The following is a 115,343-nucleotide window of genomic DNA, read 5'->3' on the forward strand; positions in this document are numbered from 1 at the left end:
AAGCACGATAAGGATTTTGAATTTCTCATGGTTCCTGGTATGGGACATAGTTCGGGTGGAGCGTATGGGGAACATAAGAGGAGGGATTTCTTTGTAGAAAACCTCTTGGGAGTGGATCCACCAGCTTGGACAGCTTTTGATTAAATCCAGCAGGGATTAATTATATAGTCAAAGGGAGGGCCTGTCGGGAATCCATTGTTTGTAACCTTAAAAAATAGCCAGTGCGGAAGTTAATACTCCGCACTGGCTATTTTATTTTTGTCATATTTTAGTCTAAAAACCTCCAGCTTGTGCGATGGTCTTTAGATAGGGTTTCTCCTTTGATCCGTGCACGAATCAGTTCGATGGGAAGGGTATTTTGCGTCATGATGAAGTCATGGAATTCCTTTTCTGTCAAATTGCCATTATCCACCATCTCGGCCTTGAGGGCATAAAACTGCAACCCACCGACCATGTAGGCTATTTGGTAAAGGGGACCATAATTCCCTTCGAAGGATCTACGCACCTCAGCTTCGGCATTGGCGTATTCGTGGCCTACTTTATCCACAAGGAAATCAATGCATTCCTGCGGGGTCATGTTCCCTAAGTGGTAATTGAGCGAAAAGATGATCCGTGCACATCGGTGCATACGCCAAAAAAGCATGCCCACTTTATCTGCTGCATTTCTAGGAAAGTTTTTATCCCAAAGGTTTAGTTCCCAGTACAATGCCCATCCCTCAATCCAAAAAGGTGTATAGAACATCCTTCGGTAAGGCTTGTGACGCTGGTTCATAAAACCTTGCAGGTGGTGGCCCGGAATGATCTCATGCTGAACAGTGGCTCGGCTAAAGTGCGGGTTGTTACCACGCATGCTCATGAGTTTTTCAGCTTCGGTCATGGAACTGGTAGGGTAGGAGATGATGATCGCCTCTCCCCCCAGAAAAAAAGGATTGACTCTTTGGGCTTCAGGACTCATCATTTTGGTTCGCCAGGTTTCCTTGGCTAGATCAGGAATGGTGATCAGGTCATGCTTTTCTACGTATTCTGTGGCTTCCACGGCAAGGTCATAGACGTCACCGGGCCATTCACCGGCAGGGACATAGGTGTTTTTCACGTGCTCCAATGCGGCTTTCCAGTCCTCTCCATACCCAAGTTCCTGACTTGCTTTCAACATTTCCTTTTCACAATAGGCAAATTGCCGCTCGGCTTCATCGATAAGCTCTTGGGCGGTATAGGGAATCAATTCAAACTCAAGTTCTTTTTTAATCGCTTCCGCACCAATGGGCTTTCCGATGATACCACTGCCGTCATCCTTGACAATGGTATTTTCATAGTGGGCCTTTAGTGCTTTCTCATAGTCTTCCAGAGCAGCCGCCAATTGCTCCCAAGGCTTCTTTACCCACCATGTAAAATCAGGATCATAATCATAGTAAAACAGGTAGGCTTCTTCCATGGTGGCTTTAAGCTCTTTGATGATCTCAGCGGCCAAATCTGCCTTTTGCCAACTGGTATAGGGAGCTTGCTCCTGAAGTTGCCCCAGTTTCGATTGGACTGCTTTCTCGGCGGTGGTAAACTGCTTGGCGATGGCCTTGGCATCTGGTTTTTGGGCACTTCTCCTGAAAATATAAAATGCCTCCAAATCCTTTGCAAAATCCTTTACATCTGCCACTTCTTGATAGGCTGCAAATGCTTTTTCGTGAAAAAACTGCTGCTTTTGCAGGTAATTCTTGAAAGCGAGATAATCGATTTTTCCATCTTCACTAAGTGCTGCGTAATCCAACTGCTGTACTTTCTTAAGCCAATCTCCATAAAGCCTTCCAAACCGTTCAAAATACTCTTCGGTAAGCGGATTGGAGTATTTTCTGCTTAATGCAGACCGGTCTGCCTGAAAGGTCTTGATGGGTTCATAAAGTTCACTGGATTGTGCCATTATAGGCACTATCAAAAAGAATAGGCTAGCTAAAATTGATTTTATCATGGGTAATGGTGATTTGAAAGGTTTTGATAATGCGTTGGTTTTCCGCTGTTATATTATGAAAAATTAACCTATTAAGCTTCCATTAGGTTGATATAGTATTGACAATCATTAATTTGGTACAATAAAAAAACATACAACAGTCGCTGCATCAAATTATTAGCCTTATATCCATAAGCCCCGTTAGGCCTTCTGTCCAATGGTTTCTATTTTTTTCCTGATTCCTGGAAGCTGCTTGTGCTTCAGGATGACTGTGGTAAAAAAGAAAAAACCCGCTACAGTGGCCATGGCCCCAGCGATGGAACTGTTCAGGAAGTAAGCTAAGTAATAGCCCAAGAAGGAAATAACAATCCCCATGATTATGGTCAATTGTATCAGTCTATAGAGGTTTTTAGTCCATAGATATGCCGTGGCAGGCGGCACTACCATCAGTGCGACCACCAAAATAGCACCCACTGCCTCAAAAGAACTGACCGTCGTATAAGACACCATGCCCATCAAGCCATAATTCACCCCAACTGTACTTAAGCCAATCGTAGCGGCGAATTCTTTATCAAAGGTGCTGATCTTTAACTCTTTGAAAAACAATGCAATAAACCCAATTACCAAAGCCATGTTGACCAGGGAAAGATAGGTGACCCTTGGCCCCATAATTTTACCGGCACCAGTAATCCACAAATCAATGGGCACATAAGCAATCTCACCATACAGCACACAGTCCTGGTCAAGGTCAATCTCATTTGCCAAAAAAGTGATCATGATGATGCCGATCGCAAAAAGTGAAGTAAAGGTAATACCAATCGATGCGTCTGATTGTAATTTCACCTTATTGCTCAGGTATTCGATAAAGACAGTCGCTATGATCCCCACCAATCCGGCACCAATGACCATCGTCAACCCATGCCTGCTGCCCGATACTAAAAAAGCAATGACGATTCCAGGCAGTACGGCATGGGAAATAGCGTCTCCTGTCATGGCCATTTTGCGGAGCATCAGAAACACACCTAGCACCCCACATGAAATGGCTATCATGGATCCAGTCAGAATAATAAGAAATGCATTAGGGTCAAAACTCATGATTGATCTTTGTCTCGTGGAATAATGGATTGATGTGGATCTTCTTGTGGATAGTTCAGGTTTTTGTCCAATTGCCTTTCCAGTTCTGGGGTAATGATATGTTCCAGTTTTTCGGCACTGTCGTGCACATGGTCAGGGGCTATATTCATATACTCGGTCATGTATAACTCCCAAAGCCTGTGAAGCCTGACAATCCTTCCTGCTTCTTTGATCCCTTTTTCTGTAAGCGATATATTAGATTGATTATCAGATAAATAACCTTCATTACCCAACTTTTTTATGGCGTATTGTGTCCGGAAGCTTTTTCCGGGAAAATTAGCATAAATTTCACCACAAGATAGGCCATCCTTGCCTTGTTCATTAGCGGCAAAAAGGGCTTTAAGAATATGATCACGGTGGATCTTGCGCTGGTAATTTCTCTTGGCAATCCACTTGGTCAGAATGCCTTTTTTGGTAGAAAAGAAGAAGGACAAAAAGGCGATTAGGGAAAGTACCATGACCACCCATGGACCTGTGGGCATGTGGGGTAGCACAAATGAAATATAGGCTCCTACAATTCCTGAGATCACTGAAAAAATTACTGCGATCAACAACATCAGGCTTAAACGGTTGGTCCAAAATTTTGCGGCAGCAGCAGGAGTGATCAGCAAGGCAGCCATAAGCACGACACCAATGGCCTGAATACCGGTAACCACTGCCATCACCATTAGTGAATTAAACAAAAATTCAAGTCGCTTGACCGGGAGTCCAATACTATCTGCAAAAGAACGGTTGAAAACCATTAGTTGGAATTCCTTATAAAAAAACAAGATGACCATGATGATGGCCAATGCCAAAAAGCCATAGACCCACAAGTCTTGGCCGACAATGGAAATCGCATTGCCAAAGATAAAATGATCCAAGCCTGAAAGGGAAGCATTTCCGCTTTGCTGGAGCTGGGTCATCATCACGATCCCCACACCAAAGAATATCGACAACACCGAAGCGATGACGGTATCTTCCTTGAGTTTGGTGGCGTTGGATACCCAAGTAATGGTATAAGTGGACAAAGCACCCGTAACGAATGCCCCGGAAACGATCCAATAGGGATTCTTGCTGCCCGAAAGCATAAAGGCCAAACAAACCCCCGGCAACACGGCATGTGAAATGGCATCTCCCACCAGTGCCTTTTTGTCCAAAAAGGTAAATGTTCCCACCATCGCAGCACTCACGGAAAGCAAAACAATTCCTGTGACGACCATGAGGACGTTGGGATCCTGAAAAGAAAAGAAATAGATGAATTCCTCCATATCAGCTCTTTAAAGGGTTGAAATCACTTTTTTTGATCACTTCTCCAATATCGGTAAGTGTGGATAACTTACCACCATAGGTTTTGGTCAGTAGCTCCTCGGTAAGCACTTCCTTGGTGGGGCCAGAGGCTACCAAGTGCATATTGAGCATGATAAGCCAGTCGAAATAGGTGCCGGCTGAGTAGATGTCATGGTGGACGACGATTACTGTTTTACCACTGCCAGCCATTTCCCTGAACAGCTCCACCAGGGCTTTTTCCGTGCTCATGTCCACACCGGCAAATGGCTCATCCATAAAATAAATATCCGCTTGCTGTGCCAAAGCCCGAGCGATAAATACCCGCTGTTGTTGGCCACCGGATAGCTCACTGATCTGCCGCTTGGCGAATGCCTTCATGTTTACTTTGTCCAAACACTCCAAGGCAAGTTCCTTCTCCTTCTTTCCAGGCCTTTTGAACAATCCCAAATGGTGATAGGTCCCCATCATGACAATGTCCAAAGCAGAGGCAGGAAAGTCCCAATCTACGGACTCACGCTGAGGGACATAACTTACCCTGTTTCTGACTTTGTTTAACTCCTGGTCAAACAATCTCGAGTAACCGCTATTGGCTTCGACAAGCCCCATGATGGCTTTGATAAGTGTTGATTTTCCGGCACCATTGGGACCTAGGATCCCAATCAGGGCGCCTGATGGCAAGGTAAGGTCGATGTTCCATAGTACAGGATTTTGACCATAACTGACCATCAGGTCATGTACCTCAACTACCGGATGCTCTATTTGTTGTATCATGCTGGTTCAGGTTATTTACAATCTCATCCACATTGGTCTTTACCATGCCCACATAGGTCCCCGCAGGGCCGTTGGGGTCTCCTAGGCTATCGGTGTATAATGGACCTGCAAGTGTTACTTGATGTCCTTTCCGCTTACATCCTTCCACCACCGCTTTAATGGCCCGAGGAGAAATGGATTGCTCTACAAATATGGCTTTGATATCTTTTTCTATAATAAAACTGACTAAACTGGATACGTCGTTCAGTCCCGGTTCACTCAGAGTGGAAAGTCCTTGGAGCCCTTTCACCTCAATTTGGTAGGCCTTCCCAAAGTAAGAAAAGGCATCGTGTGCAGTGATCAGCACCTGTCCTTGATTGGTGATGGATTTGATCTTTTGAGTGCTATATTGGTCAAGCTCATCAAGTTGGGCCTTGAACTTTGCCCAGTTCGCATTGACATAAGATTTCCACGCTGGTTTTCTCTTTATGATTTCATCCTTTAGATTGCGCATGGCAATGCTCCAAAGGTGCACATCAAACCAAATGTGGGGATCCACAGTATTAGCATAATCCGGACTTGCAATCAATAGAGTAGGGGGGAGCGTTGCCCCTACATTGACGACAGGATGTGTCCGGGAAAATTTATGCAGCACTTCTACCATTTTGCCTTCTAGGTGCAAGCCATGATAAACCACCAAATCGGCTTCAAACAACAAGTCCAGATCTCGCTGGGAGGCTTTGTATAGGTGCGGATCTACGCCAACTGCCATGATCGGGGTCACGACAGCACTGTCACCGACCAGTGCCCTCACGCCATCGGCCATGATATTGGTGGTGGCAGTAATGCGAAACTTGCCCCTGTCCTCGCCATTTTCAAATTTACAACTACTTAGCAAAGCGAGACCGACGAAAAGCCAAAACCGTGTCCTCATGAAGTCTGAATGATTAAGATGTTTGCAGCTACGTCTTTTGACATAAATAAGGTCTTTTTATTGTCCACTAATATTTCCAATGAGCCATCAAATTCCACTTTGTCGAGAATCTTGATCCGGGCACCGATATAAGCACCTACTTTATCCAAATACCGGAGAAAAGCCGCACTGCTATCCTTGACCGCTACGATCTGTCCACCATCATTCATTTGAAGTTCGTTCAATGGCATTCGAGGACGTGCTTTTACATCGCCGTATTCATCTGGAATAGGATCACCATGAGGGTCATATTTTGGATTGCCCAAGAAATCATCCAAGCGCTGGATCAGCAGGTTGGACTTAATGTGCTCCAACTCCTCGGCTACCTCGTGGACTTCATCCCAGCTAAACATCAGTTTCTCCACCAAGAACACCTCCCAGAGGCGGTGCTTGCGAATAATCTGTAATGCTGACTTTTTGCCTTCCTCAGTGATGGTCACCCCATAATATTTCCGATAGTTGATCACCGCCTTATCGGACAACCTCCTGAGCATATCACTTACCGAAGCGGGCTTCGTCTTCATCTCTTTGGAGAGGTCGTTGGTGGACACATTGTGCTTACCATCATCCGATAAGTGATAGATGGCTTTTAGGTAATTCTCTTCTGCGTAGGTCAATGATGGCATTTCTTATCTCTAAAGTTATGAAAGCAAATATACAAACTTTAGGTAATTCTAAAAAAATATTTCATCACAAACTAAAACAGCTGTGGATAAGTCACTTTGATATGTGATCAGTGATTTAGTATATACTAAATAAAAATTACGTTTATGTCTAAATATAGTTATAAAACATTGAAAAACAATACATAACGGACTTATTCACACACCCTAATTTTATCCATTAGGCCAACTGGACGGAGTTTCCAAATTAGGCATAGTAGTTTACACATTCCAAAAATGTGGATAAGTAATAAGTAGAAAATAGATGTGGAGAAGGGATTTTGGTATCCGGGATTTAATATTAATACTGGAAAGAAACGGGATTAGCAATCCCCTTACCCGTCATTTAAGCATTGACTTGACACTAGGAGATGGTTATACCCGAAAGAGGTATAAACCGGAGGGTGGGAAATAACTCAGAATAGCAGGGAAATCACTTTTGAGAATATGGTGGCGCTGGATCAGGGATTCCTGTTGCTTGTGAAGGAATAAAAATGCCAAATTCAACCGGTCAATTTCAGAAAAAACTTCTCTTAAGCGTATTTTGGGAACATTGTCCCGGGTTGAACAATTAGCTCGTCAGGTTTTCCACAAGCCGCAGCAACTTTCCCTTTTCGCTTTCCCAGGTGACCTCTTCACCAACTGGCCGGGTAAATTGCTGTCGATCGATCAAGGACTGAAGCTGCTCCAGACTGGGGAATGAAAAGTCCAATGCAGTGCCCGCAGGATAAGGTGATATCAGAGCTGTCCATAAGGGATTTTCTGGAATGATCATAGGAATTTTCATGGCCAAAGCTTCATACATCTTGGAAGGGATCTTGGACCAAATACTGGGAAGAGGTTGATAAGGCAAAAGTAGCACATCAGCCTCTTTCATAGCAGAAAATATCATTTGTTGATGGACGGGGCGATCACTAATCCGGAGGTCAATACCAGGTGAGTCCGCAGAAAGCTCCCTGATCTTTGACCTGAAGTCAGCCACCGGAGCATAGCCCACGATGAGCAATTGTGCATCAGGAAAGTGTGCCTTTATACGGTTGAACCATTGGATGCCGATATCGGTGCCATATGCCTTGGCAAGTGTTCCTGTTAAGATAAATTTAATTCCGGACTTAGGAAGATAAAAAGGGGGGCTGTCCTCCGCACTTTTATAGTACTTGTTTTCCAAAACCGAATAATTATGAATACGGGGAAATTCCAAGGGATAACACCTCTCGGCCATAAAATAATGGTCCACGAATGGCCTGGCGATTTTTTCCACAAGCTGTACATACCCCGCCGCTGGGTATCGGATCCATCGGCTTACGGTATGGTTATGAAGGATGTTTTTGGCGTAATTTTCCTGCAAATCATAGATTAATCGAAATCCTATAAAAGGCTTCAGCAGCAGTGCAGGCAAGAGCAACTCATACGTGGTGACGATTACCAACTTTGGTCGTATGCGGCATAGCCGGGAAAAAAAACGAAAAGGCACTAAAAGCCGAGCAGGGTGCAACCTGTCCTTTCCGAAGATTGAGATAAATTCAATATTTTCCAGTTTTGGCGGATTTTTTTCTAAAAATCCTATGATGTTAATGTGGTATTTATTTGTTTCACGAAGTGAAATTGCCAGCTTGTAAAAAGCCCTGCTATCGGTAAGCGGCTTTAATACGGAAGCGATGACAATGTTGGTTTTTTTCATGTATTCACGTGGTGTGCTTAACTAGAGCGAATCTAATATAAATTTATGGAATTAAAGACGATCATTGAAAACGCCTGGGAAAACCGGGAATTGTTAAAGGAAAAGGATGTTGAAATCGCCATCAAAACGGTCATCGAAGACCTTGACAAAGGTAAAATCCGGGTTGCCGAACCATTGGAAAATGGCGAGTGGCAGGTAAATGACTGGGTAAAGAAAGCGGTCATCCTTTATTTTCCCATTCAAAAAATGCGGACCATAGAAGTGGGACCGTTTGAATTTCATGATAAAATGGCCCTTAAAGCCGATTACGCAAAACAAGGAGTCCGTGTGGTTCCTCATGCCGTGGCCCGTTATGGCGCGTTTCTTGCAAAAGGTGTAGTGATGATGCCTTCATACGTGAACATCGGTGCATATGTGGACGGTGGCACGATGGTGGATACTTGGGCTACAGTAGGTTCATGTGCCCAGATTGGCAAAGATGTGCACCTAAGTGGTGGTGTTGGTATTGGAGGGGTATTGGAGCCGGTACAAGCTGCTCCAGTGATCATAGAGGATGGCGCATTTGTAGGATCAAGGGCGATTATCGTAGAAGGTGTACGAGTGGGCAAAGAGGCCGTTATCGGAGCCGGAGTGACACTGACAGCCAGTTCCAAAATCATTGACGTAACGGGTGACGAACCCAAAGAATACAGAGGATATGTGCCTCCAAGGTCGGTAGTGATCCCGGGATCCATTACCAAAAAGTTTGCCGCTGGAGAATATCAGGTGCCATGTGCTTTGATCATAGGTCAGCGCAAGGAATCTACAGATCGCAAAACCTCACTAAACGAGGCACTGCGTGAAAATAACGTAGCGGTCTAGCTTCCCGGTTTCCACTTATGTACGACAGGTATCATCAAAAATGCCCACGACCAAAATGGGTGGATAATTAGGACAAAACAAACAAGGGAATATGATTAAGAAATCAATTTTGGGGCTGTGCATCTGTACAGCCCTTTTTTCGGGATGTGGAAATGGTGGAACTTCCAAAGGCGACACGCTCTTTAACGAGGGAAACTATCAAGAGGCTATTGCTGCTTATTCGGATCAACTGGCCACCAAGCCAAAAAATGTAAATGCACTGTACAGTAGGGGCCGGGCATATGAAGAGCTAGGTGACCTTGAAAGTGCCAAGGCCGATTTTGAAGCCGGATACAAGCAGGATGACAAAAATATTAAGCTTCTTATGGCACTTTCCAACGTTTATCAAAAGGAAGGTAACCACGAACGCTCACTGCTATATGCCGAATACGCTACGGCACTTCCGGGGGCGCCTGCCATGGCCAATTTCATGAAAGCCAGGGCACTTCACCAGATCGGTAGTACCGAAGAAGCGATGAAAGAATATTCTGCAGCGATCGAAAAGGACAAAGATTTTGGTCAAGCATACTACTATCGCGGAGTACTTAAATATGCGACCGAAAAACAACGCAGTGCCTGTACGGACTTCAAAAAAGCCGTATCGCTTAATTATGCACCAGCCGAATCGGCCATGGAAAAATACTGTAAGTAAGTCATCTGCTCAAACAAAGGCCTAAGGTGAAAATCCTAGGCCTTTGTTTTTGTGGCTTCGGCTCCACTCAGCCACCGTTTAAGTGAATAATAAGGGATCAAGCAATATTTATTGGAAGACGAATGTTGACATGGTCTAGTGTAATCTTTCAATGCAGGCCCAACATGCACTTGGTGCCTTTGGGCCTTTATGGCATTTTTATGTGTCGGGGGCTTTTTCATTTAAGTTAACTGGCAGTTCCCAACTTTTCCGCTTGATCCATATTAAGCAACGGTTTATCTGAGTTCAATTCCAATTTCATGTTTTTCGGCCCACGTAAGACCATTGGGGAGGTTTAGGGAGTGGAGTATTAGTTGGATAACTTTGGTCTTATCTTTAGGGGACTGTTTTGGAGAGCGGTGTACCAATAAGGGATGCATTAAGTGAACGCCACCTGCATCGACTTCCACGATGGTTGGCAGTCGTTTGGAAGCCATCAACTGGATTTGGTCATTAGTCTTCTTTTCTTGGTGTGTCCCTGGAAATACTTCCATGGCACCCTTTTCCTCAAACGCTTCCTCTAAATGGATCCTCACGATCAGTCCGTTTTTCAATATCTGGGACGGAGGACAGACCTTGAAATAACCGGCTGATTCACGCCAATCAGCAAATCCGGGCAATTGCGCTTTGTGTTTTACATCGATGGTGGTGTCCTGGTGCCAACGTACGTTTAAATTGCTTTGGGAGTCAATAAGAGCTACTTTGGTCACAAAAAGATCAATATCCACTGCATTTAGGATTGTGGTTAAATGTTCATTGAATATCAACCGTGAGAGTTCAGGTATTTCTTGAAATAGAGATTTGGTCAATGAAGACGGACGATTGGAGGAGGTTTTCTTTTGATGCTCCACGATCAGGCCAGTGATCATCTTGATTTCTTTCTGAGCATAAATTTGGGGAAAAACATAGGAACCTCTCTCATGTAATTTCCAATCCAGTGCAGTCAATCGCTGCCTATTGAGTGGAGACGAAGGCTGCTCATCCGTAACGGCTGCCTGCATTTTATCCCTGTCAAGTACTGTAGAAGAAGGCTCGGGATTATTTATCGCTGCAATTCCATTTTCCAGTTCCTCGACCAATCCACTTAACCGTTTGAAAAAAGTGAAATCCTGATATTGTTTAAGCGTTTCCACTAACTCTGTCAGTTTAGCTTGATCATGGGCAGTTAGAGGGATGTGAGTTATCGAAAAAGCAGGGTCTTCATAGCTATAAAACTTCTTTTCTGAGACCACGATAGGAGCGTTATACCCTGATTCCTCACTGCGCATGTGCTGCAGGTCCATTTGAATGGTCCTTTTGCTTACTCCTTTGTCCACACCATCGAAATGACATATTGCCTCAGAACAAGCGGCGATCAGGTCCTTTAACGTCCACTTTCGTTGCCTGTCCTTTAGGCATTTGTCAATGGTTATATAACGTATTAAGGCATATTTATTTGCTGCCATGTTAGTTTACTTTAGGTAAAAAAAAGAATATTTAAGTGTTCACGCAAGGTTTTTACGTTAAATAAAATGTATTTAATGATAATTAAAATGATATTAATATAAATATTGCTAATTACTATTTGCAATTTTTCATCTTAAATACAGTGCAAGGAGTTGATCATCCGGAGTGAAGTCGAAGGATGTCAAATTCAACTTAGGTTATTCCACAATGAAATTACTTTTATGATGAAAGATTTGATGTGGATAATGTTTGTGCTGTGAATGGGCTTGAGTAAATTTCGGGTATAATTCACACTCATTAATAAATGATATGTTTGACAGCACGGATTATCCACAAGCACTGGACGAATCACTTTTTCAATCTTGGCTACAAGAAGGGCGACACATGAAAATCAGCTATAATTATCTTTTGATTATTTGGAATGTGGTAGAAGAAGTATATCAGCCAGCCTATATCCAGGAGCGCTCAGAACTAAACGAGTATGAGCAATACCCCCATAACAAAGGCCAGGAAGCATTGGTAGCTGCATTTGATTTGTATTCAGAGTCCAGGGTGGTGTTGTCTTAAATTAGCCTCAATACATGTAATAATTCTTATGTTAAATAACACGTTGATATTTGTTATATAATTTATATTATGTTAAATAAACAAAATCTGTTCCCCTAAATCCCAGTGGTTATGGCTCTCCTGGCCTGCTCCTCTTTCTATTTTTGTAGTGCCAAAAAACGCCCAATGGTATTGAGGATGTCCTTGTCATGGTTTCATGTTTAACCTAGCGATGTATCTTTTGTACAAATTTTTTCGATTGCCGTCAAAACTCCTTAAGATTTGTTATAATTGGATAAATGTATTTTATCCAAAGCCCTGTTGATTTTGCTAGCTGGCTATAAACGTCCTAACTGATTTTATGAACAATTTGCTATGGAAGCGTTCTGGCTTAGTGCTGGGGCCATTGGCTTTTATATTAGTTATCCTTTTTTACCGTCCTGATGGATTGTCGCAGGAAGCTTTGGCCGTTATGGCCCTCGCCATATGGATGGCGATTTGGTGGATTTTGGAAGCTATTCCCATTGCAGCAACCGCGCTCCTGCCGTTGTTGGTGTTGCCATTGACCGGAGCGCTACCTATGGATGATACTGCCGCTCCTTATGCCGACCCGAAGGTATTGCTTTATATGGGTGGCTTTATGATCGCGGTGACCATAGAAAAATGGAACCTTCACAAGCGCATTGCGCTTTCTATCATCAGCCTCATTGGGACGGATATGCGATTTATAGTGTTGGGGTTTATGCTGGCCACTGCCCTCTTGTCCATGTGGATTTCCAACACAGCGACGAGCCTTATGATGCTGCCCATTGCTGTTGCGGTGGTCCACCAACTGGCTGAAGGCATTACAAACGATAAAGTTTCGGATACAATGATCGGTCAGGCCTTGATGTTGGGTATTGCCTATAGTGCTTCCATTGGTGGATTGGCTACCATCATTGGCACGCCCACAAATATTGTATTTGTCGGGATCGTCAAAGAACTTTATGGGATTGAAATTGGCTTTGCCGAATGGATGATGGTCGGCCTTCCTATTTCCATAGGCCTTTTGGGGATTTGCTGGTGGTATTTGGTGAGCATAGCTTATCCTTTTCCTAAAAATATGGCCCTGGCCGGAGGAAAAGCTGAAATTCAACGTCAACTGACCGCCTTGGGAACAATAAGTAAGCCCGAAATACGGGTCTTAATCGTCTTTATGTTGGTTAGTTTTTGCTGGATCAGCCGGGTCTTTTTGTTGCAGGACCTTCTCCCCTTTTTAAATGATACCATTATTGCACTTGCTGGCGTTATTGCTTTGTTTATGATTCCCGCTGCAAGAGGGAAAAAGCGTTTGTTGGATTGGAAGACGGCTGAAAATATCCCATGGGGCATTTTATTGCTTTTTGGAGGCGGACTCTCGCTTGCTGCAGGCTTTAAGGAAACTGGTTTGGCTGCTTGGCTGGGCGGCCATTTTGAAGCACTGCAAGGTATCCATTTCTTGTTCTTTATCCTGATCATCGTCGCTTCCGTCAATTTTCTCACCGAAATCACTTCCAATGTGGCCACTGCCTCCATGCTACTTCCGATTTTAGGAGCCGTGGCGTTGGCCTTAGGTGTTCATCCTTATGGGCTGATGGTAGCCGCCACGATGGCCGCAAGCTGTGCCTTTATGCTTCCCGTGGCCACGCCTCCCAATGCAGTGGTGTTTGGCTCTGGCTATTTGACCATTCCTGCCATGGCCAAAGCGGGGCTTTGGATGAATATTCTTTCCATCTTTTTCATTACTTTATTTGTTTATTACATCATGCCATTTTTGTGGGGAATTGACTTAAAGGCGTACCCTTTTTAAGCTTAAATTCAACTATAATGTAAAGTATATAAAGTATTGAAAATCATTTATTTAAATAGTCTAATTTATATTGAGTTAGTGGCTCAATTTTACTGGCAACGGGGCACAGCCCACAGACCAACCGTTCTCGTTTATATCATGCGACTGTCTTCTTGTACTTCCCGAATTAGTGTTGACCCAATTACTATTAGTTTTCATTGTCGTCCGATTAAATTTCAATTACGCCGAAAAAGTAGCTTTAAATGAAAACAGATAAGAGTTACTTGATTTCGTATAACTACCCGTTCTTTGAATGGGTAATAAGAAAGTCCCCTTTAGGGGATTTAGGGGCATATTTGGAAAGATTTTTTTCAATTCTAAAATCTTTACTCGAACGACAATAATTAGTTTTCATTAATAAATATGGTAATAACTGGCAGGGTTACTAATCTGGAGCAGCTTAATAGCGTCAGAGACTCAGTGCTGGGACAGAGCCCCAGCACAACCGTTCCATCTATCTCATGTCTTACTCTTCGATCAAGTTTTGATGCCTCTTTCCTAAAACTTCACTTGTGCCTGGATCCTAATCAAGTTTCCCATTTGATGGTTATGCGGTCGTTCAAAATCTTCATACCGCCGATTTGCCATCGTGTACACCGTAACCAGTTCAAAATGCTCAAAAGGGTGGTATTCGATTCCAATTTCCGTTTCGTCAACGGAATAACTTCGGGCATCTAATTCGTGCTTTTTGCCCCCCTCGTAATGCTGGTACCGGACAAACGGGATAAGCTCCTGCTCTCCAACAGACATTAAATAAGATGCAGTGATGTATCCTCCATCGAGTGATTTTATCTTTATAGATTGAGAGGATCGATCATATTCAGGCCCCCGCCCCATGTTGTACTCTGCTTGGATACCAAATGGTTTTGGATAAAGGACAAAAGAACTTCCTATTCGCTGATCGATGTATTCATGATTGGTTTTGGCGATTACACCATCACTTACTTCAGGAAGAACATACTTTCCCGAATACGCTTGGATGCCCGGTTCTATGATTTGCCCTGAGCCCAGTTGGATAGGATAGGAAAACCGGGATACCACATGGAAAGAATTGTTCTCATCCGGATGGTTGGCCGTTTGCCCATTATAGATGCCAAAAGCAAAGACCCCAAAATCACCCGAATGCTTGTAGGGCTTTAGTGTTTTCATCAACTGTCTGATTTCCTTTGGTGCCCAATAAAAATATATCCCCAAGTCCCGCTCATCCTTAACGCCACTGTTCAAGGCATCATTTCTGTCCAATGGGAGTCGATCACTGCTCGATTGCATGTTTTCATAACCAAAAGGCACTTTGCTTTGCCCAATGCGTAGGCGGTATTCATTTTCCGTATCCAATCCGATATCCATGTACGCATCTTTAATGCGGGCTACGTGGATGTTTTCCCCGATGGATTTAGAGAAATCCGGTTGGAAATATAAAAACACCCGGGGACTGATTTGGCCATAAATTTTGAACCGCATCCTTCGAATGGAAAGTCCCCCACCCTCAGCACCCCAATTTTCATCACATTGTTCGCAATTTAAATCGGAATTGCTTTCATATAGCTTGTTGTACCGCACTTGGAGATAGCCACCAATGTGGATATTTTCATACCACTTTTGATGACTATCTTCCGCTTTCTGTGCCATTAAGCATGTGCTAAGTGATAAGCACATGCCCAGTAGAAAAAGTAGTCGTTTCATATGCGTTGCTTAATCGGCTCTTTGACTGACTACTTTGCCACTTGGGTCGATCACCACCTCCCAGTCTTGTCGCTGGCTATCCAAATCCAGCAGGTAAATGCTTTTTTTATTCTCTGTAATCTTTTTGGCATCATCGATAGTATAGCCTTCAAATTGCTTGGAAACAGTGCTTTTTACGGCATTGGGAAGATCTTTGGTAGTGATTTCTTCCTCATGCTTCACTTGTTCTCCTTCAGCAGAATACCAAACCTCATGCTCTGTCCACCAGCCTGTTTCAAATTCCACTTGGTACTGTGTGCCTTTCATTTCCCATTCCATGTCCTTGGCAGCAGGGAAATCGCTGTGGAATTTGTTCAGGATTACAGAAGGAACTTGTTTTTGGACAATGTCCTGAGCATTGGTCAAGGTAGCGGTAAATGCCCCAACTACGATAAATAATAAGATGTGCTTTTTCATGGGTATAGCCTTTTTTTGTTTATACCACAAATCAACTGTTCGAATATGGAAAGAATTGGGAATCGCTGCACAGGATAGGAAAAAATCTGCGAACGTTCGCTTGATGCTGACAAAATAAATCACTGGTAAGCTAACACCTTATTTTTTTGGTTCTATATGATTTAGTGTGGGTAAGTATTATGATAGATGGTTAAATTTCAGTGAAATGGCTCCTTTAACCCGTTTTATCAATGTCGTTTAGTTAGTGTGAATTGGGAAATATTGGTTCTATTATTTTTCTTCTAAATTCCAAGATGGTCTTTACCTCTTTACCTTTGTTACTTTTTTGCCTCAGGTTGAAAAAGTAACCAAAAAAAACCGCCGCTACGCCACGGCGCACAGGTGTGTATCTATTGGGCTAAAATTAAAGCCTACCCCCCATGCAGGCAAACTCCTCCTGTCTAAAGCCAGGTTATCCTTTTCTAGCCGCCAACATTCTTTTTGGTCAGCCTTTCGTCAAACAAGCCTGCCTTCTTGCCCGCCCGCTATTTAATTTCTTAACGCTCAATACCTGCAAGGCGAATTCAGTTAATAAGTCCCAAAAATGTATCGCTTCCTTTTGACGGCCCTTGGTATGCCTGTTTTCCAGCCAATGGTGCAGGCCGTTAAGAAAGGGAGTTGGCTCGCGTCGTGGAACAGCGAGACCCACTCGCTTTTAGGCCGTAGCCATCGGGTGGAAATTAAAATGGGTGACGGATCCACGTCGCAGGGGAAATCCATGTCCCATTTTAAAGGGCATACCACCGGCCTGGATTTTTTTCTTTCTTTTTTCATCAATGGAAAAAAGGAAAAGGATAAAATCCACCAAAATGGCCAAAGCCATACAGTTAAGGTCAAATAGAAAAAAAAATCTCCCACATGCAGGCAAACTCCTCGTGTTTAGCTTCCAACAACCATTTTTCCCACCATTTCGTCAAAAAGCCTGGCCTTTTTCCGCCCGCTTGTTTAATTTCTTCACCCCCAATACCTGTTAGGCGGATGATGTCCTAGGGGCTATTTTACTAGGTAATGATTAATCACCGGGATTTTTGATAAAATTTTCTACCCACTGTAATCCATATAGAGCCATTTTTTCAGAAAAAAGGGTCAGTATTGAATAAAGCGATTCTTTATAAAGTGTAAAATATTTTAAAACACTGATAATTATATACTTATATTGTATTATTTAAATCTTTAATTAATAGGTGTTTTTTGTCAATAGAAAAATTAAATCCCCCAATACCTCTTTCTACACCTATGGCAAATGCATTAAAAAATGTTCCTATTTGCATTTATATCTGCCGTTTTTACGGAACTTACCCTTTTGTGTGTAATCATTTATCAGGGATCAAGCCATATTTCTGGGGGCTTTACTGCTAGGAGGCATTTCAAATGCGGAACTAGAGATAGCTGCGACGGCTTGTGCGATCCAAATCAACTCATCATGCTTTCAGCCCAGCTATTCGGCAAGATAGGCTACTGCGGTCACCAATGTTCAAATCGGGGCAAAGTGCCAGCAGCAAGATAAATTTTGTAACCTGCGGATTCATCCGCAGGAGCTTATGCGGTACTGAATCTCCCGAAGGACTGCCAGCGACACGGATGATAGCTATACCTACACGAAAATTGCTCCCCTTCCAACCTCTAAACGCGTTTGCCCTGTTCCTACACCTCAAGTTCAACACAAAAGCTATGCTTCCCTTCGATATACTGGTAGCTCACACCAAAGCCATAAAGTTTGCAAATCGCTTCTACGATGGATAGCCCTAATCCAGTATTTTGCTGACTCTGGCCATTTTTGTAGAAGCGTTTAAAAATGCGTTTGGCATCCAGTGATCCATTGTTGGCCGTGTTCTGGATGATTAATTTCCCCTGCTGTAGCTGAATAATGACCTCTCCTCCTGCTTGGTTGTGGATGATGGCATTTTTGATCAGGTTATTGATCAAAGTACTGGCCAGCATCCTGTTCATGGTAACGGTTACTTCTTGACTTGCTTCCATTTTGACCAGCACCTCTTTGAAGGAAGCAAAATCCTCAAAGTCGATCATGGTTTGCTCGACCAACTCGTTAAAGGATATTGCTTGGTTGTCAAAAAATTGCTTGTTTTCGATCTTGCTCAGCAGTAAAAGTGATTTGTTTAGCTGTGTCATTCGTGAGGTAATCTGTAACAATTCAGCCATCATTTCTGCATCGGAGTTCTCCATACTGTTTTTTTCCACCAGTAACTCAAGCTTATTGATGATGATAGCAAGCGGTGTTTGCAGCTCGTGTGCGGCATTTTCGGTGAATTGCTTTTGGTCGGCATAAGCATCCAACGTATGGTTGATCAGCTGATCACAAGAATGCTTCAGTTCTAGAAATTCCTTGGTCCGGGTTTTCATCGTCGGAAGTGGCGAGTCTTTATTGACTCGAAAGTTCTTGATCTGTTCCAAAAAATCGTAAAACGGCCTCCATACTTTCTTAAGGACGATATTATTGATGAGTAAAATACTGATGATCAGCAATAGATAAAGCCAAAAAATCGCCCAAAACATATCCTCGATAAGGTCATCTTCTTCGACCATGGAAGAAATCACCTCCAATTTGTAATATTGCCCTTCATGCTCAAAGGCCGTGGTCAACATCCTTACCGGCTCCTTGTCGTCTTCATCAAGCATGTACATCAGCGTATCTTTATAGCTGTCTTTTACCTGTATTGCCTCGCTTTTATCGATGGGCCATAGGGCATAATTACTTTCGCCAAATTCATTTTTTGAAAATATAGTACTGTCTTCCGCGGCTTTATTGATGATCAGTAGCTTATAGTTGGCCAACCCATCGTCAATGCTGTCATAAATCTCATCCAGCATATTGGCATAAAAAACCACCGACCAGATGCTGACAATCAGCAAAATGGAAATGGAAAGATAGGCGAGCGACTGGTTCAGTAATTTCATTAAATGGTCGTTTACTGGGATTCTATGACCTTGATTCCGGGTTTAAGCCGAGGCCAGTGTCGTTAAGTTGGTGGGTATCGGTAATATTGTTTATAGAATTTTTCAAAAGCAAAGCATCCTTTATGATTCACCAAGCTTATAGCCTACTCCGTACACCGCTTGTATTTCCAAATTGGCCTGAGCCTCCTGCAGTTTTTTCCGGAGGTTTTTGATCTGGTAATAGATGAAATCAAAATTATCCGCCTGGTCGGTATGATCTCCCCAGACATGTTCAGCAAGGGCTGTTTTGCTTACCAGCCGATTTTTATTGAGCATAAAGTAATTTAGGATATCAAATTCCTTACGGTTTAGTACCACCAGCTCTCCGCCAATCCGCAGCTCTCGGTTGCCCAAATCCAGCACCGCATTGCCAAATTCGACGGTGTTTTTTCCGTCCAATTGCTTCCGGCGCAATACGGCCTTGACGCGAGCATTCAGCTCTGCCAGATGGAATGGCTTGGTAAGATAGTCATCCGCCCCTAGGCCTAAGCCTCTCAGTTTATCGTCCAGGGAATCCTTTGCAGAAACAATGATAACATTTCCACTTTTGCCTGCTTTTTTAAGCTCTTCCAATATTTCCAATCCACTACCGTTTGGCAGCATGATGTCCAATAAAATGCAGTCATAGTCGTAAACAAAAAGCTTATCCAGCGCCTCATGATATTCCTCCGCTGTTTCCACGACATACTGTTCCTTTTCAAGCGAGTTTTTAATCGCTTTTAGGAGTTCCTTTTCGTCTTCTATTGCTAAGATTTTCACATTGTAAACCTCTTGTTTAATTCTGGAAAGATATGGGAATAATGTTACTAACAGGCCATAATTTAAGGATTAAAGTAACACTACGGTGTTTAGTCCAATACTAGGTTTGGAAAAGTATCTACTGTTGGTAGAAAATGATTAACCCTCAAAATTAGCTAGCGGTCCCGCGCTTCATAAATCCTCAAAAACAGGATACTGGCCATGTTTCTAGCATGTTCTTTTGCATGGTCAGCTACTTTTCCCTCAAATAACATATCCAAGGTAGTAAACCACAATTCCAGCCAATTACCAAAATGTACTTGGCTAAGCCCCTGCCCTGTTTTCTGATCCACTTCTTTGTGTGCCTTCAGTGGATTGAATTTATTCCTGCCCGGGCCTGAATTTAACAGGATCATTTCCCAAAAATCCGATAATTTTTCCAAGTGTTCGGGCCAGTTGGTTACAATACCATTAAAAATAGGCCCTAAATTGGGATGCTGCCTTACCTGTCCATAAAATGTATGCACCAGTTTTTCTACATCTTCCCGATTGCTAATATCCTGCTTTGTCATACCACAAAGTTACAGCATAGCAGGTAAGCTGTAAAATACCAGGCCATAAATTGATTGCTTTGATTTAATTTGGCTGCGGGTGATTATTCGTGCTTAGTTTTAAGTATCTTGGTAAGAAGATTGCTTCGATAATAAATATAGTTTTTAACCAAAAAATCACTAATAACATGAAATTTTCAAGAAATGCATCAGCCAACTGGAAAGGCAGTGGAAAAGAAGGTAAAGGTACGGTCAGCACCGAAACGAATGTTTTGGACAAGACCCCATACTCCTTCACGTCACGCTTTGAAGATGAGAAAGGTACTAACCCTGAAGAACTGTTGGGTGCTGCCCATGCAGGATGTTTTTCGATGAAGCTAAGTTTTGTGCTCAACGAAATGGGCTTTACTGCAGAAAACATTGACACTTCGGCCAAAGTCACTATGGAAGACGGAAAGATCACCAATGTCCATTTGGATCTTAGCGCAAAAGTTCCAGACATCAGCTCGGATGATTTCCAGAAAGCTGCTAAAGACGCCAAGGAAAATTGCCCTGTTTCCGCTCTTTTCAATACGGAAATTACCATGGATGCCAAATTGGGATAAATCCGGAATTCAATTCAAATATGGATACCGCAAAATGAACGCTCAATAACCTTTCCACAATCTGGGAAATAAAAAAATCTCACGGATTACATTTTATGTGATTTCCGTGAGATTTTTGGTTTTATTCCCTACTGAGGGATATGCTCGTTATATGGAAAATCAGGAATATTCCTCCCAAAAATCCGAATATTCATAAGGACTGTTGTGTGCTGTCCATAACTTGCCATCTGTAAATCGATAGGGACCTTCAAGTTGATTGAGCTTATCCATCTCCTCTTGACTTAAGGTCAACACGCTTGACTTAAAGTTTTCCTCAATCCTTGAAGGGGTTACCGACTTGGGGATCACTGAGATACCCCTTTGCATATTCCAAGTCAAAACTACTTGAGCAGGCGTTGCATTAAGTTTACTGGCAATGGATTTGACAGCTTCATGCTCCAATAAAATCGGGAGATCTACGCCTCCTTGTCCCTTTGTTCTGTAGGCAGCACCAAGGGGTGCATAAGCTGTTAGTAGGATTTCCTCACGCTGGCAGTAATCCACCAATCCTTGCTGCGGCAAAAAGGGATGCATTTCGATCTGGTTAACTTCAGGTTTCACCTTGGCGTTGACAAGGATTTCCTTGAGCTTTTTGATTTTAAAATTGGAAACACCAATATGTTTTACTTTTCCTGTATCCAAGAGCCCTTCCATCGCGTTCCATGTTTCCGATAGGGGAATATTATCGAGGCTTTCGAAATCTCCCTTAGCGTCAGGGAAATCCACCCCATGCTTCAGAGCCAGTGGCCAATGTACCAAATACAAATCCAGGTAATCTAACTGGAGGTCTTTAAGCGTATTTTCCAGAGCAAGTTGGACATGTTCCTTCTTATGTGAATCATTCCAAAGCTTCGAAGTCACCCAAATATCCTCTCTTTCTATTGTGCCGTCCGCGAAAGCTTTGGCAAAGGCATCTCCTATTTCCTTCTCGTTTTTGTAAATGTATGCACAGTCAAAATGACGATATCCTACATCAATGGCTTTTAACACTGCCTCATATACTTCTCCTGGTTTGGATTGCCAAGTGCCCAAGCCTAATATGGGCATTTTATCGCCGTTACTAAAAGTTAGTGAATTCATATCGCTAGTTGATTTTGATAATAATTGATGAAAGTAAAACTTTTGATAAGGTAATTAACTATACCTTTTTTTAAGGGTAATTTGAAAACAAAAGTTCGGAAGATCATTTTATATCAAATCCCCTTTTGACATATTACTAATGCAAAACATCTGCCAAGATTGCCTAAATTTCACCTAAAAGTATTTTGTAAAGCAGGATCCCAGTCCTTCCAAACCGGTTGGTAACCTTGGCTTTTCAATAGACCTGCAATTTTCTCAGGACTACGCTCATCCGAGATCTCAAATTGCTCCAAGGATTCCTTGCCAGCAGCATAACCTCCAGGGTTTGTTTTGGATCCTGCACTCATGGAAGTGATGCCCAGTTTGATCACATGGTTTCTGAAATGTTCTGTTTCGCGGGTGGATAAGGAAAGCTCTACATCTGGGTCCAGCAATCTATATGCGCAGATCAGTTGCACGAGTTCTTTGTCGTTCATGGCCACCTTGGGCTCCTGTCCACCTGAAAAGGGCCGCAGCCGTGGAAAAGAAATCGCATATTTCGTTTGCCAATATTTCTTTTCCAAATAGCGTAAATGCATTGCGGTGTAAAAACTATCTACCCGCCAGTCCTCCAGCCCGATCAAAGCACCAATTCCCACCTTATGGATACCGGCTTTGCCAAGCCTGTCCGGTGTTTCAAGTCGATAGTCAAAGTTCGACTTTTTACCTTTGGGATGATGGATCTTGTAAGTCTCACGGTAATAGGTTTCCTGATAGACCAAAACACTGTGAAGGCCACTTCTTATCAATCGCTCGTATTCATCTTGATCAAGAGGCTGCACTTCCATGCTGACATTGGCAAAATGAGGTTTGATCAGCTGGATGGCATGTTCGAGGTAATCCACACCTACCGTTCTGTTAGCTTCACCCGTCACGATGAGAATATGCTCAAAGCCCATTCCTTTAAGGACTTCGACTTCCTTCATGATTTCCTTGTCAGAAAGCGTCTTTCTTGGGATCTTATTGTCCAAGCTAAACCCACAATACGTACAGATGTTCTGACATTCATTGGAAAGGTAAAGGGGGGCAAAAAGCTGCATATTATTACCAAACCGCTGCAGTGTCAATTGGCGGCTTTTCTGCGCCATGCCTTCCAGATAGGGCGCTGCAGCAGGGGAAACCAGCGCCAAAAAGTCTTCGAGGTCTCTCTCCTTTTTAGCCAGGGCCTGCTCTACCCTGGCCGGTGTAACATGCGCCAACGCTTGATGGACTTTTTCTGGTGGATATTGGGATAATAGGTCTCTAAAATCATTCATATGACAAGAATTCAGTTAATGGACTACTTGCATTTGCTTGCTCACTGACGGTACCTTGGCCACATTCAAATGCCATTCTACCTGCCTCGACGGCCATTTTAAAAGCCTTTCCCATCTCCACGGGATTTTGGGCTACCGCAATGGCCGTATTTACCAATACCGCATCGGCCCCTATCTCCATGGCCTGGGCAGCATGCGATGGTACGCCCAACCCTGCATCTACCACCACCGGCACATTGCTCTGCTCGATGATGATCTTCAGAAAGTCTAGGGTCCTGAGCCCATTATTGCTGCCGATGGGCGATCCAAGTGGCATTACTGCGGATGCTCCAGCGTCTTCCAGTCGTTTGCACAGGACAGGATCAGCGTGGATATAGGGCAATACCACAAAACCTTCCTTCACCAATGCCTCGGTAGCACTAAGGGTTTCTATTGGATCAGGCATCAAGTACCGGGGATCGGGGTGAATCTCCAACTTCACCCAATTGGTCCCTAATGCCTCTCGGGCCAGTTGCGCAGCAAATACGGCTTCTTTAGCGGTCCGCACACCTGAAGTATTCGGAAGTAAATTGATGCGCGAATGGGACAAGTGCGCCAACATATCATCGTCTTTATCTTTGACATCTACCCTTCTTAGTGCCACCGTTACCAGTTCGGACCCAGATGCCTCCAAGGCGTCCTGCATGGATTGGTAGGTTGGGAATTTACCGGTTCCTGTGAAGAGCCGAGAAGTAAATGTTTTATTGGCGATAGTCAACATAATCGAATGTATTTTGGATTTCTTTAATGAGTTCTTGTGGATGGTTACTTTGATGAAGCAGTCCGCTGACGGCTACACCACTTAAACCGCTTGCTTTTAGTGACGGGAAATCTTCCGTAACGATTCCCCCAATGCCAATGATTGGAAGGGCTGGATATACGTTTTTTACCTTTGGTATAATGCTTTGATAACCAGTTATTCCCAGTGTTGGACTTAAATCTTTTTTGGTGCTGGTAAAACGAAACGGCCCCAGCCCGATATAGTCGGCATCATTGGCAACGGCAAGGATATCTTCCAGGGTATTAGCAGTCGCACCAATTACCAACCGGCTACCATACCGCTCCCTGATGTCTTGAACAGCTTTATCTTTTTTGCCTACATGGACACCAAATGCACCGGATTTATGGGCAATCTCTGGATGGTCATTGATGATCAGGGAACATCCAAATTCATCGCAAATTTCCTTGGCACCAAATGCCGTTCGGAGAATGACCGCCTTCGGAAATGCCTTCATTCTCAGTTGTACCCATTTTCCTCCTGCTTCGCAATAGGAATGAATAGCATCCAAATAGTCTTTGGGATGGTCAAGATTTGGCGTGATATAATGTAGCGAACTTATTTTGCTCATTTCAGGGGTTATTTTTATAGTTCAAGAACCTTTTTAATCGCTCCGCAGTATTTTTTCCGCTCCATATTCCTCCGATAATCGCTGCCCCGTCAAAACCTGCGGCGTGAAGAAAGGGCAATCTTCCAGGTGTCACTCCACCTAAGGCAAATAATTGAAAAGGCAGATTATGCTTGTGGGCAGTTGTCCATGCACGCAGCTTATGAGGGGGAAAGCCTTGGTGATAGCCGGGTTTGGAAATACTATCAAAAACAGGGCTGATAAAAGCATAGCTTAAGGTTCTATTGGCCATGTCCTCCAAAGCCTCCAGTCGATGAAATGACTTACTGGTCATGCCCTCCCGCTGGAGCACAGGATAGTCGCCCTTGAAGTGAATTCCACCCAATGCATACCTATCTGCCAGCGAGTGATGCTCATGAAGGGAAATTTTCGGATAATAGCCAGCAGGTATTCGTGCCAATAAATCCTCCATCTGCCCTTCTGACCATCCCGGCTTTCGTATGTGCAAGCGGTAAAGACCATGATCCAAAAGCTGGACCATGGTTTTGATTTCCTCTTTTTCTTTTTCCGGAGAACTGATTGCGATCAGCTTCATTATTGGTTAAGGTAGAGTTCTCCTCCTTTTTCAGAAAATTCCTCTGCTTTTTTTTGCATTCCCTCTTCGATGGCCTCCTGGTCATTAAGACCATTTTTATCGGCATAATCCCGAACATCCTGTGTGATCTTCATGCTACAGAAATTTGGGCCACACATACTGCAAAAGTGAGCGATTTTGGCACCATCTGCCGGTAATGTTTCGTCGTGGAAAGACCTGGCAGTATCTGGATCCAAGGAGAGGTTAAACTGGTCTTCCCACCGGAATTCAAAACGGGCTTTGCTCAAAGCATCGTCCCTGTATTGCGCACCTGGGTGACCTTTCGCCAGATCTGCTGCATGGGCAGCGATTTTATAGGTAATTACCCCATCTTTGACATCTTTCTTTTCGGGCAGGCCCAAATGTTCCTTGGGTGTTACATAGCAAAGCATCGCACAGCCATACCATCCGATCATAGCAGCCCCGATACCTGACGTAATATGGTCATATCCAGGAGCAATATCGGTCGTCAATGGCCCCAAGGTGTAAAACGGTGCTTCCCCGCATTCTACCAGCTGTTTGTCCATATTTTCTTTGATCATGTGCATCGGAATGTGGCCAGGGCCTTCGATGATGGTCTGCACATCATGCTTCCAAGCGATCTTGGTCAGCTCACCCAAGGTTTCCAGCTCCGCAAACTGTGCTGGATCATTGGCATCGGCGATGGATCCAGGACGGAGCCCATCTCCAAGTGAAAAGGTGACATTATAAGCCTTCATGATTTCGCAGATTTCCTCAAAATGCGTATAGAGAAAATTCTCCTTATGATGGGCAAGACACCATTTGGCCATAATGGATCCTCCTCGGGAAACGATCCCCGTGACCCTTTTGGCGGTCATCGGAACATAACGGAGCAATACTCCTGCGTGAATGGTGAAATAATCCACTCCTTGCTCTGCCTGTTCGATGAGCGTATCCCTGAACAATTCCCAAGTAAGGTCCTCGGCCTTTCCATTTACTTTTTCCAAAGCTTGATAAATAGGCACCGTACCGATGGGCACCGGGCTATTGCGCAAGATCCACTCTCGGGTTTCATGGATGTTTTTGCCGGTGGAAAGGTCCATAATGGTGTCCGCTCCCCAGCGACATGCCCAGACGGCTTTTTCGACCTCCTCCTCAATACTCGAACCTATGGCTGAATTGCCAATGTTTGCATTGATCTTCACCAAAAAGTTACGCCCGATGATCATGGGTTCCGCTTCAGGGTGGTTGATATTGGCGGGGATCACAGCTCTTCCTTTAGCCACTTCATCCCGGACAAATTCCGGCGTGATCATGCCCTTAGGCGTGTTGGCACCGAAATTTTCACCAGGATGCTGTTTGGTAAGTTCTTGTTGCTCGGCGATACGCTGGTTTTCCCGAATGGCAATGTATTCCATTTCCGGGGTAATGATGCCTTGTTTGGCATAATACATTTGGCTGACATTTTTTCCAGGTTTGGCCCGATAGGGCATTTTTACCAAGTCAAAACGCAACTTGTCTAGTGCAGGATTGTCCAATCGACGCTGTCCATATGCTGAAGTAAGTCTATCGAGCTGCGCTACATCCCCACTGTTCAGTATCCATTCTTCTCGAAGTCGCTGGAGTCCCTTTTTGACGTCTATTTGTACATTGGTATCGGTATACGGGCCACTGGTGTCATAAACAGTCACGGGAGGATTTTTTTCTACTGTCTCATGGCGGTCCAGATGGGAAACTGTGTCGTGTAATGCTATTTCCCTCATGGCGACTTTGATGGGATGTAGTTTACCTGCTACGTACACCTTTTTGGAATTGGGAAATGGATCTGTGGTAATGTAGGACTTGATGTTCTCTTGACTGAGCGTTTTCATGTTTTATGTTAGTAAGGTTGTGTAAAGTTTTATTGTTATGGAGATTCCCAAGAGTCTTTTGAAAGTTTAACCCGATTTATGCATTAGGGATCGTAATGACCTTTCCCGATGGAAGTCAGGAAGAGCTGAAAGTGCAAGAAAATCAGGTGGTTTGGAGGAATGGGCGCAGCACCGATTCTGCTCCACTTTCATGCTGCCAGATAGCACCGAAAACTACAGTAAAGCGGCTGATTTGGAAGCAATTTCAGGTTGCAATACTTGTGCGTCGCGGCGCAGATAGACTAATACATATTCTGGGGATAACTAATGTAGAATGTCTCTCGGATTGTTCAGATCTACCTAGCGGCCAGTCAGGTGAGCTAGGATTTATGACAGTTCCGCTGTGATCATCCGCCTTGTGTGGCTTTGATGATGAGAATTTGATCGTTTTCGGAGAGTTGGTAATGGTCCCAGTCGGATTTGGGAATTACTTGGTCGTTGACGGCCAAGGCCATACCACGGTTTGCATCGATTTGTTGTTGTTGGAGCATTCCTGACAAAGACAAATCCTTGGTCGTAAGCTCAATACGCTCACCATTAAGGAGAAAATTCATAAGAATTTCAATTTTTGTAAATGAATAAAAAAACTTCAGGAATGAAGATAATCGCTCGGAAGGAAGCTTCACTTTTCCCTTCGCCCGCATTACCGGGATCAGGTTCAGAGGGTATGTCTCAGCCCCGATGGATCATCGGAACACCCCTAAAGTTTTGTACGTGGATACAAAGTTAGAATGATAAGTGAATATCAAAAACTATTGGTGAAATTTATTGACCTTATGCTGCCCGAACGACTGAAAAGCTAGCCAAGAGCGGAAAATAAAGAATAGCGCCTAAATTTTCACTACTTATATTATCAACCTTAATCTAACCCAATAAGGTATCACTCGAAGTTTAAGGAAACCGATATATGATTGCATTAACATTCATTCCTGCTCCTACAGAGGCAAACAGCACATGGTCACCAGCATGGATTTGGTGTTTTTCGATCTCCCCACGCAATAGCATATCCAATAGAATGGGTACGGTTGCCACGGAATTATTGCCCAGCTCACCAATGGTAATTGGCATGATTTTCCTTGGATCTTCTTGCATATCATACAGTTTGAAGACTCGGTGGATTATGGCGTCATCCATTTTAGCATTTGCCTGATGGATAAGGACTTTTTTGATGTCCCTGATGTCCAAACCTGCCCTATCAATGGTTGCCTTGACCAAAGCCGGGACCGTATTCAATGCATATTCGTACAATTTACGTCCGTTCATTTTCATAAATAACGTATCATCCTTGAAGTCGGGGTTATAAGACCGGTCCATCCGTAGCAGCATAGCTTCGTTCAGCGTATCGGTACGGGATTTATGGGTGATTATGCCGACGGGAACGTTACTTTCTTGGGATTGAAGGATAATCGCCCCTGCCCCATCAGAATAGATCATGCTGTCAATATCGTGTGGATCAGAAATCCGACTGAGCGTTTCTGCACCAACCACAAGGATGCTTTTGGCATCACCGGATTTTATATAATAATCTCCTTGGATAAGCCCCTGCACCAGGCCGGGGCAGCCAAAGGGAAGGTCATAAGCGATGCAATCGGGATTTTCGATTTGCAGCTTATGTTTTACACGGGAAGCCAGACTGGGAACCATATCGGATTTTGGGTTGTCCTTTAGCACATCACCAAAATTGTGGGCCACAATGATGTAGTCCAAATTCTCCTTATCCAATTTGGCCGATTTCAATGCTTCTTCCGAGGCAAAAAATGCCATATCAGAAGTGACATATTCATCCTCAATGTATCTCCTCTCTGCTATTTCTGTAATTTCTTGAAATTTATGAATGATCTTCTCGTTGGATTTGGTGAGCCTTTCTCCAGCTTTACTATAAAATTGGGCATTGAGAAAGTCCTCATTTTTAACCGCTTTTGAGGGAACATACTTGCCAGTTCCCGTGATGATGGAGTAATAGGTATTGGGCATATGATAACTGTTTTTAGGTACTGTGATTGGCCAAACTATTCTGGATAAAGGAAGGATTTCTCTATTGTATAGATTTGTGGCTCATATAATTTCTTGAATCCTATTTCTCGCTTTTAATGATGTTCTCCAACACACGTTCCTCTCCATCAATATTGTCCGGAATAGGCAGATGAAGGAGGTTGCAAAGCAAGGGATAAACATGAATGTTTTCAAATGACTTGATTCGATGGCCTGATTTAATGGCTGGTCCATTGGCATAAAAAATCGCATGCATGTCTTCCCATTGGGGATCAAAGCCGTGTTCGCCGAAAATTTTGGTGTCGTACATGGCACTTCGGTTTTGGTATTTGATAAATCCGGATGTCGCGACAAAATAGTAGCCAGGATCCGGAATAAGGAGTAAATCCCCTACTCTATCTGGATAATTGATTTTCTTACCATAGTACCGCTTGGAAATGGGATCCACCACCTTAAAATTACTTTGCAATTTTCGAAGTGCCTTTCTTATGTTTTTCTTATCACTGGGATTTTTGAGATGGAGATGTGCCAACGCCCCATCATTATAATACTCCAGTTCAAAGGGCGCCAGAAGTTTTTCCAAATCTATCAATCGTTCTTGGGTCACATTGGCCATGCCATGGTCGGATACGATAACTATGTTGACATTAAGGTTTGAGGTTTTGATTTCCTCAAATAGTACGCCCAGTTCGGCATCCAGCTTAAGCAATGCGTCTCGAAGCTTTTGGTCATTGTCGGGGCCATATTTGTGCCCCGCATCATCCATATCTGAAAAGTAAAGCGTAATCAGCTTAGGCCGACTAGCTGACGGTAGGGTGAGCCATTCCAGTACTTTGTCTATCCGCTCGGAATTGGGGACCGTACCGTCATAATCATAATAATAACTTGGTCTGATTCCTTGGATAGCTGCCTCAGACCCTACGAAAAAGTAACTGGCCGCCTTTATATTATGTTGCTCTGCCAGCACCCAGATCGGCGTGCCTCCATACCAAGTCCCGTCTTGAACCACTGATCGGTCACTGATCCGATATACTTTTTTCTTTTCAGGATTATAAAAGGTATTATCTACTAGCCCATGATTACCAGGCCTCATCCCTGTAGCAATAGTATAATGATTAGGAAAAGTCTTGGATGGAAAGGAAGGGATCATCGATTCAGCAGCTGTTCCACCCGCAATGAATTTTTCAATATTGGGAGGATGAAATCGCGCTGTATAATCATACCGGTATCCATCCAATGAAATTAACAAGACGTATTGTTCTTTCCCCTGGGCCATTGCCTGTAGCATTGAGGTGATAGAAAACAGGGCTATCCATAACAATTTCATTTAGCTTCCTTATTTAAATGTTTACCAAAAATAGCGAATCCGTAAGATAAAAGATCAACTCAGTGTTAAATTATCCTCTACGATAATTTGGCTATGAGTAGGGATTATCTACAAGGCTTGGATAGGTACAGTCCATTGTTATAATACCCTCCTATTAGGGACGCAGCCCCAAGAAATATGGCTTGATCCCAACTTTTTCCCTCGATCCAGTATTACGGCTTGCCTTTCTCAAACAGGATCAAAATAAAAAAGGTTGCCAATTTGTATTGGCAACCTTTATATAAGCGAAATTCTGTTTATTAATTTCCTCCTTCTAACCAGTCAGGACCAAGAAGCTCTTGCAGTTTTTTGTCATATTCTGCAGCTTTCTCTTCATTTTTCAGACGGGTATGGATAGAGTGTAGTATTCTCAAAATTTCAGTATTATCAGGCTTAAGCTCTACAGCTTTTTCGAAAAGAGGAATAGCTTTTTCATATAGACTGTCGGCTTCAGCCAGCATATCTTCGGATTTTGCTTCCCACTCATCATCAGGAAGGTTGTTTACTTCATTGATGATCTCCCTTGCCTGATCGATATACACAGCACCGGCATAATAGTTACCTTCAAAGAAATCAGGATCAATTTCCACTGTTTTCAAGTATTCTTCCAATGCCCCGTCGAGGTCACCGGATTGCTCTTTTAGGTAACCGTATCTCAAACGGATCGGTGCGTTGTTTGGATCTTGGTCAAGTGACTGCTTGATAGAAGCCATGGCCTCATCCATTTTCTCCAGTTGAAGCAAAAGCTGGATTTCAAATTCGGAAAGTCCCTTGTCATTTGGATACTCTTCACGTGCTTGTTTTACCAATCGGTAAGCTTCTTCCTGATCATCCTCTTGCTGATTGGCAATTTGGATAAGGAAGTAATATGCATTTAACTTATTGTATTCAGGAACATCAAGCAGCATCGTCAAATACTTCTTGGCCGCATCATAGTCTTCTGCCATGTTGGCAGTATATCCAGCATTGAACACGATAGAAGTATCCTTCGGATCAATGTCTGCAGCAATAGCAAAGAACTTGGATGCCAATGCATGATCATCTACTTCGTATCTGCTAATGGCTTTGTTTACTGAAGAAGTCTTCAGTTTAAAGATTCCTTCTCCCTGAAGGTTTTCTGGAAGCCCTGGGACCACTTCCTTATAAATCTCTTTGCCTATTTTGCTGGTAGAATCATTACCGTCCATATCAAGAGATTTTCTGAAAGCATCAAGTGCATTTCTACCTTTGCCTACTGTAGCCTCAGTATTAGAGGAATCGGCTACAAATTGGATAGTAAGGATTTTACCCTTAATTAAGAACGTTTCAGGATCGGCTCCCGTTTCGGGATCTTGCGTTGCCGTTTCGATGTCCGTGAGTGCTTCAGAAATATTCCCTTTTCTCAGGTTTTTTTCAGCTGATCTGACAACTTTTTTCTGGCCAAAGGCTACTGTAGAAGCCACACCGACCAAAGCCAATGATAAAATTAATTTCTTCATTTTTGTCTAATTATTCCTCTTTTGGTTTTTCGCTATCGTTTGATTCGTTTTGATTTTCGTCAGTCGTATCCTCAATTTCCTCGATGACCTCCTCTACTTGCTCTACTTTTGCAACAGAAGAAATCTCATCGTTTTCATTGAGCTTGATAAGGCGGACACCTTGCGTCGCTCGGCCCATGATCCGCAAACCAGCTACCGGGGTTCGGATGATTATTCCTGATTTGTTGATGATCATTAAGTCGTCAGAATCAATTACTGACTTAATGGACACTAGGCTACCGGTCTTTTCGGTGACGTTCATTGCCTTCACTCCTTTTCCTCCCCTGTTGGTAATGCGGTATTCTTCCACTGCACTACGCTTTCCATAACCTTTCTCCGAAACGACCAATAAAGTGGCTTCCTCTCTGTTCACACAAACCATGCCAACCACTTCGTCGTTCTCATCACTTAAGGTGATGGCTTTCACCCCAGTAGCCGTCCTTCCCATTGGCCTTACCACAGATTCATGGAAGTGGATGGCCCTACCGGATTTCGCTGCGATGATAATGTGTGAATCACCATGGGTGAGTTCCACATTTAGCAACTGGTCGTCTTCACGGATATTAAGGGCTATGATCCCGTTGCTACGCGGTCGGGAATATTGCTCCAAGGTAGTTTTCTTGATCACACCATTTTTGGTAGCCATTACCAAGAAATTGTTCTGGATGTAATCTTCATCGCTAAGATCTGCCACTTGTATGATCGAACGGATCTTATCGTCGCTTTCGATATTGATCAAATTCTGGATTGGGCGACCTTTGGATGTCTTGCTTCCCTCTGGAATTGCATAGGTTTTTAGCCAGAACAATTTCCCCTTATCGGTAAAGATCAGAAGGTAATTGTGCGTCGATGCCGAAAATAGGTATTCGGTATAATCATCATCCTTGGTCCTTACTCCCCTCGAACCAACTCCTCCTCTACCTTGCGTACGATATTCCTTTAGGGCTGTTCTCTTGACATAGCCTTGATGGGATACTGTAATGATGACCTCTTCATTAGGAATCATGTCCTCATAACTGAAATCCTCTGCGTTATGCTCGATTGTTGTTCTTCGCTCATCGTTATAACGCTCCTTGATTTCTGCCAGCTCAGTTTTGATGATTTCCATCCTTCTTTCCTTTTTCTCAAGGATGTCTTTCAGGTCTTCTATGAGAATCATCAATTCCTCGTATTCCTTCTGGATCTTTTCGCGCTCCATGCCCGTCAATCGCTGGAGACGCATATCTAGGATGGCCCGGGCTTGAATCTCGGTCAGTTCGAATTTCTCCATTAAGCCTGTACGTGCTGTTTCCGGATCTCTGGAATTTCTGATGAGGCTAATGACTTCATCCAAATTGTCCAGGGCGATCAGGTACCCTTGAAGGATATGGGCACGTTTTTCGGCTTCCTTCAATTCATATTCAGTCCTTCTGGTCACCACCTCATGACGGTGATTTACATAGTGGACTATTAGCTCTTTTAGATTTAGCGTATAAGGCCGACCTTTTACCAGCGCCACATTATTGATGCTGAAGGACGTCTGCAATTGTGTTTGCTTGTACAGATTATTAAGGACTACATTAGCAATAGCATCACGCTTAAGTTCGTAAACGATGCGCATTCCGCGGCGATCAGATTCATCCCTAATAGCTGAAATCCCCTCTAATTTTTTCTCTTGGATCAATTGAGCGGTTTTCTCAATCATGTTGGCTTTATTGACCAAGTAAGGAATTTCATTGATGATGATCATTTCCTTTCCTGTATCTTTGGTCTCCACCGTGGCTTTGCCACGCATGACCACTCTTCCCCTGCCCGTCTCATAGGCAGACTTTACACCATTATAGCCATAAATGATACCTCCTGTTGGGAAATCAGGGGCGATGACATGTTTCATCAATTCCTCAACCGTGATATCATTGTTTTCGATATAGGCTATCGTTCCGTCAATGACTTCTCCAAGCTGATGAGGAGCCATATTGGTAGCCATCCCTACAGCGATACCCGAGGCACCATTCAGCAATAGGGCGGGTATTTTGGCCGGTAATACGACAGGTTCCTTTAAGGAGTCATCAAAGTTTAACTGGAAGTCAACAGTTTCCTTATTGATATCCGTCAATAATTCCTCGGCGATTCTTTTTAACCTCGCCTCAGTATAACGCATGGCGGCGGCGTTGTCACCATCAATGGAACCAAAGTTCCCTTGTGGATCTACCAACGGATACCTTAAGGACCAATCCTGTGCCATCCTTACCATGGTCTCGTACACGGCACTATCACCATGGGGGTGATATTTACCGAGTACTTCCCCTACGATCCTTGCTGATTTTTTATAGGGTTTATTATGAAGTACTCCCAGTTCCTGCATTCCAAAAAGAATTCTGCGGTGTACTGGCTTCATGCCATCTCTTACATCTGGAAGTGCTCTGGAAACAATCACCGACATCGAATAATCGATGTAGGCACCTCGCATTTCTTCTTCGATGTTAATCGGTATTATGTTCTCGTTTTCTCCTTCGGCCATATGTTGAATTTCTCAATATAAGGTTGCAAGATAATAAAAAGAATAACGTTTTAAAATACTATTTTTCCTTTCAAATGGGTTTTATTACCGCTTTTTAATACCATTGGCCTACCTTCCGATTTTGCATGTGCCAGATAGAACTTCCGCGATATTCCACTCCGTTGTGTAAGTGTTTCATTTTCACCCCACATCCGGGTATTTTGCACCGCTTGGTACCAGGTAATCGCAGGGCTACACCTAGATTGATGGTAAAAAGTTTTTGCTCCAACATCTGGGCTTCTTCCATTCCCTCTAGTTGGTAATTAAACTTTCTGAATGATGCGTTGGGCTTTAGGAATATTTTGGTGTATTCTGAAAATTCCCGCTCTATCCTCAACCCAATGGCATAATACGGCTCTGTTGCAGTTAACGTATTGTCATAGCTTTCCTGGATATTGATGGAGCCATATTCCGCCTCTAATGTAAACCTCCAAGGGTAGTTTTGCTCCATCCGCAATTTACGCTCCGCCTGCATATAGTGATTGTTACCGCTATATTTTCTGTATTTCCAGTTCAGCAAGGCCCTTCTCCTTTTGGCATCGTACAGCACAAGCCCCAAAGTACCGTACATTTTATCAAAGACGTATTTGTCATTTGTAAAGGTGAATTGATAGGAATCGCTTTCCATCGCGGCCATACTCCCCATCTCTCTTCCATATCCACCACCTATTGTAAACAGCCCAAAAAGATCAATACGAACCCCGGCATCGAAAGGTATAGCACTACTATTGGACTCAAAAACCGTGGTTTCCCCTGCCGCAATGGCTTGTGAATTGCTGTTATCATTTAGGATGCTAATCGGATAATTTTCAGGCATGGCGCTGCTAAAATCCATATTGTTTAAGTGCATGCCATATCCTCCACTGAGCTCCAAGGAAATCTTACTGATGATTCCCCGTGTAATGTTTCCTACTCCGCTGTCACTTCTACGGGTTTTCTCTGGCCTGGCTTTGGTATCGATTCCAAATATATCTTCTTCTTGAGCCTGTACTATTCCACTTGAAATAAACATGATTAATACCACTATAAATGAAGGCTTTATACTATTTAAGAGTACAGGGTACTTAATAGAAAAAGATAACGCTCTATTTGTCGTCATGGGTAGTTGTTGATTTACGTAGTTTCTTCAATCGTTGGTTGCTAAATTTAAGTAATTCAACTTATATTTTCACGGGATTCAGCTTTATTCTTATTTCCAGTGAAAAACTAAACCAAAAAAGCCCTCCAATAAATTAGAGGGCTTTATAAAGGATTTTCGTCGGCTATTCATTAAGCGCCATCGCCTTCCTCTTCTTCAGAGGCTCTTGCACTTGCTTTTTCGGCGATTAATTCATCTACTTTTGACTTTACAGCTGGATCAGTTTTCATGGCTGCATTTACTTTATTATAAGTAGCCGCACCCAGAACCTCATCATCTTTGATCAGGGTGATCATTCTTTCTTTGATCACGTCAGAAAGGGAGTTTTTGGTATCTAGTATTTTCTGGTATTCGGCTTTCTCCTCATCCGTAATGCTGATCTCAGCAAGTTTGGCATCATCTCCCCACGCTTCCTTGATCTCATTGTACCTTGCCACATCAAATACATCATTATCTTTGATCATGCTCTCCAGATCCGCTTGCTTTACTTCCATGAAATGGTTCACGGAATCCTTCATGCTAGCAAATTTTTCAATCTCTTCATCAGTAACTGGTTCAGCTTCACTGTCTTCTTGCTGAGCTTGAACAGCTACACTCATTAAACACATCATTAACAATGCCCATCCAAATAAACGCTTCATCTTTCTTAATCTTTTTAGTGAATATTCTTAAAGTAAACTAAATTCCAATAAAAGGCATTACAGTTAATTAAGCAAGGAAATTTCCTTAAAAATCCTTAATTTTTTGTCCAAAAAACATTTTTATTGGAAAGAATTAGGTATTAATCACCGGATTACGTTACAGTTCTTTTAACGCTGAAATGGTTGCTTTAGGATCCTCTGCATCAAACACAAAACTGCCTGCCACCAAAATATCCGCGCCGGCATCGATCAACTTATAGGCGTTTTCCATGTTTACACCACCATCAATTTCAATTTTTGCTTGGGAGCCTGATGCAGTAATGATGGCCTTCAGGTTACGTACTTTCTCATAAGTGTGTTCGATGAACTGTTGTCCCCCAAATCCAGGGTTTACGGACATGATAATCACTGTATCGAGTTCACGGATAATGTCCCTTAACAGTTCCACATTGGTATGAGGATTGATGGCCACACCAGCTTTACAGTCCTGTTCACGAATCGCTTGGACTGTCCTGTGCAAGTGTTGGCATGCTTCAAAATGTACCGTTATGGTCTCTGCACCAGCCTCTTTAAATGCGCTCAAATACTGATCAGGGTTTACGATCATCAGGTGCACATCTAGCGGCTTTTCCGCGTGCTCCTGAATGGCCCGCACAACTGGAAAACCAAAAGAAATATTGGGGACAAAAACGCCATCCATGATATCGACATGAATGAGATCCGCTTCGGAATCATTGATCATTTCGATTGCTGATTGAAGATTGGCAAAATCAGCAGCCAATACTGACGGGGCAATTAGGGTATCCATAGTAACAATTGGGTTTAGCTTACACAAAATGAAGCATAAAGAAAACAAAAAAAATGCAAATTCTGGAATAGATGGACGACCTTTTCAAAATTTACTCCTTACCGTTATTTTATAATGATTTTATGCCGCTCGATATTAAGTCCTTCCATCAACTGTACGACATAAAACCCGCTGTTTACCTTGGCGATTTCCACTTCATAGGGAACGTCATTGGAGGATCTTTCCAGTTGGTCTTGATTGATTACCTGCCCATTTTGGTTGAATAGTGTAAATTCACACGCTTCTTTACTTCCAAATTGGATGAAAAGCTCCTTACCATCTGTTGGATTGGGATAGATTTTGGTGTTGGCCACTTCTGGTCTGGCCACTACATCCAGGATTTCCCCGTAATATGCCAATTCAAAATCAGGAATGCCATAGCCCAGCTGATTGTCCGGATTCTTAAATTGACTGCTGCTTTGTATAATATAATGGATTAGTTCGTCCTTGGTCCACTCGGGCTTTCCTTGCCACAATCCAGCGGCGAGCGCTGAAATTTGGGGAGCGGAAAAGGACGTTCCGCTTGCGGTGGTCGTAGCATTCGCACCTTGCCATAGCCTTACACTCCTGCCCAAGGCTACTACATCAGGCTTAATCCGACCATCGGCTGTTGGCCCTACAGAACTGAAGCTCGCCTTGGTAAGCCCTTGATTTACAGCGCCAACAGATAAGATACCATCCGCATCCGCCGGTGCCGAAATGGTCGTCTCTGAGTTGCTGCCTTCATTACCGGCACTGTTGACTACCAAAATCCCTCTGTCAGCAGCCATAGTCGCCCCTTGCGTGATAATGGCCGTCTCGCCGTCAAGGTCTGACTTTTTATAATCCATTGATGATTCATTGAAGGTCATGTAGCCAAGTGAGCTGCTTATGATATCCACTCCCAGACTGTCTGCAAATTCCGCAGCTCGTACCCAGTTATATTCTTCAATGCGGTATTCAGAGGCCACATCTTCAGTGATGCACAAGACATATTCTGCATCATAAGCGCCTGCCACAAGGGTACTGGCATCATTGGATGCTATCAAGGATAGCGCGGCCGTACCATGGGTTTCAGATCTGAAAACATTGCCTGACCAAGGCATGACAAAATCCCTCGTGGCAATAATTTGATTGTTGTCAAAGAGATGTTTCATCCCTTCTATCTCATCGGTATTTAAAAAACCACCATCAAAGACCGCTATGGTCACTCCCTTACCTGTAAGTCCTTCTGCATGCATCTTGGGGATACCGATCAGGTTATTCTGAAAGGCATAATCTTCTTCGTCTTTGGTTTTGGACAATAAACGAATGCGAACAGGATGATTTAGGATGTTGGACCTCTGTTCTCTATTATCTGTATAGAAGCCCTTGGCAATCAACTCTATGCCCTCCTCCTCTACAAATGGCAGTTTCTTTACCGCAGCTATCTGCTCATCCGTGGCTACAACAATGGAGGCATTCATCCATTTACTGTTGTACTGTACATTGATTACAATATCCTTGACCGCGTCAATATATTGCTCGGATACAGGCAGGTCTGTGCTGTCCAAAACCACTGCATTGCGCTCACGCCTATCTATTGCCTTTTGGCTGAGAAACGCCGTAGGTTCGTCCAAATGGAAATTTTCTTGCGGCTTATACTTGTAATGAATTGCATACCTATCCTGCCCTTTTACCGCTGCTGCAGAAAGGATGATTAAGCTGACAGCAGTGATAAATCTCCTAATATTGTCCATTATAGATCAGTTTCAAATGTGATAAACGACCATTTTCAATTATTTGTTCGCCAAGACAATCATTTCTAGAGCAATAGGTCAAATTTTCAATATACTGCTCTACCATACCTACTCCCTTCGCATAGACTTCATAGCGATTGTCCCTGATGGTTATCTGGTCATCTTCTTGTTCCTGCAGCACTTTTACAGCGTTTTCATAGGTATTGCCATTGACCTCATATCTTCCAAGTTCCTCAGAAGAATACAAATCTTCTGCAACTGAATTATACACGTTGGCATCCCAGGTTTTTTGGCTTGATGGCGGAAATACCAACGGTATAGTAGCCAAGTTTTCGCTGGATCTCAAAAGGGCATTCTTATTTATTTGCAAGGTATATACCGAGTGGTCCTGCCAAGTGGATTGATCGGTGGATTTTTCCCTTACGACACGAAAAATAAGTCCTCCTTCTGCGTCAATATAGCTGTCAGTAATCCTATCCCGATAATAAAAAGTAGTTGATTCGCTGTCACCAGCCCCAAAATACAAGGTTTGGTCCACGGCATAAACCCAAAAACGGGAAACTTCTAGAGGCATGTAATCATGCCCCAAGTCCGCTGGCTCAGCAGCATCAGTCTGACATCCGATGATCAATACAAATATGAGATAATGTAGAAATTTCCTCATTCAGTTCTTTTTTGCCACGATGCAAAAATACAATTTCCCTTGATACCTTCATGGTTACCGACCCGAAAAAAGATTTTACACTGAATCACTTCGATAAAAAACTGGTCATTTCCCTTGTGCAGGATTGCCTGTCAGGTGGCTCAGACTGGTCTGACGTGAAACAACAAAAAGTTGGTTTGCTGCTAAAATGAAGAGGGATGTCTGGGCAAGGGCTGGCTTTTATTTTAGCCAAATTCCCCTGATGATGCTGCGCATTCAAGGTGGTGCTGCTGCAGAGCATTCAGAAGGAATGTGTCAATGCTGTCTCACAATTGAACAAATCGTCATCAAGAGCGAAGTGAAGCCTGGCTGACGGGCATAGCCGTCAGGCTAACGCATCATATACTTTTTTATAGCGGAACTGGCATGTCAGTATGGCCAAGGTTTAGAAATCGTGGCTTTTCTACTTATCTTTGGCTCGATAAAAAAAGAGAATAGAAAATAACAGATAAGAATGGCCCTCAAGACATTTGTAAAGATCAGTACTGTAAATAACTTAAGCGATGCGCGATACTGTGCAGGAATGTATGTAAACCTCATGGGATTCAACCTGGAGCAAGAGAATAAGGATTATATGGCTCCAGAAAAATATCAAGAATTGACAGAATGGCTATCGGGATTAGATTATGTGGGTGAATTTGAGGCCAGTCATCCCGATAGTATTTTGGAAACCGCCAAAAATTATAAGGGACTAAGTTACCTTCAGGTAAATGAGGAGGCATTTTTGCAAATGTTAATCAATACATCTTATAAGCTTATCTTAAAGCAAGAAATAAAATCCCTTGGTGATCTGGAAGACCTTGCGGCCAAGGCCCAAACGTATCAAGAAAATGGCGTTTTACTATTGCTTGAATCGGGGAATTTAGAATTCAATGATGATGCCAGTAACTTGGTAAAGGAAATTGCGGAAAAGTGCGAAGTGTTACTTGGTTTTGGACTAGAGGCAGATACGGTAGAAAATCTGGTTAAGGACACAGGTGTAAAAGGAATTGCTATCAAAGGAGGCGACGAGATCAAGCCTGGCCTTAAGGACTTTGATGAATTAGCCGATATTCTGGAAGCATTGGAAGAGGAAGATTGACCTTTTGTCAATCTTTCAGCCCATCCCGCCATTCGGCAAGATAGGCTACTGCGGTTTCCAATGTACAAATCGGGCCAAAGTGCTAGCGGCACGATAGATTTTCTAACCTGCGGATGAATCCACAGGAGCCTAAACGCCACTCAACCTCCCGAAAGAGTGCCATCGGCACGGATGATAGCTAGGCCTACCCGAAAATTGTTTTCTTTCAAAACACTTAACGCGTTTGCCCTGCCCACTGATATTGGCTCCAACCAAAGCCGATTGTATTTTATATTGATCAACAATCCAATGAACTGAGCAAATATTAGTTTACCATTTTTCCTTCTTTTACCAACTCCTTTTTGATTCCGGTAAGCAGGTCTTCCTGACCAAGTTCCTTTTTATCCTTGCTAAGTGCCTTCAAACTGGCATATTGGATTACATTGACAATATTAGCTCCGGTAAGTTCATATTTTTTTGCAAAGACGGAGAGATCGAGATCTTTGGCGATCTTTGCCTTTGGTGGGATATTCTTTTCCCAGAGGATAAGTCTCTCAGCCGCCACAGGCAATGGAAACTCAATGATACTTTGGAATCTCCTGGTGAAGGCCATGTCAATATTACTTTTAAAATTAGAAGCTAAAATCACCAAGCCAGGATGATTTTCGATACGCTGTAATAAATAAGAGACTTCTTGATTGGCGTACTTGTCATGCGCATCACGGACATTGGTGCGCTTTCCGAAAATAGCATCTGCTTCATCAAAGAACAGGATCCAATCTTTGTTTGCAGCTTTGTCGAATAAAGAAGATAGATTCTTCTCTGTCTCCCCAATGTACTTGGACGTGACTAAGGAAAGGTCTATCCTGTAAACATCCTTCTGGGTATATTTCCCCAATAAGCTTGCGGTGAGCGTTTTGCCAGTTCCAGGGGGGCCAAAGAACATCACGCGATATCCTGGCTTCAATCTCTTGTGCATTCCCCATTCGTGCAATAATGCATGTTCATGCTGAAGCCATTCTTCAATTTCCTGAATATGGTTTAATGTTTTTGAATTCAAGACAAGATCTTCCCATTCCAATTCGGTATTGATCAGCTGTGCTGGAAAACTGGAACTTAATTTTGGTTTGCTGATACGTTCCGTGGTAAAAAGTTCGGCATATTCTCCGTCCATAATCAGGGCACCAGACCAGCGTGGTTCGCTTCTACTGCCTTCTTCCAGTGAGATGATCCCTTTTTGGAAGAGGAAGGATGTAGTGAACAGCGGTAAGTATTTCTTTCGGGTATTGGCATCATTGCCAGCCAAAATGTACAGGGCAGTTTCCCCTGTTGGGATGATTCCACGATGGTTTTTGGCTTTTATCCCACCAAATTCCGGAAACTCCCCTCCTTTTGGAAAATACGCTTGAATGATACGATTAAAGAAACCCGGGTCTATATGCGGAACCAGTGCCAAGGTCAGTAATAATAGCTCTTGGTTTTTGACTTGGTGGTCAAAAATAAATTTTCCCAATGCCTCCTCCTTGTTGAGGTGTAAGTCCATCTGAGGCTTTGGGAGCTGCTTTACCTTGCCTGTTTCAAAATCCATCCGTGCACAAATGGCAATCTTCAAAAAATGTAATAGTTCGTTCATGGGTGAGGATATAAAGTTGAAATGTCGTAATGTTTTGGGTTTACAGGTAGAATGGTTTGGCTGGCCACCACCTAGTGCCTACCCAGGCTGTAATGGATAGACCAATGCCTATTCCGTGCTTAACTTCGTCCTTCATTTGTACCTTTCATAAGCACGTTGGAGTTTGACATCATAGTGGTTTTGGGCGTAGGCGGGGCCATTGTAACCCCTAGCAAATTTGGCCCAATCTTTTCGTTTCAGGTGCCTGATAAGGTTCTTGGCCTCAAGAAATTCCCCAAAGGCTTTTAGATGCTCCCGCTCATGTTTTTGCATTTTTTGCACAAAATCCTTCACCGAAGGATAGCCAAGGTTTATGGCATGGTAGCCCATGATCTGAAAGGCTCCCCAAGAAGCAGATGAATAAGCCGCATCTTCAAATTCGGGCTTTGTGTCTATATTAATGGCCTTTTGTAATCGATCATATTCTGCTCCTCCCCCTTTGTAGTGATTGCGTGTCCATTCTGGATAGAGCACATTACTGGTTTGCTGATTGAAGTAAGTATTGGGATCGATCCCTCTTTGTTTCAGCTGTCGCCAAAACACATGGCCTTCAAAAAGGATCTTAGCCCTTCCATCAGCCAAAAAACCTTTGCCACTGCTTTCTACTTCATTTACAGCTTTGACAGTGGCCAGTTCGAGGTCATATTCATTACCAAAAGCTATTAAGTCCTGCTCTGCGAGGAGTTTATTGTTTTGTTGGAGCACCTCTGGGTTTTGTTCGAGTAGTTTACTCCAGGTTTTCAATCCGACGATACCATCGACCACCAAATCATTTTTCTGCTGATATTCCCAGATCGCATGATGGGTATCCAATCCAAAATAATTGGAAACATAAACTTGATACCCCATATCGGATAGTATTTCTTCCAAAAAGCGTACTTCAGGTCCGCGAGAACGGTATTTGATGGTTTTCATAGTTTTCAGGATGTTTGGTTTTCAATGAGATTCTTGTAATGCCTTGCTTTAGGAAATTCAGGCTTGATTTTCAAGGCTTTTTCAAAAAGTGATAGCGCTTCATCATATTGGTGCAAACTGCTAAGAATGACACCCTTTTCCGTTAGGATATTGGGATTTTCCCCATCATATTTTAGCAAAATATCCAATTGTTCCAGGCCTTTTTGGGTGGCTCCTTTGGCAAGGTAGTTTAAGGCGAGATAGTACCTGAAGTCCGGGTGATCAGGGGAGATGGCCAATGCCCTCATTAAAGCCTTTTCGGCTAGCCCATGATTCCTAAGTTGAAATTCACATCTACCGATCTGAAACCAGATTTCGGCATGTTTCCCTTCGCCAGAATGGGCATATAACAGCTCCAGAGCAGGTTCCAGGTCTTTTTGAAGGATCATGACCTTTGCCATTTCCAGAAAATGCGCTGGCTTTGGAGCCAGCTGGACGACTTCATTCCAATAAGCCCTGGCATCCCCCAAGCGATTTTGATGAGTGGCTAGATGCGCTAAGCTGACCCAAGCCCCAAGTGCCTTTGGAAACTTTTTGACAGTGTTTTGGTATTGTTTTCGGGCGTCCTCGAGTTTGCCCTGCATGGCCAGCGAATTTCCTGCGTTTACCATATAACTGGCTTTTTCTTCTAAGTCAATTGCTTTTTGGAAAAATGACAAGGCTTTGTCAAAATCCTTCTGCTGATGATAGTACAATCCCATGTTGTTCAGTAGGGATGTGTTTTCTGGATGAAGCTTGTAGGCTTCTTCATAACAGGAAACCGCCTGGTCAAATCTTCCATTTAGGAAATGCTTGGCTCCCTGATTGTTAAGTTCGATAGCTCTTTTGGTTTCCATAGTAGTAATTTAAGAAAATATATCGTTTTTAACATCCCTGGCAAGCCCTTTCGCCATATCAATAACATCCAAATCAGGATAGATTACTTCAATGTCATCGAATGACATGTCGAAAGCTTCGCCCTCTCTGTAGTGAACCGGAAAGACTACACCAAACTGAATGTCGGGGCCCCATTCGTACGAAGCAAGATTGTGACGCCAAGTTTCGGAAACCGAAAACCATCCGATTCCCAAACTGGCCCGGGCAAAGGCATTCAGGTCGAAGGTGAATTTTGGATTGACCGTAACCCGCCCTTCTGCGTCTAAGGCCAAGCCAGTTTGAGGGCTCCAGTTGACATCTACTTCCGCAGCTGCTTCCCCTTCCAGCCCCAAAGATCCCGCAAGCTCAATTCCGCCTGTCAAGCTGGCAATACCGACACTCACGCCCAAGCTCAAGTCGCCACGTAAAGTCAAACCTGCATCTGCAGGAATGGCAAATTCCCCATGACCTGCTACCGTAGTTTCCTCTTCCCGCTCAGGGTTATAGGTGATTTCCGCAGACATATTGCGCAATTCTCCTGGGCCGAATCCGGCGGTAAAATCCAATCCGCCACCAATTTGCGCCACTAACCCAATACTCCGTGGTCCCAACGGAATGGCAAACAGGGGGATTTCTATGGTAGGTACCGTAAATAGATTACGGTTAACCTCTCTTCTACTAAACACCTCATACCTGTCCGAAGCCAATCGAGCGGTTACCTCGATCTCTCCTTCCGGTGTAAACGTGACCCCAGCTGTAGCTTCTAACCAAGGCGTCAATTGCAAGGTCAAACTTCCACCACCATATACCCGCATGGTATCGTCAGGCTCACCAATAGGCTCTCCATTCTCCCCGATAGCACGATTGGTCGCCCCTACCTCTATGGTGCCACTCAACATTCCCCGCTCGTAGGAAGCTCGGCCTTCGATGGTCAAGGCACCATTTTCATAGGTGACCGATAATTCCGATGATATGCCCGGAATATCCGGTTGGGCTGTTCCCGAAACAAATACATCATATTCTTCAGCACCAGATTCCTTGGACACACGTGCGGCTACATTACCTCCAGAGATACCCGGGATGTCACTACTCAGGTCAAAGTTACCACCAATAGAAAAACCCTCATCACCATATTCGATGGACATGGCTCCACGCTCTATGCCCGGAATGTCAAGCTCAGCTTCACCTGTGGCACTGAACGTGTTTTCGCTGTAAGTGGCATTGATGGTAGCGCTTTTGACTCCGCGAACCTTGCCTTCGGGAATGCCGATTTCACCGCCAATCGTCCAGATATTATCCTTGTATTCTACCGTTATCTCAGCAGGATCAAATAACTCCGAGTCAAAATTAAATGCTCCTTCCAGCTCAAAACCACCTTCCGTAGAAGCGGCTGCACCGATGTGTCCTTCCCCTACTTGGTCGATGCCGAAGTTTACTTGGCCTGAAATGCCAAGACCTTGAGTGCCAAAAGAAACTTCTAAAGTTGTTTCAGAGATGCTAAAAGGTGAAGGCATGGAAAACTCCTCTGAGGTAAAAAGCTTCCTCAACCTGATTCCATCTCCATCAATAACAATGTCTATATCTGCATCAGCAATAAAAGGAACGGTGGGTAATACCTTACCGATACCGTAAAATCCGTTTTCAGTGATATCAAGTTGATCGACCCTGATTGGACTCATCCCTGGTAACCTGAGACTCTGGAACACCCCTCCAGTTCCTTTCATTGCCTCATCAAGTGTCTTTTGTTTATCCACATAGAAAATGTAGGTTCCTTCGATCTTGTCCATGTACCAAGTCATACCGCTGTAGGAAGCACTTATAGTGTTTTTTCTCATATCAGCAGCTTTATAGGCATCTATGGCGAGAGTTTTGTTTTCAAAATCCGGAGGAGACTTTAAATCAACTCTGGGTAGCCATTGGCTTTTGGGAAATTCACTTTCTTCTGGTATGGACAGTTTTTTCCCACCTGAAGGAGAGATAAACAGGGCAGGATCAGATTCATTCCCCATCTGCTCTATTTCCTCGGCAGACATTCCTTCCAGTTTATCTAAGTGCTGCCCACCTTCAATATCACTGTATTTCCAATGTTGATCGGGGTTACCTGATTTGGTTTCAAGATTAAAATCATTACTCTCAAAGGAAATATTATATCCTTGATTTCTAAAAAGGTTGACATATTGGTTAGCCCTAGCAGGACGTGAAGGTAAATTAGGCCTATACTGCTTACTTGGATCTTGGTAATATGGAGACTTTAATACATCATATACTGCCTTTATTTTTTTATTCATTTCCCAAGCAATACTCGAACCTGAACTGCCATTAGCAGACCCTTCCAATAATTCATAGTTATCTTTCGTGTCCGCTCCACCTAATTGATGTTCTACGATATGATCTACTTGAAATGAAGCAGGTGAAAGATCTTTGTCCCATATCGGGATCAAACTTAACTCGAGCAACTCTGCCCTATTACCAAAAACAATGTACTCGGGATCATTTTTTCCTTTAAAAAAATATTTCCGGTCTTCTTCTGATTCCTCTTTTGAAAAACCTCCCAAATTAGTGGCTTCACTCACCTTTGCATTTAAAAGTGGAGTCACAGCAGTATTTAATGACGATTTCCAATTTTCTATTTGGTTGGTGTCTCTCCCAGTTGGAAGTTGAAAAGGAGGATTAAATCGATTGGCATATCGTGTACCTTTAAAATCACTAATACTGATCTTACCAATTTTTAAATTCTTCGCTGATCCCGATTCTAAGGTAGATAGGCTTCCATCAGCATCCTGAAAGGAAAAGTTATTTTGACTTTCATTAACAGGTTGTATCCCTTCTGGTGGACTCAACGCTTCCTCCTCCCCTTCCTTCTGTACCATCTTTCCCTGCACGGCATTGCTGCTGCCCTGCTGGATTGTGTGGGTCAGCTCATGGGCCAGGAGATGCTGGCCTGACGGACTGCTGGGATTATACTTTCCTTCGTTGAAATAGATGTCATTACCATGGGTAAAGGCCTGTGCCCCCAGGTCACTGCTCATCTGTACTGCACTGCTGTCGGTATGGATATTGACTCCGCTAAAATCGGCTCCAAAGCCACTTTCCATGCTGGATTGGGTGCTTGGATCCATTGGACTGCCTCCGCTGCCGGATTTGATTTGGCCCTCAAGTTGGGGACTTAAAGCCTTGCTGTGCTCGGACTGGGCTTGTACATTTCCCTCATTGGGATCATCATCATCACTGGCACCGAGGCTTTTCTGAAATTCCTCGTCATCCTGCGTTTGGAGCTCCTCTTCCTCCTCCTTTTCCTGTACCTGCTCTTCTTCCGTTTGTGACTGTACCACGGGTGTGACGGACTCGGCGAGCGGTTTTTCCTGTGCTTCAGCTTCGGTGGTTTCTGCCGTTACGAGTTCTTCCTCTTGCTGTGTTTGTACGGTGGTTTCTGGTGATGGTGAGGTTGTGGTATCGGTTTCATGAATACCACTGACTACTTGGTCTGCCATTTGATCAGCTTCCATTTCGAATTTATCCCCAGGTTGACCCATGTTCAACTTGGCCTGAAAGAAGTTCTCGGGCTGCTTTTGGGCAGGATTGCCTTGGGATTGATTCGTTTTGGAACTGAAGTGTTTCATCTAGGTACGTCTTGGGTGTTTTCGGAGAGAATTATTCACATGAGGAATGGTTTACGGGTATTATATTGGTGCAGAAAGGATTGCTCTTTTTTGAATCTTGGTCTGTAGTAAAGGGCACTAGATTGCCATAAATTCTTAGGTAACCTATCGCTTCTTTTTGATTTTCAATGGCCGGAAATGACAAGGTAAACTGGTACTTGGACTTCGGCGCAAAATGAAGTGTGCTCTGGTTGACCACTTCATTTAGATCAAATTGGTTTTCATTATAGGTTACCTTTTTGACGACAAAATCAAAGTCTCTTTCTGGATCCAGCGGCCGGTTAAGGTTAAGCAAAAGCACTGGCACTTTATCCTCCAGTGGGATCACCTTTTGTCCTTTATCGATCCATTCCATTTTCAAATAATATAAGGGGTTGACTATGTCCAAAGGAGCATCACTGATACAGTTCATGGTAATTTCCAGTAGTTCCGATTCCGGACTCCAAAAGAGCTCTTCAACCGTCACGGTAAACGAACTGTTATTGTCTGATCGTATGGATTCGACTTGGCCAAGGATTTCTTGAAGAGGGATGTCAATGGTATTTTTCACAATGGTGTTCATGGTATAATGATGATAACTAATCCAAACTATGACATAGAAATATACACTTAATGCATACATTGAAGTAGCACTTTAAGTACACAATGGTGGACAGGATGGCCATCCGTTGGCCTTTGCGTGATGACAGATTCTTCTGATCATGGGATTGAGAATTTCCCTTTCGGCACCATAGGTCGGCCCGGTCCCTCTTGGCGCACCATGATCTCCACCTACTAGCACCAAAATCTGGTTCAGCCAGTTGGTTTGTGCATTGCTGAGTGCAGCTAGATACGTGGGACTTACCCTGATCATAAGCTCTGCGATGCCGGCATTGGGGGCAAAGTGCTTGGGAATGGTGATGCCTTCAATGGCCGTTTCTAAAGGGGTGAGCACCGATGGATCGATCAGTGCATCCCTGAACTTTTCGGCATGTACCCTTTCATGTGCCAGTACAGCAGATGCCATGAACCAGTTTCCCCCTACCAAGGTCAAGCTGTTCATGTCATTGATTTGATTGCAGTAATTGGCTGCTGTAGTATTACCTCCTGGTCCGGTCACCTCGGTCACACCAGGAAGCAGGCGTGTCTGCAAGCTGTAATTGCCCGTAACACCTACTATCACTGGTTGCCATACGGCTCCATTGTCAATTACTTCGAGGTTTACCTGGACATTTTCAGGAAACGTCAGCCCCCATACTCCTGCCCCAAGCGCTCGGGATGGGGCTGCTCCAGGCTGTGCAATGACATTATCGAGATTGATCGACGAATTGGCAACTACCGGCAAGAGTGCTGGATCTACCTCCTGACCGCGGTCCCTCTTGTCCAAGAAGTCTATGGTGTTCGTGCCTACGATACCATCCACTTTGATCCCCACATCTTCTTGAAAAGCTTTGACGGCACGCTGCGTTTCATCACCAAAAGACCCATCCACCCCAAAACGAGGTAGTGGATAATTGAGTCCCACTAGGGCATTTTGGATCATGGTCACGTGGGTACCGTTGCTTCCAGACTGTACGGTTCTGAAATTGTCAAAGGTAGATTCCAAAATGGCATTTCTTGAAAACCTGCTAGTAGCGGGAAAGTCATGTCCATCTCCCAATCTGGCCTGAACCTTTTTCTGGACCATTCCTTTCTGTTGAATGGTATGGGTAAGCTCATGCGCCAATAGCTGCTTTCCTTTAGCGGAACCAGGCTGGAATTTTCCTTTATTGAAGTATATGTCATGGCCATGGGTAAATGCCTGCGCACCTATTTGGCTGCTCATCTCTGCTGCTTTTTCATCCGTATGGATGTTGACATTGCTAAAATCTGCCGCAAAACCGGCTTCCATTGCTTGTTTCGTATCTTTGTCTAATGGATTTCCCCCTCCTTTACTTTTGTTTAATGGGCCTTCTATTCCTTGTAGCGCACTGTCTGCTTTGGATTGGAGCTCTTTGTCTTCGGTTTTATGTTGGACAGGATCTTCCTTTTCCGCCGCCTCAGCTTTTAGCGGCTCTTCACTGTCTTCTGTAGCGGCCATGGTGGCCTCTTCTTTTTCGCATTCGGCACATTTGGCTTGTACCGGCTCATCATCTTCTTTACTTTGCAGAGGTTGTTCCTCCTCGGTTTTGGTTTGAACTGCTTCTTCCTCTTCTGCTTTTGACTGGACGGGCTCTTCCATTTCCTCTTCGGATTTGGTTTGTAATGGCTCCTCCTCCATTTCTTGTCGTTGAACCTTACTAATGCTTTCAGCAAGTGGTTGCTGTTGTACTTCTTCTTCCTCTCCTGTTTGGGCTTGGATGGACGCTGATGGTTCGGAATTGGCGACTACCTGGTCGGCCACAGCATCCGCTTCCTTTTCATATTGATCGTCAGGTTGGCCCATATCCAGCTTGGCCTGTACACCAAAGAAATCCTTGGATTGGTCATCTGCTTTCCTGAAAAGCTGATTTCTGGGTTGCTGGCCTGGTTTATTTTTTTTCCTTAGCTCTCTCATGGCTGTTTCATCATTGGTTAATATGGGATAACTGTCCCTATTTCCACCTCAGTCCACAGCTTGCTGTTGACAGTCCACTGCGCTGGTTTTGTTCCGTTTAGGTATCGAAATCAATCTTCCCGATACTACGTACCTCGTACTGCTATCATAGTACTTCACCTTCCCCACTCCACAAACAACAATTGCTTCTTCCAGGGAAATTTCACCAAGCTGATGTTCCAAGGCAGTTGTTCAAGAAGAATATCCTGCGTCTTCCGTTCAATGACCAACTTGTGGTGATTACCCTGTGTGACCAACTTACCTTTTCTAGTAAGAAATTCTATCCTGAGGGTATCTCCCGAGGTGTTTTTCAGCGCCGTCCAATGACCCACAGCTGCTTGCAACAATTCTTCTACAGCATTTTTCATGTGTTGGGGCAAGGAGACCTCGCGTTCCAAGGAGGTCTCCAATCCCACATTACAGCAATACTTCTCAAATACCATATCCTGTTCAAAGGCATTTTCCTGTTTTGTGGCTAAGTAATGTAAAAGGTGTACTGCAAGCGTTTTATTTAGGATGCGCTTTTCCTGATCCATTAGACCGGTGGTTTGAAACAATTGACCGATATAGGGATGCAATAAAACCAAACCTGCCTGGCCTGCATAGATGCCGTCAGACAGTCTTGCTTCATCTGTTTGGGAAGTAGCCTCTTTTTCCTGTAGCTGCCCTTTGTCAATCTTTTCCATTTCTTGAATTTCACCTGTTTCTTTCCAAAGCTGCACCAATTGATCTTGGAAGTTCTTTTGATCAGTTGCGTGAGTTGATTTTTTATTTGAATTGATTAAAATTAATCTTAAACTGTTGTAATTTGATTTGAATTGTGTGAATACCGTTTCGTTACTCCAGCTTTTTTGATGGTGAATGCGGCCTGCCGTATGATAAATTTGATCGATGATACGGAAAATGGTCTCATGGCTTTGTGGATGTTCCACTACGCCTATTTTCCAAAGGTTTTGAGCTTGCTCTATATGATTTATGTCAAAATATGTCTTAGACAACGTTCCAAAAACCATCCGCCAAAACGTCATTCTGAACTTACCTGATTTAAGGTGATTGACCAACGTTTTATAAAGTTGAATTGAGGTTAATTCAGCTTTGCTATGCATCAACTCATGATATATTTTTCCCAATTGATGATTAGAAAACTGGTGGATTAGTCGATTAAGTACATTGGGCTGATAGGACAGGTTTTTAAAGAAACTTCGCAGTGCAGGCTGCTTAAAGCTATCCTTTACCGTTTCATCCATTGAGTTCCACGGAGAGAAAAACAGCACCTTTTCACCCTCTCCCAACCACCATGGCCTGTGCCCGTGTTCCATTATATAGATAATGGATTGGATCATCCGTTGACTTGAAGTCAGGTCGGAAGGAGCTGCTGCAGGTACCCTCTCTTTTCCATTGACTGGTTTTAGCGATTGGGACGCATTGGAGATTTTGTCCTCCTTATAAGAAATCGACCGGACTGTTCTGCTCCAATGCCGCATTTGCTGCTCTACTTGCTGTCGAAATTGGTTCAGAAGATGGTCCACCGCTAGCTTCTGGGTCGATGTCCCTATAGCGTCAAAGATCGGTTTAGTGCTATGAAGTTGGATCGTGAGCGATGGTAGCTGCACGTGATTCCCCTTAAATTGTTGCTCCAATTCGTTAAAGTATTCCTCTAGGAGTGGAAACAGCTCTTTATGGATAAACACCTCGATTTGGTTTTTGATACCAAGGGCTGTTTGTTGCTCAGCGATGTTCAGCTCGACCAATACTTTTTGGACGATATGGTTGGTCAGCGCGTTCACTGATTAAGAATACTTGCCTGCTTCCGTATTGCTTCTAAAAGGAACGAAACTCCTTCAAAGGACCGCAAGACCTCTTCATAAAAGCCACCCAAGGTCTTATTTGGATCCCAATTCACCTGACTTTCTACCAATGAATTGAAATCATTGGAAATTTTATCGGTTAATGGCTGTAAATCCTTTACCGATTCCTCCAGCACATCAGGCGCTTGACATTTCAATATCAAATAGAATAGACGGACGTAATCTCTGTACAAATGCTTCATGGGAGCGTCTTTTGCTCCACCATCAGAATGCATTTCACGAAGGTAAGAGACCAAATTGCTAAACTGCTTATCAAAAATTTCTTGCAAATCACCATTGCCATTTCCCTTTTGATATTCATCCAGTTTTTGCTCGATTGAATTCATTGCCTCGAAGGCCTCCATCATGGTATCCTGGCCCCAACGGCCCATTTCCTTAAACTGGGGTGAATTGATAAATTCCTGATGAATACCAATCATTTTGGCCACCTCTTCTTTCCCTAGTTCAGTACAATTCCCCTCCGTTTTTTCATCCAACGTTACCGTCATTTCATCCGATGAAGCTTCTTCACAAATATTTCCGAGATGGGCCTTCACACGGACCGATACTGATTTTACATCTGGATTGAAGGATTGACTAAAGCTGGTTTCCTCCGTGACTTCCTGTTCCTTCCCATCTATGATCCATTGGTACTCTTTGGCAGCACTTGGAGGATTGGTAATGGTAAAGGTTACCGTATAACCTTCATTGGGACCATGGTCATCTACTTTGGTGTCAATCAACAAAGTCGGGCTTTGGAAAACCCTTACCACCAAATCCACCGATTGGCCATTTACGGTAAAATCAGTAATTTCTTTTCCCAATTGGCTTTGCGGCACCAAATTGGGGGCAAATACATATTTTCCTTCCTGATTGGTGGTTACCCCTGTACCGGCTACTTTTCCATCTTCCGGTACCACGTCAAAAGGCGTTAGTGTGCTTTCCCGGCCACGACAGAATTCATTTGGTTCTAGTGCCAAATCAACGGTATCTTCGATGATGATATGGCCAATCTCTAGCTCTTCAGTAACCGTACGGGGACATGCACCGTTTTCGGGCGTGATGGTCAGTGAAACCGTTACGGATTTGACTTCTTCAGGCAAATCATAGGTATGACTAGGGGCTTCATCTGCAGATCCATTGTCATCACCAAAATCCCATTCATACGCTGCTCCATCAATAGTCTGTGACGGTTCGAATGTAACCTCCAAACCGCTTATCACAGGCTGCTCGGGTAGATTGATGGTAAATAGCGGTGCTTCGTGGACGATAAGTCGTGCTTCTGTAGGCTCTCCATTGACTGTAAAGCTGATGGGTTTTCCGATCATCTCCGTTTCGAATGCTTCTGGATCGATGCTGATAAACCGTCCCGAGATCACTACTCCCGGCACCTCTCCTTCTACTGCCACAGTACCATCCGTTGGAATTACATCGAATGAAACAGGATCCTGCTCCAAACCCAAACAGTACGTTTCGGTGCTAAGGTCAAGAAACACCACTGGTCTTGGCACGATAAAATTGATCGGGTTACAGTCTGAGCAGCAGCGGTAGGGAAGCATAAAATCAGCCACTACCGTTCTGTCTTTCAAGGTGCTTTTGTAGTCTTTTCTAGCCCCTTTCACCATTTTTGTCCGATCCATTAATGATTCCTCGGTAACTGCTCCGGTCTTGATCATTTCTGCTAGCAGGGCATCATATTTTACAAAATCCCCTGATCGAACTGCCCTTTCCTTCTCTACTTCCATTTCTGCTAACCACGCAACTTTCTTGCGGTCATCGAATTCATTGGATACAGCAATTGCCAGATCTTTGGTCGATTCTGGGACTTTAGCGGCTTTTTCCGAAGGACTGGAATAATAAACCATCACGAAGGTACCGCCTTTGCTCACCCCTGCCCTATGGTCCAAACCGGGATGATGTTCCACAAATTTGTGGAGCTGCAATGATTCCAAAATATTCTTTTTTCTAACGTCTATTTCTTTCCGCAGTACTGCCAGTTTTTCGTCCGCACAGCATATGGATGCGAAAAATATTGCTTGGGATTGAAACTCTGTCTTGTACTCTTCTCTGATGGAAAGTCTCTTTACACCTCGACGAAACTCCTTTAGCTCACTGCACAAGCGATCGATCGATTCTCCATAATCCTTTAGGTGAATGTCTTCCAATTCACTGAGCCTTTCGGGTATTTTGGTGCCAATGGCGATCGTACTTGCGATAATGTCGATTGGTTTGTCTATTATCGTTTTCCTAACCTCATCGGCGAGTTCGATGTCTCCAATGTAATGTACCGCCTCTTTTTGGGCCTGTACCTTAAACTGGTCTGAAGTGAGCATTTGGTCTTCATTGGCTTTCAGTACTTTATCCACCACCATCCCAAATTTCCCTTCTTCTGCCACTACATTTTTTGAAATGCTATTCCAATAATCCTTCTTGCTGTCTGTCTTACGGGAATTCGTGCCACCAAAGTACTCGGGATAGTATTTGGCCGCTTCGCTATGGTCAATCGTACCATCTTTGATCATCTTTAGGATTTTCTCCATTTCTTTGGAGTTGGAAACCATGATTTCCTTGCGACCGGCAAAATCCTTTGTTCTTTTTGTTTCTTCGACTTTAGCCTTTTCATCCACAGGCTCATTGGATAGTATATTTCCCAATTTCATATCTGTAAAGTATTGGGATATTTTACCTGCAATGCAGGCCAATTCTTGATTCCAAGCTTCCAAAAGAACCATAAGGTCTTCGAATTGACACTTGTAATCTTCCATGCGAATGTTTTCAATTACCTCATTGATGGAGACCATCTTTACATCAAAGTCTAAGTTATACTGCTGGACAAAATCATTTAGCACGATCAGTGCTTGGTCTGCAGTCTTTCCTTGATGTCCTTCGATCCTGTAAAAATCTACTTCTGTCAAATCATATTCCAATGGGGTCAGGCTTACCGCTTCTTGATTGTCAACTTTATGGTCATACTGGAGGATCTCCCCGGTGTGCCCGCGTTGTCGTTTGGCAAAATTCCAGTTGTCCATTAAACCCTTGCCCGGTTTATAGTAAAATGGAATGGTCCTTTCACCCAGCTTTCCCCGAAATTTGGAAGGGGTGATTTGTATGGTATTTCCAGTGGTTTGAAAAGCGTTCAACATGATGTTCAGGCGATCCAGAAGAGATTGGAGGTTGTTGGTAATGCTCATGTCACCGGTGATGGGAGACTTATAAAAACGATGGCGATACCCTTCGGCCTGATTATTATTGCCCACAAAACCCAGCAACAAGTGCTTTGGAAAGGCGGTGATATCAGGAAGACATGTAGCATTGAGTTCATATAAAGTATCGACAAGCTCATGATAGGTGTCAATTACATCCCGAAGCCAGTCGTAGTGGTATTGGAACGGATTGATCAATTTGTTGCTGGGCTGTTCTTTAAAGAACTTGAGCCTGTCCACATTCAAGTTTGCCCCCAGTAGATCCGCAATGGCATTAAGTCCATCGGCCAATTTCTCTATTTCAGTAGCTGTTATGGCATCATAGTAACTGTTTTCCAGTCTTTGGAGCACTTGGGTATTGGCAGTAGTGAGCAATGCACGTTTCAGCTTGATCTTACCGAGTTGACTGTAGATTTTTTTTGCATTTAGCTTTTGGTAAATATTGTCTTCAGACAGCAGTCGTTCGGCACCTTCTTCATCGGTAAGCAGTACACGTACCCGTGCCACTTGTTCGACTCCTTGATTGTCACAATCTATACCGCCACACATATCCGCTTCCTTGGAAAACGTCTCCAGGTATAGCACCACTATCCAATCATTCAGGCCCTCAAAATCTGCTATTGGTGTATCCGTCTCTAAACTTTTTGATGCTGGCACCAGCTCAAATAGGGAAATCTGACTGTCGTCGTCTTTGGCGAATTTGGTGTAGTTGCCATTAAGGTCCTCGAATTCACGATAAAAAGTATAGTCAACGGACCCCGTCACCATTTCCAAGCCAGGTTGCTCGGGATCACTGGATTCCTGTAGCAACTTGAACATATCTCCATCCGTCGTCACACCGATTCCTTGTGAGATCCTTACGGTTCCACCATAAGGCCGACTCACGTTAAATCCACATACGATGCCGACACCATTCAAAAATACACGCGTCAGCCTATCCTGATCCTCAAAAAAAGCGATGGATTCATTAAGCTGTGTATGGGTCAGTACCTGATCCACCTTGTAGGTGTGGTACTGTGTGGTTATGGTACTTAGTTTATTAGCCATGACGGTATTGATTATAGAGTTCCCAAATTCGTTTTTCCTAGTATTAATTTTCCATCCAGATCTTCCTCCTCATCTGTACAATCGTACAATCGACCGGTTGGATAAATGCTATGAAGCCCTGTCAAGGAAGCGATCATTTCATTTAAGGTTCCATTGTATTTGTTTATGGAAGCGATATTGTCTTTTCGTTTGTGAATGTCAGTCAATTCATGCAAAAATTCCTTGTAAGCCTTCTCAAACCTTACCAATTGATTCTCTTTGTAGAGGGTATCTTCTGGGTTTTCTACATCCTCTTGGTGAAGTTCAGGTTCTTCCCCTTCCCGATAGCCTATCCAGCAGATTTTTGCCACGATATGGGCGGGTAGTTCCTCACGAATGACATTCTCCAAATAATTCCTAAAGTCTTTATTGGCAAAGCGATAGGTAAATCCAGGAAGGATAATGCTCACCCTGAAGGAATAAGGATCGATCAGCTTGCAGTTGTCATAGTCATCCGAGCAAAAAGGGAGAAAATGGCCCTTCGTAAACGCTTTGCCATCGCTTTCCCATTGGTCAAAGTGTTCTGCATCATCTTCGCTTGGCCGCAGCAGGATGTGTTCTACTAAGAATATTCCTTCCTCTGTAAATTTGTGCTTCAAAAAATCAATCAATTTCAGGGCGGCTTTTACCGCTGTTTCTTTGTCTTTGTGAAAATGATATTGCTTTGCAATGATAAAATCAGGACTGGACTCAGATTCAATCGCAGGATTGATGATATCAAAGCTGTATTTATCCGAAGTCTCGGCTTTGTGAAAATGGAATGCCTCTAACTGGATGGATGTATCGAAAAGTTGGTAAAGCTCATGCTCAGGATCCAAAAGGTGCTGTATTTTTTCATTGTCCGTTTCGATAACCTTTAGAATCGTAAAATACATTTCCTGACCAGCTTTAGTATAACTTGGATAATCGGTAGTCGAGGACAGTAAAATGCTACCACCTTCACTTCTAATTCTCCAGCGATAAACCTCCTCATCATCTGTATTTTTATACTTGTAGATTTCTATAAGCGAATCGGACAAATTCCTTCGGTCATAATTTTTTATCCCCACCAAGCGGGCAATACGCTTTTGTGCCCCGGAGACATTATCCGTATCCCAAAGTTTCGATTTGGGCTGTTCATAATAGTCGAATGCATCGCCCCTTTTTTTGCTTATTTCTTTATAATCCTTCAAAAACTCCAGCTTATTATCCAGTACAATCTCATCGGTACTTTTTCCATAAAGCAGCTTCATCAGAAAGGCATAATTCCCAAAGTTCTCCGCAAAACGTGCCATCAGATGATCCATGAGCTCATTCCTCCTGGTGACGGGATCATCCAGCATCCCTATCAGGGATTTGGAGAGTCTCTCTTCGTCTTCCAAAATCGAACTATCTTTAAATAGCTCCTTGCCCGCTTTTATGTCCTTTACTGCTTGGGTAAAGTAGGTGATTTTTGGACTTTGATCCATGGAAAGTAGGTCACTGACTTTTTCAAGGTGCTTGAAATAAGACGCCAGGATTTGATCAAAAAACAACAAATACCCTTTCAACTGCTTGGCAAGAGCTCGTCTTGGCATGCCCAATTGTTGTGGAAGGCCTTTGTCACTGAGGCCATATGTTTCCGGAAAACTATGTTGGATGCTGCTGTAAGCTCCCCATTCTCCATAGTTTCCTTTGGGAATTTCTGGAAACCTGTCCTGTCCGGCCAATACATCCTTATCATGTCTGGCTTTAAGGATATTTTGCTTATACGTTTTGGCCCTGGCTTTATTTATATTGACCGGCAAAAGGCCTTTGAAGAAGTTCAAGGTAGTTTTGGAACATAGCGTTGGTTTCTTGTTTTCCGGGATACAGATAACCCATGGCGTATCTCCATTCCCATCATGATCATCACAGTGACCGAGGGTGATTTCCTTCACTACTTTCACCCCCTTGATACCCATGATGATATTGATGATATCTGTGAGCCTCACTTCCCTTCTGAGTTTAGAAGTTTCCAATTCCTTTGGATCTAGGAAACCATGCGATAAAACGGGCCCTTCAAAAATCTCTGCTGTGCCATACCCTTTACCGATCATTTCCTTTAGGGAATAAAACCGCGGTGATGGCGCCATATAATCCTCTAGGGCCACGGTGATTTGTGCATGAATCAGCTCCTCATCGGCTTCTGGCCCCACTTCGATATTCGCACAGACGGAAATGGGTACGGATTCTACTGCCTCTACTGCAATCAGCTCTTCGCATAAATTGCGGTGGGCATGAAATGACTTAAAGATTTGTTGTTTTAGCGACTCAGGCAATTCTTTGTCAGCATTATCAGTTTCTACTAAAAAACGATAGAGGCCTTTTAGGGTAAAGGATGTTTTTTGGTGGGTTTTGACATTCGGGTCAGCAATAGGGGCATAGGACAACTTCTCGTTTTTAAGATCGGCATAGAGCGTGATGTCCTCTTTTTTTAGCCAGGCATTTTTGACACCTTGGATATCTATCATCAGCTTACGATAGTCACTGGCAGAAGTCGGTGCAGACGGAAGTATATCCGCCACTTGGTAAAATTGCCCTTCCAGTCCCACATTTTGCCGTGTCATCAGGTCTTCAATGGGCAGGTTGATGCGATTGCCGAGGTCTGTAATGGCATAGCTCAGTACCTCGAGCATGGTGATCCCAGGATCATGGACATTATAATCTGTCCACAGCTTACTGCCCAACTCCTGGATATAGCGTATGCCCTCTTGCCTTAAAAAGTCAAAATCAAGGTCGTCTTTGGACGTGATGTCCCTGGGGATCGTGATATGTTCTTTTAATGTTGACATTCCTCGTTGGGTTGATTGGGTTCACTGGAACAGGTATGCGTGATCGGTGTGATCGTATGGTTTTTTGCCGAAACCAAGATGGATTTGGGATTCAGCGGACGGATATAGTCTTTGGTCGATACTTCCTCGAACGTAGGTGAGCAGGGAGGACTGCTGGGGTTGCGCTTCTTTAGCTTTACTGCTTCTAAGTAGTCTACATAGGGAAGCTCTTCCAAGTAATGAATCACTTGACTGCGGTGTAGCGTGACACCAAACTGAACGGTCTCCGTCTGATCATATGCCCATGGAGAAAGAAATCGTTTAAGGTCTTCCTGCATTTGGGTTTGATAGAAGCTTACATCAAATCCCTCATGAAATTTCACTTTGGTTTCTACTTTCACTTCTTCATAATTTGGGTTGATTACCTTAGCCTCTACATGAAAGCTGTTCAGGTCGTTGATAAAAGTAGCTACTTCATTTAAGGTGGCTTGGCTGACCCTGGGTTGATAAATATCAAAAACCGCTTTCTTGACGGTGTCTGGCACTAGGATAATCGTTACATTACCCGGAGATTGAAATGCCTGCTCACATGTATGGTTGAGGCATTTTACCTTATAGACGTTGGGAAAATGTTGTAGGATCAAATGTTCATAATCCCAAAGGGTAATGGCCCTGTTTTTATGCCTCAACCGTTCGCTGATCCTTCGGTAATAAGCTTCGTCACTTTCTTGGTCCTTGCCACTAAAAGAGGCATAAGGTTGTGTAATGGATTTAATACTGCTGAGGCGTTGCTGTAACTTGCTGATCGTTTCGGCATCCAACCCTTTGGCAAGATGGTCTCCTGTATTGCTATTGTCCTCAAATACCGCTTCTACAGCTTGGGCCTTGATGTCAATCAGCTGACAAACCACATCATAGGGCTTTCTCATGGACGCTCGCAGCCAATGAAGTCCAGCAGGTAGTTTGGTGTTTTCTGTGGTGGCATCTTTGGGTAGGGAAATACGCAAAATTCCTGATTTCAAAAATCGCGGACTTTGGTTTAGCAGCACATGGTCGCTTTTCAACTCCTCCCAACGGTCATCTTTTAAATAATGCCAGCTTATCTGTTGGTTGCCCTTGAAAATATCCTTGGTGGCTGGATTTTCACTCCCTTCCAAAAACTGCAATAACAAGGTGACCTGCTGAAGGGCTTTTGCATTTTCCAAGCCAATATAAAGTTCTCCGCCTCTGCAAAATGAGGGAACTATCATCAGGTCTTTCTTAGCCTTTGCTATTTCGGGTGAAAACACCTTCAAATGCCCAAATGGCTCTTCATGGATGAGGTGGATATTTTTCTCTGCACTTTCTGACCAAAAGTCAATGGATGCCTTTGCGGTATAATCCAGCCTGAGATTTTCTACTAGCGGCGTGTACGGCTCGTTTGGAAGCAGACTGACATCGTCAATTTGTTCTTTACCGTTGATCGTTGCCACGGTGAAATAATGTGGATATTTTTCATGCAGAAATGAATTTACTAAACTGATTTTTAGCTTTTTATCTTCACCTGTTTCCCATTGGGGGGTATCAAAATTAAAAGCAGATGAATAGCGTGTTCCATTTTTTTGGAACAAATTATTGGTTTCGGAAACATCGTCAGGGGATTTTCTGACTTTAAAATAACCGTCACCGGTGACCGTTTGGTCCATTGATACCATTATACTTGAATGAACTGCTTCCTTTGCTTCGACGGACTTTTGGTCTAAATAATTCTTTAGTATGGTTTTACGATTTTGTGATGTCTTTGCCTCTTCCGCCTCCTTAAATTTCTTTGTAATGTCTTTTATTATCGCTGGGGAATTATAAGCCATATAATGCTCGGCAAAATCATCCGGCGTATTCAGGTAATCCATACTAAAGTTGATGCTCGAGAGTGGCTTGGACATAGCTTCGGGATAATACAGGGTAAAGCTTGCTCCTTTAAGCGCCCGCGGTCCGAATGGGAAAAATGGTTTGGTCGGATTTAACGGACCCAGATCACTTTCAATTTTCACATTCTCCACTCCAAAAACATCCGTCTGGACAGTGACCTGATGCAATGCATTTTCATTGAGCAAACGATAAAGGTTATATCCTTCCCTTTTCTCTGTCCTAAAAATCACCCGCAGCAAGGGGGTTTGGATGGCATAATTCCCACCGTGAATTTCAGCATTATATGTACTGACAGGAGAAACAGATTCATCCAAGTTGATTTGAAGGATCAATTGGTTATTTCCGATAGGACCATCCATAAACTCCGGTTCATTTTCTAGCGTAAACACTTCCTCTCCTATCCAGCCCTTTTCACCGGTAAGTTCTAGTTTTAGGGCTTTTCGTAAAAGAACCAGGTCTATAGTTTCATCCAGGATATCATGTTCAAACAACAGGGTAAGCGTAATCCACCGATTACCCTCGGCAAGGTGAAACAGCTGGCTACCGATTGTAAAACCCAATCTGGCGCTTGGTAATGGAGGCAGCTGTGTGGAGGCATTGCAGCTTTTGGTATATCCAAAGGGCCACCATTTATTGGCATCTTTCGGAAAGTCTTCTCCTTGCCCGTCATAGGAATTGGCAATGGGGGCCATCACCATCGTTCCTGTTGCATCCGATGTGTCAAGGTGTTTGATGGCTGCTTTATCTACCGTGATATCGTTATAGACACTTTTCAGTGCAGCGACTTGAGTCTTATTGATGATGGATTCTTCCATCGTCAAGTAAGTCCTTTTGATTCCGGCACTGTCTTTACCTCCATCCAGCGCAGTGTCTTTTTCCAGTTTTCCTTCAGATAAGTTCTTGGCAAGCTCAAATATCAAATAAACATGATCAGGCGTTAGTGGCTCTTTTTCAATCTGAAGGATTTCTTGATAGTAGAAATCAAGGTGTCTTTTGGTGAGTTGATTAAAGCGATTCTGGCTGTTTTGCAGCAATTTGATAAAACAAACAAATAGCGTTAGATGCGGCGTAAGGTCTTTTGTACTGGCTTTCTCGGCTAAAAATTGGTCAAAGGAATCTTTTAGCATTTCCAGTTTATCCCTGTCATCCAAATTGTCCAGCCAAGAGGTGTCTTTCAGAAAGTGACCGAAGAATTTTTCCCAATCGCCAACGGGCGTATCATCTGATTCCTTGGCATAAAAAAGAACGTGTTTAGAAAAATTCAGTGCAAAAGCATACCAATCCCCAAGTTCGAAGTTCTGTAGTTTCACACTGTCAGGAGACAGATGGTCCAAGGTCAAATCAGGTCTTCCCGTTCCGTCCCTGTTCAAAATATTAACAATATGATTGCAATCTGCGCTCATTTAATGGATAATTAATGGTTATTGGTTCGTGCGTTATTGGTTACTGCCTGCTGACTACTTGATACCGATCATCGTACCAGATACCTTTTCTTTGTGCTCCTTATTACCTGCTGATATCAGTACCCTCTTCCATATAAAAGGGATATACCATATTTTTTCTGGCATTAGTGGCCCTGACCCTGTAATGGAGGTGAATGAGTAACTCTCCCTTTAATTCGTCTCCTTGTGTAATGTCGATTTTCTCCGTTTCAATCCTTGGTTCATGGTAGAGTATGGCATTTTTGATCAGCTCGGTGACGTAAGTTTTCAAGGTCCTGTTCATCGAACTGAACAATAGTTCGTCAAGGTTACAGCCATAGGTAGGCTGCATGATTCGCTCACCAAGCTTGGTTCCAAAAAGGATTTCCAGACTTTGGTTGATGTCTTCCACTCCGGTACTTGTTTTTAAGCGACCGCTTTCCTTGTTGAATTCTGGGGGAAAGCTCCATCCGGTTCCTAAAAATTCGTTACTATCTGCCATGACTTTTATCCGATTAATACTGTAGGTTCGCCAATTACAATACTGCCTCCATGGGCTGTGGTATCTCCGAGCCTCGCCGCCGGCATCCCTCCTATCATTACCGAAGACGATCCCATCACGATACTGTCAGGAGGTCCAGTGCACGTGGCCATATCCCCCACACGTGCTGCCGGCATGCCACCGATCAAGACGGTAGGCTCACCAGGTGGCATGATAGGGCCTCCTACATGGGGAACGGTGCCTGTCACCATTGGACAGACATGCATATCATTTGCTCTTGCTGCTGGCATTCCCATTTTTTTATATTTAGTTGTTAGAAATAAGAGGTTTGGCTTATCACTTACTATCTATGAAAATCAAGCGTACTTATAACTTGATGCTTACCTCGTCAATTAATCTGCACCAATGACCCCTTGAGTACCGCTACGGCGCTGGTACTTACTTCCGCACCAGCACTGCCTTCGGCTTTGAACTGGGCATTGGCTTTTACGTTTACATTGGTGCCTTCCAGGTTAAGGTCCCCTGTTGCTTTGATATTGAAATCCTTCGCTGCTTCCAAGGTAATTCCACTGCTGTCCAGCACTGCAGTATTGCCATTTTGATCTTCAATGGTAATACTGCCGGCATCGTCGTCTAGCAAAGCTTTATTTCCTCCCGGTGTTTCTATCAGCACGCTGGATTTTTCATCATCAAAAATAAGCTTCATGCCGGATCGGGTATGGATGCCTTTTTCGTGGTTGTCATCAGCCCCTGGAATGGGGCTGGGCTTGGCACTGCTATGGAGCATTCCCAAGATCACGGCATCGTTTGGATCTTCATTGATAAATCCTACCACCACTTCATCCTCAAGCTCAGGCCTAAAGGTCACGCCTCTCTCATTACCGGCATCGAGACATGCCTGTCTGCACCAAATGCCCTCTTCTTCATTATTGATGATGGGAATTTTTACTTTGATACGATCTTCCCCATCCGGATCTTCTTCCAGCTTGGTCACTATCCCTACTTGTAAGCCGCTGATCGCAGCTGTCAGGCCAGCTGCTGGCGGGGTATGGATAGTTGACTCAGATTCAGCAAACCAGGATGGATCGAATCCAAACTGAGCATCTATCGTCCAATTTCCCTCGGCTATCTGGTGGCTAATGCCCGAAATAAAGACCTTGCCATTAAAGCGATCCCCTACTCCTTCTAGGAGTAAATTGGTACCGGGTTTTACGTTTGGAATGCCCTGGAACTTGATCCTTCCCCTGGTCTTGGCCATTTGCTGGAACTTCCATTTGGCATCCGCCCAATCTTGTAGAGCAGTATCTTTTTTACTCCCTCCATGTCGCAGGATCATCTCACTGTCATCCCATAGAGCTGCTAGATCATCCGAGGAAATATTGCCATTCATGGCCAAGGCAGGATCCGTTCCCTCAATCTCCCATAACGCTTGCTCAGCCATATTCCATGCTTTTGCCACTGTTTTGGGAATCTGGGTTCGGGCATCCATCTCGGCATCAAACTCCAAAACAGTAGCTCCAAACGTTACAGTCTCGACAGGGGAAGCACTTACATCGGGCAGTTGAAATGTTAATTTCCCATCATCTACCAATCCAATCATCCCATTGGCTTGGGCCCGCATCATCATAAAATCCCAATCGGTCACATCATACTGGATCAATTCGGCGTGGGTGGTATTGGTGGAGGAAATATCAGTATCCAAGCCATGATCCGCTCCAAGTGCTTCCAGGACATCCGCGTCAGACATTTCATAGAAATATTTGCTTTTCCTTCTCAGGGTAGATTTGACCGCCTTATCCTTGGCCTCTACCATCAGTAAGCTCTGGTTGTTTCGGATTTTTAGGCTTTGCTTTACGATGATTCCCTTAAAAATGGTGACTTCATCAGAATGGTAGCCTGCAGCAATTTCAATTTCCTTTCCAGGCACAAAATGCTCTCCATTACTGACTGTAAAATCCCTTTCGGATGGATCACCGTCCAAAATAGCCAGTTTTGCCACTGGAATCCGGTTGATTTCCTTGGACACGAGGATATTCTTTACTTGGATCGTGCCTGGGATTTCCTCTCCATCTATCAGGACCTTGTACGTTACCCGATCCACGCTCTGGCTGGTCGATATAGTGCCACTGTTGTTCATTGCTTTTGCTTTTGAAGTGGTGGGAACCTAAGCTCTGTACCTGTTTTTAGTTTCCTGAAGTTGGTCAGTCCATTTGCTCTGGCCACTTCGAGATAATACTTGCTGTCCCCATAGATCCGGTAGGTCATAAGGGGAAGTGTATCCCCATCTTTGACCACTCTGTAATGCGTCAGGTCCGGTGACTGATTATTCTCTTGGGCCGTACGAAGTTCTTCTTCGACAAACTCCCCGATCTTTGCTGTGGCCAGTGCCCTGATTGGGGTACCATCCGGCCTGAAAAGCTTATACTCAATATCCATCTCCTTGAGATAGCCCTTGAATAACAGGCTTCCCCAAGTGATCATCAGGTAATTGGGTTTGTGCTTTTCTCCATTGTACTCATAGACGATCTTTTTGAAATGTGCTACGTCATCGATGACGCCGTTTTCGGTGGCTTCATATCCCGCGATCACCCCCGTGCGGTCAAAGAGAAAATCCAGTTCCAACGTCTGCGGCAAAATTTTATTGAAGCGGATGGGGGCTGCACTGGTTCCTGCTGCCTGATCCTCATTTTGCTCCACCCTATACTGAAATTTGTATTTTTCAGGATTGAGCAAGGTGGTGAATTCACCATTGTCCACCTCTTCTGAGAACTTAGCATCCTTGTAGGCGACGATTTTTAACTTTTCCAGTTTTCCTTCACTCATGGCTTACCTTTCCTTTTTGTTTTCCAAAATCTCCATAACCTGCTCTACACATTGGGATATGATTTCTTGCTGTCCCCCACTTCCGGACTTTTTACTCCCAACAGATGATTTCCCTTCATCCACAGTGATTTTGATATGCAATTCCTTGATTTCAATGGGCATCACTATTCTTCGTTTGTGATTTTGGTAAAATAATTGTAGGCCAATTCAAGTGATTCAATGGCCAACTTACTCTCTTCTGCATTAAAATCATCCACACTCCACTTTACAGGGTAAGCATGCACGATATTCCAAGAGATCAACGGCTCATGCTCCTCATTCAGGAGAGAAACCGTGACATCCAAGGGCTGGAAAATAAAATTCTCAATTGCATCCCTGCACCATGAAATCAATTCGGAATCCACCAACAGGCCTCTCTTGAGGACAAGATTGGGGTACTTGGTTTTGACGGGGAATTTATGTTTAAACCTGTTTTCCCCGCCTTCTGCAAATTCCTCCGTATCTATATCCACACTCAGACCGGAAACGGACTGAAAGGCATGGTCCTTTTTCTTACTGACCTGGTCTCCCTTTTGTGAAAAGGAAACCTGAAAGTGAAAACTGGATGGTGGATAAAACGTGTCCATTGCCTGTATTATTCATTTTGAATCGTAAGTCCCTCATGGGCTATTTCCATGGATTCTATTGCCACTTCGTTTCCATCTCCCTTGAGGTCAGTAGATTGGATTTTGAGCGGCCAAGCATTCTTAACCTTCCAGGTCACCACGGGTTCATGCTCTTCGTTTAACAGGCTAATGGTGATATCCCGTCGCTCTACTTTGTTCAGGTTGATGGTTTGATACCATTCGTAATACTTGTTGTTTCCCTGGAAAGTGCCTCTTTTCATCGTGAGATTTGAAAACTTCTGCATTCCGGGCATTTTGATTTTGCTGTATTCCGGCATGGCTCCATCCCGGTACTCAATGATCTCGGTTTCCATATCCAATCCGGATATTTCAGTAAACCCTATTTTATCTTTTCCCCACTCCACAGAGAAATGAAACTTTGATAATGGATAGCTCATGATTGTTCTGTTTTAGTTACTTGGTTATTATGTTGTTTGCATTCGGTCAACAGCCCACTGTCAACCATCCGCGGTGCATGTGCTCATGACATCAGGCACCGATCATGTTACCTACTAGGATTCCTGCATTTTGTGGGAAAATTTGAGAATGATAAACTCAGCTGGCCTTACTACGGCCATTCCAATTTCTACATTCATCCTTCCTTCCAATACATCCAAACTGGTCATCGTCTGACCCAATCCCACTCTTACATAAAATGCATGCTCTGGCTTGGCTCCTGCCAAAGCGCCTGCTCTCCACTGTAGCGTAAGGAAGTTTTCGATCATCGCCCTTACCCTGACCCAGGTATTGCCATCATTCGGTTCAAAGACAAATTGCTCGGTAGCCTTTTTGATGGACTCTTCTGCCATGATAAAGAAACGCCTCACCGATACGTATCTCCATTCATTATCGTTTCCGGCCAGGGTCCTGGCACCCCATACCATAATACCTTTACCGGTAAATGGCCTGATAATGTTGATGGATTTCCCGGCCACGACGTCCACATTGAGGTTTTCTTGTTCTTTATGGTCGATCAGTTCGGTCACACCGACCACATTGTTAACAGACACATTGGCTGGGGCTTTCCACACTCCCCTGCTGGCATCCACGCTAGCATATACACCGGCTATGGTGGCACTTGGTGGCAAGGTCAAGTATTCATTCGCGATCCGTTGGAAAATACTTTTGAGCGCCGGTATGGCCTCTTTGGCAGAATTTTCGACGGTGGAGGTAAAACTCTCTCCGGATGTGGCAATGAGGTCGAGGGAGGACTTTATACTGCTCCATAATTTGGTTATCGCACCTACATGGGGCTGGATCCTTTCCACATTGGACGTTCCGGTACCGAAATAGGTGTTCGTCGATGTGCTACTGGTATAATCCAAACCGGTATCCGAAGCAGCCAAGGTCAACGCTGAACTCAATGAGCTACTGTCCCCATTGATTTTGGCAATTTCATTTTCGGTGCTGTCCAGTGCAGTACTTAATTTTGAAACCAAGAAATCAAATAGATATTCATCATTTCCAGCAGGAGCACTTTTGTCATTCAACGTAATGGCTGAGCCAGACCCAATATCAATCGTATCCCTGATCATGTCCATGCTCTCGGTATAATAATTGATAAGAGCTTCCAGATTTGCCTTATTCGAGGTGTTTTTGAGTGTATTGGATAGCGCTTCGAATTTTGCCTGAAATGAAGAATGGGTTCCTTTCAGTGCATCGATGGCATCTTTGATGGTGGTTTGGTCATCCACCAGGTTGTCCAGTCGATTGGCCAGTGCTTTGGCATCCGCATCTGCGATTAAATCTGCTAGATTAACAGCAGGACCATTTTGGGTGATTTTACCTTTAATGTCCTTATAGTTCACCACCCGAGGAAGATTGGCTTTTATCCAGGGAGAATAAGCAGCTCCATATTTAAGGTAATTCATGCCTATTCCATTTCTGAAATTCTCCACCGCTTCATCGTGGTCCACCGTATCCTCTTTTAAGTCAAAAATGCAGAACCTATCTTGAAGTTCATTGCACTGGCTTAGCATCGCGGCATAGAGTGAATTTAGATTGCTTTGGCTCATCAATGGTGCATCCGGCATCACCAATAAGGTGGGCCTGTCCACTTTCTTGATCTTAGCCAAACCTGCGAGAAACCCTGGAGTAGCTCCGTCAGCGGTGCCGTTTTGGATGGTGTCTTGGTACGAACCAACCGATACCACGTAACAGTCACCTCCTCCATTGGCATAAAACATCCTAATACACTCATAGAGATGGAATTTTTCTGTTAGCTCCAATTCGGTGACTTGATTCTGTGCATTGATTTCCAGCGTACTTATATCCACCTGGGGGGCTCCACCAAAGTGTTCGGTAAATTCAAGAACTGAAGAAATCTTCACTGGTTCATTTGGAGGGAGGTTCTTCTCCCCATCTTTGGCTTTTTCCGTGTATCCTATAAAGGCCGGAATCGCTGTTTCTACTTGTGCTACAGAAGGTGGAAATTTGGTGATTTCCTCTATGTAAACACCTGGTGTTTTATATGATGTTGCCATGATAAAAAAGGTTTAAATGAAAATTTCTGAATATGGTTTGTTTGCTATAAATTTTATTTGCTTGGGACTGGGATTTGGAAACTTGTATTTATCCAAATTGCCAGGCGGTGAATTAAAATCTGACGGCTTGTCCAAGGTGATAAACCCAAATCGAGTCAGGGGCCATTCCTTTATCGTTTCTGTTTCAAAACCATCCCGCTGATGAATATATTTCCAAGTGGTCTTTTGATTGTCAAAATGGATTTTGAAATGCGGCAGGTTATCCTTTATCCTACCGTCATTGATGATGAGGCTTTTATTGGTATGGTCACCTTGCATATAGATATGAAGGATGCCGTCTGTGTTAATCGTATTCTCTTGATCCAGAAATTCCAACAGGTGACGCTTGTTTTCCCCATTAAAAAGATACCTGTTCGTAACAGTGGCCTCCTGGTTTGTGGTATGGATAGTATTGAAATGATGGCTTTCTGGAAGTAAGGGCTCTTTATTGGAGAAATAAAATAATGCACCAGTCCTTTCCAAGTTTGTATAATTGTCAAAAAGGGGATCAGTAAAAGAAAGCCTAAACACAAATTGCTGGTCTCCATCAAGAGGCACATAAGGTACCCGGTCATCATCAGAAGTTACCTTAACTGCTACCATTAGCTGGTTAGAAAATGGTTTCAAGATCATCAACTGGCCATTAAGCATCTCCATCGTTTTGGCAGTTGGTGTGATATTCAAAAAATCCTGCCAATGATAGGCCGCTAATTGCTCTTCCTTTTTATCATCGCCCATACTGCTGAACAGCTCTTCTCCGTCATTTAAGAAGTAGTTGTGGAGGATGCTTAATGTGAAGATAGGTCTGTATGTGGAAGTAGCTTTCATGGTCATTGCTGATTGTAGTTTCTGCTGATTTCGGTGATGACACCAGATTGTGAAATTGGTAGGTCCCTTTCGATTTGAACCAGGTTCAATTTGTAAAAAACGGATGGAAGTTGTCTTCCTCCCAAGGTGCCCCAGATATAATTCAGCTCCTCAAAAGTCGGCGTAAAAAGCTCTATCGTAAACCGGAAGTGCTTAATGCCACTCATCTCATCCAGCTCACGATCAAATGAGGTATTGGACTGGGTAAAGACTTTTTTGTGCTGGAAAAACTCCAATATCCTCGATAAGTCGCTCAGTGATTTTTTATAAACAGCGCGATTGGCACAGAATATCAAAAATAAGTTGAGGTTTAGCTTGGGGTTTTTATAGTTGACGGTTTCCTCTTCTATCTGATGATTGGAAAAATTCTTCATGGTAATTTCTTCCCTTAGGTTTATTACCGATAAGATCAACTTATTTTTCAGGGACTCGGCTACATCCTGCTGGGAATCGATCATGGCCACATTCTCCAAGATGACTTCGGAGTCGTCCATTTCCAGTTCATTGAAATACTGGTTTACTTCACCAGCTAGAATTTTTAGTACTTCAAAAATCATATCGTAAAAGAGTAAATTTCAAACAATCTCAAACTGCCCCACCGTGAAGTGAAGGCAGTCAGAAAAGTCAAACGTTGGATTATTCCGATTAACTGATTATTGAAAGGTTTGAATTAAAAATAAAACCGTCCAAAAGATGATCAGTTTCGTGCCGTTTCGCAATCAAATGTTCATATGAGGGGGAAATTCCTTTCTCACTCTAAGCGTGTGTATTTGATAATTGAAATTAGTAAACTTTACCCTAAAATCAAACTTAAAAACTGTATAAATAGAATTTTATAAAATATAATATTGATTTATTACATTATAACAATCAATATTCTAACTGAAACAGATAAAATTCTAATTGCTAGTATAGTTTAGCCTAATTCAAACGAAATTTTCATGAGTAAGAAAAAAATCACATAATTGTAGGTAGAGATCCGTTCATAAATAAAAATCCTACATTAATTGATAATGTAGGATCATTTATTTTGTCCAATATGATGGTTAGCCGCTAGTCGGTTACATTATGTCTGGTTCTAAATTTGCCTGAGTTTTGGGATTGATCTCCACTTTTAGATGAAGGTTTTTCTGGCTTTGGCTTCTGTGTGCTTTTACCTGTATTGCTAGGTTTATTAGGGTTGTTTTTTGGTTTTCTATGTTTACCAGTTCCCTTTTTGAAATTTCTTTTTGATGATTGGTTGCTCTTTCTCGCTTTTGGATCTTTATATTCAGGTCCATTTTGCATCCCCTCTGGCAAGTCCATTCTTGGGATTTCAAGCCCGATCAAGTTTTGCGTTTTGTGGAGTTTGTAGAGATCTTTTTCATTTACAAACGTGATGGCCTCGCCTTTCTTATCTGCCCTGGCGGTTCTTCCTACACGGTGTACATAATCTTCCGGATCACTTGGTGCATCATAATTGATAACCAGTTCGATTCCTTCCACGTCGATTCCCCGGGAGATAATATCAGTACCGATGAGAATTTTCAAGGATTTGTTTTTGAAACTTGACATGATTTGCTCCCGTTCCTCTTGATTAAGGTCAGAATGAAATGCCTCTACGTTAAACTTCCTTTTTAAGGTTTTAAAGATACTTTTGACCTTGTCCTTTGTGGATGAGAAGATTATGACCGCTTCATAATTCTTTTGGGTAAGGATATGCTCCAAAAGATGTTCCTTTTGATTATCATGAACCATATAGACCATTTGGGTGACCCCTGCAGCAGTCTTGCTTATGGCAATGTTGATCTCATGCGGTTCATGGACGATTTTCTTGCTGAACTGCCGGATCTTTGGTGGCATGGTGGCTGAAAACAATACGGTCTGCCTGTTTTTGGGCAAGTAGTTGATGATCTTTAAAATATCATCCGAAAATCCCATGTCCAACATCCTATCCGCTTCATCCAATACCAGGTGCTCCAAGGTGTCCAACTTGATCTTCCCTCCTGCCAACAAGGCAATAAGTCTCCCCGGTGTGGCCACAACGATTTCCGTACCGTGTTCCAAGGCCTTTTTTTGCTGTTCCCAGACCAAGCCATCACCACCGCCATAAATGGCAATAGAACTGACACCCACAAAATAAGCAAGTCCTTGGATCTGCTGGTCAATTTGGATTGCCAACTCTCGTGTGGGAGCTACTATTAAGGTGTTGAACTGGTTATCGCCCTTTTCGGCAATCTTGTGGAGAATGGGCAAAATAAACGCAGCGGTCTTTCCTGTTCCTGTTTGGGCACAAGCGATGAGGTCTTTGCCGTTGAGTATTTCTGGAATGGCTTCTTTTTGAATGGGGGTGGGATTATTGAACCCCATTGCATCCAGTCCTTCTTGTAAAGAATCGTTAAAATTAAACGCTTCAAAATTATCTGATATCATAAATATTCTTGGATTTTTACCGGCCCGTTTATTCTTTTTGCAGAAGGCAAACGCTTTTTTGTGGCGTTTCGGTGCACTGTCGGGCAACTATTAAATAAATTAGGCTATTCAGCCTGTACTGCTGTTTTGTACAGTCATAGCAAATATATCTATTTTTTGATCTTATAAACTACAAATTAGATTATCAATTACAATTCGTCTAAAATTAAGAATAATATACTCCAAGTAATCTGGTCTTTGATTATGGACTTGAACAGCCAGGGATAACCTCTAAAGAAATTATCCAAAAAGCTTTTCGAGAATCTTATAGGTTATCAAATATGTGGGCCTAACCCCTTCTATCCCCAAACTCCCAGAGGCCAAGGTACTGCCTGTCATAAGCGGATTATCAGAAGCATAATAGGCATAGAGCACTTTTACATTTTTTCGAATACTTCTTCGGATCTTGCTGGCAGCCTGAAGGGCCTTTTGGTAGTGCGCTCCTTCCATCTCTAGCCCTATCGCTTTCCAGGAGGACTCCAAAAAGTAATTCAACACATCCTTATTTTGGAGTGAGGTACCCAAAACGGTAATCATAGGGCCTTCATAGACTCCTAACCCATAACCATCAAAATCAGCTGGGCGAAGTTGGTTTTTAAACGGATAATTATCGGCAGTTCCCTCAAAAACATGACTATTGGGGATCATGAGGTCTCCCTTGTTTCCTTCCAAGATACCCGCTTTTCCCATGATAGAAGCTGACACCACATCCAAGGGAATCGACTGCCTACCTGTCTCAAAAGGCTTTAGCAACTCATCAAAACACTCGTAAGCCTGTTCGCCAAAGGCGTAATCCATTACCACAATAACCGGTTTTTTGGAATCCTCTTTTGGTAAGGATACCCCGGGGATCAAAGTAGATGAGGTCATTTTGGCCGTATCGATGATTTGTGCCCCGATATTTGTACCGGACAGATCTGGCACATCGATATGGCCATGCTTGCGCGCATAAGTAATGATTTGCTCTGCTTTGTTATGCTTTTTTCCAAGGCTGATGTCCTGCACTATCTTCTCCAATGCTTCAAAATCCTTCAAGCCTAATGCTTGATGTCCGTAAATGGTGTTCAGTACACTATGCAAATTGGCACTGATAATATGAATGGGACGATGCAGCAAATTATTTTCGTCCAAAATCGACTTGATATTATGTGCCCACATCTCTCCATAGACATGGTGCCCGATTCGCTCTCGCAAGGTAGCCGAAAAGCTTATTTCCCGGTCAATTTGATGCATGGATTCGTCCATCGATAATTTGCCCAAATGATAGACAATCGAAAAGAGGCTATTGGAATTACTGCTGGCCTCAAACTTGCGAATGGCACGCTGAGCTTCATCAAAAGTCCTTCCCGTAAGATGACTTAAGTAAGAGCAAGCCGCTTCTTTGTCAAAAGGCTCTCCTTGCTCTTCCTTTTCTACGATTCTTTCGAGCCTTTTCCAGTTTAGATGGATTCGTCCCTTGCTGTCGGTACTGTTAAAGCGGATTTTTTCTGCCTCAACATATAAAAAGGTCAGGTGGGTAAGGATATCATAGACATCACTTTTCCCCCTTGTCATCTCCACAAACATCTGTTCCTTGTCCACCCGATAGCAGTTTCTCCTTCTTTTTGATGGGATCAATATTTCAAAATCAGCATGTTCATAGCCTTCACGGCTGATCAGACGGACATATCGGCACTCTTCAATTCCCCGGGGCAGGCGCTCCATCACATATAGCAACCCGTCCAATTCTACTTTTTCGCTTTCCGTAATCAAACCGTATATTTCCGGACGCAGGACCAGTAAGGAGCTGATCAGGGATTCACCGGAAACCCCCATGGGTTTATAATTTCCCCGCATAAAAAGATGGCGCATCGTGATGTACAATCGTTCGATAGCTGCCCTGGATTCTTGCGCTCTTGTTCTCATATCTTAGATTTTGGCATCTTTAAAAAGGTTCACTCGATATTCTAAATTACATTATATAATGAAGTGATCATGATTGTGACGCTATAATTTTAGGATAATGTAGTAAATAATCCAGATTTGATCACAGCATCATTAACAATCCGTCATTGGAACCTCATCTATATTGGAGGGTGGGTAGGAAAAGGATCTGGCAGCTTGCTGGAGACTCTTCCTACAAATCCTATCCAACTACCTGCATGGCTTTAAAAAGGCTTTTAGAGATCAAGCCATATTTCTGGGAGGACGAATGTTGACATGGTCTTTTGAAAGAAAGTTTCATACCGTTAAAACGATGGGCTTCCTCCATCCGCACGAATGGGGTTTAGCGGGAATTCATGCGGAACAGGGAGGGAAATGCGGCTAAAACGGAAAACGTGGGATGGGCAATTTACCACGGGCTTCACCCATGGCTATGAATGTGTCGCCCCTCTGGGACTAGTTTTCGAGTGTAATCTTTCAAAGCAGGACCAACATGCACTTTTCAAACATAATACCTTTGTGGCATTTTTTACCGGTTGTTTTGCCATTAAGATTTTTGATCGTAAAAAGAAGGTTGGATTACTTTCTTACCAATCTCTTGAGTCACGTATTAGTATTATTCTTAATGGCAAGGTCGAACATGGTAAAGTATAAACAACCATCCATCACAATTTGGAATAAAAGTAATTCTATTATCGGACAATTTTGTCCTTTATTAATTTCATTGTACATTTGAGGAAAAGAAATACCTGTATGTTTTCCAAAGCTTGTGAATATGCGATCCGGGCAGTGTTGTACTTGGCCCAAATTTCTTCCAACGGGAAACGTTCCTCTCTTACTGATATTGCAGAAGAAATTGGTTCTCCCAATGCTTTTACGGCCAAGATTCTCCAACAACTTACCAAAAAAGGTCATATTAATTCCGTCAAAGGACCCAATGGAGGATTCTACATTTCCGATGAACGGTTGCAGACCCTGCGTCTTGCGGATATCGTTCGTCTAATCGATGGAGATAGACTCTTCACCGGTTGTGCACTGGGACTACCGGAATGCAACAGTCTAAAGCCTTGCCCCTTGCACCACCAATTCCTTAAGATTAGAAATGACGTACAGGATCTTCTTGAAAACAGTCGGCTTGAAGAAATTTCTTTTCAACTCAATCAGGGACTTACCTTCCTTAAACGATAAAAAATTTTAAACAAATAGAGGATAAAAAGGTCTTTAAATCAATTAAAATATATACTATGATAAGCCAAAACACAATTGACATTGTAAAATCCACAGCCCAGGAACTTAGGGCACACGGGGAAGAGATCACCAACATATTTTATGGAGAACTTTTCAAAAACCACCCCGAGTTGAAAAACATGTTCAACATGACTCACCAAGCCACTGGCCACCAACCAAAGGTATTGGCCATGACCATCCTCAAGTACGCAGAGCACATTGACCAATTAGAGGTGCTTTCGGGCACGGTAGAAACTATCGTCCAAAAGCACAGTTCACTTCATGTAACGCCTGAAATGTACCCCATCGTTGGCGAACACCTATTACATGCAATCAAAGTCGTCTTGGGCGATGCAGCGACGGAAGAGATTTTAGGCGCTTGGGCAGATGCTTATCAAGTATTGGCAAAAATCTTCATAGGAAAAGAAGAGGATGTTTATCAAAATAATGAACAACAGCCAGGAGGATACCGTGGTTTTGCTAAGTACGAAGTGGTGGATAAAATTAAGGAAAGCGAAACCATCACCTCCATTTATTTTAGCCCAATCAACAACAGAGCTGTCCCACACCATTTGCCAGGTCAATATGTCGCCATTTCATTGGAAATCCCCGGTGAGGATCACCTACACACTAGAAATTACAGTTTGTCAGACATTTCCAATCATTGGTGTCCGGTAAAAAATAAATGAAAGAGGGCCAGTCCATTGCTGAACCAGCCCATTGTGGCTACTTTTGAGTTACGACACAAAAAAGTTAAGCCATGGGCAAAAGTAGTAATTTTAGCGGACAGCCGATATTCAATCAGTTAATAAAGTTCATTGACAAGGGGGAGGTAAGGGAGATAGCCCGCAGGCATAATGCGGAGCGTTATGTGAAGAAGTTCACGACTTATAACCACTTGATAGTAATGCTGTTTGTAGCATTTGAGGGCTATCATTCCATTCGTGAGACACTTGTCGGTTTGTTGGCCAATGCCCATAGATTGGCCCATTTGGGTCTGAACTATGTGGTAAGGCGGAGTACGTTATCAGAAGCCAACAAACGACGTGTGAGCGATGTGTTCGCCGATATATACATGAGTGTGTACCAAAGGCATGGTGACAGTTTAACGGACAGCCGGTTGAAGGATGCTGATATGAAGAGGCTCTATATTATGGATTCTACCACCATTAGTCTGTTCAAGGATATTCTCAAGGGAGTAGGCAGGAACCCGAAAACGGGCAAAAAGAAAGGAGGTATTAAGGCCCACACCATCATCAGGGCGAGTGACCATGTTCCTTATCTTGTCCGTTACAGTGCGGCTGTCCGACATGACCATACCTTCCTGAATGAGGTTTTCAACCTGCCCGGGGGCTCTATCATCACTTTTGATAAGGGATATGTGGATTATGGAAAATATGAGGTCCTGACCGAAAGCGGGATATGGTATGTGACCAGGTTAAAAGACAATGCTGTCTATCAGGCCCGAAAGGAGTTTAATATTCCTGATCGGGCAGATTCCGGAGTACTCAAGGATGAAGAAATCATCTTACGATATGGCAAGAACAAGCAACAGGAGCACCGTTCCAGGAGAATAGCCTATTGGGACAGCAAAAGTGAACGCCCGTTTGAGTTCATTACCAATAATTTTGAGATGGCAGCAGAGAAGATAGCACTCATCTATAAAAGACGCTGGCAGATAGAGCTATTATTCAAACAGCTTAAGCAGAACTTCCCTTTAAAGTACTTCTTGGGCGACAATGAAAATGCCATAGAAATACAGATATGGTCGGCCATGTTGGCCAATCTCCTTTTGACCTTGATCAAAAGCCAGGTCAAAAGGAAATGGGCTTTCTCCAACTTGGTATCCCTGGTCAGACAGCAATTAATGAATTATATCAGCTTGTATAGGTTCCTGGAGGATCCGGAAGGAAGCTGGAGAGCCATCATACAAGAAGATATTTTGAAAAATCAAAACACACTGTTCCCTGAGATGAGGGGGGCTTGCCCCTGACGAAAAATAAATAACCACTTTGTAATCAAGAGGTTGAAAATTGAATTTAACTAATATCCGGGTTTACCGGACAACAATGATTTCCAATAAAGAATATCTAAGGATAAGCGTAAAGCGGGAGTCCGGCAATCCTGCTGGCAAGGTATCCAATTACCTGCACGACGAGGTCAAAGTGGGGGAAATTGTAAATATCGGCATGCCGTCGGGAGAATTCGTCCTTCGTCAATCTGACCGTCCCGTCCTGTTGATTGCTGGCGGGGTGGGCATCACCCCGCTTCTTCCTATGTATAAATGCCTAGCGTGGTCCGAGAGGAACACGGTATTGATACAATGCAGTCCAAATTCTGCCACTGTTCCATTCAAAGAAGAAATAGAAGCCATAAAAAGTCCCAACGTCCACCATTTAACTGGCTACAGTGAACCGTTGCCAGGGGATGATATTAGTGATCCTGACCTATTTACAGGATTTTTGACCAGATCCATTCTGGAAAACTTTCGTCCTGATGGGGATTTGGAGGTTTACTTCTGTGGACCAAAGAAATTTATGCAATTGGTGACTCAATTGCTTGATGAAATGAATATCCAAGAAAAACGTAGGTACTTTGAATTCTTTGGCCCAGCAGAAACGCTCCGCAATTTGGAAAGGATTTCGTAATATAATTAGCCTCAAAGGAGACCTGTCTTCTATAAGACTGGTCTCCATTTTCCTTTCTTTTTAAATGGTCTTGAGACTCCCTCAATCTACCCTCAATGACACTCCCTTTATTGCCGAGGACAAGTGACTGGCCAATTAAGCTGCCAGATGGCAATCTCACGGGGATAAATGAAACATTGTAGCAAAACATGGACCTTGAATAGTTTTAAAATGGCGACTTTCATTTCCCTGGTTTATAGCTTATTGACCACTGCTGTTTGTGTGACCACTGCTGCAACACCAGTAGAAATATCCTCAAATTCCGTGACCTCAAAAACACCAAAATTGTTCACCACTATATCGATCCTAGCGAGAGATATGACCCAAGACACCACTTCTTATTAATTAGAAAAATCAGCACCCATCACTGTCACATTTCCTTCTGGGAACCAGGATTAGAGCTTATATTCTATCCATGGCTACTTTTTCAAGTTAACGGTCGATTAAGGGCACTTCAACCCTTGTGTTAGCCACAATACAGCCTTTCATCTGTTCCTTTAAGGATGCCATTCCTCTATCTTTACCATTTTTTTCGATTCGCTGTTCCGAATTGCCCGATAAAAGCAGCTAAAATTTCCCAAATGTTAACAGAATCCAAGGTTTCAAAACTTATAGTAACAAACTATTAATGAGATACATTATAGCCCACTTTTTAGACTTTGGGGTATTAAATGTGAAAACACATCAAAAGATAAACAAACCACTAAGGAATCATGGAAACTTTAATCAACAAAAATTATGCATTAGGACTGCCTTATCGCCTGTCCCGATCACAATCGGGGGAAATTTAAATAAGCCCAAATCAGAAGGTTTTATCACTGGGTCGACTGCCTTGTTTTGGCGCACCGCCCTATATATCAGGCGACATCAAAAACCACTATAAAACCTATGACTAACAGCTATTTAACACTTAAGTGAATCACCTAATTCACTCAGGAGGTAAAAAGGTGGGTTATCAAAAATCGAATGAGACCTCTTTCATCAAACACTACTTAAAAGTCGAAATTCCATGGCATTGGACAGGGCTTTGAAAAGGGAATGTTCGATTTCTGTAAGACAAGTAAAATAGATTAAAAAAGTAAAGGGTAATTAAAACTCCCTGTTTAACACATCTGTGATTATGAAAAAATTCTCCAAAATCAAAAAAACTAAAAACCCGGGAATCATCCCGGTACTTATTGGAATGATGTTTATCCCATTATTTGGGACTTCAGTCATGGCTTCCACGCCAGCCAGTTCGATTGCTTACGATATCGAAGAACAAGAGGTAAGCGGTAAAATTATTTCAAAAAGTGATGGTAGTCCTTTACCGGGTGTAACCGTCCTAGAGAAAGGAACCACAAATGGTACGGTTTCAGAGATCGATGGTACTTATGAGATAGAGGTAGAAGGCCCAAACTCAGTACTCATTTTCTCTTTTGTGGGGTTTGACCCTATAGAAATCCCTGTAGGAAATCAATCCATCATAGATGTCTCCATGTCTGAAACAGCCACAGACATGTCTGAGGTAGTCGTGACAGCCTTGGGGATCAAACGGGATCAGCGATCTCTTGGATATGATGTTTCCAATGTGGAAGGCGAAGAATTAACGCAAGTTTCTCAAGAAAACGTCTTGAGTTCCCTTTCTGGAAGGATGCCGGGAGTAACCATCAATCAAACCAGTGGACCCGGATCATCGATGAGCATGGTCATCCGAGGAGCCACCTCCCTGACCACGGATAACCAACCGCTTTTTGTGGTAGATGGTGTGCCGATGTCCAATTCTATGAATAATGTAAGCGAAAATGGAAATGGAAACCAGGTAGATTATGGTAATGCCATTTCAGATATCAACCCCGATGATATCGAAAACATTTCTGTACTGAAAGGGCCAAGTGCAGCGGCTTTATATGGAACGAGAGCGGGTAACGGTGTGGTGATTATCACTACCAAATCAGGAAAATCTGGTGAAAAAATGGGTATATCATTTTCAACAAGTAATGTGTTTGAGCGCCCCACACGGCTTTTGGACTTTCACTACAAATATGCAAATGGCAACCGAGAGGGCGTATTCAACGATGGTTCGGCCTATTGGGGTGGTCCGGCACTGGATGTAGGCAATACCGCCATACAATGGAACAGCCCTTTGGATGAAAATGGTGATCCCACTCCTTTGGAATTAAACGCTTACCCTAATGCCATGAAAGATTTCATGCAGACGGGAGTGACTTCTACCAATAATATCGCTGTGGACGGAGGAAATGACAAAACAACATACAGGGTATCTTATTCCAATATGCTTCACAAAGGAATGATTCCCAATTCAGACCTTTTCAGAAACAGTTACTCAACTTCTTTAAGCTATAAGATTACCGAGCAATTGACGTTTACGTCCAATTTTAACTATACCAACAGTAAATCCAATGATCGTCCAAGCACGGGAGATAGAAGAGCCAATCCCTTAGAAGCGGTTTATTCCTCTTCCTATGTGGATTATAGTTTGATGAGTGATATCTGGGTACCCGGGCAAGAAGGGGTTCAGCAGATGAGGACACCATCAGGAGATAATCCATACTTTATTGCCTACGGTATTCAGAATGGCTTTGATCGAGATAGGATTTATGGTAACGTGGCCTTGGACTTCCAGTTTACAGAAAATTTCAATATCAGGGCCAGGTATTCCTTGGATAGGTCCAACCAGCATACGGAAACCAAGATTCCTTACAGCTACAGCAGGATGGCCAAGGGAGGATATTATACCTCTAATAATTTAACGCAGGAGTCCAATACGGATATCCTAGTCTCTTGGAATGACGATTTTGGTAAAATGGACATAGACGCATCGGTCGGTGGAAATATAATGCATCGATTTGGCCGCAGTACCAATGTGGGAGTTGGCGGGGACAGAAACAACGGATTGGTAATTCCTGGCATTTATAATGTTCAGAACATTCCTGCCGATAACCGCTCCATGAGCCAAGGGTTTAGCGAAAAAGCCATTTATTCCATTTATGGTTTGGCTTCTTTTGGTTATGATGACCAATTATACCTCGACCTAACAGCAAGAAATGACTGGTCTTCTACTTTGCCCCGGGACAACAGGTCCTACTTTTATCCATCGGCATCCTTAAGCTGGCTGGCCAATTATACCCTTGGGATGACAGATAAAATTGACATGTTCAAGTTAAGGTTTGGCTGGGCGCAGGTCGGAAATGACACAGGTCCTTACGAACTCCTTCCCAACCTTTCCACAGGACTTTACAACTCCATCAACACAGCGAGTATGCCTTCGGGTTTATTAAATCCAGATTTGAAACCAGAACAGGCTACCTCATACGAAGGGGGGATCGACGTGCACATGTTCAATAACAAGATTCGGTTTTCGGGTACACTCTATCAAATAGACAATCGAAACCAGATTTTCTCTGTAAACCTTCCATCCTCTTCTGGATATTCGGGGCGATTGATCAATGCAGGCCTGATCCGGAGTAGAGGGTTGGAGCTTGCCCTAGGTAGTACTATCATAAATAAGCCAGGTTTTACCTGGGATGTCGATATCAATTGGAGTAGAAATAGGACTTCCGTGGTAGAGCTTACCGAAGGCTTGGACAGAATTACACTCTGGTCTGAAAATGGTGGTGGAGCGATCACCTTTGTCGGAGAAGAAATAGGAAACATGTACAGCTCAAGCTATGCAGAGGTAAAAGACCCAAATTCTCCCTACTATAGATGGCCTGTTCTTTCCAATTCCGGAGAATGGCAGGAGCTTTCCGGTACGGAGAATTTGAAAAAAGTAGGCAATTTCAATCCTGACTTTCAGATGGGCATGCAAACCACCTTGAATATCAAGAACTTTGTGATCGGCGCCAGTTTGGACTGGAGACAAGGGGGAGAATTTATGTCATTTACCTATAGATATGGTGAGTCTGACTGGAAATCCCAAAGACAGTTGGATAACCTGACCCCTGGCAGTCTTTATCCAGACGAGGAGTTAATCGCTATGATGAAGGAAAACCCCGAGGAATACATCATACCTACTTCGGGAAATTATCCTAGAGTGGGTGGACATACCGCTGAAACAGGCGGATATTATGTAGATGAAAATGGCAGTGATGGTGCTTTCATCCCTGGTGTTATCCAAACTGCAGGTCAGGATACTCCTGATGATTATAGTGATGATGAGTACGAGGAGCACCTGGGTGGAGAAGGAACCAATATCTACCCCATCACCAACACCTATCCCTGGGATTATAATGAACAAGTCACTTTTGATGCTTCATTTATCAAATTGAGAGAGTTGAGTATTGGTTATAGAATTCCAAACTTAGGGAAATTCAGAAATGCTACTTTCTCCATTTATACCAGAAACCTCATGCTGTGGACAAAATCTGATATTGGAATCGATCCAGAGAGAGCTTTTTGGGCAAGCGGAGGAACACAAGGCAATACTTCTTCTCAATTTCGCCAGGGAATCGAGCGTCAGAATGTGATGCCTTGGAGTTTCCCCATTGGGTTCAAATTGAATTTTAATCTATAATCTCGAATCAACGAATCATGAAAAATAAATCTAACATATATATCGGACTACTGATGTCCCTGATTTGCTGCATAGGATTCACAAGCTGTGATAATAACCTTGACAAAATGAATGTCAATCCCTACGGAATCGCTCCTGGGGAGGTTAATCCAAATTTATTAATGCCCACTATATTGGCTTCAGCCGCACAGAGTTATGCGGACTTGGGTGTAAATGACCTGGCAGGTGCGGTACAGCATACACAGAAAAATGGCTGGTATGGCGGGCATAATAATTACGGCTGGGAAAGTAAAGACTGGACGGGATGGTATGATATCCTTCGAAACAATGATTTGCTCTACAACAGGGCCGTTGAACTGGAAAACAACTATTTCCAAGCCGTTTCATTGACCATGAAATCATTTGTTTTTGGAAACATCACTGACCTCTGGGGAGATGCACCCTATACCAATGCCTTGAGAGGGAATGAACTGGATCCCAATTTCCAATATCCACAATTTGATAGCCAAGAGGTCATTTATGATGGCATCATTGCTGACCTTCAAACAGCCGTGACGCTGTTTAACGATGCCAATACTACAGCAGTGGTACCTGAGAATGATCTTTACTTTGGAGGAGATATTGCCGGCTGGAAACGTTTTGCCAATTCACTTTTGCTCCGCTATTACATGAGGATATCTACCAAGAAGCCTGATGTGGCCCAGACAGGAATTGAAGCAATCTATGCGTCCGGAGAGTATATTCAATCTGTTTCACAAGATGCCGCCTTGGATTATACAGGAGGCGCCAGTGATATCTGGATCACCCGACATATTGCAATGGATCCTGATGATTTTCAGCGGTACCAGGCATGTCAAACCTTTATTGACCAACTGATGAGGACCAATGATCCTAGATTACCTGTCTGGTTTGCCCCAGTTAGAGTACAATGGGAAGCTGACGAATCCTTGGAAGTAGCTGCAGAAGATTTTATCAGAAATGATGGGGAACCCCTAGGCGTAATTACCTATCCATTTGATGATTTTGTCAATGATTATGCAGACGAAAACTTTACGAGGAGATACAATCCTAACCTGGTGAGTTACAATGACGCTGAATATGTAGGATTACCACCTTCTTTAATGGTCCCAGAATCTTATAATGGCAACCCATCCCCTGGGCAGGGAACCCAAAACCAGCATGTTTCCCAGTTGGCCGATATTTACCAATCTGCCGGAACGCCCGGTGATATTTTGAAAGCCAGATTGGTTTCTTCTGCAGAAGTGAGTTTTATTTTGGCCGAAGCTGCTTTAAAAGGATGGAATGTGGGGGATGCAGAAACCCATTATTATGAAGGGATCCAAAAGTCCTTGACAGTTTGGGAGCAAGAAGCTAACTATGATTCATTTATCGCCGAAGAGGGAGTTATTTTTAACAATACCCTAGAGCAGGTCATGGAACAAAAATGGGTGGCCAGCTGGACGGCAGCGGCAGAGGCTTTTGCGGATTATAAGCGAACAGGATATCCAAACTTAGCAACAGGCCCACAATCTCCACAGCCCAGGGTTGCACTGAGGTTTCAATATGGCAATGATGAATACAATAATAACGCAGATAACATTACCGATGCTTTGGAAAGGTTGGAATTGACTGATTACTCAGGAGGTTTTGGAAAAGACAGCCAGTGGTCTAAGTCTTGGTTGTACCAAGGAACTACTGCCCCTTGGTAAAACCCAAAATCTGACCAAGTATTAAGCTCCATATCAGCTAATGATATGGAGCTTTTTTTATTCACAATTAATAAAATCACTTGTGGATCATTGGATAATAATCAAAAATCCAAGTAAACCTCTAGAAATCACAGTAGAAAAACCTTGACCTTACAATCATTGTGAATGACAGGGAAACCCAGTACAACATCACCGGAATGGCCGAAAAACAATCAGGACCAAAGGAGATGGAGAGCAGTATTTATCATGCTGTTCCCCAAATGATCCCGACCAAACGTAACATTTAACCGGTTTGGGTTAGGCTACTGGAAATGGCTCAGGAAATGTTCATCAGAAATCCCTTACAGCCGCTCCTCCTCTTCTGATTTTCTGGCTTTTTCCTTAAACAGCTTGCCTCCGATCCGGTAACTGACCGTCAGCCCCAGCCTTCTGGAATCGGGCTTGTCCATATAATGATAGTCGATAAGCGTGCTTTGTGACTGTCCATAAAGCCGATAGCTGTTAAACACATCGGTAAGTGTCAAGACAGCTTCCAGCTTTTCTTCCATAAACGACCGCTTGATGCCTATATCGGTAAAGAAGAGGTTTTTGGTCAGATACATACCCTGGAGTTCTGGACTGGTGTAGCTGATGGTCATATCAAAAGAATAATGCTCCAAAAAGGTCAGTTGCTGCTGTAACGAAAACGTGGTGGCCCATCTGGAAAGCTTCCGCTCTTGGCTTGCTTCCTCTATCGGGTAACGGGTATGGTTTACCCCAGCGTACGCTTGAATATCCCAGTAATCATTAACGGTGATCGGCGCCGTTAAAGTAAAGTCCCATCGGTCAAAATGGGAGAAGTTGGCACTTTGGGAACGGACCGTTACGCCGTTGCTGTCATAGGACAGTTTTCTGGAAATGTACTGGTTTCGCTGACTATAGTCCACAGAAGCCACAAAGTCCTTGGGAAATGTCCAGGAAAAATTGAACAACCAGCCCATTTCCGGCACCAATGACGGATTTCCATAATAATAAAAATATTCATCATTGTACCAACGAACGGGGTTGAGGCTGGAATAGGAAGGCCTGTTGATCCGTCTGCTCACTGCCAAATCCACGTTATGCTTGTCGTTCACTGTATAGGTAAACGACAGGCTGGGAAAAAGCTTGATATACTCCCACTTTTTATCAAAATCCCCCTCCATGAGGGAGCTTTGGGCTTTGGTATATTCCAATCGTAGTCCACCCCTGACCTCTAGGTCCTGAAATGTCCGCAGGGCAGACAGGTAACCTGCACTGATCGTTTCATGATACCGGTAGTGGTTGGTGGATTCCGGGATCATTACGAACGTTCCATCCGACAGTTCCTCAAAACGAAAGTTATTGTCATTTTCAGCCTGTCCATATTTCAATCCTGCTTTGATATCCCATTCGGCTATGGGGAGATCCAAATCTACCCTAGTAGAGAAAATTTTGATGAATCCAGGCTGGTGCATCCGTAGGATATTGGTTTCGATCAGGTTTCCCTCGCTATCCAAATGGTCACTTTCCATCAGGCCATCGGAATAGTTACGGTAAGAAATGTACCGGGCATCTGCGGTCAGTTTCCTGCCTTTTTCGTCCATGTCAAACTGATAATCCCAACCGATTGCATCATAATGATAAGGTTCTTGGAGTTCATATACCGAATGGACGGTTGACAGCAGTTTGTCCGTTGGACTGTTTTTGCGGATAGTTGATGTCTTGGTTCCCCTAAAATCATCAAAATAACCATGGTAATCAATCCCCATCCGATGATTGGGGGCCAACTGCCAATCCCCGCCCATTTTCCAAGTATAATAATTTATCCGAAAGGGCACTTCATTGTTTCTTTCCAAGGACACCTGTTGACCATTTTCAGTGATGGTATTCCCACTTTGACTTGAGCGATAGCGATGGGGGGTGTTATAATCAAACGACCCATAAATGCTCCATTTACCTTTATTAAGGCTGGCAGAAATACCTTGGTTGGTTCGCCAGTACCGGCCTTTGGACACATTGCTCCTCAGTCCAATGGCATATCCTTTGGGCTTTTGGCCTTTGGTGACAATATTGATCAGTCCGGCATTGCCCTCTGCTTCATAGGCAGCAGAAGGGTTTTTGATCAACTCAATCTTTTCGATTTCATCGGCATTGAATCCTTCCAGGTAAATGGCCAATTGATTTCCGGTAAGAAAACTCCGCTTTCCATCCACCATTACATTAATTCCGGCACTGCCCCTCCATAGGATTTGACCATTTTGGTTCAGACTTACACCGGGGAGCTTCTTCAGCACCTCCATGGCCGATACACCACTATTGGTAGCCAGCTTATCCACACGGAAGGTGGTGGTTCCTTTCTGTGTTTCGATCAAGGGTTCCTTAAAGCTCACCACCACCTCATCTAAGTCAGTGGCCGCTTCTTCAAGGACGATATTCATTTCCTCCTCTCCTGCATAAGTGATCTCTCGCAATTGAAATCCCAAAAATGAAACCATCATAACATCCCCTTTTGCCAAGGAAAGTGAAAATCTTCCCTCCATATCGGTCACCGTGCCGACTTCCTTTCCCTTAAGCTGGATGGCCGCTCCCGGCAATGGCATGTTCTGGACATCTGTGACCGAACCCCTGAGGAGCTTTTCTTGTGCCATCCCCGGTAACCACAAAAAAATGGTCATGAGGAATAATAAGAAGTGTTTATTTAAACCGGTCATTTGAGTTTATATTTACCTGTTATGCTCCTTCACCATCCTTCCCGGTGCCTGAGCCTCCCAAATCGAATAAGGGAAACTGCCAATAGGATCAGCGCTCCACCCCACACAGGAAGCTGCACGGCAAGCCAGTCAACGGTAGGCTCTTTTTTATAGATCTTGGGCTGTAAACTTTCCCAATCCACACTTGACACCGCTTGTGTTTCAAATATTTTTGGGTAAAAATCCATCCGTAACCGTTCATGAAACCGATCAGTAGCTTCCAAAAACCGTAGATGGTCTGATTGACCTGTTCCTGCCAGTTGGTTAAAGGCTAGCTGGACATGCATGGAAGGAAGCACCCAGGCAAACATCCGGCTTGCCGATTCACGCTGCTCCAGTTTTTTGTTCATGGCCAAGGTAGCTTCCCTGGCATCGTCATCCCCCATTTGCTGCATGGCATAGTACCACAGCCAATTAAACCCTTCTTCCGGTGGCATGCCATAAGAGGCAAATTGTGGGTAATGGTCATAAAAGGCTTCCATGGTCTCCCTTTTGTTCGTGTCCCATTTTTTATGGTACCCGTCCCGCTGGTCAATCATCGTTTCCAACGCCTCTGGAACAGGATAGCGATTTGTCAAAAAGCTGTTGACCCCTGAGGGCAACAAAATGGATAACACCAACCATAGAGAAAGCAGGGTGAGGGCATTGTAACTCGATCCTTTGCCAAAGGAAACCACCAAAAAACTGAGCGTAAACCAAAACACCAGATACCCCATACCAAGTAAAAAAAATGCCGAAAGCGTGGTATTAACGGGCAATTGTAACAGCATTATGGCAACTACAAACAGCAGCAGGTAGATTGCCAACACGGCCACTACCCGGATCAACAGTTTTTTGGCAATGTAGTAAAACCTGGATTTGGACTGCACGGTGATCAATGGCCATATACCGGCCTCTCTTTCTTCAGACAGCAAATTAAAGGTAAGCACTATGATCAACAGCGGAAACAGGTGAATGATCACAAATCCCAGATCCAAATTTCCTGCCTGCAAGGAACTAGGATTGACCAAATCGGTATCATACTTCTGCCCTTCAAGGTTCCTGATCGTTACCTGTCGGACATTTGGGTTGACATCGCTCTGTCCTATGGAGAGGGCAGCCAATTTATCCGGCTCATTGATCAGGGCAAATTTGATATAGTAAAGCAATAGGCCAAGGTCATCACTGTGATAGGTGACATTTCGTTGGATGTGCTCCTGTTGGTAATCCGCCACTTGTTCGGTGGTCACTTCTTGTCGATCCAAAAACTGCTTACCTATCAGCAAGCCCAAGATACCCAATACGGCAACCAGGACCATACACAGTATGACCACTTTGGAACGAAAAAGCTCTTTTATAATGAGACGGTACATGGTTTATACAGCGGTTACTTTATTTGACATATAGAAAATTCCCCAAACGGCGATCACCCCCCAGCCCAAAAGCGACAATAATGACAACCAAGCATTTTCAATGACTTTGGTAAAGGACAAAAACCGCTGCTCAAAATCAGGGACAAGGCTCCACTCCTCGTGTTCTACCACATGCTCTTTTCCTTCAGAACCCTGCGCCTTCTTAGGGCTGATATGTTCCATTTGGAGTTCATTCATTTTTTGCGCAAGGTCATATCGGTACCTTTCGGCCTGCTCTTGGAAATCTAGATAAGTGCTGAAATCCGTTCCCGACAGTGCCATGGAAAGTTGTTTGATGGCCACATAAGGATTGATCAGTGCTGCCCATTCCGTGAGGGTGTTTTGAAGGCCGTACTTTTCCAAAAGAGCTTCTTGATGGTTGTTATAAATTGCCGAACTTGTCCGCTCGCCCACGCCCATGACGAATCCTCCGTAGTTAAAAGGAAGATCTTCGATGGAATCCACCTGATGGGCAGCCAGCACTGAATCCTTAAGGGCTTTGAAATAGGGATCATCAGGATTGTGGCTGTCCCCCTTTTGCACCACTTCGTCTTCAATGGCCGATTCAAAAGCTACTTTTGAAGGGGACGGAAACAGGTAGTTGCCCAGAGCCTGGGATGTCCTCGGCATCAGCACAACAAACACCAACCAAATGGCCAGAAGCTTGATCAACGCGTTCTTGGATTTGTGGGAAGTGGCCGATACCACCACAGTGATGATACTGAGCACCATGAAAAAAAGCATGTAAACCAGCGACAGTACCGCAAACCTCGTCCATACATCGCCAGGGTCTGCGGCCTCTTGGCCTACCAAAAAATATCCCAACATCAGTAATACTGGCAACAGGCACACTAAAGCAACCAACCACAGGCCCAGTGTCTTCCCCACAAGGATTTCCCGAAATTTCGCTCCTTGGATAAGCATGATCTTTAAAGTTCCGCTCTCACGCTCCGCAGAAACCGACGCGAAACCCAAAAAAAACAATAGCAGGGGAAACACCGTCTGCAAAACCATGGCAAGCGTCAGCTCTCCAAAACGGAGCAGGCCGGTGGAAAGACTGGCCTCGGAAAAATTGACCATATTCTGTTTGTGAGCCTCCAAAAACACAGCATTGCCCGTAAAGTTTTCAATGCCCCCATCAAACATGCTCAGGGGATACTTTAACCTGAAGGCAAAAGTACCGAAGTGAGCCATTCTGTGCGGGTGCTTATCCGGGTTTGATTCCCAGCTTTCCCGGGCTTTTTGCTGATAGTGCTGCCGGATTTCATTTTGCTCCTTGTAATTTTCCCAGCCGGTCACGCCGCTAAAGCCCAACAGCATCACCACAATCAAGAGCAATGGATATATCGCCCTTGAGCGAAAAGCTGTGGTCCAAAACTGGCGCGCAACCAAGATGATGATTTCTTTTCTCATGTTCACTGTCAAAATTTATAGGTGGCCGTTAGCAGCATATTCCTTGGTGCTCCCGGGAACAACCTCGTATAGTTCTGGGCTCCCAGCCAATAGGTCTTGTCTGTAATATTATCTACCCTCAAGCTGAGCTGAAAGTCCTTTTTGTCCGGCGCATAATAAATGGCCATATCAAGAAGCGTATAGGCGGGCACGGTAAAGTCACGGGTAAACCAAGGCACCTTGTCCCCACTGTACTGTACCCCCAGCCCAATTCCAAAATCACGCAATGCCGTCAGCTCATGACCAAAATCATACCGTGACCACAGGTTGGCACTGTTGATGGGCGTGTTTTCTTTACGTTGGCCAATCAGCGAGCTGTCAGCATCTTCCATGATTTCCGCATCGATATAGCTATAGGAGGCATTCACCTGCCAGTTGGGCAAAATGTACCCGGTCATTTCCAACTCCAGCCCCCTACTCCTGTCTGCGCCCCGCTGTACCAGCGAATCCGGATATTCCGGTAGGTTGGCATTCATCAGGATATTCTTTTGATTGATCTCATAGGCGGCCAAGTTGGCGTGAAGTTGTCCCTTGAAAAAGGTCCCTTTGGCACCGATTTCCTTTAGGTCACTGACCAGCGGCTTAAATCGTGCAGGAGAATTTGGGTCCCAGAAAAAAACAGCGGTACTGGGCATCAATGTAACGGTATTGGATTGGGGCTGAAATCCCTCCAAATAGGTCGCATAAAGGTTGATATTACCGGTAATGCCATAAACCAACCCTATTCGGGGTATCAGGGCGGAGTTTTTGAACCCGGCTTCTTGGTCGGTGCCGTAATTGGTCACATCCTCAAACCACTCCTTACGCAAACTCAACAGGGAGGAAAATTTCCCGATTTTCAATTGGTGCTGGACATATGCTCCGTGGGTAGTCGTCAATGTCGGTGGAATGATGCTGACCGCATTGATCGTATAATCCCGGGTATCCACAGAAGCATAAACAGGATTGTTCAGGTCAAAGTGAGCCACATTGGGCACAGGAAGCGTAACACCGTCCATTTGGTAGGTCTGATAATTATCCGCATCTTCAGGATCAAAGCCATTGGTCACCGAACCGTCATTCAGCAGGTATCCCCTTGCAGAATTTTGTGCGCCACCCTTGGTCTTGTGCCAACGGCTAAGGTCATAGCCTGCCACCAGCTTATGGGCAAATTGGCCCGTTTTGAAATCCGCATCAAAATAAGTACTTAGGTTATCAGTATCCCAAAACTGCTGTCGGTCCACATACCGCATGCTGACCAGGCTGGGTATAGGCGTACCATCGATATCCACCGCAAAGGCATTAGTGGTGCGGTGTTCGGCCAAGTCTTCCGTCCATGTCTGCTTCATGTAGGACAGGTTGAAGTTGATATGGTCGGAAAGTTTCCGCTTAAAATTCCCCATTAGTATCATTTCGGTCGATCTGAAATAATCCTCGCTGGCATTGAGGCTAAGACTGATGGGCGTACTGTTCAAGTCTGTCTCTCCTGGCTCGGCACCAAAAATTGGCTGCCCTCTGTCTAGGGTTCCCAGGTTGTCGCTATAAATCATTTCGATATTGATCGCCGTCTTTTCATCTGGGATATAACTGATGGACGGGGAAATGAGCAAGGCATCGTTTCGCACCAAGTCACGATAGGATTTTCCCCGCTGAAAGCCCATATTCAAGCGGTACAACAAGGTTTTTTCTTCATTGATCGGCCCTGTAAAATCCATCGTTCCCCGTAAAGTGCTGAAGCTGCCCACGCCAAAACTAATCTCTCTTCTGGCCTCGGCCAATGGCTTTTTGGTTACCATATTGATGCTTCCGCCCGGATCAACACTGGAGAACGTTACCGAAGCTGGTCCTTTGAGGACTTCTATTCGTTCGATATTGGAGGTAATGGGCTGGAGAAAAAAGTACTGGTGTGTCCGCATCCCATTGATGATCTGCCCTTCCTCGTTCTGGGTAATCCCTCGAATGCTGTAGTGATTGTAAAATCCAGTCGAACTCACGCCACTCACTGTTTTGACCGCTTCGCTCAGCCGGTAAGCCTGTCTGTCGCTGATGAGTTCCTTGGTCACGACAGATAGGGACTGGGGCAGTTCACGGTTTTTAATCCCTATTTTTGTGGCCGAAAATGAATAGTCGCTGGTATAATCCCGCTGCTCCCTGCCCAGCACTTCGATGGTCTGTAGCTGCTGCTCGTCCGCCAGCATGACGATATCCCCCAGATCAAGGGTCCCATTATTTTCCAGGTTGATTTGATCCCGAAAAACCTGATATCCCAAAAAACGAATCTCGAGGGCATAGGTCTGCCCATCCGTTACATCTATCCTAAATTGGCCGTCGTTATCCGTCACTCCTTTGACCAGCTCCTCTCCACTGGAAAGCCTTACCAATGCACCTGGCAAAGTCACCTGATCTTCTCCGCGGACTTTTCCAGTTACGGTTACTTGTGCATGTACCTGTAAAAAACAAAAAGCCAGCAGGACCGTTAGCAGCATGATTTTCCGTTCCATCTCAAATCGTTTTGAGGTAAAGCTGTTGCAATGATTTGGCATCGACATCGGTAGTCGAAGTGGAATGTACCATCTCTCCCTCCTTCATAATGCCAATCCTTGAGCCCACATTTACAGCATTGAAAATATCGTGGGTGGCCATAAAAATTGCCGTACCCGCATGGGCAAGCTGCTTACATATAAGCGTAAATTCGTCCGTTGCTTTGGGGTCCAGCCCTGAAGTGGGCTCATCCATAAAGACCACCTCCGCATGCTTTGACAAGGCAATGGCAATCCCTACTTTTTGGCGCATTCCCTTTGAATAGGTGGACAGCGGCCTAGCATGTGCCTGCTGTGGCAAACCTGATTTTTCCAAAAAGTTCATAAGTTCCTTTGCTGAATATCGATAACCGGCCATTCGGCTGAAAAGGTCCAGGTTTTCGGTACCAGAAAGGTTACCGTAAAGCTGTACTACTTCCGGGATATAGGCGATCAATTTGTTGGTATCCGCCATTTGGGTTCCCACCTCCATGTGATTGATCAATGCCTTTCCAGAGGTCGGCTTTAACAATCCCAAAAAAATGTTGATCGTAGTGGTCTTGCCTGCCCCGTTTTGACCGAGCAGACAAAAAATTTCTCCTTTATCAATTTTAAAGTTTAACCCCTTGAGTGCCTGATACTCCCCATAGGTTTTCTTCAAGTCTATCGCTTCTAGCATGTGGATGATTGGTTTACAAATGCAATTACAGCACAAAAGAAGAAAATCAAGACTTTAAATGCAACATTATTGCATTAAAATTGCGCAAAAATTCCCTAAGGTTAATGGTTGAAAAAATAGAATCAGATTTTATTGTAAAATAAAACGTAATAATTGTTCAAATAGATTTTTAACAGAAATGGGTCAATTTTTGACCTTCGCTGTTCACCCTCGTGAAATTCGCATACTATAAAAAACCAAACCGCCAGATACTCGGGTATCTGGCGGCAAAATAATCAGGAAATAATAAGGACTGCTGCTTATTTTAGTCCTATGATTTAAAATCTGACAGTGAGATTGGCGGCAAAATTGGCCGGAGCCTGTGCTACGCCGTAACTGGACCAATACTTCTCATTGGTAAGGTTATTGCCTTTGAGTCCTAACCTCCACGTGGGTTGTTCAAAGAATATGGAAGCATTAAATAATGTATAGGAAGGAACGGCAACCACATTGTCGCTAAACAGGTAATTTTCACCCACCTGATTTCCTCCGACCCCAAACCCAAGGCCCTTGAGTTTTCCTTGGAGCGCATAGGAAAGCCAAAGGTTGGCCACGTTCTCCGGTGCTCCCACTGCCTTGTTCCCCTCGATATCCTCATCGCTGGCCTTCACGATCCTGTTGTCATTATAGGCATAGCCAGCCACGATATTCAACCCGGCAATGGGATTGGCCACCACTTCTATATCTCCCCCCTTGCTTACCTGACGACCATCCTGTTCGATAAATCCATCTGCATTGGTGCGTATGGCATTATCTATGGCAATATGGTAATAGCTTATCGTAGCGGTAAGCCTCTTATCAAATACTTCTGCCTTCAGGCCGCCTTCTGCCTGTTCGGCATATAAAGGATCCAACACCAAGAGGGCCCCATCTGGCTGATTGGCTGGCGCCTGGTTTTGAAACCCGTTCATGTAATTTCCAAATACCGAAACCTGTTCTTTTACCAACTGGTAAATCAACCCGAGTTTTGGAGATAGGGAAGTTTGTTCATAGCCTTCGACTGTTCCATTATCCGGCCTGTAAAAATGATCCAGTCGTAAACTGAGCATCGTGGAAAGGCGGTCCGTCAGTGCTAACACATCCGATGCATAGAGACTATATGTATTGTCGTTGGCTTTGTGCCATCCCGGCCAGTTTCCGGGCACCATATAAGGGTCAAGTTCTTGCTTTCGTAGTACCCTAAAATCCGTGGTTACATCTACGGTATCTATAAATCCAGAAGTGGCAGCCTCACTCCTAGCATCCATAAACCTCAAGCTCGCTCCCACAAGTATTTTGTGACGGATGGTTCCGGTGGCAAATTCCCCATTGATATTTTCTTGGATATTGGTATAGCTGTTATATATCGGTCCCCAATTGCCTATATTTCTGGCCGCCAAACTCGGTGAGAGCCAAGTTGCATAATATTGGTAACTGTGATCAACATCCTCTTCTACATAAGAAAAAAGGGTCGTGGAGGTCCAGTTTTCGGATATTTTGTACTGTGCTTGTGTAAAAATTTTTAGGGATGACGTAGCGGCATTTGCATCTTCATGGAAGAGTGCTTTATTGTAATCGATCAATAATTCATCCGGGCCGGTAATACCGGAGTTTGCACCATACCTTGAATATAGGGTCCTTGTGCTTTTCGCATCGAACAGTTCAGCATCCAAGGTAAAAGAGAGCCTATCGGATGCGATGTGCTTCAGGCTTGGAGAGATCAGAAAGGTATTGTTAAACCCATAATCCAAGAAACGTTTCTGTCGGTTCAATGCAGTGTTCAGCCTGAACAGTGTTTTCTTATCTTTGGTCAAAGGAGTATTGATGTCAGCTGTGATTCGGTGCAAGTTAAAGCTTCCCGTGGTATAGCCTATTTCGGTCAGTTTATCCTCCATTGGCTTTTTAGTGACCAAATTTACCACTCCCCCAAAGGAGCTAACATTACTCCCAAACAAGGTACCTGACGGGCCTTTCAGCACCTCAATTCGCTCAATATTACCGATATCCACGCTGGACCTACCAGTGGATGTCTCCATACCGTTCCTGGAATTGATTCCGATATTGAAGCCCCTGAACGTCGCTGCAAAGCCTCCTGAGGGATAAATAACGGGCACTACCCCTGTCGCATTCCTAACACTCTGGTCGATGTCCGTCAATACCTGTTCCTGTAGGAGTTCCTTGTTCACCACACTGTAAACCTGAGGATTTTCGAGGTTTTCCAAAGGCATGCGTGCCACGTATTCGGTAGCTTTATCGGCAAAACGGTTTACTTTACTATCTGCCACGATTACTTCCTGAAGGTCACTCCCGTTTTCATATAGCAGTATTTTGCCAAGATCCTTTCTTTCACCCGGCTTTAGCGAAACCTGCATACTTCTTCTTCCATAGCTCACGTGGGAGATCTGCAGTTGGTAGTTGCCCGATGGCAAACCTTCTACTATAAACTCCCCACTATCGTCCGTAAGCGCCCCCTTATCCAGTTCCCTAAAATGAACATTTGCGTATGGAATGGGGCGACCGCTTTTGTCAGCGACCTTTCCTTCTACTGATGAAAGCGCTTGTCTGGCGAAAGTTGGGAAACTACAACTCAAGCAGACTATACATAATAAGAAAAGGGCCTTCAGCCTAATATTTGGTTGGAAAAGATACATCATATTTTATTTAGATTAATTAAAATTAATGCAAAAGTAAGCGTTTATTTTTTGTTTGGCTTGGTTCAAAACAAAAACACTCATTGATTTTATCAATGATATTTTTATTTAGATTTAATTTTAATAAATGCTTGATTCAGGAAAACACGACGCTTTAATTTGTGGTCACAACACCCCCAATCTACTATAACCCTTCCTACCATATGTTCCTTAGAAATAAAAAGAGCAATCCAAAGCCAGCCCCTACTTTCCAATCGGAAAAGGAGTTTGAGGAGATCTATAAAAGGTATTCCAAGCCAATGATATCGATGGCATATAATCGTACAGGAGATAAGGAAGTAGCCAAAGAGATCGTACAGGACGTATTTCTTTCACTTTGGAAACGCCGTGAAGAGGTAAGGATAAGAGGCTCCATCAAAAACTACCTTTTGAGGGCTGTAAAACTGGAAATAATAGATTACTACCGTAAAAAAAGCAGAAAAGAGAAGCACCAACATTATCTTACTGAAAATGCGTGCCAATCGTCTCGCTCCACCGAACAAACAATCCTATTCAATGAATTGAACCTGAGGATCTCGGCCATGGTGGACAAACTTCCTGCCCAATGTCGGGAAGTGTACCTGTTGAGCCGGGAAAAAGGCCTTAACAACAAAGAAATCGCCCTGTCCATGGCCGTTACCGAGAAAACTGTAGAATCCCACCTTACCAAAGCCCTCAAATTCCTCCGCTCCAGCATCACCATCTGTACAGATTGATTCCTTTCTCTTCCATGAAAACGAAACCATTGGCTGCTGCCGTCCACATTTAAAAAAAAAAATTACTTTTTTTAAATGTGGACTCAGGGTAAACCATCGAATGAACGGCTATACTTTTAATTGGGTCAAAAACCGTAACCGAAATGAACATTACAAATGACTTATTGGACAGGTATAGCCGCAACCTGTGCTCGCCCGGTGAACGGGCATTGGTGGAGGCTTGGCTGGATTCCACCCATGACGAAACTTTCCACCTCACGGAATTGGAGCTCCAGTCCATGGATTCCGAGGTGTGGGACAAACTGAACCAAGGAATGCATTCCAAGAAGGACGTTCCCATGTACCGCACCTTTCTCCGTTACGCAGCAGGGGTTGCATTAGCTGCTGGCCTTGTTTCGGCTTCTTTTTGGTCAGGATATAGCATGCGACCCAAAGCCCTAACCGGGACTGCAGTAAAAGACAGCCATACGGCCTCGACTATAGACAATATGCTCTACCTGAGCAATAATCCGGGCATCTCCAAAAGGGTTTCTGCCAACAGTTGCGAACTACGCTTTCAGGGAGTGTTAAGGGTGTATAATAATTCCCCTTCTCCAAAGCTGGTAACCTGTGGTGGAAAGACCCTCTCCGCTTCTCCCGGCAAGGCCACCTATTACCTCAACACCAAGCTTCATGGCTTTAGGGAAATCAATATGCAATCTGGTGAAATGCTGTTTTATGAAAACCAACTTAAGAAATCTTCCATTAGTATATGCGTCTAATGATTAAAAGAAGCCTCCTTCTTATATTACTCCTATACCAGGCGCTGCTCCAGGGAAATGCCCAAGACCATTCTACTACATTGATCGGGACGGTGCACTTAGAGAGCGGTCCTCCCCTTCCTGGCGTGATCATCAGAATAGAAGGCACCCAACTGGGATCCATATCAAATGAACATGGCCAGTTTGAGATTGATGGTATCAGTCCGGGAACATACACCGTATCCTGTCAGGCCATGGGCTACGCCCCGCAAAGCAAGGAAGTCAATTTCATTCTGGGCAAGGCCGTTTCCCTTGACTTTTACATGACCGAAAGTGCCCAGCAACTAGGTGAAGTGACTGTGATGGGCAAAACCGAATCGACCTTGCTACGGGAATCCTCCAAGGCAGTCACGGTAGTAGATACCAAAGAAGCAAAACTCCAAACGGCCGATCTCGGTGAAGTGCTCAACACCGTATCGGGCGTAAATGTACGACGATCGGGAGGGTTGGGCTCGGAAAACCGTTTTTCCCTCAACGGCCTCACTGATGACCAAATCCGCTTTATGCTGGACGGCATACCGTTGGACATTATGGGCTATAGCTCCGGAATCGCCAATGTGCCTGTAAATTTAATTGAGCGGGCAGAAATCTATAAAGGAGTAGTCCCCGTAGATCTGGGAGCCGATGCACTTGGAGGAGCCGTGAACCTGGTATCCAATGGCAGCAGCGACATTAGCCAAGGGGCCGTATCTTATCAGGTAGGTTCCTTTGGCACCCAACGGGTCTCACTGGAGGCACAGCGTAAAACCAATGCAAAAGGGTTCTTTGTTCGTGGTAGCGGTTACTATGACTACGCGAAGAACAATTACCTCGTAGATGTGGAAATTGTGGGAGACGGGGGAAAACTGCACGATGCTACTGTGCCCCGGTTTCACGATTCATACCGAAGCTACGGCCTACGGGGAACGGTTGGCCTGGCAAACCAAAAATGGGCAGATGAAATTTCATTGGAGGCTTTTGCCAACCACACTGCCCGGGATATCCAAAACAACAACGTCATGTCCATTGTTTACGGAGAGGTTACCAGCCAGAACACCAACCAAGGTGCCTTGTTGCGCTATCGAAAAGAAATCGCCAAGCGCCTTCGCATCAACTTTGCCAGCGGATATACCTATGACCAGGTGCACTTTTTAGATACCAGTCGGTACATCTATACCTGGACAGGAGATGTGGTCAGGGAAGCAAACGGGGCACCAAGAGAACGCTCCCCGGGGGAGCTCGGACAAGCAACCGACCGCCTCATATGGGACCATAATACCTATGCACGGCTCAGTATGGAGTATCAACTGGGAGCAAGGCACCTTTTACGGGCTTCCTCGGCCCCCACCTATGTCTCCCGGTCTGGTAACGAAAGATGGAACGAAGAAGATGAAACCATCGACCCACTCCATGAGATAAACACGCTGTTTACATGGGTAAACGGACTAGAACACCGCTTCAACTCGGCTGATGAAAAATTGGAAAACAGCTTCTTTGTTAAGCATTATTTCCAAGCTGTCCGCGCAGAAGAGCCTACGTCCACCCTTGGAGTCACCAGAAACATGGACCGGGAGTCAAACAATTTTGGTATTGGTAACAGTCTTCGCTTTCACTTGCATCCACGGTGGATGCTAAAGGCATCCTACGAATGGGCCACGCGATTGCCACGGTCAGGAGAGATTTTTGGCAACGGCAGGTTGATTCTGCCCAATCTTTCCTTGAAGCCTGAAAGAAGCCATAATGCTAACCTGGCCATTCATTTCTCCAGTTCCCAGGACGCTCATGAATCGTGGAAGCTTTCCTTAAATGGATTTTTGCGCGGCACCGACCAACTTATCTTACTATTGGGTAATAATGAGGTTTTCAGCTATCAGAACGTTTTTGCAGCCCGGTCGCTAGGTGTTGAATTCAACGGGTCTTGGCAGTCTTCCAACAAACGTCTGCAGGTCACCGCCAACACCACTGTTCAGGATTTCAGAAACCAAAGCTCAAAGGGAGATTTTGGCCCTTATGCAGGAGATCGCATCCCCAATAGGCCCTATTTCTTTATCAATAACAGTGTAGGCTATCATTTCCCAGAGCTGTTTACCAATGGAGGGAATCTGCACATATTCCTTAAAAACCGTTATGTCCACGAGTTTTACAAGGGCTGGGAAAGTGTGGGGCTAAAGAAATTCAAGGCCATTATCCCTACACAATTTATCCAACATGCAGGCGCCACTTATCAAATGCCCCTAAAAGGACTACAAACTTCCCTGACCGCAGAGGTCCACAACCTCACCAATTCGGAGGTCTATGATTTCTTTGGCGTCCAAAAACCGGGAAGGGCCTACTATTTGAAATTGACCACCTCATTTTAAACCAATAAATGTTCATTTAATCAATATGTATAAAATGTATTTATCAATGACAAACAAAAGTAACGTAGCCTCCCGCTACAAAAACCAATTTATTCGTCTATTTGCGGTAATGCTCTCGCTTGCCGTATTTTCCTGTAACGAAGATGAACCCGAAAACAATGGTACCGATCCCGAAGAAGGAGGCGATCTCTATGCTATATTTTACCGGGTAAACACTCCTGATGGGAGATTGCATTATACCACGCTGGTCGAAGACCTGATGACCAGTGAAGTGGATCCCTCCAATGCCATCGAAACTTCCGGCAATGCTCGGTTTTTCGCTCCTGAATCCAAAAATTACTTTACCATTGCCGACCCTGCAGACTACAGCTTCACCCGTTATGACATCACAGAGGACAACGAAATTTGGGAAGGGGATCGTTTCTCCATGGCCAATGAAGGGGTGACCGATCTTCAAAACCGGAACATTTTCCTCAGTGAAACAAAAGCTTATTATATCGACTACACCCAAGGACAGATCATCGTTTGGAATCCTGAGGACATGTCCATCACCAAATCCTTTGATCTCCCGGAACAACTGCGGGACGGCTATCAGGGGTATTGGGTGTCCATGCCATTTGATGAATTCCAGATTGTAGGCAACCGTCTTTATATTCCAGCCGGATGGCTCAATTGGGATAACGAAACTTATCTCGACAAAACAGGCCTGGCCATCGTTGACATCGAAAATGATGCCGTCATTTCCTATGCTGAAACGGACAGGTGCCCCATGGCGGTCATGCCTGCCATCATGGAAAATGGGGACGCCTATTATGGCACCAGCTACTACCTGCCATTTGCCACAACATCCAGAGAAAAAGAAGACTGTGGATGCATCCTAAAAGTGGAAGCCGGGGCTGATGGCTTCGATGAGGATTATGATCCCAATTACATGGATCAAATCGAAGGCTATAGTGTGGGTATTTCTTTGGGCAAGTCTCCTAAAGAAAATCATGGATACGTAAGGGTATTGGACACCGAAAAACTGGCTTGGTCTCCCGAAATGGACGGAAGGGACTATTATAGCTTAAGTTGGTTTACCTACGAAATTAACCTTCCCGAACAAACGGTCGTGGGCAAAGCCGATCTACCATATGCAGGATCATATGTGGGGTCGCCTTACGTTATCGATGGCCAAAACTATAGCAGTATTTCAGATGAAGACGGTAATACTACCATTATCCGATATGCTCCTGATGGATCCTACACAGAAGGTATTTCTCTTCCAGGTTCACTGATGGGCATTCAGAAAGTAAGGTAGGGAATTTCCTGTCAACACATGAAATTCAAAAAAACCATAGGAAAGATTCACCTCTGGCTCGGATTAACTTCCGGGCTAGTGGTGTTTATTGTGGCCATTACCGGCTGTCTTTGGGTATTCCAGGACGAAATACGTCCTTTGGTTTACCAAGACAGGATGTATATCGATCCACCCTCAGGGGACAATGACCGAATGCCCCTGACCGCACTGGTCAAAGCTGCTGAAGAAGCCATGGGCAATGGATATTCCGTGGAAAGGGCCTATTACCCTACCGCCGAAAATGAAACCGTCTATATTCAATTCAGAAAGTTCAATGAAGGCGCTGAAGATACCGTGCTCTGGTACGGAGATTATATCGATTACTATTATAAAGTATTTCTCAATCCGTACACCGGAGAAGTGGTCAATATTGAAAACACCAAGTGGGAGTTTTTCAATGTTGTCCTGTGGGCACATTTTACCCTCCTTCTGCCCTATTCCATTGGCCACGAAGTGGTGGGTTATGGCATACTGGTATTCGTGATCATGTTGATCACGGGATTGGTACTTTGGTGGCCAAAAAACCGGCCTGCTGCCAGGCAACGGTTCTGGTTCCGCTGGAAACAGACGACCCGATGGAAGCGCAAAAACTATGACCTTCACAACATCCTTGGGTTTTATGCGCTGGTCTTTGCCCTTGTGATAGCCGTTACCGGATTGGTATGGTCCTTTGATTGGGTAAGTGAAGGAATCCAATGGGTAGCCAATGGGGGAAAGTCCATAAAAGCCGACCACAAACATCCAAAAATTACCTTTACCGAACCGGATCAAGATCAAGTATTTGATGCCATAATGACCAAGATGGTTGGCAGGCATCCCGATGCCCACTATTTCTACATCAGGTTCCCACGTACAAAGGACAGTCCTATGTCCATCAATGCGACCATGGGGGAACATGGCTATGGAAACTATATCCGATACCTTATGCATCCCTACACCGCTGAAATTATAGAAGAATCACGTTTCGAGAACCTTAACAATGGGGAAAAGGCCGTTGAACTTAACTATCCGATCCATGTGGGCAGTATCTTGGGAATACCAGGCAAAATTTTAGCGTTTCTGACCAGTTTGGTAACAGCAAGTCTTCCGTTAAGCGGATGCCTTATATGGCTGGGGAGAAGGCGAAAAAAGAAGCGTAAACCTTCCGGATCGAAACAATCTATACAAAGATCATCGCCGCTGGCCTCTCCTTCACAGCTACAAAAGCACTTTCAATGAATGGAACCCAACATTCGGACGGTACGCACAATCCCTGCATGTCCGGTTACCTGTGGCAAATACTGACCGGATCCGGCCAAGGCCAACCAGAAACCTGGGCCAAACGAGTTCCATTCCGGCATATCCTTTTTTGGTTTGATGTATCCTTAAAAAATATAATCCAGGATGTATTCCCATCGCTCCAATTTGGGATCAATGCCGTTTAGTTAAGAAGATTTTCCAATACGGATCGTCCATTGAGAGCGTTATGATTTTAATCCATGGCCTTTTAAAATATGTACAAAATGGATTTCCAATTGACTACCCTCATTTCTTTCCTAAAACCATTTTTTAAAAACGTAATCGTGTTCTATAATGCCAATATGAGAGCGGCTTTATTATTATGAAGTGCTATATTGATTTAAAAAGGATTACTTGCCGATACAAAAATTATAAATAACGGATTATCAATTATTTAAACGCAACCAGCTACAGTATCGATACAAGTATAAAACATACTTTTAAAGTAGCGAAATTCCAGTGAATTTCCCTAAGGTTTTTTCTGATTTTTACCATTTTTTTCCGATATCATAATATTTGAAATTGGAGAGATTATTAAATGTAGAAATATCGGATAATAACTTATTAAGATATTATCCGATATTCGTTTGCTTGGGTGGGCCGACACAAACTTTTCTCGAACCGGTTTTATGGACATTTGGAGAGATATTTTTGGGATGATGAATAAAAAAAGGGCCCTAAAGCCCTCTCATATCGGCAAATGAATAGTACCCTTCCGCAGTGATGATGATATGGTCCATTACCAGCAAATTCAACAATTTACCAGCCTTGACCATTTTCTCGGTAATGCGGTTGCCCTGGTCACTGGGGCGAAGGGTTCCGGAAGGATGGTTGTGGGCAAGGACAATGCCCGATGCCGATGCCTTCATGGCCGCTACAAAGATCACCTTCAGCTCCACCACGGTACCGCAGGTTCCACCAGAAGAGGCGTTGACAATGCCCAGTATCCGGTTTGCCCTGTTGAGCAAAACCACCTTGAACTCTTCGATAAATTCCAGTTTTGATGGGTCCCAATTGGCCCTGATCACTTTCGCAGCACCTTGGGAGGAAACGATCTGCGGCTTATCTGACATCTTGGAATTGGGGCGGTAGCTTAAGGTAATTTCGGTAACTTGGCTGAGGACGGTGTTATTGTTGGTATCCGTTACAATTCATGTTTAAGGTTAGAACTTAATTATGGAACCCCTACAGCTTGAGGGCAAACAAGGCCAAACCCTATATTAATATTTGGAGATATTGGCGTCATGGAAGACAAAGATCCTTAGACGAAATGGAGTCATCTTTTGATACATCCAGTTTTCCATTTCAGGTTCCTGCGAGCGACCAGTTTATAGAAAAATCACGGTAGGATTCCCCCAATTGTTATGAAAATTAGTTGTAAATCATTTTCCTGTGTTCATCCTTTTATCTGGGGTTAAATTCTCACCTTACTTGGTAGCATTAGGAGCCCTTCCATGGACCTAGTGTGGTTGCCAATTAGGAAAGCTGGATTATGTTATTTTTTTCCAAGTCTTAAAAACCCGGCTCTAATTTCCAGCCGGCGAATAATGCCCTGAAAAAAAGATAGCTTTTTTGACCAGGATAAAATTAGCAATAAACAAATCGGCCAGCTTACCGGTGACATATATCTTTGGTTTGCTGGCCGATAGCCTAGTGTCAAAATTGACTTTAGTGAAGTTTTAATTTATCGTGGTTACAGACCACTATTCCTTGGGATAGACCAGGTCAAACCTGTCCAGCTTCATGACCTTATCCCATGCGGCCACAAAATCCCTAACGAATTTTTCTTTGGCGTCATTGGCAGCGTAAACTTCTGCCAAGGCCCTGAGCTCCGAATTAGAGCCAAAGATCAGATCAGCCCTGGTGGCCGTATAGCGAACTGCTCCGGTATTTCTGTCCCTGCCCTCAAACACCTCTTTGGTATCGTCCACTGGAGACCACTCCGTGCGCATGTCCAGCAAGTTTACGAAGAAATCGTTGCTCAGCACTTCCTCGTTTTCATTGAAAATCCCATGTTTACTGCCATCGAAATTGGCATTCAGGGAACGCATACCGCCTACCAATACGGTCATTTCCGGAGCAGTCAACGTCAGTAACTGGGCCTTGTCCACCAGCAGCTCTTCAGTGGATAAGGTATATTGGGTTTTGAGATAATTTCTAAAACCATCTGCCATCGGCTCCAATACGGCAAAGGATGCTACATCCGTCTGCTCTTGGGTCGCATCCATTCGCCCTGGCACAAAAGGGATCGCTACCTCGTAACCTGCATTGGAGGCCGCCAATTCTACCGCAGCATCTCCCGCCAGTACGATCAGGTCGGCCATTGACACCTTTTTGGCACCATGGGAAGCATTGAAATCGGTTTGGATCTTTCCGTATACGTCAAGCACTTTGGCCAATTGCCCAGGGTTGTTTACTTCCCAATCCTTTTGTGGAGCAAGGCGAATTCTAGCCCCATTTGCCCCTCCCCTGCGGTCCGATCCGCGGTAGGTAGATGCAGAAGCCCAGGCAGTGGCAACCATTTCCCTGAGGCTCAGTCCTGAGCTTAGCAGGGCTTCTTTCAATTGGGAGATATCACCATTGTCTATCAAAGGATGATCGACCGCCGGAATGGGATCTTGCCAGATCAAATCCTCTTGAGGTGCCTCGGGGCCCAAATAGGTAGTTTTGGGTCCCATATCCCTATGGGTAAGCTTAAACCAAGCCCTCGCAAAGGCCTCATTGAATGCCTCAGGGTTTTCATAGAATTTCCGGGAGATCTTTTCGAAACTTGGATCAAACCTCAGCGAAAGGTCCGTGGTAAACATGGTAGGTTTGTGCCTTTTGGTTTTGTCAAACGCATCCGGCACGGTCATATCGGAATCCTTGGCCACCCATTGATGGGCTCCTGCAGGGCTCTTGGTAAGTTCCCATTCGTTTTCAAACAAGCTGACAAAAAAGAGGTGGCTCCACTGGGTAGGAGTAGGTGTCCAAGTCACCTCCAGTCCCGAGGTGATGGCATCGGCACCTTTACCGGATTTATACTTACTTTTCCATCCAAATCCCTGCTCCTCGATACCCGCTGCTTCGGGATCCTTGCCCACATGATCGGCTGGGCCAGCACCGTGCGCTTTACCTAGGGTATGTCCCCCGGCAATCAACGCCACGGTTTCCTCTTCGTTCATTCCCATCCTTCCAAAGGTTGCCCGGATATCGTCGGCAGCCAGTAGCGGATCGGGATTACCGTTTGGTCCTTCTGGATTTACATAAATCAATCCCATCTGAACTGCCGCCAAAGGATCTTCCAGTTCTCTGTCCCCAGAATAACGTTCCTCGTCACTGAGCCATTTTTTCTCAGCGCCCCAATAAACATCTGTTTCTGGCTCATAGGTATCTTCCCTTCCCCCAGCAAAACCAAACGTCTCAAACCCCATGTCCTCAAGGGCCACGTTTCCTGTTAGGACCATGAGATCAGCCCAGGATATTTTATTCCCATATTTTTGTTTAATCGGCCATAGTAGGCGCCTTGCCTTGTCCAAATTGGCATTGTCCGGCCAACTGTTCAGTGGAGCGAACCGTTGCTGACCGGAGCGTGAACCGCCACGGCCATCACCTGTACGGTAGGTTCCGGCACTATGCCAGGCCATTCTGATAAACAGTCCTCCATAGTGGCCGAAATCTGCCGGCCACCAATCCTGTGAATCCGTCAATACCTTATGAATATCACTCTTCAAGGAATCGTACGCCATGCTATTGAAGGCTTGGATATAATCAAAATCTTCTTCCATCGGATCTGAAAGGGAAGAATGCTGTCTCAGGATACTTAGGTCCAGTCTGTTTGGCCACCAATCGCTGTTCTCGGTAGCTTTTATTTTTTTTGTGGCGCCGGAATGTCCATCGGCGGTTGGTTCTTCGCCTTGGTGACCTTGCTGGCAGGATATTGCCAACAATCCCAAGACAACCAAAATTAAAAATGGTAATGCCTTTTTCATCGCTGTCTAATTTTAATATTACGTTTATGATACAATATTAAGGGCAAAAATTGTTTTGACAGCAATAAATGCAATTGATAGTTTTTATAATACGATAGATAAAATCTATCATAATTTTATGAATTTTAAAGGTTTTTGCGCACTACTAATTCATAAAAAAATTCCCGGAATGACTCTCCAATTGTAATGAACAGGTCCTTTTGATATAGTCTAACCTTATTCCTGCTAATGTTCTCTATCTGGTCAATGGAGACGATATAGGATTTATGGATACGGATAAATCCCTTGGAAAACAAACTCATTTCATAATGCTTTATCGAGTTTAGCGTCAGAACTGGATGCTCTTCATTTATCAAATGGATTTTTACGTAGTCCTTGTATCCTTCGAAATAAGAAATATCCTTTAGGTTTATTTTGATGGTGCTATGCTCCACCTTCACGAAAATAAAACCAGGCTGTTCTTTTGGTTGTGGAATTGCGTCGGATAGGGAAGTTTTGGGTTCCTTTGCCAAACCAGAATGGTTGAGGACTTTACTGACTGCCTGAAAAAAACGGTCAAAACTAATGGGTTTGAGCAAATAATCAATGGCATTGATTTCAAACCCTTTTACGGCATACTCACTGTACGCCGTAGTAAAAATCACCTTCGGTTTATGCGGTAGGCCCTCATAGAATTTTATCCCATTGATATCAGGCATATTGATGTCCAAAAATATAAGATCCACCTTATTTCGCATGATACTGTCCATGGCCTGGATGGCCGTATTGAACTTTCCCTGCAGGGTAAGCATGGGGATCTTGGAAATATAATCCTCCAGAATATCCAGGGCCAATGCTTCGTCGTCAATAATTATACAATTAATGTTCATTTCCTGATGGTTAAAAAACTTTTGAACGTACTGTTTTCATAAATTTGTTTAAAGCTGTGTTTTTTAGGGTATAGCAATTCCAATCGCTTCTTTAAATTGGCAATGCCCAACCCTTCCCTATTCGTATTGGTAAGCACCCCATCCTTTTGTTTGCTAACACTATTGATCACGGAAAGCAAAATCTCTTTGTCATTTTCTACCATGGATATCATTATGAAAGATGGGGCCATATAACTGATCCCGTGCTTAAACGCATTTTCTATCAGGGTTATAAATAGCAGCGGCTCTATCGGAAACTGCCCATGTGTAATGGAAAATGAACAGTTTATTTTCGGGGCGATTTCGGGATGGTATTTCAGTTTTTCCAAACTCACATAGTTTTTTATAAACGTGACCTCCTGCTCCAAGGTAACCTTATCCTTACCCGATTCATAGAGTACATATCGCAGCATATCAGATAGCAGCAGGATGGCCGGTGTCGTGTCCTCGGATTTCTTTCTTGCAAGAGAATAAATATTATTCAAGGCATTGAACAAAAAGTGGGGATTCAGTTGATTTTTAAGAAAATTTAATTCCTTGATGATCTTTTGTTTTTCGAGTTCTTCGTACCTCTTCTTTTCCTTTTCAAATTGTAAAATGAGTTCAATGCTGGTACCGAGACCCATGATCATCAAAAAGCGGATAAGCTCGGGCATAAAAAAGTGGAAGCTAAATCGTGGTTTATTAAACTCCTCCTGTCCATTTAAGGGGCCTTGACGAAACATCCCTGGGGGAGCTTCCCTAAAATATTGGTTAAGCCAAATAAAAACAGCCATAAACCCCAGCAAAAAAAGGGTGTACTGCAGGTATTTGCTATTCAGGATAAAGCTCGGAATCAGCCAAACGACATTGATCACGTAAAAAAACAGCAGACTTATATTGGTAATGCTGAAATAAAACAAGGACACCGGTCTATTATTGGTCCCTGTCAAAAAAGAAAGTGCTGGGGACATGATGATCCCCAGTACCAATAGGTGAATGATCACCTTCAATAAACCCCTTTGCTTTATTTTGAGCATTTTTTATTTCAATATATCAATCCTCTTCGTCGTAATCAACAAATGGATCCAATTCCCATATATCATCAAATCGCAAACTGGAACTCTTACCAAGCAGGACATAAGCACGCTCTCCATTTATGGAAAAAGCAGAAGCCCCTGTCCTGAAGGTGCCCTCATAATCTGTTTTTTCTGCCCAACTGTCCGTATATGGGTGGTATTCCCAGGTACTGCCGATAATGGAACCCCTGTTTCCCACAGTGATATAGCCATACTCCCCAATGGTAAATGCGCTGCCATTGGAACGGTATATCAGATAGTCATCATCGTAATCCAAGTCTTCTTTTTGGGTCCACTCTAAACTGTTGCCGTCCAGTGCCCATAAGTCAAATTCATAGGATCCATTATTGATTCCAGTACAAACATACGCTATGTCATTAATGACAAATGCCACTGCTCCTTGTCTTTTGGCACCTCCCATGCTAAATATCTGCTGCCAAGCATCGGAAGCAGGATCATATTGCCAAAAATCCTTCTGCTCGCTCCCGTCATAGCCGGTGCCGATATACCCTTTCCCAGTCAGGGAAAAACCAACCGCGTCGTATCTGGCCGTCCCTCCAAATGATGCCACTTCCTTCCAGGTATCGGTAGCTGGGTCATACTCCCAAAAATCATTCAATTTGTCCGTACCATCATACCCTGTGCCGACATACCCTTTTCCGTCAATCGAAAAGGCTACTGCATTACTTCTGGCGGTTCCTGGGAAATCCCCTTTTCTTTCCCAATAATCCCCTTCGGCATTATATTCCCAAAAGTCATTTAAATATTCATCTCCGGTGTAGCCTCCCATGACGTAGGCCTTATTTCCAATCGAAAAAGCTGCTGCATGGGACCGGTTGTCCCCATCAAAATACGACCTTCTGATCCAGTTCCCCTCTGATGGTTGTTCCTCTGCATCCGAACAGGAAAAGGTGAGCAATAATCCAAATAATGGAATAATGTAGTTTAATAAGTTCTCTTTACGCATTGTTTCTCAATTTAATGGTAGATATGTGATGTCTATTTTGATTTTTTGTTCTCCTGAAATATTCGAGAATAAAAGCCCCGAGGCCTGCAGTGTGCTGGTGGATGACGGAACCGAAATCCACAGGGCGTCTTGGTTGTTGATCCCCTTGGAAAGCTTATAATCTATGAAGTCTTTCACGGGAATTTCATAAAATGTCTTTTCCTGAAATTGTTCATCCCATGACGTCAGGGATGTGCTTCCCATTTGTTGGATAGGGAGGTTTTTCTTGTCCACTATGCTGCTATTGATCGCAGTGACGGGCGTATTAAAATACCTGTCATATGTATTTGGCTTCAATGGGAGCCTAAGGCTGGCCGTGGTGATGTAATAATCATCGGCCAGTTCCAACAGCTCATGGATATTGGGCAGCTCTATCCGAATGGATGCCCCCATAAGTATATCTGCCATGACAGCCCCTTGGGCATCCTCTCGGGCGATATTTTCATATGGTGATGGAGATGAAAAAAACTCAGAACCCCGATCGACTCTTAAATGTGTGAATTTTTCATTCCCGAGATTTACGGGAAGTCTCAGCGTTTTGGCCCCTTCATCCAGATCACTGGGAATACGATAATAAAATCCCACATAGGACTCCTCTGAAAAGCTCACCAAGGGACTGTTGTCCGCCGTAGTGAGCATTAAACCCCTAAATAAGGCCTCAAGGTTTTCTGTGGACTCAAAAGGGCCGTCATTGTCCTTCCCCAAACCAAAAAGATCATTCCCAAAGGATGGTGATAAGGTTATGGTCAAGGAATCCTTATGGGGAAGAATACGGGATGGCACCGTCACCATGGGCTGTGCGGCATGACCAAACTGCTGAAAGCTGAAAATATTGCCATCATCATTGGCCTCCAGTTCTTCGGTCAGTTCATACACGGAAATGTCAAAGCCCGGAAGTGTATCGTAGTGGTAGGTCTCATAAAACAGTACCAGGACAGTGGAGTCCAAAGTAGCCTCATCATCAATCTTGGTTCCCGAACTTACCCCAAACTGTAAATAGGGTTCGGCATGGATTTTTCCCCGAAAATTGTCCTCGTGATGCCCAAGCATAAAGGAACTGAGGCCATTGGTGACCAACGAATCATTAAAATAGGTAAACAATTCAATATCCGTGTATTCTATCAACTGAAGTTCCAGCTCATCACTGTCGATCACCACTTGGGAGTCTGTAAGGTTCTCGTTTTGAAAACAGCCAGTTAGCATAAGCATGTAAAACAAGAAATATTTAGGTGTCTTTTTTATCATATACCGACCTTGAAGGGGCTATTTAATTCAACTAATTATGGACACAAAGCAATGGAAAAAGTTAAGGCCCATGTCTGAAAAATAGACTTACCGTGCATTTTTATCGATGAAACCTTCCTATCGCTCTTTGTACTCCTGCAGGAAGGTTTTCTTTCCACTAATAAGGATTATTTATGGCAGCCGAGAGCTTGTAGTGAATTTTCACCCGTTGGTCTATAAATCCGAAAACCGTAATTCAAACACTATACATTTCAGGAAAATTTCAAATTTATGCATGGCATTTTAAGGATACTTTGTAGTAGTGTTTGTTTTCTGATTTTTCAGGGTGAGCTGTTTGCCCAGCGTGGTGATGGCTCACTTTTCTCTTCCCATGGAGTAGGATTATTATCGGAAAACAACTTCGGGCAAGCCGCCAGGCTATCCGGAAGTGGGGTCGCCGCACGGTCTCCCTATTTTCTGAATTACCTGAACCCTGCCAATGGCACAAGTGTCACTGCCTATAATTTTATGGCCGATGCACAGATTGACTATAAATTGATGAACATCCGGACTTCCTCGGAAGAAATTACCATAAACCGGACCAACCTGAGCTTAGTCTCCCTGTGGTTCAGGACATCCCGAAAGTCCGCCCTTAATTTCGGCCTCATGCCGATGACCAGCGTCGATTACAGTTTTGTGGAAGAAACCTATTTTGCGGGTTCAGCCATCCCTTTTGACAAGTACATCAAGGGGTACGGAAACATCAACAAGGTGTTTGTCAACTATGCTTTGGACATCACGCCCCGCCTGACGCTTGGGGTGAGGCCATACTTTGCCTTTGGCCATATCAACCATGAGAAATATTACGATACCGATCAGGTTACCAGCGGATCAATAGCAGGCTTCACCATGAACGAACGTGATAATTATAAGGGTGTAGGGCTGGATGCCGGTGTCCAATATGTGGCATTCAAAAAGGGAGACAAACAACTAATCATTGGAGCTACTTATGAAGCGCCTACCAAATTGACCGTCACCCCAACCTCCATGGCCTACCTCAACGAAACGGATTCGGTCCTTTATGAAATTTCCGGCACGGGAACCAGTGCCCGGTTAGGCAATACGTTTAAGGGAGGTCTCGCATTCCAAAATAAAAAATGGCTGATCGCGGCAGATTACAGCTATAAGATGTTTTCCACGGAATGGGAGGAATACACCAATAGCCATAGGTTTAGTTTGGGCGCAGAAATATCGCCCGATTTCTATAGCTACAAACTCCTTAACAGAATGAACTTCTCCGCTGGCCTCTTTTACGATAGTGGCTATATAAAATCAGGAAATACACCTGTGGATGTAAAAGGCGCAAGCTTGGGTTTCGGATTTCCCATACAGGGATTCACCAGGATTAATTTATCATACCAATATCAGGAGACAGGTTCAGTCTCCCTGTTAGCTAAAGAAGTCACCCATGGCCTTACACTCAATCTAAACATCGCAGATATCTGGTTTCAAAAACCGGTCTATAAATAATTAACTATTGAAAATGTCCTTACTCTATTTGATTCTAATGTACTTGGTACGGCCTGTTCCTGATGAATATTCACATGCCGTAATCACTATCGACAATGTGGACCTGTCTTTGGGAGGCAATATTAAAATCCAGGTTTTTGATGAACTTACAGTTGTTAATTCGGAAGGGATGGCACCTATCTTAGAAAAAACGATAACTGCCAATGTAGAGGATTTACCGGTAAGACTGGACCAATTGCCCATTGGGGAATACATGATTGCGGTATTACATGACAGTAATGGGAACGGAAAACTGGATTATTCCATTTTTGGAGTTCCAAAGGAAGGTTATGCCTTCTCCGGCCAGTTTTCCTGTAGCTTAAAATCTGCCGGTCCAAAGCTACACATGATCCACCTGACGGAAGGACTGCAACATATCAGGATGCATTTATGTTATTGATTCCTCAAGGATATGCAGCCTGCTTCCTGCGGAGGTAATTTACAAATTAACATGGACCTTGGATAAATCAGTTCTAATAAACAGTTGCAGGAAGTATTCCTACCAAAACAACAATGGCCAATGGTTTTAGCAAGATAATGACAAAGGCACTTTAAAAATTTAACATAACGATCCATGGAAAAAAGAAGGTTCTTAAAACATTTAGGGCTTAGCAGCTTGACCCTACCATTTATCACATTTTGCACTGAAAATGGAGCCCCTGAAACAGGTGATGATACGGAAAATAGTACTGGAGACGGTTCATGTACCATCACTGCGACAGAAACAGCAGGCCCCTTCCCTACACATTCACCCTCATCTCTTCAGCGTATGGACATCCGTGGTGACCGTACGGGCATTGACCTCGACATCGAAATCACCATCCTAAATGGCAATGAAAGCTGTACGCCCATGGAAGGAGCGATGGTAGATATCTGGCATTGTGATAAAGACGGAAACTATTCCGAATATGGAGGAACGGGCATGCAACAAGAAAATTATGCTGATCAACATTTCCTTCGGGGACGACAGGTTACCGATGCCAATGGAAAAGTTGCTTACACCTCCATTTTCCCTGGGTGGTACCAAGGCAGGGCCACCCATATTCATGTACACGTTTACAGTGCGTCCAATCAATCATTATTGGTAACCCAGATTGCCTTCCCAGAAGGGACTGATAGTGCTGTAAACCAAGTAAACGCCTCCAGTGGGGAAGGATACACCAAAGGCATGAACGGGTACACCTCTAATGCAAGGGATAATGTATTCAGCGATGGAGTAGAAACCGAAATGTCCATCCTCTCAGGAAGCATTGACGAAGGATATAGTTTAACACACCGAATTGTAGTGCGTGGACAATGAACGGTGAGTCTTGGCCGCTGCAAAGAACACTTTCAGGTCTACCACGGTTCCGCAGGTTCCACCGGACGAGGCGTTGACAATGCCCAGCACACGGTTAGCCCTGTTGAGCAAAACCACCTTGAACTCTTCGATAAACTCCAGTTTTGATGCGTCCCAATTGGCCCTGAGCACTTTGGGAGGAAACAATCTGCGGCTTATCTGACATCTTGGAATTGGGGCGGTAGCTCAGCGTGATTTCGGCTACTTGGCTGAGGACGGCGTTGTTGTTGGTATCCATAACATTTCATGTTTAAGGTTAGAAATTAATTATGGAAGCCCTACAGCTTGAGGGCAAACAAGGCCAAGTGGCAACGGAATAAAGGAGGGCACGGTGGGAAGCACTGTGTTTATGCCGTAAGCTCATGGCTGCCCTGCAGCCCTAAAGCTAACTTTGTGGAGTGACCAATGTACAACCCCTCTCCCATTTTTCGAAAAGAAAGAAAGGCTAATTAGAATAAAATGAAAGAACGGTACTATTACCGTGGGTGTTAATTGTGGGTAACTTTTGGGAAGTTATCCACTGTTCACGCCCCACTTAACCTGTGTTACAAAAGTGACTCCGCATTTCACTTCTTAGTAAAACATGCCCTGAAGGCAAGAAAGTATCCAGAACCCTTCCCTAACAAGCCTTGGTTAATTGTAGAAAAACTTTATCGGGAATTGAAAAGGTCAACGTTACCAACTGGAAATCAATAGTATCGTCAACAAACGATCAACTTTGCCGACTGGTCAAATAGAAAACCTCACTACCTCCTTTCTGGAGGATGTCATCCTGAAGTAAAAAATAAAAGCTTAGGACGAAGTAGTGAACTCAGACCTATAAAGAAGGTCTAAAAATAACGGGGACTGTTCGACAAGCTATATTCTTAAAGACAGTCCCTGCTATTTTTTACCAGTTCTATCGCAATCGGTAAGCCGAATTACTATCGGCCATTTTCACTCCTTACCTTACATTCCATTCCCTACTCCAATGATAATGATCCCTATCACCATACAGGCCAAGCCCGCATACAGGAAACCCTTCGCTTTAGATGAGGCCCCTATCCATTCCTTGGTAATCAATCCACTGATAATAGCCGTGGCCACACTACTGGTATTAAAGATGGCATAGCCTACCGAATTACCTGCATCACCTAAGAGATAAGCAGCATAAGCAAAAATAGCAGAGGCGGCATAATGAAACACCGCCATTACCAAAATCAACAGGAAATTCTTTGAAAGGTGAGGCGTTTTGAAATCCACCCATGCTTTCTTTTGGGTCAGTTGCCATGCAAAATAGATGGTCATGACGATCCCCCCACTGATAAAAATGGGAAACATCACACAGACAGCGGTAATCCAATCCGCATTTCCTTGCGCTTGACTGGCCTCATGTAAATACGGTCGGCCTACAGCGTTGGCGTAACTAAATCCCGTAGCCAACAAGCCCCCAACAACGGCAATGATAATGCCCACTACGATATTCCCTTTGGTCTGGCCTTCAGCAGCTTCTTGTGCATTCTGGTCCTTTTCCCTGATAATCCCTGCTTTGCCGTTAAATATCACGCCTATCAGTACCACGACAATTCCTGCTATGATATAATAAAGCGAGCTCTGGTCAGGCAGACCATCTACGGCAAAGGGCAACAAGGATCCAATAAGAATGATGGTACCGATAAAAATAGAAAAGCCCAGAGACAGCCCTATATGATTGATGGCTTTGCCCCACATCATCACGCCTGTACCCCATAAGATACTGGCCAAGCCCATCTTCAGCCAAATATCTCCTGGCATATTTCCGAAGATCTCA

Annotated in this window: 90 protein-coding genes and 1 riboswitch (2 of these 91 cut by a window edge); of the genes, 23 read left to right on the top strand and 67 right to left on the bottom strand. The window is 43.9% G+C overall.

Annotation, left to right across the window (positions count from 1 at the left end; translation table 11 throughout):
• On the top strand, positions 1–144 hold the final stretch of the coding sequence (locus tag FDP09_RS15475) for a S9 family peptidase (protein WP_137403537.1). The gene continues 2,088 nt to the left of window position 1, outside the view; the window shows 144 of its 2,232 coding nt (coding positions 2,089–2,232); its start codon lies beyond the left edge, outside the window; its stop codon occupies positions 142–144.
• Positions 145–268: 124 nt separating this feature from the next.
• Here FDP09_RS15475 and FDP09_RS15480 read toward each other — a convergent pair whose 3' ends face one another.
• The 7 genes from FDP09_RS15480 to FDP09_RS15510 form a co-directional block, all read right to left on the bottom strand.
• Positions 269–1,909 (bottom strand): DUF885 family protein, encoded by a 1,641-nt coding sequence (locus FDP09_RS15480; RefSeq protein WP_229683450.1) that lies wholly within the window; start codon positions 1,907–1,909, stop codon positions 269–271.
• 228 nt (positions 1,910–2,137) lie between these two features.
• Positions 2,138–3,031, bottom strand: a complete 894-nt coding sequence (locus tag FDP09_RS15485; RefSeq protein WP_137403538.1) for a metal ABC transporter permease — start codon at positions 3,029–3,031, stop codon at positions 2,138–2,140.
• Positions 3,028–4,320, bottom strand: a complete 1,293-nt coding sequence (locus tag FDP09_RS15490; RefSeq protein ID WP_137403539.1) for a metal ABC transporter permease — start codon at positions 4,318–4,320, stop codon at positions 3,028–3,030. The genes FDP09_RS15485 and FDP09_RS15490 overlap by 4 nt, the downstream gene beginning before the upstream one ends.
• Before the next feature lies 1 nt (position 4,321).
• Entirely contained in the window at positions 4,322–5,110 is a 789-nt protein-coding gene (locus FDP09_RS15495; protein ID WP_137403540.1) for a metal ABC transporter ATP-binding protein, read from the bottom strand.
• Positions 5,079–6,023 carry a metal ABC transporter solute-binding protein, Zn/Mn family gene (locus tag FDP09_RS15500; RefSeq protein ID WP_137403541.1) on the bottom strand — a complete coding sequence of 315 codons (945 nt, stop codon included), beginning with the start codon at positions 6,021–6,023 and terminating at the stop codon, positions 5,079–5,081. The genes FDP09_RS15495 and FDP09_RS15500 overlap by 32 nt, the downstream gene beginning before the upstream one ends.
• A complete protein-coding gene (locus tag FDP09_RS15505) occupies positions 6,020–6,688 on the bottom strand; it encodes a metal-dependent transcriptional regulator (protein ID WP_137403542.1) in 669 nt (222 codons plus the stop codon). Before FDP09_RS15505 ends, FDP09_RS15500 begins: the two co-directional genes overlap by 4 nt.
• Positions 6,689–7,295: 607 nt before the next feature.
• Positions 7,296–8,405 (bottom strand): glycosyltransferase family protein, encoded by a 1,110-nt coding sequence (locus FDP09_RS15510; RefSeq protein ID WP_137403543.1) that lies wholly within the window; start codon positions 8,403–8,405, stop codon positions 7,296–7,298.
• Positions 8,406–8,450: 45 nt separating this feature from the next.
• Here FDP09_RS15510 and FDP09_RS15515 point away from each other — a divergent pair, with 45 nt between their 5' ends.
• Entirely contained in the window at positions 8,451–9,266 is an 816-nt protein-coding gene (locus FDP09_RS15515) for a 2,3,4,5-tetrahydropyridine-2,6-dicarboxylate N-succinyltransferase (RefSeq protein ID WP_137403544.1), read from the top strand.
• Between the two features lie 91 nt (positions 9,267–9,357).
• On the top strand, positions 9,358–9,957 hold the full coding sequence (locus FDP09_RS15520) for a tetratricopeptide repeat protein (protein ID WP_137403545.1): 600 nt from the start codon (positions 9,358–9,360) through the stop codon (positions 9,955–9,957).
• 275 nt (positions 9,958–10,232) lie between these two features.
• Here FDP09_RS15520 and FDP09_RS15525 read toward each other — a convergent pair whose 3' ends face one another.
• Positions 10,233–11,441, bottom strand: a complete 1,209-nt coding sequence (locus FDP09_RS15525; RefSeq protein WP_137403546.1) for a phytanoyl-CoA dioxygenase family protein — start codon at positions 11,439–11,441, stop codon at positions 10,233–10,235.
• Positions 11,442–11,751: 310 nt separating this feature from the next.
• Between FDP09_RS15525 and FDP09_RS15530 the strand changes: the two genes are divergently transcribed.
• Entirely contained in the window at positions 11,752–12,009 is a 258-nt protein-coding gene (locus FDP09_RS15530) for a hypothetical protein (protein ID WP_137403547.1), read from the top strand.
• 340 nt (positions 12,010–12,349) lie between these two features.
• A complete protein-coding gene (locus FDP09_RS15535) occupies positions 12,350–13,816 on the top strand; it encodes an SLC13 family permease (protein ID WP_137403548.1) in 1,467 nt (488 codons plus the stop codon).
• A gap of 537 nt (positions 13,817–14,353) precedes the next feature.
• Here FDP09_RS15535 and FDP09_RS15540 read toward each other — a convergent pair.
• On the bottom strand, positions 14,354–15,484 hold the full coding sequence (locus FDP09_RS15540) for a porin (RefSeq protein ID WP_229683451.1): 1,131 nt from the start codon (positions 15,482–15,484) through the stop codon (positions 14,354–14,356).
• A 63-nt stretch (positions 15,485–15,547) separates the two neighbouring features.
• Positions 15,548–15,994 (bottom strand): PepSY-like domain-containing protein, encoded by a 447-nt coding sequence (locus tag FDP09_RS15545; protein ID WP_137403550.1) that lies wholly within the window; start codon positions 15,992–15,994, stop codon positions 15,548–15,550.
• Between the two features lie 583 nt (positions 15,995–16,577).
• Here FDP09_RS15545 and FDP09_RS15550 point away from each other — a divergent pair.
• A complete protein-coding gene (locus FDP09_RS15550) occupies positions 16,578–16,874 on the top strand; it encodes a hypothetical protein (RefSeq protein WP_137403551.1) in 297 nt (98 codons plus the stop codon).
• Positions 16,875–17,677: 803 nt separating this feature from the next.
• Here the strand turns inward: FDP09_RS15550 and FDP09_RS15560 are convergent.
• From FDP09_RS15560 to FDP09_RS15570, 3 genes are all read right to left on the bottom strand, one after another.
• On the bottom strand, positions 17,678–18,949 hold the full coding sequence (locus FDP09_RS15560; protein ID WP_137403553.1) for a sensor histidine kinase: 1,272 nt from the start codon (positions 18,947–18,949) through the stop codon (positions 17,678–17,680).
• Between the two features lie 120 nt (positions 18,950–19,069).
• The gene (locus tag FDP09_RS15565) at positions 19,070–19,747 is read right to left on the bottom strand and encodes a response regulator transcription factor (RefSeq protein ID WP_137403554.1); all 678 of its coding nucleotides are present in this window, start codon (positions 19,745–19,747) and stop codon (positions 19,070–19,072) included.
• A 155-nt stretch (positions 19,748–19,902) separates the two neighbouring features.
• Positions 19,903–20,298 carry a group III truncated hemoglobin gene (locus FDP09_RS15570; protein WP_137403555.1) on the bottom strand — a complete coding sequence of 132 codons (396 nt, stop codon included), beginning with the start codon at positions 20,296–20,298 and terminating at the stop codon, positions 19,903–19,905.
• A gap of 167 nt (positions 20,299–20,465) precedes the next feature.
• On the opposite strand from FDP09_RS15570, the gene FDP09_RS15575 reads away from it, so the two are divergent.
• Entirely contained in the window at positions 20,466–20,882 is a 417-nt protein-coding gene (locus FDP09_RS15575; RefSeq protein WP_137403556.1) for an OsmC family protein, read from the top strand.
• 159 nt (positions 20,883–21,041) lie between these two features.
• On the opposite strand, the gene FDP09_RS15580 is transcribed toward FDP09_RS15575, so the two are convergent.
• From FDP09_RS15580 to FDP09_RS15655, 16 genes are all read right to left on the bottom strand, one after another.
• The gene (locus tag FDP09_RS15580; protein WP_137403557.1) at positions 21,042–22,001 is read right to left on the bottom strand and encodes an aldo/keto reductase; all 960 of its coding nucleotides are present in this window, start codon (positions 21,999–22,001) and stop codon (positions 21,042–21,044) included.
• A 170-nt stretch (positions 22,002–22,171) separates the two neighbouring features.
• The gene (thiH, locus tag FDP09_RS15585) at positions 22,172–23,296 is read right to left on the bottom strand and encodes a 2-iminoacetate synthase ThiH (RefSeq protein WP_137403558.1); all 1,125 of its coding nucleotides are present in this window, start codon (positions 23,294–23,296) and stop codon (positions 22,172–22,174) included.
• Positions 23,289–24,056, bottom strand: a complete 768-nt coding sequence (locus tag FDP09_RS15590; RefSeq protein WP_137403559.1) for a thiazole synthase — start codon at positions 24,054–24,056, stop codon at positions 23,289–23,291. Before FDP09_RS15590 ends, thiH begins: the two co-directional genes overlap by 8 nt.
• A complete protein-coding gene (locus tag FDP09_RS15595) occupies positions 24,037–24,684 on the bottom strand; it encodes a thiamine phosphate synthase (RefSeq protein WP_137403560.1) in 648 nt (215 codons plus the stop codon). Before FDP09_RS15595 ends, FDP09_RS15590 begins: the two co-directional genes overlap by 20 nt.
• A 1-nt stretch (position 24,685) precedes the next feature.
• Complete coding sequence (locus tag FDP09_RS15600) at positions 24,686–25,276, bottom strand: thiamine phosphate synthase (RefSeq protein WP_137403561.1); 591 nt, start codon at positions 25,274–25,276, stop codon at positions 24,686–24,688.
• Positions 25,276–27,147, bottom strand: coding sequence for a phosphomethylpyrimidine synthase ThiC (gene thiC, locus FDP09_RS15605; RefSeq protein WP_137403562.1), 1,872 nt, complete (start codon positions 27,145–27,147; stop codon positions 25,276–25,278). The genes FDP09_RS15600 and thiC overlap by 1 nt, the downstream gene beginning before the upstream one ends.
• Before the next feature lie 386 nt (positions 27,148–27,533).
• On the bottom strand, positions 27,534–27,740 hold the full coding sequence (gene thiS, locus FDP09_RS15610) for a sulfur carrier protein ThiS (RefSeq protein ID WP_137403563.1): 207 nt from the start codon (positions 27,738–27,740) through the stop codon (positions 27,534–27,536).
• A 58-nt stretch (positions 27,741–27,798) separates the two neighbouring features.
• Positions 27,799–27,898: riboswitch (TPP riboswitch) on the bottom strand.
• Positions 27,899–28,077: 179 nt separating this feature from the next.
• Complete coding sequence (locus tag FDP09_RS15615; RefSeq protein WP_137403564.1) at positions 28,078–29,160, bottom strand: 3-oxoacyl-ACP synthase III family protein; 1,083 nt, start codon at positions 29,158–29,160, stop codon at positions 28,078–28,080.
• A gap of 100 nt (positions 29,161–29,260) precedes the next feature.
• A complete protein-coding gene (locus FDP09_RS15620) occupies positions 29,261–30,505 on the bottom strand; it encodes an alkaline phosphatase family protein (RefSeq protein ID WP_137403565.1) in 1,245 nt (414 codons plus the stop codon).
• A gap of 299 nt (positions 30,506–30,804) precedes the next feature.
• Entirely contained in the window at positions 30,805–32,022 is a 1,218-nt protein-coding gene (locus tag FDP09_RS15625) for a tetratricopeptide repeat protein (protein WP_137403566.1), read from the bottom strand.
• Between the two features lie 10 nt (positions 32,023–32,032).
• On the bottom strand, positions 32,033–34,561 hold the full coding sequence (gene gyrA, locus FDP09_RS15630) for a DNA gyrase subunit A (RefSeq protein ID WP_137403567.1): 2,529 nt from the start codon (positions 34,559–34,561) through the stop codon (positions 32,033–32,035).
• A 94-nt stretch (positions 34,562–34,655) separates the two neighbouring features.
• A complete protein-coding gene (locus FDP09_RS15635) occupies positions 34,656–35,612 on the bottom strand; it encodes a hypothetical protein (protein ID WP_229683452.1) in 957 nt (318 codons plus the stop codon).
• 257 nt (positions 35,613–35,869) lie between these two features.
• Positions 35,870–36,337 carry a hypothetical protein gene (locus FDP09_RS15640; protein ID WP_229683453.1) on the bottom strand — a complete coding sequence of 156 codons (468 nt, stop codon included), beginning with the start codon at positions 36,335–36,337 and terminating at the stop codon, positions 35,870–35,872.
• A 199-nt stretch (positions 36,338–36,536) separates the two neighbouring features.
• Positions 36,537–37,187: a ribulose-phosphate 3-epimerase gene (gene rpe, locus FDP09_RS15645; protein ID WP_137403569.1), complete on the bottom strand. Its 651-nt coding sequence runs from the start codon at positions 37,185–37,187 to the stop codon at positions 36,537–36,539.
• A gap of 104 nt (positions 37,188–37,291) precedes the next feature.
• Positions 37,292–38,944 carry a S8 family serine peptidase gene (locus tag FDP09_RS15650; protein WP_137403570.1) on the bottom strand — a complete coding sequence of 551 codons (1,653 nt, stop codon included), beginning with the start codon at positions 38,942–38,944 and terminating at the stop codon, positions 37,292–37,294.
• Complete coding sequence (locus FDP09_RS15655; protein ID WP_137403571.1) at positions 38,931–39,608, bottom strand: hypothetical protein; 678 nt, start codon at positions 39,606–39,608, stop codon at positions 38,931–38,933. The genes FDP09_RS15650 and FDP09_RS15655 overlap by 14 nt, the downstream gene beginning before the upstream one ends.
• Before the next feature lie 493 nt (positions 39,609–40,101).
• Here FDP09_RS15655 and trpF point away from each other — a divergent pair, with 493 nt between their 5' ends.
• Entirely contained in the window at positions 40,102–40,728 is a 627-nt protein-coding gene (trpF, locus tag FDP09_RS15660) for a phosphoribosylanthranilate isomerase (protein WP_137403572.1), read from the top strand.
• A 304-nt stretch (positions 40,729–41,032) separates the two neighbouring features.
• On the opposite strand, the gene FDP09_RS15665 is transcribed toward trpF, so the two are convergent.
• The 22 genes from FDP09_RS15665 to FDP09_RS15765 all read right to left on the bottom strand — a co-directional run bounded on the left by FDP09_RS15665 (position 41,033) and on the right by FDP09_RS15765 (position 74,372).
• The gene (locus tag FDP09_RS15665; protein WP_137403573.1) at positions 41,033–42,340 is read right to left on the bottom strand and encodes an ATP-binding protein; all 1,308 of its coding nucleotides are present in this window, start codon (positions 42,338–42,340) and stop codon (positions 41,033–41,035) included.
• 132 nt (positions 42,341–42,472) lie between these two features.
• Positions 42,473–43,294: an N-acetylmuramidase domain-containing protein gene (locus FDP09_RS15670; protein WP_137403574.1), complete on the bottom strand. Its 822-nt coding sequence runs from the start codon at positions 43,292–43,294 to the stop codon at positions 42,473–42,475.
• A 5-nt stretch (positions 43,295–43,299) separates the two neighbouring features.
• Positions 43,300–44,169, bottom strand: coding sequence for a tetratricopeptide repeat protein (locus tag FDP09_RS15675; protein ID WP_137403575.1), 870 nt, complete (start codon positions 44,167–44,169; stop codon positions 43,300–43,302).
• Between the two features lie 9 nt (positions 44,170–44,178).
• Positions 44,179–47,808 carry an eCIS core domain-containing protein gene (locus FDP09_RS15680; RefSeq protein WP_137403576.1) on the bottom strand — a complete coding sequence of 1,210 codons (3,630 nt, stop codon included), beginning with the start codon at positions 47,806–47,808 and terminating at the stop codon, positions 44,179–44,181.
• Between the two features lie 31 nt (positions 47,809–47,839).
• Positions 47,840–48,409, bottom strand: a complete 570-nt coding sequence (locus FDP09_RS15685) for a hypothetical protein (RefSeq protein ID WP_187328686.1) — start codon at positions 48,407–48,409, stop codon at positions 47,840–47,842.
• Positions 48,410–48,481: 72 nt separating this feature from the next.
• Entirely contained in the window at positions 48,482–50,362 is a 1,881-nt protein-coding gene (locus FDP09_RS15690) for an eCIS core domain-containing protein (protein ID WP_137403578.1), read from the bottom strand.
• Positions 50,363–50,517: 155 nt separating this feature from the next.
• Complete coding sequence (locus tag FDP09_RS15695; RefSeq protein ID WP_137403579.1) at positions 50,518–52,188, bottom strand: contractile injection system tape measure protein; 1,671 nt, start codon at positions 52,186–52,188, stop codon at positions 50,518–50,520.
• The gene (locus tag FDP09_RS15700) at positions 52,185–56,498 is read right to left on the bottom strand and encodes a PKD domain-containing protein (protein WP_137403580.1); all 4,314 of its coding nucleotides are present in this window, start codon (positions 56,496–56,498) and stop codon (positions 52,185–52,187) included. Before FDP09_RS15700 ends, FDP09_RS15695 begins: the two co-directional genes overlap by 4 nt.
• An 11-nt stretch (positions 56,499–56,509) precedes the next feature.
• The gene (locus FDP09_RS15705) at positions 56,510–59,329 is read right to left on the bottom strand and encodes a replication endonuclease (protein ID WP_137403581.1); all 2,820 of its coding nucleotides are present in this window, start codon (positions 59,327–59,329) and stop codon (positions 56,510–56,512) included.
• Positions 59,317–62,619 (bottom strand): baseplate J/gp47 family protein, encoded by a 3,303-nt coding sequence (locus FDP09_RS15710; RefSeq protein WP_137403582.1) that lies wholly within the window; start codon positions 62,617–62,619, stop codon positions 59,317–59,319. The genes FDP09_RS15705 and FDP09_RS15710 overlap by 13 nt, the downstream gene beginning before the upstream one ends.
• Before the next feature lie 103 nt (positions 62,620–62,722).
• Positions 62,723–63,139, bottom strand: coding sequence for a GPW/gp25 family protein (locus FDP09_RS15715; RefSeq protein ID WP_137403583.1), 417 nt, complete (start codon positions 63,137–63,139; stop codon positions 62,723–62,725).
• Positions 63,140–63,144: 5 nt separating this feature from the next.
• Positions 63,145–63,435, bottom strand: a complete 291-nt coding sequence (locus tag FDP09_RS15720) for a PAAR domain-containing protein (protein WP_137403584.1) — start codon at positions 63,433–63,435, stop codon at positions 63,145–63,147.
• Between the two features lie 92 nt (positions 63,436–63,527).
• Complete coding sequence (gene vgrG, locus FDP09_RS15725) at positions 63,528–65,276, bottom strand: type VI secretion system tip protein VgrG (protein ID WP_137403585.1); 1,749 nt, start codon at positions 65,274–65,276, stop codon at positions 63,528–63,530.
• Positions 65,273–65,962, bottom strand: coding sequence for a CIS tube protein (locus tag FDP09_RS15730; RefSeq protein ID WP_137403586.1), 690 nt, complete (start codon positions 65,960–65,962; stop codon positions 65,273–65,275). The genes vgrG and FDP09_RS15730 overlap by 4 nt, the downstream gene beginning before the upstream one ends.
• Before the next feature lie 3 nt (positions 65,963–65,965).
• Positions 65,966–66,124: a DUF5908 family protein gene (locus tag FDP09_RS23825; RefSeq protein ID WP_187328687.1), complete on the bottom strand. Its 159-nt coding sequence runs from the start codon at positions 66,122–66,124 to the stop codon at positions 65,966–65,968.
• A gap of 2 nt (positions 66,125–66,126) precedes the next feature.
• Positions 66,127–66,588, bottom strand: coding sequence for a phage tail protein (locus tag FDP09_RS15735; protein ID WP_137403587.1), 462 nt, complete (start codon positions 66,586–66,588; stop codon positions 66,127–66,129).
• Positions 66,589–66,596: 8 nt separating this feature from the next.
• Positions 66,597–67,025, bottom strand: a complete 429-nt coding sequence (locus tag FDP09_RS15740; protein WP_112786352.1) for a phage tail protein — start codon at positions 67,023–67,025, stop codon at positions 66,597–66,599.
• Positions 67,026–67,139: 114 nt separating this feature from the next.
• Positions 67,140–69,110 carry a phage tail sheath family protein gene (locus FDP09_RS15745; RefSeq protein ID WP_137403588.1) on the bottom strand — a complete coding sequence of 657 codons (1,971 nt, stop codon included), beginning with the start codon at positions 69,108–69,110 and terminating at the stop codon, positions 67,140–67,142.
• A gap of 12 nt (positions 69,111–69,122) precedes the next feature.
• Positions 69,123–69,977, bottom strand: coding sequence for a hypothetical protein (locus FDP09_RS15750; protein WP_137403589.1), 855 nt, complete (start codon positions 69,975–69,977; stop codon positions 69,123–69,125).
• 2 nt (positions 69,978–69,979) lie between these two features.
• Positions 69,980–70,573 (bottom strand): DUF4255 domain-containing protein, encoded by a 594-nt coding sequence (locus FDP09_RS15755; RefSeq protein WP_137403590.1) that lies wholly within the window; start codon positions 70,571–70,573, stop codon positions 69,980–69,982.
• 496 nt (positions 70,574–71,069) lie between these two features.
• On the bottom strand, positions 71,070–72,428 hold the full coding sequence (locus tag FDP09_RS15760) for a DEAD/DEAH box helicase (protein WP_137403591.1): 1,359 nt from the start codon (positions 72,426–72,428) through the stop codon (positions 71,070–71,072).
• A 279-nt stretch (positions 72,429–72,707) separates the two neighbouring features.
• Positions 72,708–74,372 (bottom strand): DUF6909 family protein, encoded by a 1,665-nt coding sequence (locus FDP09_RS15765; protein WP_137403592.1) that lies wholly within the window; start codon positions 74,370–74,372, stop codon positions 72,708–72,710.
• Between the two features lie 771 nt (positions 74,373–75,143).
• Between FDP09_RS15765 and FDP09_RS15770 the strand changes: the two genes are divergently transcribed.
• The 4 genes from FDP09_RS15770 (at position 75,144) to FDP09_RS15785 (ending at position 78,265) form a co-directional block, all read left to right on the top strand.
• Positions 75,144–75,578, top strand: a complete 435-nt coding sequence (locus tag FDP09_RS15770; protein ID WP_137403593.1) for an RrF2 family transcriptional regulator — start codon at positions 75,144–75,146, stop codon at positions 75,576–75,578.
• A gap of 56 nt (positions 75,579–75,634) precedes the next feature.
• Complete coding sequence (locus tag FDP09_RS15775) at positions 75,635–76,306, top strand: globin domain-containing protein (protein WP_137403594.1); 672 nt, start codon at positions 75,635–75,637, stop codon at positions 76,304–76,306.
• A gap of 71 nt (positions 76,307–76,377) precedes the next feature.
• Positions 76,378–77,610 carry an IS4 family transposase gene (locus tag FDP09_RS15780; protein WP_137402859.1) on the top strand — a complete coding sequence of 411 codons (1,233 nt, stop codon included), beginning with the start codon at positions 76,378–76,380 and terminating at the stop codon, positions 77,608–77,610.
• Positions 77,611–77,686: 76 nt separating this feature from the next.
• Positions 77,687–78,265 carry a ferredoxin reductase domain-containing protein gene (locus tag FDP09_RS15785; RefSeq protein WP_137403595.1) on the top strand — a complete coding sequence of 193 codons (579 nt, stop codon included), beginning with the start codon at positions 77,687–77,689 and terminating at the stop codon, positions 78,263–78,265.
• A gap of 233 nt (positions 78,266–78,498) precedes the next feature.
• On the opposite strand, the gene FDP09_RS23830 is transcribed toward FDP09_RS15785, so the two are convergent.
• Positions 78,499–78,636 (bottom strand): hypothetical protein, encoded by a 138-nt coding sequence (locus FDP09_RS23830; protein ID WP_187328688.1) that lies wholly within the window; start codon positions 78,634–78,636, stop codon positions 78,499–78,501.
• Positions 78,637–79,424: 788 nt separating this feature from the next.
• Between FDP09_RS23830 and FDP09_RS15790 the strand changes: the two genes are divergently transcribed.
• The 3 genes from FDP09_RS15790 (at position 79,425) to FDP09_RS24205 (ending at position 84,816) form a co-directional block, all read left to right on the top strand.
• On the top strand, positions 79,425–82,820 hold the full coding sequence (locus FDP09_RS15790; RefSeq protein WP_229683423.1) for a SusC/RagA family TonB-linked outer membrane protein: 3,396 nt from the start codon (positions 79,425–79,427) through the stop codon (positions 82,818–82,820).
• Between the two features lie 17 nt (positions 82,821–82,837).
• Entirely contained in the window at positions 82,838–84,529 is a 1,692-nt protein-coding gene (locus FDP09_RS15795; RefSeq protein WP_229683422.1) for a SusD/RagB family nutrient-binding outer membrane lipoprotein, read from the top strand.
• Between the two features lie 161 nt (positions 84,530–84,690).
• The gene (locus FDP09_RS24205) at positions 84,691–84,816 is read left to right on the top strand and encodes a hypothetical protein (RefSeq protein WP_262710623.1); all 126 of its coding nucleotides are present in this window, start codon (positions 84,691–84,693) and stop codon (positions 84,814–84,816) included.
• Positions 84,817–84,870: 54 nt separating this feature from the next.
• On the opposite strand, the gene FDP09_RS15800 is transcribed toward FDP09_RS24205, so the two are convergent.
• From FDP09_RS15800 to FDP09_RS15825, 6 genes are all read right to left on the bottom strand, one after another.
• A complete protein-coding gene (locus tag FDP09_RS15800) occupies positions 84,871–87,204 on the bottom strand; it encodes an outer membrane beta-barrel family protein (RefSeq protein ID WP_187328689.1) in 2,334 nt (777 codons plus the stop codon).
• A gap of 65 nt (positions 87,205–87,269) precedes the next feature.
• A complete protein-coding gene (locus FDP09_RS15805) occupies positions 87,270–88,631 on the bottom strand; it encodes a DUF3526 domain-containing protein (protein ID WP_137403597.1) in 1,362 nt (453 codons plus the stop codon).
• Positions 88,632–88,634: 3 nt separating this feature from the next.
• Positions 88,635–90,083 (bottom strand): ABC transporter permease, encoded by a 1,449-nt coding sequence (locus FDP09_RS15810; protein WP_137403598.1) that lies wholly within the window; start codon positions 90,081–90,083, stop codon positions 88,635–88,637.
• Between the two features lie 8 nt (positions 90,084–90,091).
• The gene (locus FDP09_RS15815; protein ID WP_137403599.1) at positions 90,092–92,602 is read right to left on the bottom strand and encodes a TonB-dependent siderophore receptor; all 2,511 of its coding nucleotides are present in this window, start codon (positions 92,600–92,602) and stop codon (positions 90,092–90,094) included.
• 1 nt (position 92,603) lies between these two features.
• On the bottom strand, positions 92,604–93,299 hold the full coding sequence (locus FDP09_RS15820; protein ID WP_187328690.1) for an ABC transporter ATP-binding protein: 696 nt from the start codon (positions 93,297–93,299) through the stop codon (positions 92,604–92,606).
• A gap of 317 nt (positions 93,300–93,616) precedes the next feature.
• Positions 93,617–95,971, bottom strand: coding sequence for a TonB-dependent receptor (locus FDP09_RS15825; RefSeq protein ID WP_229683421.1), 2,355 nt, complete (start codon positions 95,969–95,971; stop codon positions 93,617–93,619).
• Between the two features lie 200 nt (positions 95,972–96,171).
• Between FDP09_RS15825 and FDP09_RS15830 the strand changes: the two genes are divergently transcribed.
• The 5 genes from FDP09_RS15830 (at position 96,172) to FDP09_RS15850 (ending at position 102,419) form a co-directional block, all read left to right on the top strand.
• A complete protein-coding gene (locus tag FDP09_RS15830) occupies positions 96,172–96,723 on the top strand; it encodes an RNA polymerase sigma-70 factor (protein WP_137403600.1) in 552 nt (183 codons plus the stop codon).
• 143 nt (positions 96,724–96,866) lie between these two features.
• Entirely contained in the window at positions 96,867–97,484 is a 618-nt protein-coding gene (locus tag FDP09_RS15835; RefSeq protein ID WP_137403601.1) for a hypothetical protein, read from the top strand.
• Positions 97,484–99,862 carry a TonB-dependent receptor gene (locus FDP09_RS15840; RefSeq protein WP_187328691.1) on the top strand — a complete coding sequence of 793 codons (2,379 nt, stop codon included), beginning with the start codon at positions 97,484–97,486 and terminating at the stop codon, positions 99,860–99,862. Before FDP09_RS15835 ends, FDP09_RS15840 begins: the two co-directional genes overlap by 1 nt.
• Before the next feature lie 46 nt (positions 99,863–99,908).
• Positions 99,909–101,162: a hypothetical protein gene (locus FDP09_RS15845; RefSeq protein WP_137403603.1), complete on the top strand. Its 1,254-nt coding sequence runs from the start codon at positions 99,909–99,911 to the stop codon at positions 101,160–101,162.
• Between the two features lie 18 nt (positions 101,163–101,180).
• A complete protein-coding gene (locus FDP09_RS15850) occupies positions 101,181–102,419 on the top strand; it encodes a PepSY-associated TM helix domain-containing protein (RefSeq protein ID WP_137403604.1) in 1,239 nt (412 codons plus the stop codon).
• A gap of 737 nt (positions 102,420–103,156) precedes the next feature.
• Here FDP09_RS15850 and FDP09_RS15855 read toward each other — a convergent pair.
• The 6 genes from FDP09_RS15855 to FDP09_RS15880 all read right to left on the bottom strand — a co-directional run bounded on the left by FDP09_RS15855 (position 103,157) and on the right by FDP09_RS15880 (position 110,631).
• Positions 103,157–103,552, bottom strand: a complete 396-nt coding sequence (locus FDP09_RS15855) for a JAB domain-containing protein (RefSeq protein ID WP_229683420.1) — start codon at positions 103,550–103,552, stop codon at positions 103,157–103,159.
• 630 nt (positions 103,553–104,182) lie between these two features.
• Positions 104,183–106,450 (bottom strand): catalase/peroxidase HPI, encoded by a 2,268-nt coding sequence (gene katG / locus FDP09_RS15860; RefSeq protein ID WP_137403606.1) that lies wholly within the window; start codon positions 106,448–106,450, stop codon positions 104,183–104,185.
• A 125-nt stretch (positions 106,451–106,575) separates the two neighbouring features.
• Positions 106,576–107,319, bottom strand: coding sequence for a LytR/AlgR family response regulator transcription factor (locus tag FDP09_RS15865; RefSeq protein ID WP_137403607.1), 744 nt, complete (start codon positions 107,317–107,319; stop codon positions 106,576–106,578).
• Entirely contained in the window at positions 107,316–108,377 is a 1,062-nt protein-coding gene (locus tag FDP09_RS15870) for a sensor histidine kinase (RefSeq protein WP_137403608.1), read from the bottom strand. The genes FDP09_RS15865 and FDP09_RS15870 overlap by 4 nt, the downstream gene beginning before the upstream one ends.
• A 16-nt stretch (positions 108,378–108,393) precedes the next feature.
• On the bottom strand, positions 108,394–109,383 hold the full coding sequence (locus tag FDP09_RS15875) for a Kelch repeat-containing protein (RefSeq protein WP_137403609.1): 990 nt from the start codon (positions 109,381–109,383) through the stop codon (positions 108,394–108,396).
• Positions 109,384–109,389: 6 nt separating this feature from the next.
• Positions 109,390–110,631, bottom strand: coding sequence for a DUF4270 family protein (locus FDP09_RS15880; RefSeq protein ID WP_229683419.1), 1,242 nt, complete (start codon positions 110,629–110,631; stop codon positions 109,390–109,392).
• A 306-nt stretch (positions 110,632–110,937) separates the two neighbouring features.
• Here FDP09_RS15880 and FDP09_RS15885 point away from each other — a divergent pair, with 306 nt between their 5' ends.
• The 3 genes from FDP09_RS15885 (at position 110,938) to FDP09_RS15895 (ending at position 113,515) form a co-directional block, all read left to right on the top strand.
• Positions 110,938–112,176 carry a hypothetical protein gene (locus tag FDP09_RS15885; RefSeq protein ID WP_137403611.1) on the top strand — a complete coding sequence of 413 codons (1,239 nt, stop codon included), beginning with the start codon at positions 110,938–110,940 and terminating at the stop codon, positions 112,174–112,176.
• A 13-nt stretch (positions 112,177–112,189) separates the two neighbouring features.
• Positions 112,190–112,615 (top strand): DUF2141 domain-containing protein, encoded by a 426-nt coding sequence (locus FDP09_RS15890; RefSeq protein WP_222840289.1) that lies wholly within the window; start codon positions 112,190–112,192, stop codon positions 112,613–112,615.
• A 174-nt stretch (positions 112,616–112,789) separates the two neighbouring features.
• On the top strand, positions 112,790–113,515 hold the full coding sequence (locus FDP09_RS15895; RefSeq protein ID WP_137403612.1) for a dioxygenase family protein: 726 nt from the start codon (positions 112,790–112,792) through the stop codon (positions 113,513–113,515).
• On the opposite strand, the gene FDP09_RS24300 is transcribed toward FDP09_RS15895, so the two are convergent.
• From FDP09_RS24300 to FDP09_RS15905, 3 genes are all read right to left on the bottom strand, one after another.
• Positions 113,483–113,686, bottom strand: a complete 204-nt coding sequence (locus FDP09_RS24300; RefSeq protein ID WP_394344033.1) for a JAB domain-containing protein — start codon at positions 113,684–113,686, stop codon at positions 113,483–113,485. The genes FDP09_RS15895 and FDP09_RS24300 overlap by 33 nt on opposite strands.
• Positions 113,610–113,792 (bottom strand): hypothetical protein, encoded by a 183-nt coding sequence (locus FDP09_RS15900; RefSeq protein ID WP_222840290.1) that lies wholly within the window; start codon positions 113,790–113,792, stop codon positions 113,610–113,612. Before FDP09_RS15900 ends, FDP09_RS24300 begins: the two co-directional genes overlap by 77 nt.
• A 710-nt stretch (positions 113,793–114,502) precedes the next feature.
• Positions 114,503–115,343: the 3' portion of an L-rhamnose/proton symporter RhaT gene (locus tag FDP09_RS15905; protein WP_137403613.1), read on the bottom strand. It continues 173 nt past the right edge of the window; the window shows 841 of its 1,014 coding nt (coding positions 174–1,014); its start codon lies off the right edge, out of view — the gene reads right to left on this strand; it ends in the stop codon at positions 114,503–114,505.

Source organism: Echinicola rosea (genome assembly GCF_005281475.1).
Classification (GTDB): Bacteria; Bacteroidota; Bacteroidia; order Cytophagales; family Cyclobacteriaceae; genus Echinicola; species Echinicola rosea.

Bases quoted from the DNA above. Each gene is read 5' to 3' on its own strand.
- FDP09_RS15480 (WP_229683450.1), bottom strand. From the start codon at position 1,909: ATGGCACAATCCAGTGAACTTTATGAACCCATCAAGACCTTTCAGGCA.
- FDP09_RS15485 (WP_137403538.1), bottom strand. From the start codon at position 3,031: ATGAGTTTTGACCCTAATGCATTTCTTATTATTCTGACTGGATCCATG.
- FDP09_RS15490 (WP_137403539.1), bottom strand. From the start codon at position 4,320: ATGGAGGAATTCATCTATTTCTTTTCTTTTCAGGATCCCAACGTCCTC.
- FDP09_RS15495 (WP_137403540.1), bottom strand. From the start codon at position 5,110: ATGATACAACAAATAGAGCATCCGGTAGTTGAGGTACATGACCTGATG.
- FDP09_RS15500 (WP_137403541.1), bottom strand. From the start codon at position 6,023: ATGAGGACACGGTTTTGGCTTTTCGTCGGTCTCGCTTTGCTAAGTAGT.
- FDP09_RS15505 (WP_137403542.1), bottom strand. From the start codon at position 6,688: ATGCCATCATTGACCTACGCAGAAGAGAATTACCTAAAAGCCATCTAT.
- FDP09_RS15510 (WP_137403543.1), bottom strand. From the start codon at position 8,405: ATGAAAAAAACCAACATTGTCATCGCTTCCGTATTAAAGCCGCTTACC.
- FDP09_RS15515 (WP_137403544.1), top strand. From the start codon at position 8,451: ATGGAATTAAAGACGATCATTGAAAACGCCTGGGAAAACCGGGAATTG.
- FDP09_RS15520 (WP_137403545.1), top strand. From the start codon at position 9,358: ATGATTAAGAAATCAATTTTGGGGCTGTGCATCTGTACAGCCCTTTTT.
- FDP09_RS15525 (WP_137403546.1), bottom strand. From the start codon at position 11,441: ATGGCAGCAAATAAATATGCCTTAATACGTTATATAACCATTGACAAA.
- FDP09_RS15530 (WP_137403547.1), top strand. From the start codon at position 11,752: ATGTTTGACAGCACGGATTATCCACAAGCACTGGACGAATCACTTTTT.
- FDP09_RS15535 (WP_137403548.1), top strand. From the start codon at position 12,350: ATGAACAATTTGCTATGGAAGCGTTCTGGCTTAGTGCTGGGGCCATTG.
- FDP09_RS15540 (WP_229683451.1), bottom strand. From the start codon at position 15,484: ATGGCACAGAAAGCGGAAGATAGTCATCAAAAGTGGTATGAAAATATC.
- FDP09_RS15545 (WP_137403550.1), bottom strand. From the start codon at position 15,994: ATGAAAAAGCACATCTTATTATTTATCGTAGTTGGGGCATTTACCGCT.
- FDP09_RS15550 (WP_137403551.1), top strand. From the start codon at position 16,578: ATGTATCGCTTCCTTTTGACGGCCCTTGGTATGCCTGTTTTCCAGCCA.
- FDP09_RS15560 (WP_137403553.1), bottom strand. From the start codon at position 18,949: ATGAAATTACTGAACCAGTCGCTCGCCTATCTTTCCATTTCCATTTTG.
- FDP09_RS15570 (WP_137403555.1), bottom strand. From the start codon at position 20,298: ATGACAAAGCAGGATATTAGCAATCGGGAAGATGTAGAAAAACTGGTG.
- FDP09_RS15575 (WP_137403556.1), top strand. From the start codon at position 20,466: ATGAAATTTTCAAGAAATGCATCAGCCAACTGGAAAGGCAGTGGAAAA.
- FDP09_RS15580 (WP_137403557.1), bottom strand. From the start codon at position 22,001: ATGAATTCACTAACTTTTAGTAACGGCGATAAAATGCCCATATTAGGC.
- thiH (WP_137403558.1), bottom strand. From the start codon at position 23,296: ATGAATGATTTTAGAGACCTATTATCCCAATATCCACCAGAAAAAGTC.
- FDP09_RS15590 (WP_137403559.1), bottom strand. From the start codon at position 24,056: ATGTTGACTATCGCCAATAAAACATTTACTTCTCGGCTCTTCACAGGA.
- FDP09_RS15595 (WP_137403560.1), bottom strand. From the start codon at position 24,684: ATGAGCAAAATAAGTTCGCTACATTATATCACGCCAAATCTTGACCAT.
- FDP09_RS15600 (WP_137403561.1), bottom strand. From the start codon at position 25,276: ATGAAGCTGATCGCAATCAGTTCTCCGGAAAAAGAAAAAGAGGAAATC.
- thiC (WP_137403562.1), bottom strand. From the start codon at position 27,147: ATGAAAACGCTCAGTCAAGAGAACATCAAGTCCTACATTACCACAGAT.
- thiS (WP_137403563.1), bottom strand. From the start codon at position 27,740: ATGAATTTTCTCCTTAATGGTGAGCGTATTGAGCTTACGACCAAGGAT.
- FDP09_RS15615 (WP_137403564.1), bottom strand. From the start codon at position 29,160: ATGCCCAATACCTATTACTCCATCATCACGGGAACTGGCAAGTATGTT.
- FDP09_RS15620 (WP_137403565.1), bottom strand. From the start codon at position 30,505: ATGAAATTGTTATGGATAGCCCTGTTTTCTATCACCTCAATGCTACAG.
- FDP09_RS15625 (WP_137403566.1), bottom strand. From the start codon at position 32,022: ATGAAGAAATTAATTTTATCATTGGCTTTGGTCGGTGTGGCTTCTACA.
- gyrA (WP_137403567.1), bottom strand. From the start codon at position 34,561: ATGGCCGAAGGAGAAAACGAGAACATAATACCGATTAACATCGAAGAA.
- FDP09_RS15635 (WP_229683452.1), bottom strand. From the start codon at position 35,612: ATGTTTATTTCAAGTGGAATAGTACAGGCTCAAGAAGAAGATATATTT.
- FDP09_RS15640 (WP_229683453.1), bottom strand. From the start codon at position 36,337: ATGAGTGTAGCTGTTCAAGCTCAGCAAGAAGACAGTGAAGCTGAACCA.
- rpe (WP_137403569.1), bottom strand. From the start codon at position 37,187: ATGGATACCCTAATTGCCCCGTCAGTATTGGCTGCTGATTTTGCCAAT.
- FDP09_RS15650 (WP_137403570.1), bottom strand. From the start codon at position 38,944: ATGGACAATATTAGGAGATTTATCACTGCTGTCAGCTTAATCATCCTT.
- FDP09_RS15655 (WP_137403571.1), bottom strand. From the start codon at position 39,608: ATGAGGAAATTTCTACATTATCTCATATTTGTATTGATCATCGGATGT.
- trpF (WP_137403572.1), top strand. From the start codon at position 40,102: ATGGCCCTCAAGACATTTGTAAAGATCAGTACTGTAAATAACTTAAGC.
- FDP09_RS15665 (WP_137403573.1), bottom strand. From the start codon at position 42,340: ATGAACGAACTATTACATTTTTTGAAGATTGCCATTTGTGCACGGATG.
- FDP09_RS15670 (WP_137403574.1), bottom strand. From the start codon at position 43,294: ATGAAAACCATCAAATACCGTTCTCGCGGACCTGAAGTACGCTTTTTG.
- FDP09_RS15675 (WP_137403575.1), bottom strand. From the start codon at position 44,169: ATGGAAACCAAAAGAGCTATCGAACTTAACAATCAGGGAGCCAAGCAT.
- FDP09_RS15680 (WP_137403576.1), bottom strand. From the start codon at position 47,808: ATGAAACACTTCAGTTCCAAAACGAATCAATCCCAAGGCAATCCTGCC.
- FDP09_RS15685 (WP_187328686.1), bottom strand. From the start codon at position 48,409: ATGAACACCATTGTGAAAAATACCATTGACATCCCTCTTCAAGAAATC.
- FDP09_RS15690 (WP_137403578.1), bottom strand. From the start codon at position 50,362: ATGAGAGAGCTAAGGAAAAAAAATAAACCAGGCCAGCAACCCAGAAAT.
- FDP09_RS15700 (WP_137403580.1), bottom strand. From the start codon at position 56,498: ATGGCTAATAAACTAAGTACCATAACCACACAGTACCACACCTACAAG.
- FDP09_RS15705 (WP_137403581.1), bottom strand. From the start codon at position 59,329: ATGTCAACATTAAAAGAACATATCACGATCCCCAGGGACATCACGTCC.
- FDP09_RS15710 (WP_137403582.1), bottom strand. From the start codon at position 62,619: ATGAGCGCAGATTGCAATCATATTGTTAATATTTTGAACAGGGACGGA.
- FDP09_RS15715 (WP_137403583.1), bottom strand. From the start codon at position 63,139: ATGGCAGATAGTAACGAATTTTTAGGAACCGGATGGAGCTTTCCCCCA.
- FDP09_RS15720 (WP_137403584.1), bottom strand. From the start codon at position 63,435: ATGGGAATGCCAGCAGCAAGAGCAAATGATATGCATGTCTGTCCAATG.
- vgrG (WP_137403585.1), bottom strand. From the start codon at position 65,276: ATGAACAACAGTGGCACTATATCGACCAGCCAGAGCGTGGATCGGGTA.
- FDP09_RS15730 (WP_137403586.1), bottom strand. From the start codon at position 65,962: ATGAGTGAAGGAAAACTGGAAAAGTTAAAAATCGTCGCCTACAAGGAT.
- FDP09_RS23825 (WP_187328687.1), bottom strand. From the start codon at position 66,124: ATGCCCATTGAAATCAAGGAATTGCATATCAAAATCACTGTGGATGAA.
- FDP09_RS15735 (WP_137403587.1), bottom strand. From the start codon at position 66,588: ATGGACACGTTTTATCCACCATCCAGTTTTCACTTTCAGGTTTCCTTT.
- FDP09_RS15740 (WP_112786352.1), bottom strand. From the start codon at position 67,025: ATGAGCTATCCATTATCAAAGTTTCATTTCTCTGTGGAGTGGGGAAAA.
- FDP09_RS15745 (WP_137403588.1), bottom strand. From the start codon at position 69,110: ATGGCAACATCATATAAAACACCAGGTGTTTACATAGAGGAAATCACC.
- FDP09_RS15750 (WP_137403589.1), bottom strand. From the start codon at position 69,977: ATGAAAGCTACTTCCACATACAGACCTATCTTCACATTAAGCATCCTC.
- FDP09_RS15755 (WP_137403590.1), bottom strand. From the start codon at position 70,573: ATGATTTTTGAAGTACTAAAAATTCTAGCTGGTGAAGTAAACCAGTAT.
- FDP09_RS15760 (WP_137403591.1), bottom strand. From the start codon at position 72,428: ATGATATCAGATAATTTTGAAGCGTTTAATTTTAACGATTCTTTACAA.
- FDP09_RS15765 (WP_137403592.1), bottom strand. From the start codon at position 74,372: ATGAGAACAAGAGCGCAAGAATCCAGGGCAGCTATCGAACGATTGTAC.
- FDP09_RS15770 (WP_137403593.1), top strand. From the start codon at position 75,144: ATGTTTTCCAAAGCTTGTGAATATGCGATCCGGGCAGTGTTGTACTTG.
- FDP09_RS15775 (WP_137403594.1), top strand. From the start codon at position 75,635: ATGATAAGCCAAAACACAATTGACATTGTAAAATCCACAGCCCAGGAA.
- FDP09_RS15780 (WP_137402859.1), top strand. From the start codon at position 76,378: ATGGGCAAAAGTAGTAATTTTAGCGGACAGCCGATATTCAATCAGTTA.
- FDP09_RS15785 (WP_137403595.1), top strand. From the start codon at position 77,687: ATGATTTCCAATAAAGAATATCTAAGGATAAGCGTAAAGCGGGAGTCC.
- FDP09_RS15790 (WP_229683423.1), top strand. From the start codon at position 79,425: ATGAAAAAATTCTCCAAAATCAAAAAAACTAAAAACCCGGGAATCATC.
- FDP09_RS15795 (WP_229683422.1), top strand. From the start codon at position 82,838: ATGAAAAATAAATCTAACATATATATCGGACTACTGATGTCCCTGATT.
- FDP09_RS15800 (WP_187328689.1), bottom strand. From the start codon at position 87,204: ATGACCATTTTTTTGTGGTTACCGGGGATGGCACAAGAAAAGCTCCTC.
- FDP09_RS15805 (WP_137403597.1), bottom strand. From the start codon at position 88,631: ATGTACCGTCTCATTATAAAAGAGCTTTTTCGTTCCAAAGTGGTCATA.
- FDP09_RS15810 (WP_137403598.1), bottom strand. From the start codon at position 90,083: ATGAGAAAAGAAATCATCATCTTGGTTGCGCGCCAGTTTTGGACCACA.
- FDP09_RS15815 (WP_137403599.1), bottom strand. From the start codon at position 92,602: ATGGAACGGAAAATCATGCTGCTAACGGTCCTGCTGGCTTTTTGTTTT.
- FDP09_RS15820 (WP_187328690.1), bottom strand. From the start codon at position 93,299: ATGCTAGAAGCGATAGACTTGAAGAAAACCTATGGGGAGTATCAGGCA.
- FDP09_RS15825 (WP_229683421.1), bottom strand. From the start codon at position 95,971: ATGATGTATCTTTTCCAACCAAATATTAGGCTGAAGGCCCTTTTCTTA.
- FDP09_RS15830 (WP_137403600.1), top strand. From the start codon at position 96,172: ATGTTCCTTAGAAATAAAAAGAGCAATCCAAAGCCAGCCCCTACTTTC.
- FDP09_RS15835 (WP_137403601.1), top strand. From the start codon at position 96,867: ATGAACATTACAAATGACTTATTGGACAGGTATAGCCGCAACCTGTGC.
- FDP09_RS15840 (WP_187328691.1), top strand. From the start codon at position 97,484: ATGATTAAAAGAAGCCTCCTTCTTATATTACTCCTATACCAGGCGCTG.
- FDP09_RS15845 (WP_137403603.1), top strand. From the start codon at position 99,909: ATGACAAACAAAAGTAACGTAGCCTCCCGCTACAAAAACCAATTTATT.
- FDP09_RS15850 (WP_137403604.1), top strand. From the start codon at position 101,181: ATGAAATTCAAAAAAACCATAGGAAAGATTCACCTCTGGCTCGGATTA.
- FDP09_RS15855 (WP_229683420.1), bottom strand. From the start codon at position 103,552: ATGTCAGATAAGCCGCAGATCGTTTCCTCCCAAGGTGCTGCGAAAGTG.
- katG (WP_137403606.1), bottom strand. From the start codon at position 106,450: ATGAAAAAGGCATTACCATTTTTAATTTTGGTTGTCTTGGGATTGTTG.
- FDP09_RS15865 (WP_137403607.1), bottom strand. From the start codon at position 107,319: ATGAACATTAATTGTATAATTATTGACGACGAAGCATTGGCCCTGGAT.
- FDP09_RS15870 (WP_137403608.1), bottom strand. From the start codon at position 108,377: ATGCTCAAAATAAAGCAAAGGGGTTTATTGAAGGTGATCATTCACCTA.
- FDP09_RS15875 (WP_137403609.1), bottom strand. From the start codon at position 109,383: ATGCGTAAAGAGAACTTATTAAACTACATTATTCCATTATTTGGATTA.
- FDP09_RS15880 (WP_229683419.1), bottom strand. From the start codon at position 110,631: ATGCTTATGCTAACTGGCTGTTTTCAAAACGAGAACCTTACAGACTCC.
- FDP09_RS15885 (WP_137403611.1), top strand. From the start codon at position 110,938: ATGCATGGCATTTTAAGGATACTTTGTAGTAGTGTTTGTTTTCTGATT.
- FDP09_RS15890 (WP_222840289.1), top strand. From the start codon at position 112,190: ATGTCCTTACTCTATTTGATTCTAATGTACTTGGTACGGCCTGTTCCT.
- FDP09_RS15895 (WP_137403612.1), top strand. From the start codon at position 112,790: ATGGAAAAAAGAAGGTTCTTAAAACATTTAGGGCTTAGCAGCTTGACC.
- FDP09_RS15900 (WP_222840290.1), bottom strand. From the start codon at position 113,792: ATGGATACCAACAACAACGCCGTCCTCAGCCAAGTAGCCGAAATCACG.